Source organism: Cupriavidus mimosae, from assembly GCF_023952485.1.
Lineage (GTDB): Bacteria > Pseudomonadota > Gammaproteobacteria > Burkholderiales > Burkholderiaceae > Cupriavidus > Cupriavidus taiwanensis_C.
The window spans coordinates 112911-222735 of record NZ_JALHRY010000002.1 but is presented as its reverse complement, the minus strand read 5'-3'; the positions used below and the strand labels follow the sequence as shown (position 1 = coordinate 222735).

At 68.6% G+C, this 109825-nt stretch carries 106 protein-coding genes, 1 tRNA gene and 1 riboswitch (2 of these 108 only partly in view); of the genes, 43 read left to right on the top strand and 64 right to left on the bottom strand.

Going from position 1 to position 109825, the window contains the following annotated elements; genetic code table 11:
• Together MKD50_RS05040 and ubiD are read right to left on the bottom strand one after the other, a co-directional pair.
• Positions 1-235, bottom strand: partial view of an acetoacetate--CoA ligase gene (locus tag MKD50_RS05040; RefSeq protein ID WP_252666559.1) — the start only. 1790 nt of this gene lie to the left of the window's left edge; only the first 235 of its 2025 coding nucleotides appear in the window; the start codon lies at positions 233-235; its stop codon lies beyond the left edge, outside the window.
• A 129-nt stretch (positions 236-364) separates the two neighbouring features.
• Positions 365-1891: a 4-hydroxy-3-polyprenylbenzoate decarboxylase gene (ubiD, locus tag MKD50_RS05035; protein WP_252666558.1), complete on the bottom strand. Its 1527-nt coding sequence runs from the start codon at positions 1889-1891 to the stop codon at positions 365-367.
• Between the two features lie 650 nt (positions 1892-2541).
• On the opposite strand from ubiD, the gene MKD50_RS05030 reads away from it, so the two are divergent.
• Positions 2542-3651 carry a lytic transglycosylase domain-containing protein gene (locus MKD50_RS05030; RefSeq protein WP_240072470.1) on the top strand — a complete coding sequence of 370 codons (1110 nt, stop codon included), beginning with the start codon at positions 2542-2544 and terminating at the stop codon, positions 3649-3651.
• A gap of 85 nt (positions 3652-3736) precedes the next feature.
• Here the strand turns inward: MKD50_RS05030 and MKD50_RS05025 are convergent, their stop codons facing one another.
• The 6 genes from MKD50_RS05025 to MKD50_RS05000 all read right to left on the bottom strand — a co-directional run bounded on the left by MKD50_RS05025 (position 3737) and on the right by MKD50_RS05000 (position 8183).
• Entirely contained in the window at positions 3737-4918 is a 1182-nt protein-coding gene (locus tag MKD50_RS05025) for a pyridoxal phosphate-dependent aminotransferase (RefSeq protein ID WP_252666557.1), read from the bottom strand.
• 127 nt (positions 4919-5045) lie between these two features.
• Positions 5046-5564, bottom strand: a complete 519-nt coding sequence (gene nusB / locus MKD50_RS05020; RefSeq protein WP_115704290.1) for a transcription antitermination factor NusB — start codon at positions 5562-5564, stop codon at positions 5046-5048.
• On the bottom strand, positions 5557-6057 hold the full coding sequence (gene ribH, locus MKD50_RS05015) for a 6,7-dimethyl-8-ribityllumazine synthase (RefSeq protein WP_012353576.1): 501 nt from the start codon (positions 6055-6057) through the stop codon (positions 5557-5559). Before ribH ends, nusB begins: the two co-directional genes overlap by 8 nt.
• 86 nt (positions 6058-6143) lie before the next feature.
• The gene (gene ribBA, locus MKD50_RS05010) at positions 6144-7253 is read right to left on the bottom strand and encodes a bifunctional 3,4-dihydroxy-2-butanone-4-phosphate synthase/GTP cyclohydrolase II (protein ID WP_252666556.1); all 1110 of its coding nucleotides are present in this window, start codon (positions 7251-7253) and stop codon (positions 6144-6146) included.
• Between the two features lie 315 nt (positions 7254-7568).
• Complete coding sequence (locus tag MKD50_RS05005) at positions 7569-7820, bottom strand: hypothetical protein (protein WP_252666555.1); 252 nt, start codon at positions 7818-7820, stop codon at positions 7569-7571.
• A 75-nt stretch (positions 7821-7895) separates the two neighbouring features.
• On the bottom strand, positions 7896-8183 hold the full coding sequence (locus MKD50_RS05000; protein WP_115704285.1) for a hypothetical protein: 288 nt from the start codon (positions 8181-8183) through the stop codon (positions 7896-7898).
• A 383-nt stretch (positions 8184-8566) separates the two neighbouring features.
• On the opposite strand from MKD50_RS05000, the gene MKD50_RS04995 reads away from it, so the two are divergent.
• Positions 8567-8809 (top strand): hypothetical protein, encoded by a 243-nt coding sequence (locus MKD50_RS04995; RefSeq protein WP_252666554.1) that lies wholly within the window; start codon positions 8567-8569, stop codon positions 8807-8809.
• An 8-nt stretch (positions 8810-8817) separates the two neighbouring features.
• Here MKD50_RS04995 and MKD50_RS04990 read toward each other — a convergent pair whose 3' ends face one another.
• The 8 genes from MKD50_RS04990 to MKD50_RS04955 are packed head-to-tail and all read right to left on the bottom strand — an operon-like array spanning position 8818 to position 15364.
• Positions 8818-9441, bottom strand: coding sequence for a riboflavin synthase (locus tag MKD50_RS04990; RefSeq protein ID WP_252666553.1), 624 nt, complete (start codon positions 9439-9441; stop codon positions 8818-8820).
• A gap of 58 nt (positions 9442-9499) precedes the next feature.
• Positions 9500-10615: a bifunctional diaminohydroxyphosphoribosylaminopyrimidine deaminase/5-amino-6-(5-phosphoribosylamino)uracil reductase RibD gene (gene ribD / locus MKD50_RS04985; protein WP_115704282.1), complete on the bottom strand. Its 1116-nt coding sequence runs from the start codon at positions 10613-10615 to the stop codon at positions 9500-9502.
• Positions 10616-10666: 51 nt separating this feature from the next.
• The gene (locus tag MKD50_RS04980) at positions 10667-11227 is read right to left on the bottom strand and encodes a GspH/FimT family pseudopilin (RefSeq protein ID WP_252666552.1); all 561 of its coding nucleotides are present in this window, start codon (positions 11225-11227) and stop codon (positions 10667-10669) included.
• Positions 11228-11234: 7 nt separating this feature from the next.
• Complete coding sequence (locus MKD50_RS04975) at positions 11235-11690, bottom strand: type IV pilin protein (protein WP_115704696.1); 456 nt, start codon at positions 11688-11690, stop codon at positions 11235-11237.
• Positions 11690-13525 carry a pilus assembly protein gene (locus MKD50_RS04970; RefSeq protein ID WP_252666550.1) on the bottom strand — a complete coding sequence of 612 codons (1836 nt, stop codon included), beginning with the start codon at positions 13523-13525 and terminating at the stop codon, positions 11690-11692. The genes MKD50_RS04975 and MKD50_RS04970 overlap by 1 nt, the downstream gene beginning before the upstream one ends.
• Complete coding sequence (locus MKD50_RS04965; protein ID WP_252666549.1) at positions 13522-14115, bottom strand: pilus assembly protein; 594 nt, start codon at positions 14113-14115, stop codon at positions 13522-13524. Before MKD50_RS04965 ends, MKD50_RS04970 begins: the two co-directional genes overlap by 4 nt.
• On the bottom strand, positions 14109-15047 hold the full coding sequence (locus tag MKD50_RS04960; RefSeq protein ID WP_252666548.1) for a PilW family protein: 939 nt from the start codon (positions 15045-15047) through the stop codon (positions 14109-14111). Before MKD50_RS04960 ends, MKD50_RS04965 begins: the two co-directional genes overlap by 7 nt.
• The gene (locus MKD50_RS04955) at positions 15044-15364 is read right to left on the bottom strand and encodes a hypothetical protein (RefSeq protein WP_252666547.1); all 321 of its coding nucleotides are present in this window, start codon (positions 15362-15364) and stop codon (positions 15044-15046) included. Before MKD50_RS04955 ends, MKD50_RS04960 begins: the two co-directional genes overlap by 4 nt.
• Positions 15365-15889: 525 nt before the next feature.
• Here MKD50_RS04955 and MKD50_RS04950 point away from each other — a divergent pair.
• Genes MKD50_RS04950 through MKD50_RS04925 form a run of 6 tightly spaced genes read left to right on the top strand, consistent with a single transcriptional unit; the run spans position 15890 to position 22229 of the window.
• Positions 15890-16501, top strand: coding sequence for a GspH/FimT family pseudopilin (locus tag MKD50_RS04950; RefSeq protein WP_252666546.1), 612 nt, complete (start codon positions 15890-15892; stop codon positions 16499-16501).
• Complete coding sequence (gene pilV / locus MKD50_RS04945) at positions 16492-17055, top strand: type IV pilus modification protein PilV (protein ID WP_252666545.1); 564 nt, start codon at positions 16492-16494, stop codon at positions 17053-17055. Before MKD50_RS04950 ends, pilV begins: the two co-directional genes overlap by 10 nt.
• Positions 17052-17807: a PilW family protein gene (locus MKD50_RS04940; RefSeq protein WP_252666544.1), complete on the top strand. Its 756-nt coding sequence runs from the start codon at positions 17052-17054 to the stop codon at positions 17805-17807. Before pilV ends, MKD50_RS04940 begins: the two co-directional genes overlap by 4 nt.
• Entirely contained in the window at positions 17804-18391 is a 588-nt protein-coding gene (locus MKD50_RS04935; RefSeq protein WP_115704268.1) for a pilus assembly PilX family protein, read from the top strand. Before MKD50_RS04940 ends, MKD50_RS04935 begins: the two co-directional genes overlap by 4 nt.
• A complete protein-coding gene (locus MKD50_RS04930) occupies positions 18391-21765 on the top strand; it encodes a pilus assembly protein (RefSeq protein ID WP_252666543.1) in 3375 nt (1124 codons plus the stop codon). The genes MKD50_RS04935 and MKD50_RS04930 overlap by 1 nt, the downstream gene beginning before the upstream one ends.
• Before the next feature lie 5 nt (positions 21766-21770).
• Entirely contained in the window at positions 21771-22229 is a 459-nt protein-coding gene (locus tag MKD50_RS04925) for a type IV pilin protein (protein ID WP_115704264.1), read from the top strand.
• Between the two features lie 15 nt (positions 22230-22244).
• Here the strand turns inward: MKD50_RS04925 and nrdR are convergent, their stop codons facing one another.
• Entirely contained in the window at positions 22245-22709 is a 465-nt protein-coding gene (gene nrdR / locus MKD50_RS04920) for a transcriptional regulator NrdR (RefSeq protein WP_012353559.1), read from the bottom strand.
• Between the two features lie 154 nt (positions 22710-22863).
• Positions 22864-24111, bottom strand: a complete 1248-nt coding sequence (gene glyA, locus MKD50_RS04915; RefSeq protein WP_092306910.1) for a serine hydroxymethyltransferase — start codon at positions 24109-24111, stop codon at positions 22864-22866.
• A 124-nt stretch (positions 24112-24235) separates the two neighbouring features.
• Positions 24236-24361: riboswitch (ZMP/ZTP riboswitch) on the bottom strand.
• Positions 24362-24526: 165 nt separating this feature from the next.
• Here glyA and ybgC point away from each other — a divergent pair.
• The 11 genes from ybgC (at position 24527) to MKD50_RS04860 (ending at position 35270) form a co-directional block, all read left to right on the top strand.
• Positions 24527-24931 (top strand): tol-pal system-associated acyl-CoA thioesterase, encoded by a 405-nt coding sequence (ybgC, locus tag MKD50_RS04910; RefSeq protein ID WP_111519457.1) that lies wholly within the window; start codon positions 24527-24529, stop codon positions 24929-24931.
• Complete coding sequence (gene tolQ / locus MKD50_RS04905) at positions 24928-25611, top strand: protein TolQ (RefSeq protein ID WP_012353556.1); 684 nt, start codon at positions 24928-24930, stop codon at positions 25609-25611. Before ybgC ends, tolQ begins: the two co-directional genes overlap by 4 nt.
• A gap of 60 nt (positions 25612-25671) precedes the next feature.
• Positions 25672-26115, top strand: a complete 444-nt coding sequence (gene tolR / locus MKD50_RS04900) for a protein TolR (protein WP_115704262.1) — start codon at positions 25672-25674, stop codon at positions 26113-26115.
• A gap of 36 nt (positions 26116-26151) precedes the next feature.
• On the top strand, positions 26152-27246 hold the full coding sequence (tolA, locus tag MKD50_RS04895) for a cell envelope integrity protein TolA (RefSeq protein WP_115704260.1): 1095 nt from the start codon (positions 26152-26154) through the stop codon (positions 27244-27246).
• A gap of 216 nt (positions 27247-27462) precedes the next feature.
• A complete protein-coding gene (gene tolB, locus MKD50_RS04890) occupies positions 27463-28830 on the top strand; it encodes a Tol-Pal system beta propeller repeat protein TolB (RefSeq protein ID WP_240072457.1) in 1368 nt (455 codons plus the stop codon).
• 15 nt (positions 28831-28845) lie between these two features.
• Positions 28846-29355 carry a peptidoglycan-associated lipoprotein Pal gene (gene pal, locus MKD50_RS04885; protein ID WP_115704257.1) on the top strand — a complete coding sequence of 170 codons (510 nt, stop codon included), beginning with the start codon at positions 28846-28848 and terminating at the stop codon, positions 29353-29355.
• A gap of 15 nt (positions 29356-29370) precedes the next feature.
• A complete protein-coding gene (gene ybgF / locus MKD50_RS04880; protein ID WP_115704255.1) occupies positions 29371-30129 on the top strand; it encodes a tol-pal system protein YbgF in 759 nt (252 codons plus the stop codon).
• Positions 30130-30249: 120 nt separating this feature from the next.
• Positions 30250-30933 carry a 7-cyano-7-deazaguanine synthase QueC gene (gene queC, locus MKD50_RS04875; RefSeq protein WP_115704253.1) on the top strand — a complete coding sequence of 228 codons (684 nt, stop codon included), beginning with the start codon at positions 30250-30252 and terminating at the stop codon, positions 30931-30933.
• A gap of 48 nt (positions 30934-30981) precedes the next feature.
• Positions 30982-32097 (top strand): YeeE/YedE family protein, encoded by a 1116-nt coding sequence (locus MKD50_RS04870; RefSeq protein WP_252666542.1) that lies wholly within the window; start codon positions 30982-30984, stop codon positions 32095-32097.
• Between the two features lie 68 nt (positions 32098-32165).
• A tRNA-Lys gene (locus MKD50_RS04865) sits at positions 32166-32241 on the top strand.
• 200 nt (positions 32242-32441) lie between these two features.
• On the top strand, positions 32442-35270 hold the full coding sequence (locus MKD50_RS04860; RefSeq protein WP_252666541.1) for an EAL domain-containing protein: 2829 nt from the start codon (positions 32442-32444) through the stop codon (positions 35268-35270).
• A 13-nt stretch (positions 35271-35283) separates the two neighbouring features.
• Here MKD50_RS04860 and MKD50_RS04855 read toward each other — a convergent pair whose 3' ends face one another.
• From MKD50_RS04855 to MKD50_RS04840, 4 genes are all read right to left on the bottom strand, one after another.
• Positions 35284-35790 (bottom strand): DUF3318 domain-containing protein, encoded by a 507-nt coding sequence (locus MKD50_RS04855; RefSeq protein ID WP_240072454.1) that lies wholly within the window; start codon positions 35788-35790, stop codon positions 35284-35286.
• Entirely contained in the window at positions 35787-36167 is a 381-nt protein-coding gene (locus MKD50_RS04850; RefSeq protein ID WP_111519466.1) for a phage holin family protein, read from the bottom strand. Before MKD50_RS04850 ends, MKD50_RS04855 begins: the two co-directional genes overlap by 4 nt.
• 223 nt (positions 36168-36390) lie before the next feature.
• A complete protein-coding gene (locus tag MKD50_RS04845) occupies positions 36391-36717 on the bottom strand; it encodes an ElaB/YgaM/YqjD family protein (protein WP_010813729.1) in 327 nt (108 codons plus the stop codon).
• 439 nt (positions 36718-37156) lie between these two features.
• Positions 37157-38350 carry an acyl-CoA dehydrogenase gene (locus MKD50_RS04840; protein ID WP_115704244.1) on the bottom strand — a complete coding sequence of 398 codons (1194 nt, stop codon included), beginning with the start codon at positions 38348-38350 and terminating at the stop codon, positions 37157-37159.
• A 281-nt stretch (positions 38351-38631) separates the two neighbouring features.
• Between MKD50_RS04840 and MKD50_RS04835 the strand changes: the two genes are divergently transcribed.
• The gene (locus tag MKD50_RS04835; RefSeq protein ID WP_256503384.1) at positions 38632-39462 is read left to right on the top strand and encodes an IclR family transcriptional regulator; all 831 of its coding nucleotides are present in this window, start codon (positions 38632-38634) and stop codon (positions 39460-39462) included.
• A gap of 45 nt (positions 39463-39507) precedes the next feature.
• Here MKD50_RS04835 and kynA read toward each other — a convergent pair whose 3' ends face one another.
• Genes kynA through kynB form a run of 3 tightly spaced genes read right to left on the bottom strand, consistent with a single transcriptional unit; the run spans position 39508 to position 42344 of the window.
• The gene (gene kynA / locus MKD50_RS04830; RefSeq protein WP_252666540.1) at positions 39508-40386 is read right to left on the bottom strand and encodes a tryptophan 2,3-dioxygenase; all 879 of its coding nucleotides are present in this window, start codon (positions 40384-40386) and stop codon (positions 39508-39510) included.
• A 13-nt stretch (positions 40387-40399) separates the two neighbouring features.
• Complete coding sequence (gene kynU, locus MKD50_RS04825; protein WP_252666539.1) at positions 40400-41656, bottom strand: kynureninase; 1257 nt, start codon at positions 41654-41656, stop codon at positions 40400-40402.
• 37 nt (positions 41657-41693) lie between these two features.
• Positions 41694-42344, bottom strand: coding sequence for an arylformamidase (kynB, locus tag MKD50_RS04820; RefSeq protein WP_252666538.1), 651 nt, complete (start codon positions 42342-42344; stop codon positions 41694-41696).
• Positions 42345-42502: 158 nt separating this feature from the next.
• On the opposite strand from kynB, the gene MKD50_RS04815 reads away from it, so the two are divergent.
• Complete coding sequence (locus tag MKD50_RS04815; protein ID WP_240072450.1) at positions 42503-42985, top strand: Lrp/AsnC family transcriptional regulator; 483 nt, start codon at positions 42503-42505, stop codon at positions 42983-42985.
• Here the strand turns inward: MKD50_RS04815 and MKD50_RS04810 are convergent.
• Positions 42982-43440 (bottom strand): MarR family winged helix-turn-helix transcriptional regulator, encoded by a 459-nt coding sequence (locus MKD50_RS04810; RefSeq protein ID WP_115704235.1) that lies wholly within the window; start codon positions 43438-43440, stop codon positions 42982-42984. The genes MKD50_RS04815 and MKD50_RS04810 overlap by 4 nt on opposite strands.
• A 17-nt stretch (positions 43441-43457) precedes the next feature.
• Positions 43458-44018, bottom strand: a complete 561-nt coding sequence (locus MKD50_RS04805; protein ID WP_018008175.1) for a flavin reductase family protein — start codon at positions 44016-44018, stop codon at positions 43458-43460.
• Between the two features lie 158 nt (positions 44019-44176).
• Here MKD50_RS04805 and MKD50_RS04800 point away from each other — a divergent pair, with 158 nt between their 5' ends.
• From MKD50_RS04800 to msrA, 5 genes are all read left to right on the top strand, one after another.
• Positions 44177-45247, top strand: coding sequence for a 2,5-dihydroxypyridine 5,6-dioxygenase NicX family protein (locus MKD50_RS04800; RefSeq protein WP_252666537.1), 1071 nt, complete (start codon positions 44177-44179; stop codon positions 45245-45247).
• A complete protein-coding gene (locus MKD50_RS04795) occupies positions 45244-46065 on the top strand; it encodes an alpha/beta fold hydrolase (RefSeq protein ID WP_240072448.1) in 822 nt (273 codons plus the stop codon). The genes MKD50_RS04800 and MKD50_RS04795 overlap by 4 nt, the downstream gene beginning before the upstream one ends.
• Positions 46066-46159: 94 nt before the next feature.
• Positions 46160-47413 (top strand): acyl-CoA dehydrogenase family protein, encoded by a 1254-nt coding sequence (locus tag MKD50_RS04790; RefSeq protein ID WP_252666536.1) that lies wholly within the window; start codon positions 46160-46162, stop codon positions 47411-47413.
• Positions 47410-48975 carry a class I adenylate-forming enzyme family protein gene (locus tag MKD50_RS04785; protein WP_240072446.1) on the top strand — a complete coding sequence of 522 codons (1566 nt, stop codon included), beginning with the start codon at positions 47410-47412 and terminating at the stop codon, positions 48973-48975. Before MKD50_RS04790 ends, MKD50_RS04785 begins: the two co-directional genes overlap by 4 nt.
• A gap of 77 nt (positions 48976-49052) precedes the next feature.
• On the top strand, positions 49053-49595 hold the full coding sequence (gene msrA, locus MKD50_RS04780; RefSeq protein WP_115704226.1) for a peptide-methionine (S)-S-oxide reductase MsrA: 543 nt from the start codon (positions 49053-49055) through the stop codon (positions 49593-49595).
• 40 nt (positions 49596-49635) lie between these two features.
• Here msrA and MKD50_RS04775 read toward each other — a convergent pair whose 3' ends face one another.
• From MKD50_RS04775 to MKD50_RS04755, 5 genes are all read right to left on the bottom strand, one after another.
• Positions 49636-50712, bottom strand: a complete 1077-nt coding sequence (locus MKD50_RS04775) for a DUF72 domain-containing protein (RefSeq protein WP_252666535.1) — start codon at positions 50710-50712, stop codon at positions 49636-49638.
• Positions 50713-50727: 15 nt separating this feature from the next.
• Positions 50728-51969: a class I SAM-dependent methyltransferase gene (locus tag MKD50_RS04770; protein ID WP_115704224.1), complete on the bottom strand. Its 1242-nt coding sequence runs from the start codon at positions 51967-51969 to the stop codon at positions 50728-50730.
• A gap of 239 nt (positions 51970-52208) precedes the next feature.
• The gene (gene pdxH, locus MKD50_RS04765) at positions 52209-52847 is read right to left on the bottom strand and encodes a pyridoxamine 5'-phosphate oxidase (RefSeq protein WP_115704222.1); all 639 of its coding nucleotides are present in this window, start codon (positions 52845-52847) and stop codon (positions 52209-52211) included.
• Between the two features lie 140 nt (positions 52848-52987).
• Complete coding sequence (locus tag MKD50_RS04760) at positions 52988-54199, bottom strand: MFS transporter (RefSeq protein WP_115704220.1); 1212 nt, start codon at positions 54197-54199, stop codon at positions 52988-52990.
• Between the two features lie 310 nt (positions 54200-54509).
• A complete protein-coding gene (locus MKD50_RS04755; protein ID WP_252666534.1) occupies positions 54510-56900 on the bottom strand; it encodes an AsmA family protein in 2391 nt (796 codons plus the stop codon).
• Positions 56901-57108: 208 nt separating this feature from the next.
• Here MKD50_RS04755 and tcdA point away from each other — a divergent pair, with 208 nt between their 5' ends.
• On the top strand, positions 57109-57978 hold the full coding sequence (gene tcdA / locus MKD50_RS04750) for a tRNA cyclic N6-threonylcarbamoyladenosine(37) synthase TcdA (RefSeq protein ID WP_252666533.1): 870 nt from the start codon (positions 57109-57111) through the stop codon (positions 57976-57978).
• Between the two features lie 29 nt (positions 57979-58007).
• On the opposite strand, the gene MKD50_RS04745 is transcribed toward tcdA, so the two are convergent.
• Positions 58008-58586 (bottom strand): P-loop nucleotide/nucleoside kinase family protein, encoded by a 579-nt coding sequence (locus MKD50_RS04745; protein WP_115704214.1) that lies wholly within the window; start codon positions 58584-58586, stop codon positions 58008-58010.
• 130 nt (positions 58587-58716) lie between these two features.
• Here MKD50_RS04745 and MKD50_RS04740 point away from each other — a divergent pair, with 130 nt between their 5' ends.
• Positions 58717-59157 (top strand): bacteriohemerythrin, encoded by a 441-nt coding sequence (locus tag MKD50_RS04740; RefSeq protein ID WP_115704212.1) that lies wholly within the window; start codon positions 58717-58719, stop codon positions 59155-59157.
• Positions 59158-59175: 18 nt separating this feature from the next.
• Here the strand turns inward: MKD50_RS04740 and MKD50_RS04735 are convergent, their stop codons facing one another.
• Together MKD50_RS04735 and trxA are read right to left on the bottom strand one after the other, a co-directional pair.
• Complete coding sequence (locus MKD50_RS04735) at positions 59176-59553, bottom strand: cupin domain-containing protein (protein WP_252666532.1); 378 nt, start codon at positions 59551-59553, stop codon at positions 59176-59178.
• Positions 59554-59624: 71 nt separating this feature from the next.
• The gene (gene trxA, locus MKD50_RS04730) at positions 59625-60470 is read right to left on the bottom strand and encodes a thioredoxin (protein WP_252666531.1); all 846 of its coding nucleotides are present in this window, start codon (positions 60468-60470) and stop codon (positions 59625-59627) included.
• Between the two features lie 196 nt (positions 60471-60666).
• Here trxA and MKD50_RS04725 point away from each other — a divergent pair, with 196 nt between their 5' ends.
• Positions 60667-62361 (top strand): long-chain fatty acid--CoA ligase, encoded by a 1695-nt coding sequence (locus MKD50_RS04725; RefSeq protein ID WP_115704208.1) that lies wholly within the window; start codon positions 60667-60669, stop codon positions 62359-62361.
• Between the two features lie 84 nt (positions 62362-62445).
• On the opposite strand, the gene MKD50_RS04720 is transcribed toward MKD50_RS04725, so the two are convergent.
• Positions 62446-63246 carry an ankyrin repeat domain-containing protein gene (locus tag MKD50_RS04720; RefSeq protein ID WP_252666530.1) on the bottom strand — a complete coding sequence of 267 codons (801 nt, stop codon included), beginning with the start codon at positions 63244-63246 and terminating at the stop codon, positions 62446-62448.
• Positions 63247-63263: 17 nt separating this feature from the next.
• Positions 63264-64019 carry a gamma-glutamylcyclotransferase gene (locus tag MKD50_RS04715; RefSeq protein ID WP_240072438.1) on the bottom strand — a complete coding sequence of 252 codons (756 nt, stop codon included), beginning with the start codon at positions 64017-64019 and terminating at the stop codon, positions 63264-63266.
• 256 nt (positions 64020-64275) lie between these two features.
• On the opposite strand from MKD50_RS04715, the gene MKD50_RS04710 reads away from it, so the two are divergent.
• Positions 64276-64596 carry a hypothetical protein gene (locus MKD50_RS04710; RefSeq protein ID WP_062801360.1) on the top strand — a complete coding sequence of 107 codons (321 nt, stop codon included), beginning with the start codon at positions 64276-64278 and terminating at the stop codon, positions 64594-64596.
• A 94-nt stretch (positions 64597-64690) separates the two neighbouring features.
• Here MKD50_RS04710 and MKD50_RS04705 read toward each other — a convergent pair whose 3' ends face one another.
• From MKD50_RS04705 to MKD50_RS04675, 7 genes are all read right to left on the bottom strand, one after another.
• Positions 64691-65038 carry an FKBP-type peptidyl-prolyl cis-trans isomerase gene (locus MKD50_RS04705; protein WP_018008195.1) on the bottom strand — a complete coding sequence of 116 codons (348 nt, stop codon included), beginning with the start codon at positions 65036-65038 and terminating at the stop codon, positions 64691-64693.
• A gap of 62 nt (positions 65039-65100) precedes the next feature.
• The gene (locus MKD50_RS04700) at positions 65101-65649 is read right to left on the bottom strand and encodes a YaeQ family protein (protein WP_012353517.1); all 549 of its coding nucleotides are present in this window, start codon (positions 65647-65649) and stop codon (positions 65101-65103) included.
• A gap of 97 nt (positions 65650-65746) precedes the next feature.
• Positions 65747-66055, bottom strand: coding sequence for a hypothetical protein (locus MKD50_RS04695; RefSeq protein WP_115704205.1), 309 nt, complete (start codon positions 66053-66055; stop codon positions 65747-65749).
• Between the two features lie 114 nt (positions 66056-66169).
• Positions 66170-66757, bottom strand: coding sequence for a YceI family protein (locus MKD50_RS04690; RefSeq protein ID WP_252666529.1), 588 nt, complete (start codon positions 66755-66757; stop codon positions 66170-66172).
• Positions 66758-66762: 5 nt separating this feature from the next.
• A complete protein-coding gene (locus MKD50_RS04685; RefSeq protein ID WP_115704203.1) occupies positions 66763-67146 on the bottom strand; it encodes an MAPEG family protein in 384 nt (127 codons plus the stop codon).
• 66 nt (positions 67147-67212) lie between these two features.
• Positions 67213-67455, bottom strand: a complete 243-nt coding sequence (locus MKD50_RS04680; RefSeq protein WP_115680787.1) for an RNA-binding S4 domain-containing protein — start codon at positions 67453-67455, stop codon at positions 67213-67215.
• Entirely contained in the window at positions 67455-69212 is a 1758-nt protein-coding gene (locus MKD50_RS04675; RefSeq protein WP_252666528.1) for a glutamine--tRNA ligase/YqeY domain fusion protein, read from the bottom strand. Before MKD50_RS04675 ends, MKD50_RS04680 begins: the two co-directional genes overlap by 1 nt.
• Before the next feature lie 248 nt (positions 69213-69460).
• On the opposite strand from MKD50_RS04675, the gene MKD50_RS04670 reads away from it, so the two are divergent.
• On the top strand, positions 69461-70897 hold the full coding sequence (locus tag MKD50_RS04670; protein ID WP_252666527.1) for a CoA transferase: 1437 nt from the start codon (positions 69461-69463) through the stop codon (positions 70895-70897).
• Here the strand turns inward: MKD50_RS04670 and MKD50_RS04665 are convergent.
• From MKD50_RS04665 to MKD50_RS04655, 3 genes are all read right to left on the bottom strand, one after another.
• Entirely contained in the window at positions 70894-71511 is a 618-nt protein-coding gene (locus MKD50_RS04665; RefSeq protein WP_115704197.1) for a pyridoxamine 5'-phosphate oxidase family protein, read from the bottom strand. The two genes, MKD50_RS04670 and MKD50_RS04665, sit on opposite strands and share 4 nt — an antisense overlap.
• A gap of 424 nt (positions 71512-71935) precedes the next feature.
• A complete protein-coding gene (gene ggt / locus MKD50_RS04660) occupies positions 71936-73561 on the bottom strand; it encodes a gamma-glutamyltransferase (RefSeq protein WP_115704195.1) in 1626 nt (541 codons plus the stop codon).
• A gap of 48 nt (positions 73562-73609) precedes the next feature.
• Complete coding sequence (locus MKD50_RS04655) at positions 73610-74587, bottom strand: Bug family tripartite tricarboxylate transporter substrate binding protein (RefSeq protein ID WP_115704193.1); 978 nt, start codon at positions 74585-74587, stop codon at positions 73610-73612.
• Between the two features lie 159 nt (positions 74588-74746).
• On the opposite strand from MKD50_RS04655, the gene MKD50_RS04650 reads away from it, so the two are divergent.
• Positions 74747-75631 (top strand): LysR substrate-binding domain-containing protein, encoded by an 885-nt coding sequence (locus MKD50_RS04650; RefSeq protein ID WP_062801351.1) that lies wholly within the window; start codon positions 74747-74749, stop codon positions 75629-75631.
• A gap of 96 nt (positions 75632-75727) precedes the next feature.
• On the opposite strand, the gene MKD50_RS04645 is transcribed toward MKD50_RS04650, so the two are convergent.
• Both MKD50_RS04645 and MKD50_RS04640 read right to left on the bottom strand, forming a co-directional pair.
• A complete protein-coding gene (locus MKD50_RS04645; protein WP_115704189.1) occupies positions 75728-77230 on the bottom strand; it encodes a tripartite tricarboxylate transporter permease in 1503 nt (500 codons plus the stop codon).
• A 13-nt stretch (positions 77231-77243) separates the two neighbouring features.
• Positions 77244-77705, bottom strand: a complete 462-nt coding sequence (locus MKD50_RS04640) for a tripartite tricarboxylate transporter TctB family protein (protein WP_115704187.1) — start codon at positions 77703-77705, stop codon at positions 77244-77246.
• A 382-nt stretch (positions 77706-78087) separates the two neighbouring features.
• Between MKD50_RS04640 and MKD50_RS04635 the strand changes: the two genes are divergently transcribed.
• Positions 78088-79869, top strand: coding sequence for a potassium/proton antiporter (locus MKD50_RS04635; protein ID WP_252666526.1), 1782 nt, complete (start codon positions 78088-78090; stop codon positions 79867-79869).
• Positions 79870-80102: 233 nt separating this feature from the next.
• Here the strand turns inward: MKD50_RS04635 and MKD50_RS04630 are convergent, their stop codons facing one another.
• The 3 genes from MKD50_RS04630 to MKD50_RS04620 all read right to left on the bottom strand — a co-directional run bounded on the left by MKD50_RS04630 (position 80103) and on the right by MKD50_RS04620 (position 82928).
• Entirely contained in the window at positions 80103-81098 is a 996-nt protein-coding gene (locus tag MKD50_RS04630; RefSeq protein ID WP_240072435.1) for a tripartite tricarboxylate transporter substrate binding protein, read from the bottom strand.
• 29 nt (positions 81099-81127) lie between these two features.
• Positions 81128-81583 (bottom strand): DUF2214 family protein, encoded by a 456-nt coding sequence (locus MKD50_RS04625; protein ID WP_018003889.1) that lies wholly within the window; start codon positions 81581-81583, stop codon positions 81128-81130.
• A gap of 124 nt (positions 81584-81707) precedes the next feature.
• Entirely contained in the window at positions 81708-82928 is a 1221-nt protein-coding gene (locus tag MKD50_RS04620) for a CaiB/BaiF CoA transferase family protein (protein WP_115704181.1), read from the bottom strand.
• 295 nt (positions 82929-83223) lie between these two features.
• On the opposite strand from MKD50_RS04620, the gene alaS reads away from it, so the two are divergent.
• On the top strand, positions 83224-85848 hold the full coding sequence (alaS, locus tag MKD50_RS04615; RefSeq protein ID WP_252666525.1) for an alanine--tRNA ligase: 2625 nt from the start codon (positions 83224-83226) through the stop codon (positions 85846-85848).
• A 110-nt stretch (positions 85849-85958) separates the two neighbouring features.
• Here the strand turns inward: alaS and MKD50_RS04610 are convergent, their stop codons facing one another.
• From MKD50_RS04610 to MKD50_RS04600, 3 genes are all read right to left on the bottom strand, one after another.
• The gene (locus MKD50_RS04610) at positions 85959-86723 is read right to left on the bottom strand and encodes a slipin family protein (RefSeq protein ID WP_115704177.1); all 765 of its coding nucleotides are present in this window, start codon (positions 86721-86723) and stop codon (positions 85959-85961) included.
• Between the two features lie 2 nt (positions 86724-86725).
• The gene (locus MKD50_RS04605; protein WP_115704175.1) at positions 86726-88183 is read right to left on the bottom strand and encodes an NfeD family protein; all 1458 of its coding nucleotides are present in this window, start codon (positions 88181-88183) and stop codon (positions 86726-86728) included.
• Between the two features lie 93 nt (positions 88184-88276).
• Positions 88277-89176 carry a LysR family transcriptional regulator gene (locus tag MKD50_RS04600; protein ID WP_240072432.1) on the bottom strand — a complete coding sequence of 300 codons (900 nt, stop codon included), beginning with the start codon at positions 89174-89176 and terminating at the stop codon, positions 88277-88279.
• A 126-nt stretch (positions 89177-89302) separates the two neighbouring features.
• Between MKD50_RS04600 and MKD50_RS04595 the strand changes: the two genes are divergently transcribed.
• The 6 genes from MKD50_RS04595 to MKD50_RS04570 all read left to right on the top strand — a co-directional run bounded on the left by MKD50_RS04595 (position 89303) and on the right by MKD50_RS04570 (position 93736).
• Positions 89303-90574 (top strand): YbfB/YjiJ family MFS transporter, encoded by a 1272-nt coding sequence (locus tag MKD50_RS04595; RefSeq protein WP_115704694.1) that lies wholly within the window; start codon positions 89303-89305, stop codon positions 90572-90574.
• Between the two features lie 165 nt (positions 90575-90739).
• Positions 90740-91513: a class II aldolase/adducin family protein gene (locus MKD50_RS04590; RefSeq protein WP_115704171.1), complete on the top strand. Its 774-nt coding sequence runs from the start codon at positions 90740-90742 to the stop codon at positions 91511-91513.
• A gap of 56 nt (positions 91514-91569) precedes the next feature.
• Positions 91570-91758: a 4-oxalocrotonate tautomerase gene (locus MKD50_RS04585; protein WP_012353493.1), complete on the top strand. Its 189-nt coding sequence runs from the start codon at positions 91570-91572 to the stop codon at positions 91756-91758.
• Positions 91759-91786: 28 nt separating this feature from the next.
• The gene (locus tag MKD50_RS04580) at positions 91787-92818 is read left to right on the top strand and encodes a threonine aldolase family protein (protein ID WP_115704169.1); all 1032 of its coding nucleotides are present in this window, start codon (positions 91787-91789) and stop codon (positions 92816-92818) included.
• A gap of 55 nt (positions 92819-92873) precedes the next feature.
• On the top strand, positions 92874-93458 hold the full coding sequence (locus tag MKD50_RS04575) for an NUDIX domain-containing protein (RefSeq protein ID WP_115704167.1): 585 nt from the start codon (positions 92874-92876) through the stop codon (positions 93456-93458).
• Positions 93459-93508: 50 nt separating this feature from the next.
• Positions 93509-93736, top strand: a complete 228-nt coding sequence (locus MKD50_RS04570) for a sulfurtransferase TusA family protein (RefSeq protein WP_010813669.1) — start codon at positions 93509-93511, stop codon at positions 93734-93736.
• Positions 93737-93847: 111 nt separating this feature from the next.
• Here MKD50_RS04570 and galU read toward each other — a convergent pair whose 3' ends face one another.
• On the bottom strand, positions 93848-94738 hold the full coding sequence (galU, locus tag MKD50_RS04565; RefSeq protein WP_115680767.1) for a UTP--glucose-1-phosphate uridylyltransferase GalU: 891 nt from the start codon (positions 94736-94738) through the stop codon (positions 93848-93850).
• Between the two features lie 138 nt (positions 94739-94876).
• Positions 94877-97744: a valine--tRNA ligase gene (locus tag MKD50_RS04560; protein ID WP_240072431.1), complete on the bottom strand. Its 2868-nt coding sequence runs from the start codon at positions 97742-97744 to the stop codon at positions 94877-94879.
• Between the two features lie 253 nt (positions 97745-97997).
• On the opposite strand from MKD50_RS04560, the gene MKD50_RS04555 reads away from it, so the two are divergent.
• The gene (locus tag MKD50_RS04555) at positions 97998-100346 is read left to right on the top strand and encodes a UvrD-helicase domain-containing protein (protein ID WP_252666524.1); all 2349 of its coding nucleotides are present in this window, start codon (positions 97998-98000) and stop codon (positions 100344-100346) included.
• A gap of 42 nt (positions 100347-100388) precedes the next feature.
• Here MKD50_RS04555 and MKD50_RS04550 read toward each other — a convergent pair whose 3' ends face one another.
• The 3 genes from MKD50_RS04550 to sauS all read right to left on the bottom strand — a co-directional run bounded on the left by MKD50_RS04550 (position 100389) and on the right by sauS (position 104869).
• The gene (locus MKD50_RS04550) at positions 100389-101681 is read right to left on the bottom strand and encodes an MFS transporter (protein WP_252666523.1); all 1293 of its coding nucleotides are present in this window, start codon (positions 101679-101681) and stop codon (positions 100389-100391) included.
• A gap of 216 nt (positions 101682-101897) precedes the next feature.
• Positions 101898-103427, bottom strand: a complete 1530-nt coding sequence (locus MKD50_RS04545; RefSeq protein ID WP_252666522.1) for an acyl--CoA ligase — start codon at positions 103425-103427, stop codon at positions 101898-101900.
• Entirely contained in the window at positions 103424-104869 is a 1446-nt protein-coding gene (sauS, locus tag MKD50_RS04540; protein WP_115704158.1) for an acylating sulfoacetaldehyde dehydrogenase, read from the bottom strand. Before sauS ends, MKD50_RS04545 begins: the two co-directional genes overlap by 4 nt.
• A gap of 180 nt (positions 104870-105049) precedes the next feature.
• Here sauS and MKD50_RS04535 point away from each other — a divergent pair, with 180 nt between their 5' ends.
• Complete coding sequence (locus MKD50_RS04535) at positions 105050-105808, top strand: IclR family transcriptional regulator (RefSeq protein WP_252666521.1); 759 nt, start codon at positions 105050-105052, stop codon at positions 105806-105808.
• 123 nt (positions 105809-105931) lie between these two features.
• Here the strand turns inward: MKD50_RS04535 and MKD50_RS04530 are convergent, their stop codons facing one another.
• The 4 genes from MKD50_RS04530 to MKD50_RS04515 form a co-directional block, all read right to left on the bottom strand.
• Entirely contained in the window at positions 105932-106738 is an 807-nt protein-coding gene (locus tag MKD50_RS04530) for a BPSS1780 family membrane protein (RefSeq protein ID WP_092307039.1), read from the bottom strand.
• A 5-nt stretch (positions 106739-106743) separates the two neighbouring features.
• Positions 106744-107748, bottom strand: coding sequence for a homoserine kinase (locus MKD50_RS04525; protein WP_252666520.1), 1005 nt, complete (start codon positions 107746-107748; stop codon positions 106744-106746).
• A 129-nt stretch (positions 107749-107877) separates the two neighbouring features.
• On the bottom strand, positions 107878-108312 hold the full coding sequence (locus tag MKD50_RS04520) for a hypothetical protein (protein ID WP_252666519.1): 435 nt from the start codon (positions 108310-108312) through the stop codon (positions 107878-107880).
• Positions 108313-108542: 230 nt separating this feature from the next.
• Complete coding sequence (locus MKD50_RS04515) at positions 108543-109490, bottom strand: LOG family protein (protein ID WP_231942137.1); 948 nt, start codon at positions 109488-109490, stop codon at positions 108543-108545.
• Between the two features lie 4 nt (positions 109491-109494).
• On the opposite strand from MKD50_RS04515, the gene polA reads away from it, so the two are divergent.
• Positions 109495-109825 carry the start of a DNA polymerase I gene (polA, locus tag MKD50_RS04510; RefSeq protein WP_252666518.1) on the top strand. Its footprint extends 2489 nt past the window's final position, so 331 of the gene's 2820 nt are visible here — the first part of the coding sequence; the start codon lies at positions 109495-109497; its stop codon lies off the right edge, out of view.

Below are 109825 nucleotides of genomic sequence, written 5' to 3'. Positions count from 1 at the left end.
CCAGCACTTGCCTGGCGGGGGTATCGAAGCGCACGTCGAAGTAGGCGTGCACGGCGTCCCAGAACGCTTCCAGCTCGGTGACGGACCACTGCCACAGGCTGTCGTAGTCGTCGAAGGCCAGGCCGCGTTCGGTGCGCAGCCAGCGCATGAACTGCGCGATCTGGCTGCGCTCGCGGAACGCCTCGGATGGCGTCCACATCAGGTTGCCTTCGGCGAGCGGGGCGGCGGTGGTCATGTCTCCTCCTCGGGCCCGTCTGCCGCGGGCGTCGGATGGTGCGATGGTTGGCCGCGGGCGCCCTCGCGGGCGCCCGGCATCAGCGTGACATGATAACGGCGGATCGCTGCCGGCGCGTGCCGGCTGACATCACCGACCGGGGGCACGTTCGAACAGCGTTTCCCACAGGGTGTCGACCTTCGCCTTGACCGCGGCATCCATGGCGATCGGGGTGCCCCATTCGCGCGTCGTTTCACCGGGCCACTTGTCGGTGGCATCGATGCCCATCTTGGAGCCCAGGCCCGACACCGGCGAGGCGAAATCGAGGTAGTCGATCGGGGTGTTGTCGACCAGCACCGTGTCGCGGCTGGGATCGACGCGGGTGGTGATGGCCCAGATCACTTCCTTCCAGTCGCGCACGTCGACATCGTCGTCGACCACCACGATGAACTTCGTATACATGAACTGCCGCAGGAAGCTCCACACGCCGAACATCACTCGCTTGGCATGGCCGGCGTACTGCTTCTTCATCCGCACCAGCGCCATGCGGTAGCTGCAGCCTTCGGGCGGCAGGTAGAAGTCGGTGATCTCGGGGAACTGCTTTTGCAGCAGCGGCACGAACACCTCGTTCAGCGCCACGCCCAGCACGGCCGGCTCGTCGGGCGGCTTACCGGTGTAGGTCGAGTGGTAGATCGGGTCGCGCCGCATGGTGATGCGGTCAATGGTGAAGACCGGGAACCAGTCCTGCTCGTTGTAATAGCCGGTGTGGTCGCCGAACGGGCCTTCCAGCGCGTGCTGGTAGCCGGACGGGTGGTCGGGATCGGGCTGGATATGGCCTTCCAGCACGATCTCGGCCGAGGCCGGCACGCTCAGTTCGGACAGCGTCGGCGTCAGGCAGCCCGCCAGCGCGGTGCGGCTGCCGCGCAGCAGGCCGGCGAACTGGTATTCCGACAGCGTATCGGGCACCGGCGTCACCGCGCCCAGGATGGTAGCCGGGTCGGCGCCCAGCGCCACCGCGATCGGGAAGGGCTTGCCGGGGTTGGCCAGCGCATGCTCGCGGAAGTCGAGCGCGCCGCCGCGGTGCGCCAGCCAGCGCATGATGACCTGGTTGCGGCCGATCACCTGCTGGCGGTAGATGCCCAGGTTCTGGCGCTTCTTGTGCGGGCCCTTGGTCACCACCAGGCCCCAGGTGATCAGCGGGGCGGCGTCGCCGGGCCAGCAGGTCTGGATCGGCAGACGCCCCAGGTCGACGTCGTTGCCTTCCCAGACCACCTCCTGGCACGCCGGGCTGCTGACGCGCTTGGGCGCCATGTCCCATACCGACTTGGCCAGCGTGAACAGCTTGCCGGCCTCGCGCAGTCCGCGCGGCGGCTCCGGCTCCTTCAGCGCCGACAGGACCCGGCCGATGTCGCGCAGGTCCTCCATCGATTCGGCGCCCATGCCAAATGCGACTCTGCGTGTCGTGCCGAACAGATTGGCCAGCACCGGCACGCTATAGATGTCGCCATGGGGAGCGCCCGCAGGTTGCTCGAAGACGACCGCGGGACCGCCGGCGCGCAGCAGGCGGTCGCAGATTTCGGTCATTTCCAGGTTGGGTGACACCGGGCGGGCGATGCGCCGCAGCTCGCCGAGCCCTTCGAGCTGGCCGATGAAATCGCGCAAGTCTTTGTATTGCATGGTGAATTCTGTTGTGGTGCGGCATCCCGCACCGGATCCAGGGAGGCGGCGGTCAGGTCGGTGACGATACACATTCCTCGGGACAGGGGCAAAAAAATCGTCAGGCCGGCGCCGCGGAAATTGTAAGTTTTTTGTCTGCCACGGAGTCGGCGCTCTGGCGGCGAGCCAAGGCCACGCCTGCGTTTGCGGGCGCCCGAGTGATGTCTGGTCGACCAAAGTGGGTTTGTTACAAATAACTGGAAGTAGTCATTCAACAATTCTTTATTCTTGACGGGATATAACACCGTTCCTACAATCCGGTCTGCTCCATGGAGTGTTGCGTCGCAACATGGATTTTCCCCCTGTGTCAAGGGGTGCACATTAAAAGAATGTGCCAGAAAGTCCCTCCAGCAAGGACCGATGGTCATAGACCCGCGCGCATGGCGGGTGACCGGTCGCCTCCGGCGACTTGCCGGAGTGTAGAGAGTTAAGTCGTGGCAGGTAGCGCCCCCCCAGGGCGCGGCCTGTTTCCAGTTGGGCGCATGGGGAGCGCCCTGCCAACAGGTGCTTGGTCGTCTCTGCTAGACGGCGCGGCATCCTTACTTGAGTACGTTGAGATCGGGCGCATGCCGCAGTCGGGCACGCGAAGCGGGCAACGGATGGAGGTAAGCATGAGCGGTTGGAAAACCCTTCATCTTCCCGGCATCGGGCGGGCCCTGCAGGTCCGCCTCCGACAGCCGGTACCCGGAGTGAGTCGGGCATTGCAGGTCCGTCTTGCGCATCCGGTCGCGGGCCGCGCCTTGCGCGGTGGCCGCACGACGCTGAAGTACGCCCTGAACAGCCTGGGCGTGATGGCGGTGGTTTCGGCGGTGTCGCTGTCGGTGAGCCAGGAGTGGCGCACCACGCTGGCCGCCTTGCTGGCCGGTGACGAAGCGCCCGCGGTGCTGGTGAGCGCCGCCGTGGCAGCGCCCGCGCATGCCGCCAATGCTGCCAATGCTGCCAACAGCCCGGCCGTATCCAGCGCCGTCCCGCCGAGCACGGCGGACGTCGCGGCGGCCAAGTTCGGCTATGGCACTGGCCGCGGCGGCAAGCTCGGCCTGCCGACCGTGTCGGGCGTCGACGAATGGAGCCTGGCGGCCAATACCAAGGTGCCGTCGGTTGCGCACCTGGCCGCGCGGATCCCGGTGACGCGCGTGGCGATGGACGCCCGCAGCACCGGCGCCACGCTGGGCAGCGCGCGCGAGCAGGCCGCCGTGGCGGACTATATCGCCCGCAAGTACCGCGTGGCCGCCCAGGCCACCGCGCAACTGGTCAAGGCTGCCTACCTGACCGGGCGCGAGGTCGGCATCGACCCGCTGCTGATCCTGGGCGTGATTGCGATCGAGTCCAGCTTCAACCCGTACGCCGAAAGCGGCGTGGGCGCGCAGGGCCTGATGCAGGTCATGACCAAGGTCCACCAGGACAAGTACGAAGCCGTCGGCGGCGTGTCCGCGGCCCTGAACCCGTACGCCAATATCAAGATCGGCGCGCTGGTGCTCAAGGACTGCATCGCCCGCGCCGGCTCGCTCGAGGGCGGCCTGAAGTACTACGTCGGCGCCACCACGGCCACCGACGGCGGCTACGGCGCCAAGGTGCTGGCCGAGCGTGCCCGCCTGCGCCAGCTGATCGGCGTGCGCAGCGCTCCCGCCAACGCCGACAAGCCGGCCGCCGAGGACAAGGCGCCGGTCGAGCACGCGCCGACCGAGAAGCTGGAAGCCAACAACGGGCCGCACAACGCCTGAGACCGGTTCCCCGGCATCGCCCAGAAGAAAAGCACCCCGCGGGGTGCTTTTTTGTTTGCCTGCCGCCACAGCGGCAGGGCTGCGGTCAGCGGAACAGCTTGCCCAGCCGCGCCATCGCCTCTTCGATATTCTCGCGTGAGGTCGCATACGAGATCCGGATGAAGTCCCGGGCCGTATGCGGGCCGAAGTCCTGCCCCGGCACCATCACCACGCCCGCGTCGTGCAGCATGGCCTGCGTCAGGCGGTCGGCGTCGCCGGCGGCCGGGTGGTTGACGCCGCGGCAGTCCGCATAGACATAGAAGGCGCCGTCGGGGCGCACCGGCACGCGCAGCCCGAGCGACTCCAGCGCCGGCACGATCAGATCGCGGCGGCGGCGGAATTCGGCCTTGCGCTCGTCGTAGATGGCCAGCGCCTCGGGCGTGAAGCACGCCAGCGCGGCGTACTGCGCCACCGCCGACGCGCAGATGAACAGGTTCTGCGCGACCTTCTCGAAGGCTTCGACCAGTGCCTCCGGCACCACCAGCCAGCCCAGGCGCCAGCCGGTCATATTGAAGTACTTCGAGAAGCTGTTCACCGTGACCACGTTCGGGTCCAGGCCCAGCGCCGACACCGGCGCGGCATCGTAGGACAGGCCCTGGTAGATCTCGTCGAGGATGGCGAAGCCGTTACGCGCGCGCACCGCCTGCAGGATCCGCGCGAGTTCGTCGGGCAGGATCGAGGTGCCGGTCGGGTTGGACGGCGAGGCCAGCAGCACGCCGCGGGTCTGCTCGCCCCAGTGGGTCTCGACCTGCGCGGCGGTTAGCTGGAAGCGCTCGGCCGGGCCGCTCGGGATCATGCGCGCGACGCCGTCGAAGGCGGCGACGAAGTGGCGGTTGCACGGGTAGCTAGGGTCCGGCATCAGCACCTCGGCGCCGATCTCGACCAGCACCGCGCACGCCAGCAGCAGCGCCCCGGAGGCGCCGGCGGTGACGATCACGCGCCGCGCCGGGATGTCCAGGCCGTAGGCGGTCTGGTAATAGCCAGCGATGGCCTCGCGCAGCGGATGGATGCCGAGCGCGCCGGTGTACTGCGTGACGCCGCGGCGCATCGCGGCCTCGGCGGCGCGCACCACTGGCTCGGCGGCGGTGAAGTCCGGCTCGCCGATGCCCATGTGCACGATATGGCGGCCGGCGCGCTCCAGCGCGGCGGCCTGCTTGGCCAGCTCCATCACGTGGAAAGCATTGATGTTGGCGACGCGGGCGGCGGTGGCAAGACGTTGCATGTCCATGGCGATGGGGAGAGGCGGGCGAGGCCCGTCAAGCAAAAAGGTTAGGTAAGAACGAAAACACCCGCCGCGGCGGGTGTTTCGTCAGGTCCTGCGCCGGCTGTGGTGCCGGCCGGCGCGGGGGCCTGGCTCAGCGGCGCGCCGCGACTTCGGCGGCGCGCACCTGGGCGGCAAGCTTGTCCAGCACGCCGTTGACGTACTTGTAGCCCTCGACGCCGCCGAAGGTCTTGGTCAGCTCGACCGCTTCGTTGATCACCACCTTGTACGGGATGTCGAGGCAGTGCACCAGCTCATAGCTGCCGACCAGCAGGGCGGCGCGCTCGACCGGCGACAGCTCGTCGACGGAACGGTCCAGGAACGGCTCGAACGCGGCGGTCAGGCGGGCCTCTTCGCGCACCGCCCCGTTGAGCAGCGCGTCGAAGTGCTCGCGGTCGGCCTTGTTGAAGCCCTGGGCGTCATGCAGATGGGCCTGGATCGCGCCGATGTCATTGCGGTTCAGCAACCACTGGTACAGGCCCTGCAGGGCCAGCTCGCGCGAACGGCGGCGCGCGCTCTTGGGCGGGGCCTTGGCTTCGGTGCGGGCCGCCGCGGGCTTGCCGCCGGCGGCCTTGCCGGCATCGTTGTCCGGGGTATTCGACGTATCACTCATCGTCGTCCTCGTCTTCGTCTTCCTGGCCGCGCAGCGAATCGAGCGCCGCCACCAGGTTGGCCATCTCCACCGCGGCGCGGGCGCAGTCGCGGCCCTTTTCGCGGGTGCGGGCATGGGCCTGCTCGTCGGTGTCGACGGTCAGGATGCCGTTGGCGATCGGCACGTTGAAATCCAGGCCGACGCGGGTGATGCCGGCGCCCGACTCGTTCGAGACCAGCTCGAAGTGATAGGTTTCGCCGCGCACCACGGCGCCCAGCGCAACCAGCGCGTCGAACTGGCCGCTCTCGCACATCTTCTGCAGCGCCAGCGGGACTTCCAGCGCGCCGGGGACGGTCACCACCAGGGTGTCTTCGCCCTCGACGCCGAGCTGTTCCAGCTCGGCCACGCAGGCCTCGAGCAGCTCGGCGCAGACCGGCTCGTTGAAGCGTGCCTGCACGATGCCGATACGCAGGCCTTCACCGTCGAGGTTGCTGGGGTAGAAGCCGTGATCCATTGTTCAGTTCTCCAGTTTTCGGGAGGGCCGCGGCGGCATGCGCCGCAGGCCCGGGTATTTGGGGGTGGCTCAGTACCGGGGCCGGCTCAGTCGGCCTGGCCGCTCATCGGCTGGTAGCCGGTCACTTCCAGGTCGAAGCCGGTCATGCTGGGCATGCGCTGCCTGGCGGCCAGCACGCGCATCTTGCCGACCCCGACATCCTTCAGGATCTGCGCGCCCATGCCATAGGTGCGCAGGTCGGGCTTGCGGCGCGGGCGCGACTGCGGCGCGTCGAGCGCGCTGAATTGCGTGAACACCTGCTCGACGGTGTCACCGCAGTTCAGCAGCACGATCACGCCCTTGTCGGCCTCGGCAATGGCCTGCATGGCCGCCGGGATGCTCCACGAGTGCGTCGTGCATTTCACTTCCAGCAGGTCCAGCACCGAGAACGGCTCGTGCACGCGCACCAGGGTTTCCTGTTCTGGCGTGGGCTTGCCCTTGACCAGCGCCAGGTGGGCCTGGCCGGTCGGCTTGTCGCGGTAGGCGATGCTGTGGAAGGTGCCGTACGGGGTTTGCATGGCGCGCTCGCCGACGCGCTCGATAATGCTCTCGGTGCGGCTGCGGTAATGGATCAGGTCGGCGATGGTGCCGATCTTCAGGTCATGCTCCTGCGCGAATTCGACCAGGTCGGGCAGGCGCGCCATGGTGCCGTCGTCCTTCATGATCTCGCAGATCACCGCCGCCGGCGTCAGGCCGGCCAGCGCGCCCAGGTCGCAGCCGGCCTCGGTGTGGCCGGCGCGGATCAGCACGCCGCCGGGCTGGGCCGTCAGCGGGAAGATATGGCCGGGCTGGACCAGGTCGGCCGGCTTGGCGTCGCGGGCGACGGCGGCCTGCACGGTGCGGGCGCGGTCGGCGGCGGAAATGCCGGTGGTCACGCCCTCGGCGGCCTCGATCGAGACGGTGAAGTTGGTGCCGTGCTGGGTGCCGTTGCGGCTTACCATCGGATGCAGGTCGAGTTGGCGGCAGCGCTCGGTGGTCAGCGTCAGGCAGATCAGGCCGCGGCCATGCTTGGCCATGAAGTTGATCGCCTCCGGCGTGACGAAATCGGCAGCCAGGACCAGGTCGCCCTCATTCTCGCGGTCTTCCTCGTCGACAAGGATGACCATGCGGCCGGCGCGAATGTCGGCAATGATGTCTTCGGTACGGGCGATTGTCATGGCGTGCTGAACGGCAGGTTGGGGCGGAAATCAGGCGAAAAACCGACGAATGGCTGTGGCAGGAACCATGGCCGCGGTGGAAAGCGGCCGGACTGAGGCGGGGCTTCGGGCCGGGCCGGCCGGGCCATATACGCCCGGCAGGTTGCCCAGTCAAGCCGGCTATTGTACGCCAAGGCAGCCCACGCGGGAGGCAGCGGCAGCGGAAAGTGCGCCGGCTGGCGTGGCGAGCGGGGAAGGGGGAATCCGGGGAAGGGCGCTGGAGCCAGGCGCGTGGCGGCTGCTGCGCCTGCCCGTATGCGCTGGCGGTATCTTGCCTTACGCGGCTTCGGCCAGCGGCGTCCAGTCCGCCGCGGCGGCAGGGGTGCGCAGGCGCGAAGTCCTGGCGATGCGGGTCCGGGCCGCGCGCGTGGCGTCAGCCAGCGCGAGCTCGCGGGTGGGGAAGCCGGCGTTGGGCCGGTGGAACGTGGCGTGCGCATCGAGCGCATACGACCATTCCCATTTGCCGAAGGTCACCTCGGCCAGCGTTACGACCACGTGGCAGTGCTGATAGAAGAAGCTTTCGTCCATGCTGGTTCCGGCGTGGTTGGCGCGTGTGCAACGCGCGATGGATGGCGGGACGGCGGTACGCTGCGTTTCAGCGTTTCAGTCGGTCCGGCCATGGCACCACGGAAAGCCGGCATACCGCCGCGCGGCGGGGCGCTTGAACGGCCTGAAGCGCCACAACGGCAATGACGGCGGCTGCAGGCGCGGCCAGCCGTCGCCGACGGCGCGATCCCAGTTGATCAGCAGCGTGACCGCACGCCGCAGCGGCGTCGAACTGAGCCGCAGCAGGCCCATGTGATGCGGCGCGCGGGCGGCATGGCGCGGCGGCTGCAGCCGCGGCATCGCCGGAATCCAGCGGTAAGTCATTCGGGAAGCAGGCGCGGGCATGCGAGATCCTCCTGGTCGCCGGGCGCAAGCGGCGCGGCGGTCACGGCGCGGTTGCGCGGCGTGGCGGATGTATGGAAACGCCAGTGAGCAGGACGCGATCGCCAGGACAGCGTCCGATAAGGCGTAGGCGAGGGAAAAGCGAAATGCGAAATGCGCGGGGGTGCGCCGTTGGCCAGACCAGCCATCGGCACAGCCCTTTCATTCTAGGCGTGCCGCGCCGCCCCTCCCAGGTCACTTACAACATAGGCCTAGCGGCGAGAAAACTTGCCACCAGCAAGGGGCGGTAGCGTAAGCTGCACCAGTGGCGGATCTGAAGTGTTCGCCGGACTGCGCGCCACACCGTGGGGCGCGTCCGCACGTTTGCATTATCCAGGGAGACAGCCATGCCGAGACAGATCAAGAACAAGGCCGAACTGCGTGCGATGGTCCGGGCAGAGCAGGCCAAGGTGCCCGCGTGCGAGGGCGCCTGCTTTGGCGATATTGTCTGGCACGCCCCGGATGCCAGCGGCTGCAACTGGAGCCTGTCGACCATGGAAGGCGGCGACAGCGCCGCGTGCGTGGAAGCGCTGCGGCCCTTCACCGACCAGTTGCGCCAGACTTACAACGTGCCCGACGAGGGCCGCTAGCGCGCGTCTTACGCGGGAGCCTGCGTGCTCGACAGCATCCGTTCCACGTAACGGGCGATCAGGTCGATCTCCAGGTTGACGCGCGCGCCGGGCTTGAGCTCCTGCAGCGTGGTCACTTCGACGGTGTGCGGGATCAGGTTGATCGAGAACTCGCAGCCGTCGGCTTCATCGGTGACGCGGTTGACGGTCAGCGACACGCCGTTGACCACCACCGAGCCCTTGTAGGCGAGGTAGCGCGCCAGCTCGCGCGGGGCGCGGATGCGCAGTTCGTGCGACTCGCCCACCGGCGCGAAATGCACCACTTCGCCCAGGCCGTCGACGTGCCCCGACACCAGGTGGCCGCCGAGCCGGTCGGCCAGGCGCAGGGCCTTCTCCAGGTTGACGCGGCCGGCGCGGTCGAGGCCCACGGTCTTGTCCAGCGATTCGCGCGAGACCTCGACCTCGAAGGCGTCGGGCGCCATGGCGATCACCGTCATGCAGGCGCCCTGGATGGCGATGCTGTCGCCAATGATGACATCCGACAGGTCCAGCCCGCCCGCCGCAATGCGCAGGCGCACGCCGGCGTCGGCGGCGGCGCCGAGCGGGGTCACGGATTCAATGCGGCCGACCGCCGCGACAATGCCAGTAAACATGGTGGAGTCTTGTGCTTGAGGTTTTGGGAATCTCGGATGGGCTGCGCGCGCTCTGGCGCTAGGCGTCGTTGCGCCGGGCGATCAGCCGCAGGTCGTCGCCGATCTGCCGGACTTCATGCCAGTGGAACTGCTCGGCATCCTGCAGCCGCGCCAGCGGCGGCAGGTTGAACATGCCCTGGGCATCGCCGAGCAGCTTGGGCGCCAGGTAGATCAGCAGTTCGTCGGCGCAGTGCTCGCGCACCAGCGAACCGTTGAGCTTGAAGCCCGCCTCGACGTGCAACTCGTTGATGCCGCGCCGGCCGAGTTCTTCCAGCATGCGGCGCAACTCGACCTTGCCGTGCGGGTTGGGCAGCACCACGACTTCGGCGCCGCGGCCTTCCAGCGCGCGCTGGCGCTGGCGGTCTTCCACCGCGCAGAACACCAGCACGGGCCGGGCGAACTCGCCGGTGTCCGGGGTCAGGATCTGCGCGTCGAGCGGCACTTCGAGGCGGGAATCGACCAGCACCCGCTGCGGCTGGCGCGGCGTGGCGATGGCGCGCACCGTCAGCGCGGGATTGTCGTCGCGCACGGTGCCGATGCCGGTCAGGATGGCGCAGGCGCGGGCGCGCCAGGCGTGCCCGTCGTCGCGCGCGGCCTGGCCGGTGATCCACTGGCTGGTGCCGTCATGCAGCGCCGTGCCGCCATCCATCGACGCCGCCACCTTGACGCGCACCCACGGCAGCCCGCGCGTCATGCGCGAGACAAAGCCGATATTCAGGTCGCGCGCCTCCTTTTCCAGCAGGCCGCAGCGCACGTCGATGCCGGCATCGCGCAGGCGCTGCAGGCCGCGCCCGGAGACCGACGGGTTGGGGTCTTCCATCGCCGCCACCACGCGCGCCACGCCGGCGCGTACCAGCGCATCGGCGCAGGGCGGGGTGCGGCCGAAATGGCTGCACGGCTCCAGCGTGACATAGGCGGTAGCGCCGGCCGGATCGAGCCCGCGCGACAGCGCGTCTTTCATCGCCTGGATCTCGGCATGGTCCTGCCCGGCCGGCTGGGTGAAGCCCTGTCCGATGACCTGGCCATCCTTGATCAGCACGCAGCCGACGCGCGGGTTGGGCGTGGTGTTGAACAGGCCCCGCGCGGCGAGCGCGAGCGCCTGCTGCATGGCGGCGTGGTCGGTATCGGAAAACATTCGGCGATCGGATGGGCCTTGGCGCTGCGATTAGGTGGCAGGGCTGCCAGGTCATGGCGGTTCGGAGGATTCCGCCGCCTCGCAGTCGGTGTCGCGGCCGGGTGTGCAGAGTCGGATACGTCCCTGCGCTCCCAGCCTGACTTGCCGCTGCTCGCCACGGCAGCCAAGTGTGAAGGTGGCGGCCTGGAAACCGCCCTGCTCAGAACGAGAGTATCCCACAGGCAGGAATTTCAGCACATTGGCGCCGCGCACGGTCTGCCGAAGAGTCACGGACAGGCACGGCGTGCCGGGCTCGACCACGGACAGCACCACCGGCTGGTCAGGGCTGGCGCCTGCCGTCACCAGTTGCCAGCCGGGACTCAGCGTGGACTCGCCCGGCAGCGGCTGCAGCGTCACCTCGACGCGGCGCGACAGCGCGGTGGCGCGTGCCAGTGCCAGCGACATGGCCAGACGGTCGGCCGCCAGCATCACCTGCTGGCGCGCGAGCATGCCGCTGAACACCGGATAGGCCGCGGCCGTGAACACGCCGAGAATAGCCAGGCCGGCGACCAGTTCGACCAGCGTCAGTCCAGCCGTGTGTCGATGCCTGCCGGCATCCCATGGGATGTCCATGCGCGCCTCAGCAATGGGGCGGCAAAGGCTGCGGCACCGCCGCGCCATCGGGCAGCGCCAGCCACTGGCCGGTGCTGCGCAGGATCAGCGTCCCGCAATCGGGATCCGCGGCTTGTGGCACGGCATGGAGTTCGACACAGGTATCGAGCGCGGCTTGCGGGCAATCGCCGGCGCTTACCAGGTGGCGCACCGGGCCATTGGCGGGCACGCGCAGCGGCCACTCGCCGGCAACCATGTCGGACCCTGGCGCGGCGGCAAAGGTCATGGCTTCGAGCGCATGCCGCTCCAGCCGCAGCATCGCGCCTGTCTGCGCGGCGCGGGCCTGCGCGCGCCAGCCTCGCGCCAGATGGCGGTGCCACGCGGGCACGGCGATGGCCGCGAGGATGGCCAGCACGGCCAGCGCCGCCACCAGTTCGATCAGGCTGAAGCCGCGCTTGCGCCGGCAGGCCGATGCCAGGTTTATCATGGCGCATCCTCCCTGGCCGGGCCGACGATCTCGCGCCAGCGCAGGCGCCCGGTGCGGCGCGTGGCCAGCGTTTGTGCGATCTGCGTGACGGCGTTGCCCGTCGCCGCCCACACTGAGAGCGCAAACGCCTGGCGTCCGGTGCCGCCCGGTTGCGCGGGCGTGCCTGGCAATTCGGTGCGAGTCGCGAACACACTGGCCCCGGGCGGCAGCAACTGCCCGGTGGCGACCAGCAGGCGTTCGCCGGTGCTGCGCTGCGCGACGGATTCCCCGGTCGCCGCCAGCACCAGGTAGCTGCGTTGCGCGCCATCGGGCGTGCGGGTCACGAACAGCAGGTAGCCGGGGAAGACCGGTTCGATTTCGACCAGCTGTTCGCCGGCATGGGGCAGGGTCAGGCGCCAGCCGGGATCCTGCGCGCCGCCGGACGTCGCGCGCAGGATATGGCCGTTGTCCGCAACCTCGGCCGTGACCTGCCGGGGCGTGCGGGCCGTGGCGCTGCGCGTGGCAGGGCCATCGGGCACCGCGGCCAGCTCGTTGCCGGCGCCGTAGATCACCAGGGGCGCGGTCGGGGATCCGAGCAGTACGGGGGCTTCTTCCCTGGCCGGTTGTGCGGACACCCGCATCCGGTACAGACAGGCCGTGGCAGGGTTTGCCCCGGCCTGCCGCGCGTCGGCGAGCGGGAAGCGCCAGAGCTGGCCGGCATCGTCGGTGGCATAGGCCGCGAGGGCGGCACCGGTGAGATCGGATAGCACGCTGACCGCCACCAGCTGGCCGGCCGCAGGGCCGCCGAGGCAGTCGCGCTCCGGCAAGGGCAAGGTGCGGATGGCGTACTGGCCGGCCCATGCGGCGCCGGCGGGCTTGTCCAGTGGTAGCAGCGCCAGTCCGGCGCGGGCAACGTTCACCACGTCGTTGGGGCTTGCATCGACGATCCCCACCGCGAACCAGCGCAACCCATCCGGGCCACGGATGCCCGCCGCGCGTACCGGCCCGCGTGCAGCCAGCGGCAGGGCGTTGGTCGCGGCGATCTCCCAGATTGGCACGAACGGCATCTGTCCGTCGGGATCGGTAACGTCGAGCACGAAGGCTGCGGCGGGGTTGCCGGCGGCGGCGTTGGCCGGGACGCCGCATAGCAGCACCGTGCGCCATTCGCCGCGGAGGGTGACGTCCTGCGCTTCCGGGCGCGGGCAGGGCGGTGGCACCGTTGGTGTGCCCGGGGCCGGCATGGCGATGGCATAGGGCAGCAGCGCGCCTGGCAAGTAAGCGGCTCGCTCCTCGCCGGTCGCGGCATCGAACGCATGCAGCAGGCCATCGACGGTGCCATGCCAGGCCAAGTGCCGGCGCAGGCTGTAGCGCAGCCGAAAGCCGGCGTGGCCGGCTTTGCCGGGCGACCATGCCGGCGGTGCCACCACCCGAACGCGTGCGCCTGCCGCATTGGCCAGGCGGGTATCGCGCGGGCGCAGGCCGGGGCGGGTCTGGTCGCCGCGCAGCCAGTCCACCGAGGCGTTGTCCCCAATGTGCAAGGCCTCGGTTACTGCATCCCATTGCAGCGGAATGGCGCGTGCCGACCCGCCGTCCGGTGCCGCATACGTGAATATCCGCCTCGATGGCACGGTCCGGCGATCGAGGCGATCGCCGGCCTCCCACAGGTCCGGCGAGGGCGCTTGCGTCAGGTCCTGCCAGCCGATGGCGAACAGCCGCCCGGTCCACGGATACGCGCCGTTCGCGGTTCGGTAGGCCAGTGGCAGCCGGCCCGCTTCGGACCCGGCGGCATGGCAGGCCGCGGCTACGGCCAAGACAAGACAGACGAAGGCGCAGCGGGCAGCGAGGCAGGTCATGGCTGGATTACGCTTTGCAACAGGGCGCGCACGGCGCGGTTGCGGCCGAAGCCGACCGCGGTCACGCGCAACCGCGGCGCCGAGGCGAGCGCGGCGGCGGGGTCCGGCGCGCTGTAACCGGCCGGCGCTTCGTCCAGGATTTCCGCGACATAGCGCGGCCGCTCCTGCGTGGCTGCGTCGGCCGGCAGCGTTGCGCCGGTAAAGCGCCCCAGCGGAACGCCGATGGCATCGACCTCGGCATCGGCCCGCAGCCATGGCTGCCACACCGGCGACCCGGCCAGTGCGGGCCGGCAGAGGCCCGCCTGCTGGCCGCTGCCGCAGCGACCCGGCGCCGGCCAAAGAGCCAGGCGTTCTTGCGTGTTCGGCGATGCCGCGGCCGCCAGCAGCTCGGCCTCGCCATCGCGCAGGGCGGCCTCGGCGGCGCGGAACGCGAATTCGCGCTCGCGCTGCATGACGGCAAGCTGTCGCCCGGACAGCAGCATCTGCAGCGTGGCGGCCGCGATCAGCACCACCATCAGCAGCAGGGTGGCGCACAGCAGCAGCGTGACGGCGCCGGCCTGGCGCGGTCCTGGCAGGCAGCGCGCTAGCACAGCGTCTCCTGGCAGCGTAGCGCATTGCGCAGCCGCACCGTGGCGGCGAACACGCGGCGCGCGGTGCCGGCCTGCGCCGGCGCAGCGGGCGGCAGGTCAGCCGCCGCGGTGCCGGGCAGCGACAGCGTGTCCGTAGCGCTGCTCCGGACTGGCGTGGCCGAGCCCGGCCGGTCGCCGCGCACGGCGATGGCGATCTGGACCGCCACCACGCGTTGCCAGGCGGCATCGGCCGGCGCGGGGATCGCCGATGCCGTTTCGAAGCGCTCGGGGCGACCGTCCTGGTCCAGGTCCAGGCCATAGCGCAATTGCAGCGACTCCACGCCGCGCACCAGCGCGCCCGAGGTCCAGCCGCTGCCGTCGATCAGGCCATTGCGGCGGGCCGGGTAACGGCACAGCAGTTGCGGCACGCCATCGGCGCCAGCCGCCACATAGAGCAGGTTCTCCGCGACGTAGCCGGCGATTGTTCCGGTGCCCGCTGCACTTGCCGCGACCGGATAGCCGCTGCAATCGGTCATGGTGTCGTCCGGCTGCGCCGGCGCGGTGGGCAGGCCGCTGCCGCTGAAGCGGACCAGCAGCGCGTCGCTTTGGCCGACGGCGGCCCTGGCGCAGGCAGGCACGGCGGCCACGGCGGGCTGTCCGCAATTGTCCGCCCCGCTGACCACGGGCAGCGCGGTGCCGGCCATGCCGGACTCGGGCTCGCCTGGCCATCCGGACTGGCGCAGCAGCGTGGACAGGATGGCCAGCGCGCGCTGGCCGCGTTCCTCGATCAGCACGCGGTCGGTGGCGGCAAGGTAGGCCGCATGCGCGTTCAGGAAGGCGGCGCCGGCCGCGGCAGAGGCGATCAGGCCCAGCGTCATGCCGACCATCAATTCGACCAGCGAGAAGCCGCGCGTGCGGGTCCGCGAGCTGCGGGCGTCAATGAGCCGGCTCATGGTCGCGCCCATGTTGATCCGGCCGGCAGGCAGCCGCCGGCATCCGGCATCGGCATGATGACGGCGACCGCGGTGGCCAGGGGCGCTGCACAGCGGCCCAGCTCGGCATCGTCGGCCGCGCTGCGCGTGGCCTGTGCCAGGCGCTCCAGCTGGCGCAGCCAGCCCAGCCCGGTGGTGCCGACCACTGCCATCGGCAGCAGTCCGGCAAGGACGATCGACAGGGCGCCAAGCGCCTCGATCAGCGCGTAGGCGCGCTGGAGCCTGGGTTGCGGGGTAGTTGGCGGCGGCGATCGACGCCGGGCTGCGGGTGAGGACATGGCATGGGTTGTGAAGGCGATGGGCCCAGATTAGCCAGCCCTCCGGACCGCGAACGTGCCGAAACGTAAAGCAGGGAAATCCGCACCATTGTGTTAAGCGCGGACCTGCTGTGTCCGATCGTCACGCTTGCCCGCGGTCAGTTGCGGCGGCCCAACGCCTTGCCGACTGGCCGCCGAACGCTGCGCGATGCAATTGACAGGAATTATCAAATTCCCCACTATCGCGGGTGTTGCAAAGTCGTAACGATTCAGCTATTCGAATCGCGATTCGCGGCATCCCGTTGCCAGCCGCTCAGTCGGCAGCGAGGAATAGAACAACAATTTTCGGGTGCGGGCTGGCCTTTTCGCCGTCAGAGCGGAGTGCCTTGCCCAGATAACAAAGCCATTTATCGGGGGTCAACATGCATCGGGTCATCCTGGCAGTTCCTTGTCCATCGGCGGCGGCGCCTCTGCCCGCGCGCTGACATGCCGGCGACGGTTCGCCTTCGCGATACCGCGCCTCCCCGCCTTCACCACGATGTAGCCATGCCCGGCCCGGGCCTGCCTGTGCGCGTGACTCGCAACGGCAGCTGTGCATGCGCAGGGCCGCGCGCGTTGCGCCGGTGCTGCCGCGGGCTGACGCTGGTCGAACTGATGGCGGTGGTGGTGATGGTGGCGATCCTGGCCGCGATCGGCACGCCTTCGTTCGTCTCGCTGCTGCGCACCAGCCGCGTCGACAGCGAGATCCAGTCGATGGTTGGCACCCTGCAGCTCGCGCGCAGCGAGGCCATCAAGCGCGGCTTGCCGGTCAGCGTGTGCCCGTCCGGCAATGGCACCACGTGCCTGGGAGCCGGCAACTGGGCGCGCGGCTGGATTGCGTTCGTCGACCGCAATGGCTCGGGAACGGTGGACGCGGCGCCGCCGGCCGACGAGGTGCTGCACTACCGCGCCGGCTGGTCCGCCACCGACACCTTCACCACGCCCGCCGGCGCTGCCTTCCTGAGCTACAACCGCGATGGCTTTGCCGTGCTGCCCGGCGGCGCGCTGACGATGACGCTGCGCACCAGCCCGGCGGCCGACGACGCCACCCGCTGCATCGCCATCAACATTGCCGGCCGGCAGACCATCCAGCGCGCCGGGGAGGGCGCATGCCAGTGACCGGACGGAGCGGCAGCCTGCGCCGGCGCCGCATGGCGCGCGGACTCTCGCTGATCGAGGTGCTGATCACGCTGGTGATCACCTCGGTGGGACTGCTCGGCCTGGCCAAGATGCAGGCGGCGGCGCTGGCCAATACGCAGATTGCGCGCGGGCGTTCGCTGGTGGCGCTGCAACTGGAAAGCCTGGCCGCGGCGATGCACGGCAACCGCGGCTTCTGGGCCGCCGGCACGGCGCCGCAGACATTCACGCTGTCCGGCGCGACGGTGACCGACAGCACCGGCGCGCTCAGCGCCGCCGCGCCGGACTGCGCCAGCGTGGCGTGCATGCCGATCCAGATGGCCGCCTACGATGTGCAGCACTGGGCCGCGGATATGGCGGCGCGCTTTCCCACCTACGCGGCCACGGTCAACTGCAGCAACGACATCAGCCGCCCCATCCGCTGCAGCCTGACCGCCACCTGGAGCGAGCACTACCTGGCCTACAACCAGACCACCGCTGCGCAGACCTCGGCCATGACGGCCACGCAAAGCCTGACGCTGCACGTCCAGCCATGAGAGCGATCCTTCAAAACCCGCTGCGCGGGTCTCGCCGCGGATATCGATGCGCGCAGGCCGGTGTCTCGCTGGTCGAGGTGCTGGTCGCCATGGTGATCGCGCTGTTCATGCTGGCGGCGCTGATGACGGTGTTCCTCAACCTGCGCGGCACCGTGCGCGACCAGGAGCGCCTGGCGGCGCTGCAGGACAGCGAGCGCCTGGTGATGACGATGCTGGCCAACACGGTGCAGTCGGCCGGGTACTTCCCCGATCCGCTGAACCAGGTCGCGGCGGACGCGCTGCCGGCGCTGGCCGGCAACGCCTTCGGCGATTTCGTCGCGGGGCAGGCCATCGTCGGCCAGTCCGGCGCTGATGGGGCCAGCGATACGCTGACGGCGCGCTTTGTCACCGCCAGCGGCGACGGCATCATGAACTGCCAGGGCGCGGCCAATACCTCGGGTGCCAGTGTCGCCTACCTCAACACCTTTGCGGTCAATGCCGGCAACGAGCTGACCTGCGCGGTCAACGGCGGCGCTCCGGTGCCGCTGGCCGGCGGCGTCACCGCGCTGCGGGTGCGCTACGGCACCGACACCAGCAACGGCGGCAACGTCGACACCTACCTGAGCGCCAGCGCGGTCAGCGCCGGGGCACTGTGGGGCCAGGTGCGCAGCGCGCGCGTGACGCTGACCTTTGCCAATCCCTTTGCCGGGCAGCCCGGCCAGCCGGCCTCGCTCGGCTGGACCCAGACCATCAGCCTGATGAACCGCCCATGACCCGCGCCCAGCCAGCCCGCTTCCGCGCCGGCGCCCCGCCCCGCGGCTATGTCCTGATCATCGGCCTGCTGTTCCTGCTGATCCTGTCGCTGCTGTCGGTGACGATGTTCCGCGGCTTCGGCCTGCAGGAGAAGATCGCCGGCAACACCCGCGAGAAGCAGCGCGCGTTCGAGGCCGCGCAGGGTGCGCTGCAGTACGGCGAGTGGTGGCTGGGGCAGGGCAACGGTTCCGCCGGCGCCGCCTGCAACAGCGTGATCGACGCCAACGACCCGGCCAACCTGCAGGTCTGCGCCAACGCGCTGGCAGACCCGGCCAGCCTGCCGTGGACGCCGGCGCGGGCGGATTACCTGCCGCCGTCGATGCGCCTTGCGACGGCCGGCCGCCCCGGGGGCCTGAACGGCACCGACATCAACTACGCGCGCGCGCCCAGCCTCTACATCCACTATCTGGGCCTGTCGCCGGATGGCCTGTCGATGCTGTTCCGCGTCACCGGCGCCGGCTACGGCGGCAGCGACGGCACCGCCGCGGTGGTGCAGAGCACCTACCAGCTTGGCGCGGGCACCAGGGACCTCGGGAAAGAGTGATGAGCCAACCTCCACGCCTCGCTGGCATTGCCGCCGCCGCAAGCGCCGTCGTCCACGCGCTGCTGGCGGGCCAGGCGCATGCGCTGGTGATCCAGGACAACCTCAACGGGGCTGCGTCCTCTTACGACTGGGTGGCGCTGAATGGCGCGTGCCTGACCGCGGGCAACGGCACCGGCTCGATTCCGGGCTGCGCCACGTCGAGCTTCACCTATTACCGGGACCGCAACTCGAAGCTGGTCGGGGGCGCCAGCGGGAGCGTGCCGGATGCCGCGGGCTACGGCGCGCTGCGGCTGACCAATGGCGACACGGCCGAGGGCGCGAACGGCGACAACCAGACCGGCGCGGTGGTGTCCCGCTTCACCTTCGGCATGCAGGAAGGGTTGCAAGTCACGTTCTCCACCGTCACCTACGGCGGCGACAACCTGCGGGGCACCGGGGCCGACGGCATCAGCTTCTATCTGGCCGACGGCAGCAGGAGCCCGACCGTGGGCGGGCTGGGCGGCAGCCTGGGCTACAGCTGCTCCAACGTCAATGGCGCGTACGACGGCGTGGCCGGGGGCTATATCGGCATCGGCATCGACGAGTTCGGCAACTTCTCGAACAAGGCCGACAACACCGACTCGGGCCCCGCCTTCCAGACCAACCGCATCAGCGTGCGCGGCTCTGGCGATACCAACTGGGCCGGCCTGCGCGCCGCCTATCCCGGCTATTACCCCGACAGCCTGAACGCCAGCAAGCGCGCGCAGGCCGTGCAGAACACCTGCGCGCGCGGCTATGTGCAGGACTGGAGCAGCGGCAAGGACGGCGGCGATGTCAGGGGACGGCGGCTGGCCTACAACTACCGCATGCTCGGCATCAGCGACCTGCCCGACAAGATCGCCAATCAGCAGGCGGTGTCGAGGCCGACGCGCGCCAAAGGCATCCCCATCGTCTATTCGCTCAAGCTGACCCAGAACGGGCTGCTGAGCATGTCCTACAGCTACAACGGCGGCGCGGCCACGCCGGTGATCACCGATCAGGACATCACGCAGGCCAACGGACCGGTGCCGGCGTCGCTTCGCTTCGGCTTTGCCGCGGGTACCGGCAGCGGCAGCAACGTGCACGAGATCACCTGCTTCAAGGCCGAGCCGGTGGGCCAGTCCAGCAGCTCGGCCGGCACCAACGTGCAGCAGTCGGCGCGGGTCGAGGCCGGCTCGCAGGTGTACCTGGCCTACTACCATCCGACCAACTGGTGGGGCGAGCTGAGCGCGCAGAACCTGCTCTACGATCCCGCCACCGATTCGGTGTCGATTGCCACCGTGGCCAACTGGAACGCGCATTGCACGCTGACCGGCGGCCACTGCGCGGCGACCGGCACCACGGTGGTGGCGCAGGCGCCGGACAGCCGCAGGATCCTGACCTGGAGCGGCAGCACCGGCATCCCGCTGCGCTGGGACGGCAACCTGCCCGACGCGCACAAGGCGAAGCTGAGCGCGGGCGATGCCGCGCCGGGCGGCGACCGCCTCGACTACCTGCGCGGGGACCGCAGCAAGGAACTGAACGCGGCCGGCGCCGGGCTGTTCCGCAAGCGCACCGGCGTGCTGGGCGACATCATCGATTCCAGCCCGGCCTGGGTCGGCGCACCGTCATCGCCGTACAGCGGACCGTGGACCGATGCGTTGCACAAGCGCGCCAGCCCGCCCGAGCCCGCCGGCAGCTACGACGCCTTCCGGCAAGCCAAGGCACAGCGGCTCAACGTGGTCTATGTCGGTGCCAACGACGGGCTGCTGCACGGCTTCCGTTCCGGCTACTACAACGCGGCGGGCGCCTTCGTCGGCAACGACGCCAGCAAGCCCAACGACGGGCGCGAGGTGCTGGCGTACATGCCCGGCGCGGTCCTCGACACCATCCAGTCGACCCATGCGGCGCTCGCCTACAGTTCGCCGCAATACGTGCACAACCTGTTTGTCGATGCCACGCCCGGCACCGGCGACCTTTACTACGGCGGGGCCTGGCATACCTGGCTGGTCGGCGGCCTGGGGCCGGGCGCGAACCGCGGCGGCCCGCTCGCCAGCAAGACCGCGACCGCGACCGGCGGCGCGCTCTACGCGCTCGACGTGACCGATCCGGAGCGCTTCGGCGATACCCCGGCGGCGGCCAGCGCCACGGTGATCGGCGAGTGGAACAACACGCTGCAGTGCACCGGCGATAGCGCGTGCGGCGACAACCTCGGCAACACCCATGGCACGCCCGTGATCCGCCGCCTGCACAACGGCCAGTGGGCGGTGCTGTTCGGCAACGGCCTGGGCAGCAAGAGCGGCTCCGCCGGGCTGTTCATCATGCTGGTCGACCCGGCCGACGGCTCGCGCAGCTTCCGCTATCTCGGCACCGGCTACGGCCCGCAGCAGGATCCGGCCGGCGCCAGCAGCCGCAACGGCATTGCCTATGTCACGCCGGCCGACCTCGACGGCGACCACATCACCGACTACGTCTACGCCGGCGACGTGTTCGGCAACCTGTGGCGCTTCGACCTGACCTCGGACAATCCGGACCACTGGCGCGCCGGCAGCCGCCCGCTGATGCAGACCGGCGGCAAGCCCATCTCCACCAGGGTCGCGGTGGGCTCGGTGCCCGGCACCGGAACCGGCGCCGCGGCGATGCCGCGCGTGGTGGTGGCGTTCGGCACCGGCCGCCGGCTGGAGCAGACCCAGGGCAGCGAAGCGGTGTTCGAGCCGGGCGGGCAGGGGCTGTACGGCGTGTGGGACTGGGACATGGCGGGGTGGAACGCGGTGGCCGGCGCGCAGGCCCGCTATGCCTCGCTGGCCAGCGCCGCCCGTCCGCTTTCCGGCGCCAACCTGACCCAGCAATCGATTACCGCCGAAGGGCGCGCGGTCGGCAGCACGGTCACGGTGCGCACGGTCAGCGCCGGCAAGGTGTGCTGGCAGGGCTCGAACGCCTGCGCCAGCGGCAACAACAAGTACGGCTGGCAGCTGCCGCTGCCGTCGGCTACGCGCGAGCAGGTGATCTACAACCCGGTGATCGCCTACGGCATGGTGATCGTCAATACCACCATCCCGCCCAGTTCGGCGCTGTCGCAGGCGCTGTCGTGCAATGCGGAGGTGCCGTCGGGCTTCACCATGGGCGTGTCGATGGGCTCGGGCGGAGCGGCCGCGCAGTCGTTCTTCAGCAGCACCAACAGCAGCACCTTCCCGTTGCTGAACAACGGCATCGTCAGCGGCATCGGCCTGAGTGGCACCGGCACGCCGTCGGTGGTGACGGCGAAGAAGCGGCCATACCTGGTGCAGCAGACCGTGGGCGGCAGCGGCGCCATCACCCAGATCAACCCCGGTGCCAATGGCGCCGGCGCCCGCCTCAACTGGATCCGCCTGCGCTGACCACCATGAACCTGCGTGCCTTCCTCCAAGCGCGGCGTGCCGCCGCCGGCTTCACGCTGATCGAGCTGATGATCACGGTGGCGATCGCCGCGATCCTGGCCGCGATCGCCTACCCGTCCTACACCGAACACGTGCGCAAGTCGCGCCGCACCGACGCCAAGACCGCCTTGCTGGATCTCGCGGCGCGCCAGGAGCGGCTGTTCAGCACGCAGAACGTCTATGGCGGCACGCCCGCGGCGCTGGGATATGCCGGCGCGGCGTTCCCGGTGGCGGTCCAGTCAGGCGGCCAGGCGTACTACCAGCTGAGCGTGGTGGCCGGCAATCCTGCGACCAGCTACAGCGCGACGGCAACGCCGGTCGGCGCGCAGGCGGGGGACGACTGCGGCAGCTATACCATCAACCACCTGGGTCTGCAGGGGAACACCGGAATGCGCGCCGGCGTGGCGTCGGCGCAGTGCTGGTAGCCGCAGACGCAGGCGTCAGCGCTTGCCGCTGCCGGCGGTGACTTCGGCCAGCACGTCCGAGAATTCGGACACGTCTTCAAAGCTGCGGTAGACCGAGGCAAAGCGGATATAGGCGATCTTGTCGAGCTTGCGCAGCTCGCGCATCACCAGTTCGCCGACCTGGCTGCTGGGGATTTCCTTCTCGCCCAGGGCCAGCAGCTTTTCCTCGATCCGGGTGATGGCTTCGTCGATGGCTTCGGCCGAGACCGGGCGCTTGCGCAACGCCAGGCGCATTGAATCCTTCAGCTTGGCGCGGGCGTAGTCCACGCGCGAGCCGTTTTTCTTGACGATGGCGGGGAAGAACAGCTCGATCCGCTCATAGGTGGTGAAGCGGCGGTCGCAGGCTTCGCAGCGGCGGCGCCGGCGCACGGCATCGCCGTCTTCCGACATGCGGGTGTCGAGAACCTGGGTATTGGAATGACCGCAAAAGGGGCATTTCATGCCGGACCACCTTCAGTTGAACCCCATCGCCTTGTCCGTGTTGTCGTTCTGCGGCGGCAGGGCGGGTTGGCGAGGCCCGCGGTCCGCGCCGGAGTGGCGCGGACCGCGGAGCTGCCGGCCGCCCGTGCGCGTGCGCGCGGGCGGCCTGGGCGCGTCAGCCGTAGACCGGGAAACGCTTGGTCAGGGCCGACACCTGCTCGCGCACCGCGGCGATATTGGCGGCGTCGTGCGGGTTGTCCAGCACGTCGGCGATCAGGTTGCCGACGATGCGGGCTTCTTCTTCCTTGAAGCCGCGCGTGGTCATGGCCGGCGAGCCGACGCGGATGCCGGAGGTGACGAACGGCTTTTCCGGGTCATTCGGAATCGCGTTCTTGTTCACGGTCAGGTGCGCCTCGCCCAGGATGCGCTCGGCTTCCTTGCCGGTGATGTTCTTGGCGCGCAGGTCGACCAGCATCACATGGCTCTCGGTGCGGCCCGAGACGATGCGCAGGCCGCGCGCGATCAGGGTCTCGGCCAGCACCGCGGCGTTCTTCACCACCTGCTGCTGGTATTCCTTGAACTCCGGCGTCAGCGCTTCCTTGAACGCCACCGCCTTGCCGGCGATCACGTGCATCAGCGGGCCGCCCTGGATGCCGGGGAAGATCGACGAGTTGATCGCCTTCTCGTGCTCGGCCTTCATCAGGATCACGCCGCCGCGCGGGCCACGCAGGCTCTTGTGGGTGGTGGTGGTGACGAAGTCGGCGTGCGGCACCGGGTTCGGGTAGACACCCGCGGCGATCAGGCCGGCGTAGTGGGCCATGTCGACCATGAAGTAGGCGCCGATCGACTTGGCGACGCGGCCGATGCGCTCGAAGTCGATGCGCAGCGCGAAGGCCGAGGCGCCGGCGATGATCAGCTTGGGCTTCTTCTCTTGCGCCAGCTTTTCGAGCGCGTCGTAGTCGATGTCTTCCTGGGCGTTGAGGCCGTAGCTGACCACGTTGAACCACTTGCCGCTCATGTTCAGCGCCATGCCGTGGGTCAGGTGGCCGCCTTCGGCCAGGCTCATGCCCATGATGGTGTCGCCCGGCTTGAGCACGGCGAAGTACACACCCTGGTTGGCCTGCGAGCCCGAGTTGGGCTGCACGTTGGCCGCTTCGGCGCCGAACAGCTGCTTGACGCGGTCAATGGCCAGCTGCTCGACGATGTCGACGTACTCGCAACCGCCGTAGTAGCGCTTGCCGGGATAGCCCTCGGCGTACTTGTTGGTCAGCTGCGAACCTTGCGCGGCCATCACCGCGGGCGAGGTGTAGTTCTCGGAGGCGATCAGCTCGATGTGGTCTTCCTGGCGCTGGTTTTCCTGCTGGATGGCGGCAAAGACCTCGGGGTCGATCTGGTCGATCGTAAAACGGCTGCGTTCGAACATGGCGAAACTCGTCTGAAAAAAGGGAATCCGATTCAGGCATCGGGGGTAGGGCGCGCGGGGAAGGCTAGCGGCGACCGGCACCGGCGGCGGCTTGGCCGTCGGCGCAGGGCGCACCCTGCTTCCCATTCGCTGCCCAGGCGAGCGGCAGGCATGACTCGCGTCAACGCCATGGCGTTTGGAAACTTCACGCCAGAGAACTTGCGCTTCCTCGTGGTAGTGCCCACTGACTTCGCCAGTCGCGCAAGATGGAATGGTTGCGCGCAGTGTAGCGCGAGGCGGCCGCCCGCCGCAAGCCGTGGAGCCGCCAGCCAAGCGCTGGCAAGGGCTGGCGCGGGCCTGGCCAGCAACTTGCTGTTGCAAAGTCGTCCTGCGGGTTTACACGAAACGGGTATCGCTCTCCGTTACAATCGCGGCCATGCCAAACTTTGTCTGGACCCTGCGGGTGTACTGGGAAGACACCGATGCAGGCGGCGTAGTGTTCTACGCCAACTACCTCAAGTTCTTCGAGCGCGCCCGCACCGAGTGGCTGCGCTCGCTCGGCATCGAACAGCAGGCGCTCGCCGACCAGGCCGGCGTGGTCTTCATCGTCCGCAGCACGGCGGTGGACTACAATGCGCCCGCCCGGCTGGACGACCAGCTTGAGATCCGCACGCGCATCGACCGGGTCGGCCCGGCTTCGGTGCAGTTCACCCAGGAAGCCTGGCGTGGCGAGCTGATGCTCGCGACCGGCGCGATCCGCGTTGGCTGCGTCGACAAAAGCACTTTCCGTCCCGCCCCGATCCCCGACCCCGTTCTAGCCACCATCAAGTCAGCACGATGAATCCCGTGACCGTCACGCAAGACATGTCGATCGTAACGCTGGTGCTCCACGCCAGCGTGCTGGCACAGGCCGTCATGGCGCTGTTGCTCGTCATGTCGCTGTTTTCATGGACCTATATCTTCCGCAAGCACCTGGCGGTGCGTTCGGCGCGCACCCAGACCGAAGGCTTCGAGCGCGACTTCTGGGCCGGCGGCGATCTGCAGGCGCTCTATAACAGCGCGGTCAACAACCGCCATAACACTGGTGCGCTGGAACGGATCTTCGAATCCGGCATGGGCGAGTTTCTGAAGGCGCGCGAACGCGGCAACGAAGCCGGCGCGCTGCTCGACGCCGCCCGCCGCGCCATGCGCGCGGCCTACCAGCGCGAGATGGACGTGCTGGAGTCGCATTTGCCGTTCCTGGCCTCGGTCGGTTCGGTGAGCCCCTATATCGGCCTGTTCGGCACGGTGTGGGGGATCATGAACGCGTTCCGCGGGCTGTCGAACGTGCAGCAGGCGACGCTCGCGTCGGTGGCGCCCGGCATTGCCGAGGCCCTGGTGGCGACCGCGATCGGCCTGTTCGCGGCGATCCCGGCGGTGATTGCCTACAACCGCTATGCCACCGAAATCGATCGCCTGGCAATCCGGTTCGAGAGCTTCATGGAAGAGTTCCTGAACATCCTGCAGCGGCAGACCCGCTAACCGTATTCCCTATCAACGGTCCGGGCGCTAGCCCGGGCCGGCGTTTTCAGGAGTCCTGCAATGGCAGCCATTCAGCGCCGCGGCGGCTCGCGCCGCCGGGCCAGCGCCGAGATCAACGTCGTGCCGTATATCGACGTCATGCTGGTGCTGCTGGTCATCTTCATGGTGGCCGCGCCGATCGTCAGCCCCGCCACCGTCGACCTGCCCACCGTGGCCAATGCCACGCCACAGCAGAAGGCGCCCCCGATCGTCGTCACCGTGCATGAAGACGGACGGCTCACCGCGCGCGGCAAGGACACCGCCGGCAATGCCTTCGAGCGCAAGCTCGACAAGCAGGGGCTGCTGGACTTCGTCCACCAGCGCCAGAACGAGAACCCGGACCAGCCGGTGGTGATCGCCGCCGACCGCGCGGTCAAGTACGAGGCGGTGCTGGACGTGATGTCGGTCCTGAAAGCCGACGGCGTCAAGCGCGTGGGCCTGATGGTCAAGTCCAAGACCTCCTGACGTATTGAAGCACCTATCCGATTGCCGTTGCGCTTGATGACGACCGCCGCCGCCTATCCCTACCAGCCGGTCAAGGAGCGGGGAACCCTGCGTTCCTTCCTGCTCGCGCTGCTCATGCACCTGCTGCTGGCCGTGGTGCTGTACTACGGCGTGAGCTGGCAGAGCAGCACCCCGGTCGGGGCCGAGGCCGAACTATGGGAGGAAATCCCCGCCGCCACCGCGCCCCCGCCGCCACGGCCGCAGCCGCAGCCAGAGCCCGAGCCGGTGGTGCAGCCGCGTCCGGCGCCGCCGCCGCCGCAGGTGAAGAGCAAGGTCGAGGACGACGCCGATATCGCGCTGGAGCAGAAGAAGCGCCGCGCCGAGGCGGCCGCGCGCGAAGAAGCCGAGCGCAAGGAAGCGGCACGCAAGGACGCCGAGCGCAAGGAAGAGGCGCGCAAGGAAGAGGCGCGCAAGGAAGCCCTGCGCAAGGAAGCCGACCGAAAGGAAGCCGACCGCAAGGAAGCCGACCGGCGCGAGGCCGAGCGCAAGGAAGCGCAACGCAAGGAAGACGCGAAGAAGAAGGCCGCGCAGCAGGAACAGGACCGCAAGGAGCAGGCCGAGCGCGAGCGCAAGGAAGCGGCCGAGGCCAAGGCCAGGGCGCAGGCCGATGCCAAGGCCAAGGCCCAGGCCGACGCCAAGGCAAAAGCGCAGGCCGACGCCAAGGCCAAGGCGGATGCCGACGCCAAGGCCAAGCGCGAAGCCGCTGCCAATGCCCAGCGCAAGAGCGAGCTGGCGCGCCTGCAGGCGCTGGCCGGCGGCTCCGGCGCCGGCGGTGGCGGGGTCGGCAATGCGGCCGGCGCCGGTGCCGGCGGTGGCGGCAAGGCTTCGCCCGGCTATGCCGACCGCGTGCGGCGCCGCGTCAAGCCGAACATCGTCTTTGCCGAGGACGTGCCGGGCAATCCGACCGCGGTGGTTTCGGTGCAGCTGGCGCCGGACGGTTCGCTGCTGTCGGCGCGGCTGTCCAAGTCCAGCGGCAACTCCGGCTGGGACAATGCCGTGCTGCGCGCGGTGGAGCGTTCCGATCCGCTGCCGCGCGACGAGAACGGCAAGGCGCCGGCCAGCTTCACCATTACCTTCCGGCCGAAGGACTGAGTGAGACTGAGTGAACGGCACGGCATGATTTGCAACATAATGCAACCTTCATCGTCGGGCTCCAGTCCCAGCGCTAGCATGACAGGTTGCCTGACGCAGCCGACGGTGCGGTATGCACACGGACGGGGCATGCGCCACGCGCTGCAATGCCGCATTTGCCCGTGTTGCCGATTGCCTGTCGTGCCCGACGAAACTTGAAATCGACTGAGGAGCAGCATGCGAAAGCTTTGGGCCCCCAACTGGCTGTCCGCGAGGCGGCACAACGCAAACCCCGCACCACAACGCCTCCGGCCGCTGCCCCTGGCGGGCCGCCGCGCGCTGATGGCATGGCTGGCCGCGGCCATGGCCATGGCAGCCGGCGCCGCGCACGCGCAGCTCAACGTTGAGATCTCCGGGGTCGGCGCCACCCAGATCCCGGTGGCCACCGCCAATTTCCAGGGCGAGGCCCAGGCGCCGCAGAACCTGACCGCGATCATCCGTGCCGACCTGGCGCGCAGCGGTCGCCTGCGCAATGTCGACCCGGGCGGCGCCACCGTGGCGGAATCCGCCAATGTCGACCTGGGCGGCTGGAAAGCGCGCGGCGCCGATGCCTTCGTCGCCGGCAGCGTGACCCCGGCCGCCGGCGGCAAGTATGAAGTGCGCTTCCGCCTGTACGACACCGTCAAGGGCCAGAGCCTGGGCGGGCTGGCCTTCACCGTGAACCAGTCGCAGCTGCGCGTGACCGCGCACAAGATCGCCGACTACATCTATGAAAAGCTGCTGGGCGAGCGCGGCGTCTTTGCCACGCGCCTGTCCTACGTGTCGAAGGTGGGCGGCCGCTACCAGCTGCTGATCTCGGATTCGGACGGGCAGAACGCACAGGTGGCGCTGACCAGCAACGAGCCCATCATTTCGCCGTCGTGGTCGCCGGACGGCGCGCGCGTGGCCTATGTCTCGTTCGAGGCCAAGAAGCCGGTGGTGTATGTGCACGACCTCGCCAGCGGCAAGCGCACGCTGGTGTCGAACCAGAAGGGTAACAACAGCGCGCCGTCGTGGTCGCCGGACGGCCGCCACCTGGCGCTGGCGCTGTCGCGCGACGGCAATACCCAGGTCTACCAGGTCAATGCCGACGGCTCGGGCATCCGCCGCCTGTCGCGCAGCAGCGCCATCGACACCGAGCCGCAGTACTCGCCCGACGGCAAGAGCATCTACTTCACCAGCGACCGCGGCGGTGCGCCGCAGGTCTACCGCATGCCCGCCTCCGGCGAGGAGGGCGGCGGGGCGCAACGCGTGACGTTCAAGGGCAGCTACAACGTGAGCCCGCGCATTTCGCCGGATGGCAAGTACCTGGCGTACATCTCGCGCGGGGGCGGTTTCAAGCTGCAGTTGCAGGACCTGAGCAACGGCGACGTGACGTCGCTGACCGATACGGCCAACGACGAAGCGCCGAGCTTCGCCGCCAACGGCAAGTACATCCTTTATGCCACCCGCGTGGGCGGTCGCGCGGTGCTGGCGGCGGTGTCCACTGACGGGCGTACCCGGCAGGTTCTGTCCCTCCAGTCCGGCGATGTTCGCGAGCCGTCCTGGGGTCCTTTCATGCAATAACAGGAGTCAACCACCATGGCCCAACTGATGACCAAAACCCTTGCCGTCGCCGCGCTGCTGGCCCTTGGCGCCTGCAGCTCCGGCGTCAAGCTGGACGACACCGCCAACGCCGGCGCCGGCACGGCCGGCACGGGCGCCGATCCGCGCGCCGTTACCCCGGTGACCGCCGCCGATCCGCTGAACGATCCGAATAGCCCGCTGGCCAAGCGCAGCGTCTACTTCGACTTCGACAGCTACACCGTCAAGTCCGACTACCAGGGCCTGCTGACCGCGCACGCCAAGTATCTGGGCGGCAACAAGGGCCGCAAGATCCTGATCCAGGGCAACACCGACGAACGCGGCACCAGCGAGTACAACCTCGCGCTGGGCCAGAAGCGTGCCGAAGCCGTGCGCCGCTCGCTGGCCTCGATGGGCGTGCCCGATGCGCAGATGGAAGCCGTCAGCCTGGGCAAGGAAAAGCCCAAGGCCACCGGCCACGATGAAGCCTCGTGGGCCGAGAACCGCCGCGCGGACATCAACTACTGATCTGGACCGCCTTCCATGAAAGCACGCGTTTCCACCCTGTTGTGGCTCGCCGCCGTGGCCGGCGGCGGCATGCTGCCGCTGTCGCAGGCGCATGCCGGAGTGTTCGACGATGACGAGGCCCGCAAGGCCGTCATCGGCCTGCGCGACCAGTTCAACGGTTTCCAGGCGACCGCGACGCAGCGCATCGAGCAGAACAGCCGCAATCTGCTCGACATGCAGAACCAGCTCGAAGGCCTGCGCCAGGAAGTGGCGCGGCTGCGCGGCCAGAACGAAGTCCTGCAGAACACGGTGGAAACGCTGCAGAAGCAGCAGAAGGACTACTACGCCGACCTCGATGCGCGCCTGAAGAAATTCGAGCCGCAGCAGGTCACGGTCGAAGGTCGCGAAGGTATCGCGCAGCCGGGCGAAAAGCCCGAATACGATGCCGCGCTCAAGCAGTTCCAGGCGGGCGATTTCAAGAGCGCCGGGAATTCGTTCTCGGCGTTCGTGAAGAAATACCCGCAAAGCCCGTACCTGCCGCTGGCACAGTACTGGCTCGGCAACTCGCTGTACGCGCAGCGCGACTACAAGGGTTCCACCTTCGTGCTGCAGAACATGGTCAACGCCAACCCGACACACCCCAAGGTGCCGGACGCGATGATCGCCATTGCCAACAACCAGCTCGAGTCCGGCCAGAAGGCGGCCGCGCGCAAGACGCTGGAGCAGGTGGTGGCGAAGTATCCCGGCACCGAGGGCGCGCAGGCGGCGAGCAACCGGCTCAAGACGCTGAAGTAAGCGCCGGCGCCACCGCCCGCCACCGCAAGGCCCGCTTTCGCGGGCCTTTCTCGTTTGTCGCGCTAGAATATGCGATTCGCCTGAATGTTCTTGCGCGCCGCCCCCGGCGCGACCCGCACCATGACCCAACGCGCCATCGTCCTGCTGTCCGGCGGACTCGACTCCGCCACCGTACTTGCCATGGCCCGCGCCCAGGGCTTCGAGACCTATGCGCTGTCGATGCGCTACGGCCAGCGCCATTCCTCGGAGCTGGAAGCCGCCAGGCGCGTGGCCGCCGCGCTGGGCGCCGTGCGCCACGAGATCGTCGATCTCGACCTGCGCCGCTTCGGCGGCTCGGCGCTGACTGACGACGCGCTGGAAGTGCCGACCGATGGCGCCACCGGCGGCATTCCGGTCACCTATGTGCCGGCGCGCAACACCATCATGCTGTCGCTGGCGCTCGGCTGGGCCGAGGCGGTGGGCGGGCGCGACCTGTTCTTCGGCGCCAACGCGGTCGACTATTCCGGCTACCCGGACTGCCGCCCCGAATACGTCGCGGCCTACGAGACTCTGGCCAACCTGGCCACCAAGGCCGGCGTCGAGGGCGACCGCTTCCGCGTGCATGCGCCCATCATCGACATGACCAAGGGCGAGATCATCCGCGCCGGCATCGCGCTGGGCGTCGACTACAGCCTGACGGTGTCGTGCTACCAGGCCGACGACGACGGCCGCGCCTGCGGCGTGTGCGATTCCTGCCGCATCCGCCGCGCCGGCTTCGAGGCCGCCGGCGTGCCCGACCCGACCCGCTACCAGGCCGCCGCCTGATCCTGCACCTGAGTCCGCGCCTTAGCCTGAGCCCGCCGTTCCCGCCCCATGCCTGAAATCGATCTTGCCGCGCTGTCGCGCTCGGTGCTGCTGAGCACCTTTGTCCTGGCCTTCCTGTTTGGCGCGGTGCTGCAGCGCACGCACTTCTGCACCATGGGGGCGGTCTCGGACATCGTCAACATGGGCGACTGGAGCCGCATGCGCATGTGGGTGCTGGCGATCGGCGTGGCCATGATCGGCACCGGCGTGCTGGCCTGGATCGGCGCCATCGACCCGACCAAGACCATCTATGCCGCCAGCAAGCTGGCCTGGCTGTCGGCGCTGGCCGGCGGGCTGATGTTCGGCTTCGGCATGGTGCTGGCGTCGGGCTGCGGCAGCAAGACGCTGGTGCGCATCGGCGCGGGCAACCTGAAGTCGCTGGTGGTGTTCGTGTTCCTGGGGCTCTCGGCCTACATGACGCTGCGCGGCCTGTTCGGCGTGGTGCGCGTCAATACCGTCGACGCGGTGGCGCTGGCGTTGCCCACCACGCAGGACCTGCCCTCGGTTCTGGCGCAGGGCACCGGCGCGGCGCGCGGCGTGCTGCAACTGGGCCTGGGCCTGGCGCTGGGCGGCGTGCTGGCGGCGTGGGCGCTGGCCGGGCGCGGTTTCCGCACCTTCGACAACCTGCTGGGCGGCATCGGCGTGGGCCTGATCATCGTGGCGATGTGGTACGTGTCGGGCCACCTGGGCTACGTCGCCGAAGACCCCAATACGCTGGAAGAACTGTTCGTCTCGACCAACAGCGGCCGCATGGAAAGCCTGAGCTTCGTCGCGCCCTATGCCTACACGCTCGACTGGCTGATGATGTTCAGCGACAAGAGCAAGGTGCTGACCATCGGCATCGTCAGCGTGTTCGGCGTGATCGCCGGCGCGGCCGCCTATGCGCTCGCCACGCGCACCTTCCGCTGGGAAGGCTTCGGCAATGCCGAGGACGTCGCCAACCACATGGTCGGCGGCATCATGATGGGGGCCGGCGGGGTCACCGCGCTGGGCTGCACGGTGGGGCAGGGGCTGTCGGGCGTGTCGACGCTGGCGCTGGGCTCGTTCATTGCACTGGCCGGCATCCTGGCCGGCGCGGTCCTGGCGTTCCGCTACCAGATGTGGCGCCTGGAACGCATGGTGTAAGCGCGCTTGCGAGCCACGCCCTTGACACATCCAGAATCGCATCACTATAATCGCGGTTCTGTTTTTTCGGGTCGTTAGCTCAGTCGGTAGAGCAGCGGACTTTTAATCCGTTGGTCGCGTGTTCGAGTCACGCACGACCCACCAGCATTACGAAGGGCCTGTGGCGCACGTCACAGGCCCTTTTTGCATTGTTTCCGTCCGCCATGCCTCGATGGTAGGGGGTGCTTTAACTAGTTCGAGGTAGAGACGCGGGCCCGGCGCGCGCCCCACAATTAGCCAGCCGCGGCGTGTGGACCGCGGGCGCTCGGAACGGCCGCGAGACACGGCCACCTCGAACAAGACCTATGCGGCGAGCAGGCATTTCCTTGCCGGCCAGCGGGCATGTGCTGCGCATCATCTGGCCGTTCGTACCGGTGGTGGTCGCGCTGGCGTTGTTCAGCATCGCCAGCCTGGACCTGCTGTCGGCAGCGCGCGCCTTCGTTGCGGGCGAGAGCCAGTGGTCCAAGGGCCAGAAAAATGCCGTGCTGCACCTGCTGCGCTACGGCGAGGACCGCGATCCGGCGGATTTCGACGCCTATCTGGCGTCCATTGCCATCCCGTTCGGCGACCACCGCGCGCGCCTGGAGCTCGACCGCGCCGAGCCCGATCTGGAGCGCGTGCACGAGGGCCTGCTCGCCGGCGGCAACGACCCCGAAGACATCCCGCGGATGGTGCGCCTGTACCGGAATTTCCGCCAGATCCATGAAGTTGATGCCGCCATCCGCGTGTGGGCGCAGGGCGATCTCGAGATCTTTGCCCTGCATGAGCAGGCGCTGGCGCTGCGGCGCCTGTCCGCCCAGCCCGGTTGCGATGACGCCTGCGTTGCGCCGGTGCTGCGCAATATCGCGCAGATCGACGCCAGGCTGACGCCGCTGGAACGTGCCTTCTCGGGACATCTGGGCCAGGCCTCGCGCCGGGTCACGCGGCTGCTGACCACCGGCAGCGCGGTGATGGCGGCGGCGCTGCTGATGTCGGCGATCCTGCTGTCGATGGGGCCGCTGCGGCGCGAGCGCCGGCTGCGCGAGGCGCTGGCGCAGCGTGAAGAGCAACTGCAGCTGGCGGTCGAGGGCAGCAACGACGGCTTGTGGGACTGGCACCTGGGCCGCGGCGAACTGTATTTCTCGCCGCGCTGCGCGCAAATGCTGGGCTACCGCGCCGACGAGCTGCCGCATGCGCGCGAAACCGTGCTGGGCCTGCTGCATCCGTCCGAGCTGGCGGCGTTCGAGGCCAAGCTGGCGCATCACCTGCGCAGCGGCGAGCCCTACGATGCCGAATTCCGTCTGCGCAACCGCGCCGGCGACTACCTCTGGGTGCGCGCCCGGGGCCGGCTGGTGCGCGGCGCCGGCCGCCGGCGCGCGCGCATGGCGGGCTCGCTGACCGATATCTCCGACCACAAGCGCTACGAGACCCAGCTGTTCGCCGAAAAGGAGCGCGCTCAGGTCACGCTGCAGGCGATCGGCGACGCGGTGGTGACCGCCGACGTGTGGGGCCGCGTGCAGTCGCTCAACCCCGCTGCCGAAGCGCTGACTGGATGGCGCGAAGCCGAGGCGCGCGGGCTGCCGCTGAGCGAGGTCTGCGTGCTGCGCGACGAGGACAACCTGGCGCCGCTGCCCGATATCGTTACCCTGGCGCTGCGCCAGCGCTGGCACAGCCGCTCGGCCCAGCTGGTCCGGCGCGATGGTGCCGGGCAGCCTGGGCAGGCGCTGGCGGTCAAGCCATCGGTGGCGCTGATCCGCGACCGCGCCGCGCAGGCCATCGGCGTGGTGGTGGTGCTGCACGACATCAGCCAGGAACGCGCGCATGCCGCGCGCCTGGCGTACGAGGCCAGCCATGACGCGCTGACCGGCCTGGTCAACCGCGCCGAGTTCGAGCGCCGGCTGGCCGCGGCGATCGAGCGTGCACGCGCGCAAGGCACCCCGCACATCTTGATGTACCTGGACCTGGACCAGTTCAAGGTGGTCAACGATACCTGCGGCCACGCTGCCGGGGACGGGCTGATCCGGCAGATGGCCGAGATCATGCGCGGCCAGCTGCGCCGCAGCGACATGCTGGCGCGGCTGGGCGGCGACGAGTTCGGCGTGCTGCTCGAGCATTGCGGCAGCACCGACGGCGAGCGCGTGGCCGAGGGCTTGCGCCACGCCATTGCGAGCTTCCGCTTTGCGCACCGGCAGCGCACCTTCGCGGTCGGGGTCAGCATCGGCCTGGTCATGCTGGACCGGCACACCGGCAGCGTGGCCGAGGCGCTGAGCGCGGCCGACGCGGCCTGTTACGTGGCCAAAGAGGGCGGGCGCAACCGCGTGCAGGTCTACCATCCGCTGGACAGCGTGGTGCAGGCGCGCCATGGCGAGATGGAATGGGTCAGCCGCGTGCATGCGGCGCTGGCGGCCGGCCGCTTCTGCCTGTTCTCGCAGGAGATCGTGCCGGTGCAGCCGGGCGCGGTGTCGGCGGCGGGACGCCATGTGGAGTTGTTGCTGCGCATGGTCGACGAGCGCGGCCGGCTGGTGCCGCCGATGGCCTTCGTGCCGGCCTGCGAGCGCTACAACCTGATGCCGATGATCGATCGCTGGGTGGTCGAGACCGCGTTTGCCACGCTGGCGGAACGCCAGGCCGAGATCGCGATCTGCGCGATCAACCTGTCAGGCTCGTCGTTGGCGGACATCCAGTTCCCGGACTTCGTGCGCGAGCAGGCGCAGCGCTTCGGCATCGCGCTGGACGGCATCTGCTTCGAGGTCACCGAGACCGCGGCCATTGCCAACCTGGCGCAGGCCGGGGCGTTCATCATGCAGCTGCAGCAACTCGGCTGCCGCTTCGCGCTGGATGACTTTGGCGCCGGCATGTCGTCGTTCACCTACCTGAAGCACCTGCCTGCGGCCTACCTGAAGATCGACGGCAGCTTCGTGCGCGACATGCTGGCCGATCCGGTCAACCTGGTGATGGTCGAGGTGATCCAGCGCATCGGCCACGCCATGGGCAAGCAGACCATTGCGGAATTCGTCGAGAACGAGGCGATGCTCGCGCGCTTGCGCGAGCTTGGCGTGGACCTGGCGCAGGGCTATCACATTGCGCCGCCGGTGCCGTTCGCGCCGGCCGCCCCGGAAGCCGGGGTGCGGCCGGCGTTGGCGCTGGCGGGATGAGTCGGCAGGACCGTCAGGGGATCAGCGGATCGCGGAAGCCGGTGTCGGCGGCGGGCGGGGTGCCGGCCGGGGCCGGGGTCGGCACGTTGGCCGGCGGCACCGCCTGGACCTTGGCTTCGCGCCAGGTGTTGTAGGCCCAGTAGGCCGCGCCGGCGACCAGGCCCAGCTTGGACAGCTTCCAGGTCAGGCGCAGCACCGGCACGCGCTTGACCAGCGGCAGCGCCAGTGTCACCGCGGTGCTGAGCATCGGGTAGTCCTTGGTCAGCCCGACCACCTTCATCCACGAGCCCGGCCGCGCGATCCGCGGCAGCCAGGCACTGACAGTGCCGAGGCGGTGCACGCCGCCGCGTACGGCGTGCAGCGCCTGCCGGCAATCGTGGCGTTCGAGGGCGGCGCGGGTCAGCAGCAGTTCCTTGCGCACCGCCAGCGGCAGGCGCACCTCCTGCGTGAACCGGGGCGCGCGCGGGTATTCGTCGCGGTCACGTGCGGGCGTGGCGTCGTCAGGGTCTAGTGTGCTCATCGGCGCAGGATCTCCCGGTCTTTGTCGATTTCGGCGAGGGTGGCTTCCAGCATCGGCGGCGCATTGCGCAGCACGTTGCGGGCGTACGCCAGGCAGGCGGCGCACAGCACCAGGTAGAGCACCGTGAGGGCGCCCAACGCCTGCCAGCGGTAGGTGTCCCAGAACAGGATCGCGATGAGGGCGGTCAGCGTGACCAGGCCCAGTCCGAAGAACGCCAGCCCGAACAAGGCCAGCAGGGCGACCTTCAGCAAGCGCGTGCGTTCTTCGGCCAGCTCCACGCTGGCGAGCTCCAGGCGCGTCTGCACCATCGCCACGAGCGAGCCGGCGAGATTGCGCACGGCGTCGAGGAACTTGGGGGAAGGGGTGGCTTCGCTCATGCGGCTCCGGCGTGAAAGAGCGGTGCGCCGGCATGGCCGTACGCACCTATCCAGCTGGCGGGGCCGGATGACGGCGCCAGGTTGTGTCGGCAACGACCGGTTGGCCCTGATGGGCCAACCGCGACAGCGTTACCGGCACACCGGGCGCCCCGGCCATTGGCAACCCGCCGGGCGGGTTGCCGCGATGGCGCGGCCTTGGCGTGCCGCGCCGGATTTGCAGCGCTTACTTGCGATTGAGCAGCAGACCGATCAGCAGGCCCACGCCGGCCGCCACGCCCACGGCGCGCCACGGGTGGTCGTGCACGTAGTCGTCGGTGGCGCGCGCGGCGGCCTTGCTCTTGGTTACGACGGCGTCTTGCAGGTCCTGGGCCTTTTCCTTGGCTTGCTTGAGCAGGCCCATGCCACGCTCGCGCAGTTCGGCGGCCTTTTCCCCGGTGGTCGAGGCGGCTTGCTTCAGCAGTTCCTCGGCGTCGGACAGCACGGTCTTGACATCGCTCATCAGTTTCTCCTGTTTGCGGGCGGTTGGTTCGGTTTGTGCGGATTCTGACATTTTCTTCGCTCCGAGGCTAACGGCATTTGTCGGTCTGATACTTAGCATATGTGGCGACACGTCGCCCTTTCAAGGCAACGCGCCCGGAACAGGTTCGCTGCAGGGTTGCTGCGGGGTTGCTGCGGGGTCGGACGTCCAAGTATTGCCAGCATGCACGAAAGCGGGCGTGATGAATGTCAGAGAATGTCTATATGACTACGAGTGATTTTGTAGTGACTTTATATTCGTTTGGGTTGGATATCAATCCAGTTACGCTGGTTCCACCGTGAAAACATGGCGTTGCGCCCTGACGATATCGCAGCGCTGCAGCCAAATGCACACGGCCCCGCGAAGGGCGGGGCCGTGTGCAAGACAGGTGTTGTATCGACGGGGGCAGCCTCGTCGTCTCCTTGGTAGTGTGCTTGGCCCGGCTTCATCGCCGGGCTTTTTTATGCTGCGGTCAGAAGAAGGCCTGCAGGCCGGTCTGGGCGCGGCCCAGGATCAGCGCGTGGATGTCGTGCGTGCCCTCGTAGGTGTTGACCACCTCCAGGTTGACCACGTGGCGGATCACGCCGAACTCGTCCGAGATGCCGTTGCCGCCCAGCATGTCGCGCGCCACGCGGGCGATGTCGAGCGACTTGCCGCACGAGTTGCGCTTCATGATCGAGGTGATCTCCACCGCCGCGGTGCCTTCGTCCTTCATGCGGCCCAGGCGCAGGCAGCCCTGCAGGCCCAGCGTGATCTCGGTCTGCATGTCGGCCAGCTTCTTCTGCACCAGCTGCGTCTGGGCCAGCGGGCGGCCGAACTGCTTGCGGTCCAGCGTGTACTGGCGCGCGGTGTGCCAGCAGAATTCGGCGGCGCCCAGCGCGCCCCAGGCGATGCCGTAGCGGGCCGAGTTCAGGCAGGTGAACGGACCCTTCAGGCCCTTCACGCCCGGCATGATGTTCTCTTCCGGCACGAACACCTGGTCGAGCACGATCTCGCCGGTGATCGAGGTGCGCAGGCCGACCTTGCCGTGGATGGCCGGGGCGCTCAGGCCCTTCCAGCCCTTTTCCAGGATGAAGCCGCGGATGTCTTCCTTGCCGTCTTCGCCCTGCAGCTTGGCCCAGACCACGAACACGTCGGCGATCGGCGAGTTGGTGATCCACATCTTGGCGCCGGTCAGCTCGTAGCCGCCGTCGACCTTCTTGGCGCGGGTAACCATCGAGCCGGGGTCGGAGCCGTGGTTGGGCTCGGTCAGGCCGAAGCAGCCGATCCACTCGCCGGTGGCCAGCTTGGGCAGGTACTTCTGCTTCTGCGCCTCGGTGCCGAATTCGTAGATGGGAACCATCACTAGCGACGACTGCACGCTCATCATCGAGCGGTAGCCCGAATCGACGCGCTCGACTTCACGCGCGATCAGGCCGTAGCTGACGTAGTTCAGGCCCGGGCCGCCGTATTGCTCGGGGATAGTGGGGCCGAGCAGGCCGAGCTCTCCCATCTCGCGGAAGATCTCGACGTCGGTCTTCTCGTTGCGGAACGACTGCAGCACGCGCGGCATCAGCTTGTCCTGGCAGTACGCCGCGGCGGCGTCGCGCACCATGCGCTCGTCGGCGCTCAGTTGCTGGTCCAGCAGCAGGGGGTCGGCCCAGTGGAATTCGGCGTTGGCAGCCATGCAGGTCTCCTTCGGTAGCGCAGCGGAAGCGCCGGGCGGGCGGCTGGTGTGCCGCGGTCCGCGCCGGCGGATTCCGTCATTCGTAACGGGTTCGGTGATCGGTTGGTGATCGCTTTGACGATCGAGCGGAGGATTTTTTCAGGATCCTGGAAGTTCCGCATTGCGGAACTGTGTTCCGTTGAATTAGTATATCGCAATGGTCTTGCCACGCAACAGGCAAAACCCTGAACCTCCGTGCCTTTGTGCGATGAACGGACAAGCGCCGACTGGAGCCGCGAACCTTGCCCAACCTCAATCCCAACCCCCAGCCCGATCCGTCACTTTCCCAGGAACCTGCCGCGGCACCCGTGCGCGACAGCGATCCGAACTTCGTCACCGCGCTGGCGCGCGGCCTGGAACTGCTGCGCTGTTTCCGCACCGGCGAGGCGATGCTGGGCAACCAGGAGTTCGTGCGCCGCACCGGCTTCCCCAAGGCCACGGTGAGCCGGCTGGCCGGCACGCTGGTGCAGCTTGGCTACCTGCGCTATGACGAGAGCCTGGGCAAGTACGCGCTCGATGCCGGGGTGCTGGCGCTGGGCTATGCCTACCTGTCGGCCTCCGACGTGGTGTCGCTGGCGCGCCCGCACATGCTGGCGTTCGCGCAGTCTTACGGGGTCTCGGTGTCGCTCGGCAAGCGCGAGCGCATGGAGGTGATCTACCTGGAATCGATCCGCAACGACGCCGGCGTGATGCTCGGGCTGGGGGTCGGCTCGCGGCTGTCACTGGTGTCCAGTTCGATGGGGCGCGCCTACCTGGCCGCCTTGCCGGCGCCGCGCCGAGAGCGCGTGATGGCCGAGTTCAGCCAGGCCTTCCCGGAGCAATGGAAGCAGCAGGAGGTTGCCACCCGCGCCGCGCTGGCCGAGGCGCAGCAGCGCGGCTATGCCGCGTCGTTCCGCGACTGGCATCCGGCCATCCATGCGTGCGCGGTGGCGTTCCGGCCAGTGGGGGAGAAGGAGCTGCACATGCTGAGCTGCAGCGCTTCCTACGGGGCGGTGGACGAGGCGGTGTTCCACCAGACGCTGGCGCCGGCGCTGCAGACGCTGGCGGCAAGGTTGTCCGAGCCGGCGGGCTGAGGCTGCCCCCCGTAGCGCGATCCCCGCGCACAGGGACAGGGTGGATCAGAGGTCGGTCCGCAACTTCCACAGTTCCGGAAACAGCACCACGTCCAGCATCTTGCGCAGATAGCTGACGCCCTCGGTGCCGCCGGTGCCGCGCTTGAAGCCGATCACCCGCTCGACCGTGGTCACATGGCGGAAGCGCCATTGCCGGAACGCGTCTTCCAGGTCGACGAACTTCTCGCCCAGCTCATAGAGTTCCCAGTGCGCGCCGGGGTTGCGATAGACCTCGAGCCACGCCGCCTCGACCGAGGCGTTGTACGCGGTGGGCTGGGTCCAGTCGCGCTCGACGCAGTCAGCGTCGATGGCAAAGCCGCGCCGCGCCATCAGCCGGATCGCCTCGTCGTACAGCGACGGCGTCTTCAGCGCGGCCTCGACCAGCGCCAGATGTTCCGGCCGGTGCGCATGCGGCCTGAGCATGGCGGCGTTCTTGTTGCCCAGGATGAACTCGATCTCGCGGTACTGGTAGGACTGGAAGCCCGACGACATGCCCAGGTAGGGCCGCATCGCCGAGTATTCCGGCGGGGTCATGGTGGCCAGCACGTTCCACGCTTGCACCAACTGGTCCATGATGCGCGACACGCGCGTCAGCATCTTGAACGCCGGCGGCAGGCTGTCGCCCTTGACCGACTCGCGCGCGGCGCGCAGCTCGTGCAGCATCAGCTTCATCCACAGCTCTGTGGTCTGGTGCTGCACGATAAACAGCATCTCGTTGTGGTCCGGCGACAGCGGATGCTGCGCGCTCAGGATCTGGTCCAGCCCGAGGTAGTCGCCATAGCTCATGTCCTTGGCGAAATCCATCTGCGCGCCGTGCCAGCCGTCGCCTTGGGTGGTGGCTGCCGGCGCCGCGCCGGAGAAGGGGCATCCCTTGAATTCGCTCATGATGGGCTCCCTGTCAGGTCACCTGGCCGCGCGCCTGGAAGCGCGCGTCGCGATAGGCGCCGCGGTCCAGCACGTCGCGCAGGATTTCCACAGCATCCCACACCTCGGCGAAGCTGGTGTAGAGCGGCGTGAAGCCGAAGCGGGCGATGCGCGGCTCGCGGTAATCGCCGATCACGCCGCGTTCGATCAGTGCCTGCACCAGGGCATAGCCGTCCGGGTGCTCCAGGCTGACCTGGCTGCCGCGGCGCGCGTGCTCGCGCGGCGTCACCAGCGCCAATGGGTGGTGGCCGCAGCGGGCTTCCACCAGTTCGATGAACAGGTCGGTCAGCAGCAACGACTTGGCACGCAGCACCTGCATGCTGGTCTGCGCGAAGATGTCCAGCCCGCACTCGACCATTGCCAGCGACGTGACCGGCTGCGTGCCGCACAGGAAGCGTCGCACGCCCTCGACCGGGCGGTACTGCGGATCCATCGCGAACGGCGCGGCATGGCCCCACCAGCCCGACAGCGGCTGCCAGAAGGCGTCGCGCAGCGCGGGCGCGACCCAGACGAAGGCGGGCGAGCCCGGGCCGCCGTTCAGGTACTTGTAGGTGCAGCCGATGGCGTAGTCGGCCCCGGCCGCCTTCAGGTCGACCGGCACGGCGCCGGCCGAATGGCACAGGTCCCACACCGTCAGTGCGCCGCGCGCGTGGGCCAGCTCGGTGAGCCCGGCCATGTCGAGCATCTCGCCGGTCTTGTAGTTGACGTGGGTCAGCATCAGCACCGCGGTGTCGGCGCCGACCGCGGCGTCGATCTCGGCCGGCGAGTTCACCAGCCGCAGCGAATAGCCTTGCTGCAGCAGGTCGGCCAGCCCCTGGGCGATATACAGGTCGGTCGGGAAGTTGCTGGCCTCGGACACGATCACCTTGCGCGCCGGGTCGCGCGTCTGCTGCACGCGCAGCGCCGCGGCCAGCACCTTGAACAGGTTGATCGAGGTGGTATCGGTGACCACCACTTCATCGTGGCCCGCGCCCACCAGCGGCGCCAGCTTGTTGCCCAGGCGCTGCGGCAGGTCGAACCAGCCGGCGGTGTTCCAGCTGCGGATCAGGCCATCGCCCCATTCCTCGGCCACCACCTGCGCGGCGCGCGCGGCGGCGGCGCGCGGTCGGGCGCCGAGCGAGTTGCCGTCGAGGTAGATCACGCCCTGTGGCAGGGCGAACTGGTCGCACAGCGGGCGCAGCGGGTCTTGCTGGTCGAGCCGGATACAGTGCTCGCGGTCAATGGTCGTCATGTCGTGCAGAAAGGCCAGGCGGGGTTCGGGAAATGGTTCAGTCGAGGCTGCGCAGCACCGCGCGCACCGGGCTGGCATCCAGTGCGGCAAAGCGCAGCGGCAGCGCGATCAGTTCATAGTCGCCGGCATCGACCTGGTCCAGCACGATGCCTTCCAGGATTGCCAGGCCATGGCGGCGCACCGCGTTGTGCGCGTCCATGGTCTTGGAGTCCTGCGGATCGAGCGAGGGCGTGTCGATGCCGACCAGCTGCACGCCGTGCGCGGCCAGCAGCGCGATGGTGTCGGGCGATACCGCGCAGAAGGCCGGGTCCCACTGCGCCTGGGGCGCCTGGCGGTAAGTGCGCAGCAGCACCCGCGGCGGCAGCGCGTCGAGCGCGTGCGCGACATGGTGCGGCTGCACCAGTGGCGCCGCGCCGATGCAGTGGATCACGCGGCAGCGGCCCAGGTAGGGCGCCAGCGGCACGGCGCCGATCGGGGCGCCGTCGGCGGTGTAATGCAGCGGTGCGTCCGCATGCGCGCCGGTGTGCGGCGATAGCGTGATGCGGCCGACATTGACCGGGCAATGTGCGTCGATCTGCCAGGCCGGCTGCTGCTGGAACGGCGTGTCGCCGGGCCACACCGGCGTGGCGGGCGACAGCGGCGGGCTGATGTCCCACAGCCGGCGCGGGTCGTGATTGGGGGCGGTCATGGGTGTGCGCGGCGCCGTCCACGGGCGCCGTTTCTGTGTGCCTCGATGTCGGGAATCATAGTCAAAATCGGCGGCAAGAGGCTTGCTAAATGGCCCGTCATCAGGTCTGTTTTTCGCATAGAATGCGAAAAATCCACGATTTATCGAAGAAAATTCGAATGAACCTCGATCCCACCGATCTGCGCATCCTGACGTGCCTGCAGGAGAACGGCCGCATCAGCAACCAGGACCTGGCCGACCGCGTGGCGCTGTCGCCGTCGGCATGCCTGCGCCGGGTCAGGCTGCTGGAAGAGGCGGGGGTGATCGGCGGCTATCGCGCCTGGTTCGATGCCGAGCAACTGGGGCTGGAGCTGGAGGCGATCGTTCAGGTATCGATGCGCCATGACGTGGAGGGCTGGCACGACACCTTTATCGCCGCGGTCCAGTCGTGGCCGGAAGTGCTGTCGGCGTACATCATCACCGGCGACAGCAACTACATCCTGCGCGTGCAGGCGCGCAACCTGAAGCACTACTCGGACTTCATCGTGAACCGTCTGTACCGCACCCCGGGCGTGATGGATATCCGCTCGAATATCGTGCTGCAGCGGATCAAGGTGGACAGTTCGCCGCTGGCGATCCTGAAGGTCGCTGAAGAAGCCTAGCGCTGCGTGTGCAGCGCGATCAGCTGGCGCAGGGTTTCCTTCAGCTGCGCGCCCTGGCGGGCGCCGAAGTCGTCCAGCACGGCGCGCTCGTGCTGGGCGGCGCGCTCGAGCAGCGGCTGCACCAGCGCCAGGCCGCGCGGCGTGATCGAGACCAGCGCCTGGCGGCGGTCGGTCTTGCCGGCGCGGCGCCGGACCAGGCCGTCGTGCGCCATGCGGTCGACCAGCTTGGTCAGCGTGGGCTGCTTGGTCAGCGTGATTTCCGCCAGCGCGCCGACGGTGCAGTCGGGGCGGTCGGCCAGCGTCGCCAGCACGCGCCATTCCTGCACCGACAGGCCGCTGGCCTCGACCTCGCGATGGAATTCGCCCGAGATCAGATGGCTGGCGCGCGCCAGCAGGTAGGCCAGGTAGCCGTCGACGAAGGGTTGAGGCGAGGGCACTGCCGGCAGGTTCGCCATGATGGCTCAGTGGGTGTTCAGAGATCGAGCGGGGCGGTGGTGGTGAACTGGCCGCCCTGGAATATCAGCGGGCCGTCCTTGCCATCGAGCACGCCGCAGCGCTCCACCTCGCCGACAAAGATCACGTGGTCGCCCTCGTCGTAGCGGCTGCGGTTGTGGCATTCGAACCAGGCCAGCGCATTCGACAGGATCGGCAGGCCGGTGGCCGAGAGCCGGTAGTCGACGCCGGCGAAGCGGTCGCCCTTGAGCGTGGCGAAGCGCTGGCACAGGTCCAGCTGCGAGGCCGACAGCACGTTGATGATGTAGTGGGTGCCGTCGCGGAACATCGGCAGGCTGTTGGCGCGCGTAGCCATGCTCCACAGCACCAGCGGCGGCTCCAGCGATACCGAGTTGAACGAGCTGGCGGTAATGCCGATAAAGGGCGGCGCGCCGGCCGCAACCGACTCGTTGCTGGCGCGCGTGGTGATCACCGTGACCCCGGTCGCGAACTGCGACAGGGTGCGGCGGAAGTGCATCGCATCGAAGTCCGGGGCGGCGGCTACGCTGGCGATCCGTGGCTGGGCCTCAGGCATGCCCATGGGGGCTCCACTGGAGTTCATGAAATTTCATATATATTATTCGCGCCAGGGGCGGCGAGTTCAAGTCCGGCGCCGCCGGCGCTGGCCGCTGCGCGAAGCGTGGGCGGCCCGGGCCCCATAGAACAAGAAGCCAATAACAAGCAGCAGGAGACAAGCGCATGCTCATCGAGCAGATTGAACACCGCTGGCTGGCGGCGTTCCGCCGCACGCTGGAACTTTGTGCCCTGCGGCACGGGGATGTCGTGGGAATTGTAACGGAGTCCCAATCCCGCCCTGTCAACGTGGCCTTGGCCGAATTGGCCGTGCAGTCCTTTGGCGCCACGCCGGTTCGGATCCAGGTGCCGAGCCCGGCGCTTGCGGCGCCAGCGCCGGTGCGCTCGACCGGTGCCAGCGATGCCTTGCAGAATCTGGCCCCGGTGCTGGCGGCGCTGTCGCGCTGCCAGCTGGTGCTCGACTGCACCGTCGAAGGCATGCTGCACGCGCCCGAGCTGCCGCAGATACTGCGCGGCGCCGACGGCGTGGTGCCGCGCATGCTGATGATCAGCAACGAGCACCCGGAGATCCTGGAGCGCTGCCAGCCCGACCCGTCGCTGGAGACCATCGTGCGCGCGGCGATGAAGCGCCTGCGCGGCGCGCGCGAGATGCGCGTGCATTCGGCCGCCGGCACCGAGCTGCGCATCGGCCTGGCCGAGGCGCGCGTGGGCGGTGTCTGGGGTTTCTGCAACAAGCCCGGCCAGGTCTCGCACTGGCCCGGCGGGCTGTGCCTGGCGTTTCCGGCCAGGCGCCAGGTCAACGGCACGCTGGTGCTGGCGCCGGGCGACGTCAACCTGACCTTCAAGACCTACCTGCGCGACACCGTGGTATGCCATATCGAGGACGACTACATCGTCGCGGTCGAGGGCCAGGGCGTCGACGCCGACATGATGCGCGGCTACTACCAGGCCTGGGCCGACCGCGAAGGCACGCGCGACGCCTACGCGGTCTCGCACGTGGGCTGGGGCCTGAACCGGATGGCGCGCTGGGACGCGATGACGTTCTACGACAAGCGCGATTGCAACGGCACCGAGCTGCGCGCGTTCGCCGGCAACTTCCTGTTCTCGACCGGCGCCAACGAGGTCGCCGGGCGGCATACGCTGGGCCACTTCGACCTGCCGCTGCGAAATTGCACGGTTTCGCTCGACGGCCGCAACGAGGTCGAGGCCGGCACGCTGGTGGAGGTGGCAGCATGAGCGCCGCCGCGACCACGCAGCGCCACGCCAACGGCATCGCCACGCTGGCCTGGGGCGACGGGCCGGTGGCGGTGGTGATGCTGCATGGCATCGGCGGCGGCAAGGCCGCCTGGCCCGCGCAGGGCGAGGCCCTGGCGCAGGCCGGCTACCGCGCCTTGGCGTGGGACATGCCGGGCTATGGCGACAGCGCCCTGATCGACCCCTATGACTTCGACGGACTGGCGCAGGCGCTTACGCCCGTGCTGCTGTTCGAACGCGACGCCGGCCGGCGTGTGGTGCTGCTGGGCCACAGCATGGGCGGCATGGTCGCGCAGCAGGCTTGCGCGGCCACGCCCGCGCTGGTCGACGGCATGGTGCTGTCCGGCACCTCGCCCGCCTTCGGCAAGGGCGATGGCCCGTGGCAGCGCGAGTTCATCGCCGCGCGCACCGCGCCGCTGGATGCCGGCAAGACCATGGCGCAGATGGCGGCCGGGCTGGTGCGCACCATGGTCGCGCCCGATGCCGACGCGCACGCCGTGGCCTTCGCCACCACGGTGATGGCGGCGGTGCCGGCGCCGACCTACCGCGCCGCGCTGGGTGCGCTGGTGCGCTTCAACCAGCGCGACGCGCTGGCCCGCATCGCGGTGCCGGTGCTGGCGCTGGCCGGCCAGCACGACACAAACGCCGCGCCCGAGGTGATGCAGCGCATGGCGCAACGTATCGCCGGCGCCGAGTACCGCTGCCTGCCCGACGTGGGCCACCTGGCCTGCATGGAGCGCCCCGAGCTGTTCAACGACGCGGTGCTGGATTTTTTGCGCCGGCACTTTCCCGTGCACTGAAGCGCGCCGCTTTCCGGCCACGCCAACACAACAACCGCCGCCGCGCCGCCCCCGTTCCCCATCCGGCGCGAGCAGGACAAAAAGGAGACGCGACATGCCATCCGGCCAGCTCGACTTCATCCCCGCCGTCGGTACGGCCGACTTCTCGCCGGAACAGGTGCAATGGCTGACGCTGGCCAACCGCCTGGGCCGCGAGCGCTTCGCGCCGCGCGCCGCCACCTGGGACCGCGAGGCCAGCTTTCCCTTTGCCAACTACGACGACCTGCGCGAGGCCGGCCTGCTGGCCTTGTGCGTGCCGCGGGCATTTGGCGGCGCGGGCGCGGACTTTGCCACCTACTGCATGGTCGGCGCCGAAATCGGCCGCTTCTGCGGCGCCACCGCGCTCACCTACAACATGCATATCTGCTCGACCATGTGGACCGGCGTGCTGTCCGATGGCATCGACATGACCCCGGCACAGCGCGACGAACACCAGGCCCGGCGCGAGCTGCATTTCGCGCGGGTGGTGCGCGACGGCGCGGTCTACGCGCAGCCGTTTTCCGAAGGCTCGGCGGCGGCCGCCGGCAAGGCGCCGTTTGGCACCACCGCGCGCAAGGTCGACGGCGGCTGGGTCCTGAACGGGCGCAAGATCTTCGCCTCGCTGTCGGGCGCGGCCGACTACTACGGCATCCTGTGCACCGAGGACCGCGGCGACCAGCATCCGGACATGCGCGACACGCTCTACATCGCCGTTCCCGGACAGGCGGACGGCCTCACCGTGACCGGCGACTGGGACCCGATGGGCATGCGCGGCACGGTGTCGCGCACGCTGCTGCTCAAGGACGTGTTCGTGCCCGACCACGAGCAGTTGATTCCGCGCGGGGTCTACTACCAAGCCGCGCAGACCTGGCCGGCGATGTTCTTCACGCTGTCGCCGACCTACCTCGGCGTGGCGCAGGCGGCCTATGACTTCACCGTGCAGTACCTGCGCGGCGAGGTGCCGGGCCAGCCGCCGGTCAAGCGCCGCATGTATCCGACCAAGCAGATCGCGGTGGCGCAGATGCGCATCCAGCTGGAGACCATGCGCTCGATCTTCTGGCGCGCGATCCACGAAGCGAGGCCCAATCCTTCGAAGGATGAGCGCCTGCGCCTCTACGCCGCGCACTACACGGTGATGGAAGGCGCCAATGATATCGCCCGGCTGGCGATCCGCACCTGCGGCGGCCAGTCGATGCTCAGGGACCTGCCGCTGGAGCGGCTCTACCGCGATTCGCGCTGCGGCGCGCTGATGCTGCCCTGGACCGCCGAGCTGATCCTCGACCGCATGGGCCGCGAGACCCTGTACGAATCCGGCGAGCGCGACGAATGAGCGCCCCCTGCCGGGCCATCCGTGCCGGTGCCGCTGGCCTGGGCGCGCTGCCGGCCATGCTGCATGGCCATGCCGACGCCGCGCCGGGCCGGCCGGCGTTGCACTACCTGGGCCGCACCTTCACCTACGGCAAGCTGTGGCGGCGCGTGGAGCGCGCCAGCGCCCACCTGGCCGCGACCTGGGGCATCCGCGCGGGCGACCGCGTCGGCACGCTGTGCCTGAACCATGAGTTGCAGCTGGTACTGCTGTTCGCCTGCGCCCGCGTCGGCGCCATGTTCGCGCCGCTGAACTACCGGCTGGCGCCGGCCGAGTTGCGGGCGATCTGCGACCACGCGCAACTGGCCTGGCTGTTCCATGATGCGGCCCATGAAGCGCTGGCGCGCGAGGCTTGTGGCGATGTCCGCCTGACCCACCTCGACCGGCTGGTCGACTGTCCGGCGCCGTCCGGCGTGGTCCATGCCCCCGTGCCGGAGCATGCGCCGCTGCTGCTGGCCTATACCTCCGGCACCACCGGCAAGCCCAAGGGCGCGGTGCATACCCAGGCCGGCTTGCTGGCCAATGCGCGCGCCAGCTGGTGGGCGCATGGGATGAGCGCGGACGACCACGTGCTGTCGGTGCTGCCGCTGTTCCATGTCGGCGGGCTCTGCATCCAGACGCTGCCGGCGCTGCTGGCCGGCGCGCGCGTCACGCTGCATGACCGCTTTGCGCCGCAGGCGTGGCTGGATGCGGTGACCGGGGCGCGGCCGAGCCTGGCGCTGATGGTGCCGGCGACGCTGCGCGCAGTGCTGGAACACCCGGGCTGGCCCGATGCCGACCTGGCCGCGCTGCGTGGGGTAATGGCGGGTTCGTCGCCGATCCCGCGCTCGTATATCGACGCCTTCCACGCCCGCGGCGTGCCGCTCGGGCAGGTCTATGGCGCCACCGAGACCGGGCCGGTGTCGGTGGTGCTGAAGCTGGAGCAGGCCATGGCGCGCCCCGGCTACGCCGGCTGGCCGCAGCCCGAGGCCGAAGTGCGCCTGGCCGGCCTCGACGGCGCCGAGGTGCCGCCGGGCGCGGTCGGCGAGCTCTGGGTGCGCGGCGCCAACGTCATGGCGGGCTACTGGAACCAGCCCGAGAGTGGGCTAACCGACAGCGGGCTAACCGACAACGGGCTGCCGGACGGCTGGTTCCATTCCGGCGACCTGGCCCACCGCGATGCCGAAGGGTGCATCGAGGTGGTGGGCCGCAGCAAGGACATGATCATCTCCGGCGGCGAGAACATCTATCCCGCCGAGATCGAGAACGTGCTGGTCGGCGTGCCCGGCGTGCAGGAATGCGCGGTGGTGGGCGTGGCCGATGCGCGTTGGGGCGAAGTGCCGGTGGCGGTGATCGTGCCGGCGCCGGGCGCGCCGCGCGGCGCGCTGGCGGCCGAACCGCTGCGCGAGCTGCTGGCCGCGCGCATCGCGCGCTTCAAGCTGCCGCGCGAGGTGGTGCTGATGGAAGACCTGCCGCGCAGCGCGCTGGGCAAGGTGCTCAGGCCGCAATTGCGCGCACTGCTGGAGGCGCGCCGCGGGCCTGGCTGAATCCGCTGCAAGCGCGCCGATCTGCGCTTATGCTTGAGGCCTGGCAAGACAGACGATTACGCAAGGGAGCGGCGCAAATGGAACATGGATTGGAAACCGCCACGCTGGGCGGCGGATGCTTCTGGTGCCTGGAAGCGGTCTACCAGCAGGTCGAAGGCGTGGTCGCGGTCGAGTCCGGCTACACCGGCGGGCATGTCGACCACCCGACCTACCAGCAGGTCTGCGCAGGCGATACCGGCCACGTCGAAGTGGTGCGCGTCAGCTTCGATCCGTCGGTGATCAGCTACCGCGAGATCGTCGAGATCTTTTTCGCCATCCACGACCCGACCACGCCGGACCGGCAGGGCAACGACGTCGGGCCGCAATACCGCTCGGCCATCTTCACGCACTCGGAGGCGCAGCGCGCGACGGCCGAATACGTGATGCGCGAGCTGGTCGCGGCCAAGGCGTTCGACGCGCCGATCGTGACCCAGGTCGAGCCGGAACAGCCTTACTGGCGCGCCGAGGCCAGCCACCAGAACTACTACCAGGACCATCCCAGCCAGGGCTACTGCGCGTTCGTGATCTCGCCCAAGCTGGCCAAGTTCCGCAAGCAGTTCGGCGCGAAGTTGCGCAAGTAAGCGTGCGCGAGTAAGGGCGTGCGCCGGCGCGGCGGCGGCCTCAGCGCTCTAGCCGCGACACGATGGCCTCCGCCAGCCGCGCGCAGCTTAGCGGGGCGCAGCCTTCGGCGTTGTTGCTGACGATGACGATGGCGGGCTGCCCGGCGCGCAGCGTGCGCGCCACCACGTCGGCAATCGCGTGGCGGGTGTCGGGATCGTCGTCGACGATGCGGTCGAATGGCGCATAGCGCTTCTCCGCGTAGGCGTAGGGGCGGCCCGCATGCAGCATCCAGCGCAGTACCAGCGGGCCCGCCGCGGCCTCGTCCAGCAGCGCCTGCGCCGCCGCCTGGCGCGGCACCGGCGGCAGCCGGTCGCGCGCCGACAGGCAGAAGCGCACGCCATGGCGGCGCAGCAGCCGGATATAGCGCGGCGTCAGCAGGGCCGGATCGCGCAGCTCGACGGCATAGGCGGCGTGCGGCGTCAGCGCGGGATCGAGCGCCGGCAATGCGCCGAGGAAGGCGTCGAGCCGCTCCAGGAATACCGCGCTGTCGGCCAGCGGCCCCATCGGCGACAGCTGGAACAGCAACGGCCCGCACTTGTGCCCCAGGCCGCTGGTAGCCGGCACGATGAAGTCGCGCGCCGCGATCTGCGCATCCAGGAAGGCGGCGTTGGCCAGCCGGCCGGCGCCGTCCGGGCCGCGCAGCCACGCGTCGCAGACGCTGGCCGGGGCCTTGACCAGGAAGCGGAAACCCTCTGGCACCTGGGCGGCATACGACAGGTAATCGGCCAGCGGGATCGGCCCGTAGAAGCCGCGGTCGATGCCGGCGGCGCGCAGCAGCGGGTGACGCGCATAGGCGGCCAGGCCCTTGCGCGACAGCAAGGTGTCGCTGTACTCGCCGTCGTAGACCAGCCCGTTCCAGCCGGGATAGGCCCAGGACGAGGTGCCGAAATACAGCTGCGCTGGCAGCCGCGCGGCCAGCGCCTGCAGTGCCGGTGCAGCCGTGCACGGCTGCACGCTCTTGCCGCGCGCCGGTTTGCCTGGGGAGTCGGGTTGGGCAGCCGCGCCGGCTGGCGCCGCGGGCTGCCCGGGGGCTGCGGGGGCGGGCAGCGGCAGCCCGCCGAAGAGGTCTTCAGTCAATCGTTTCGGTTGCCTTCAGTCGTTGGGGCCGATGGGCTGGTCGTAGATATAGCGGCGCGACCACGGCAGCGAGTCGGCCTGCAGCCCGGACTTGTGGCACACCACCTGGTAGATCGACATCTTCTCGGTCTCGAAGGCGTGCGCGCAGCCGGCCAGGTACACGCGCCAGATGCGGTACTTCTTCTCGCCGACCATGCTACGGATGGTATCGCCGCGCGCCTCGAAGTTGTCGGCCCAGTGGTGCAGCGTGCGCGCGTAGTGCCGGCGCAGCAGCTCGACGTCGAAGGCTTCCAGGCCGCCCTGTTGCAGCGTGCGCAGCACCAGCCCGATATGCGGCAGTTCGCCCTGCGGGAATACGTAGCGGTCCATGAACTCGGCGCCGTCCATCGGCGTGGCACCGTTGTCCGGGTCGGGCGAGGTGATGCCGTGGTTCATGGCGAAGCCGTCGTCCGCCAGCAGTTCGCGGATGCGGCTGAAGTACCCGGGCAGGTTGTCCTTGCCCACATGCTCGAACATGCCGACGCTGGTGATGCGGTCGAAGGTGCCGGCGGTGTCGCGGTAGTCCTGCAGCCGGATCTCGATGCGGTCGGACAGGCCCGCGGCCCTGACGCGCTCGGTGGCCAGGTCGAACTGGTTCTGCGACAGCGTGATGCCCACGCAGCGCGCGCCGAACTTCTGCGCCGCGCGCAGCACCAGCGCGCCCCAGCCGCAGCCGATGTCGAGCAGGGTCTGGCCCGGCTGCAGCCGGATCTTGGTCAGGATGTGGTCGATCTTCTTGATCTGCGCGGTGGCCAGGTCTTCGTCGCCGTGTTCGAAGTAGGCGCAGGAATAGACCATGTTGGGGTCGAGCCAGAGCTGGTAGAAGTCGTTGGAGACGTCGTAGTGGTACTGGATCGACTCCCTGTCTTCCTGCTTGGTATGCGAGAAGTGCTGTGCCACCTTGTACAGCGCGCCGCCGGCGCGACGCGTGGCCGCGGCCGAGAAGCCGTAGCCCACCTTGATGATGTCCGCGAGCCGGCCGTCGAAATCGATCTTGCCCTGGACATACGCCTCGCCCAGGTTGTCCAGGCTGGGGATCAGCAACAGCGGCAGGGCCGCAGCTTCGCGCACGGTAAGCGTCACCACCGGCTTGTCGAATTGCCCGAGCGGGTATTCGGCGCCATTCCACAGCCGCAGGCTGACCGGGAGATTGGCGTTCTCGCGCAGGTCGGCGATCCAGTTGTCGAGTTGCTTTTCCAGGGTTTGCTTGAAAAACATGCGCTTTACCTCCCGATGGTTGCGGCACACGCTTCGGCGGACGCATCCGGCAAGGAGAAACTGCGCGCAAACCTTGCCCGATCCGTCGCGAGCGCTGCAAGAAAAGAGTAGCCAAGCGACGCCTGTCTCACTTTAGTTCAATTCCGCAGCCCGTGCAGCGCACCGCCGGAAGACCCTGCCATCGTCCCGGGAGAGGCGTAGAGGCATCAGCGCGGACGCGCGCGGCGTCCGCGGCCGGCTCAGGGCGACAGCCGCACGATCTGCCAGCCGATGCCCGGCTGGACCCGGTAGGCGATGCGGTCATGCAGACGCGAAGGCCGCCCCTGCCAGAATTCCAGCGCGGTCGGCACCAGGCGGTAGCCGCCCCAGTAGGGCGGGCGCGGCGGGTTTTCGCCGTACTTGCTGCGGTATTCCTGCTCGCGCTGCTCGAGCACGTCGCGGCCGGTGACCTCCCGGCTTTGCGCCGACGCCCAGGCGCCTACGCGCGAGCCCAGCGGACGGGTGGCGAAATAGGCGTCGCTTTCGTCCTCGGAGACTTTCTCGACGCGACCTTCGACGCGCACCTGGCGTTCCAGCTGGACCCAGTGGAACAGCAGCGCGGCGCGCGGGTTTGCCGCCAGGTCCAGGCCCTTGCGGCTTTCATAGTTGGTGAAGAAGGTGAAGCCGCGGTCGTCGATGCCCTTGAGCAGCACGATGCGCGCCGAGGGCTGGCCGTCGGCGTCGACCGTGGCCAGGGTCATGGCATTGGGTTCAGGCAGCTTGGCCGTGACCGCTTCGTCGAACCAGCGCCTGAACTGGCTCATGGGGTCGGGGGCCACGTCGGATTCGGACAGCGCGCCCAGCACATAGGTGCGGCGCAGGTCGGCAAGTTGGGTCATGTCGCAATCATCAGGGAATCGGTCCGGAAGCGCGGTGCGCCCGGGGGCGGGGGCCGCGGGTCCGGCTGATTCGAGTATAGCGAATGCATCGGGGGCCGCATTTGCGTGGCGACAAGCGGCGACCAGCGGTTCTCGCTGCGTCACCCGCCGGCAGTGGGCTGCGCCGGCGGTGCCAGCGCCTTGCGCCCCTGGCGCCGCGAGTAGTAGCCGGCCGCGCCCATTGCCCCCGCCATCGACAGGAAGATCGGCAGCATGCCCAGGGCCGTGCCGACCACGCCGAAGGTAAGCGGCCATACCACCTGGCTGGTGTTCAGCACCGCCGAGCGCAGGCCCAGCGCTTCGCCCGCGCGGCCGTGCGGCGATGCAGTGTGCAGGATGTTCATGACATTGGGCTGCGCACTGCCCAGCGCCAGGCCCAGCACGAAGGCCAGTGCGCACATCAGCCAGAAGTGCGCGACGAAGGGATAGGCCAGGTAGGCCAGCGCACCCACCAGCAGGGCGGCGCGGATGATCTTCCATTCCGACAGCCGGCGCGACACCGCCGGCATCGCCACCCGGATCGCAAAGGTGGCGATGGCGAAAGCGCCCAGCACCCAGCCGATCGACGACGGCGACAGCCCGATGCGCGAGCCCTGGATCGGGATCAGGAACGCGTGCAGGTCCCACGCGGCCGACAGCACCGCGCTGGCGACGAAGACCGCGCGCAGTTCGGGATGCTGCAGCAGGTCGAGGGTGGAATGGCGGGTGCCGTCCGCGATGGCGATGCGCCCGGCGTTGCCGCCGCGCGCGGGCAGCCGCGGCCGCACCCATTGCAGGCCGGCCTGGCCGGCCAGCGCCACCGCCACCAGCACCGCGAACGCCGGGCGGAAGCCCGCATGCTCGATCACGTAGCCCATCGCCACCGGCCCGAGCGTGCCAGACACCGACAGCCCGAGCGCATGCCAGGTGTAGTTGCGCAGCCGGGTGGCATCGGTCGAGACCTGTCCGATCAGCAGCTGCATCGCCACCTGGACCAGCATGAAGCCGACCCCGATCAGCGCGCACGACAGGTACAGCGCATCCAGCTCGTGCCACAGCGCTGGCAGCAGCGTGCCCGCCACCACCATCAGCGAGCCCGCCATCATCGGCTTGCGCGGGCCGATCTGGTCGATGCGCTTGCCGGCGCGGATCGCCAGCAGCATCGGCAGCAGCGCGTACAGCGACATCAGCACGCCCAGCGTGACGGTGGAAGCCTTGAGGGAAATCGCGAACAGCGACACCACCACGCGGCTGGCATTGAAGGCCACGTGGTTGCACACCGTCAGTGCGATCAGCCAGGTGATCGGCGGGACGGCGGCATGCGTCAGCGTCATGGGGCGGGGCGAAGCGTCGGTGAAGCGCGTCAGGTGCCGGCTGGGTGCCGGACCAGAGCGGTGAATCGGAAAATGGCCGCAAAACAGGCAGCAAAAACAAAGGGCGGCCGCAGCCGCACCTTCAAGGATGCCACACGGGCGAGCCCGCGTCGCAGCCAATGCTTGCCATGCTTGAGCTTCTTGTAAATGGCCGTTTAATTATGCGCCTGAGCGCGGCGCGGCACAACGACAACGTGCGTCAACTTGCCGCAGCGGCGCCAAGTGTTGCGATTTTGTTTAAACGGCGAGGGGCCCGGTGGGGCGAGTGAATCTATCCGCCCTGGTAGAACGACCGGTCGTTGCCGGGTCGTTGCGGCGCGCGCTCGTTGGCCGGGCGCTGCGGCGGGCGCTGGGCGGCGGGCCGGGACGGTTCTTGCCGGCTGGCAGCGGGCGGCTTGCCGGCACGGGCTTCGGCCGCGGGCTGGCCAGGGCGCCTGGCCGTGGCCTCCGCGCCGGACCGGCTTGTGTCCGTCGCGCCGGTGGCGTCGGTGGGCGCCGCCGCGGCCTTCGGGTCCTTGTAGGTCTTGCCCGGCGGCGGGGCGGTGGGGCGCTTGCGCAGTTCGGCCAGCAGTTTGGCGCACTGCGTGTCGTCGCCGCCCGGCGAGAGGTCGAGCAGCGGCAGCACCGCGGTGGCGACCGGCGCCAGCAGCGCCAGCGACAGCGCGCCGCCGGCGCGCAGCGCCAGCACGCCGATATCGGGGCTGACGCGCGGGTTCTTCATGGTGCCGCCGACATACAGCGGCGAGCGCAGCGAGAAGATGCGCAGGCCCTTGGAGTCCGGGTGGATGGTCAGCGCCAGCCGCTCGCTGCGCAGGTCGATGCCGCCGGTGGTCTCGATCACCGCGTCCTGGGTGTCGAGCACGAAGGTGCGCGCGCGCGCCACGCCGTCGGTCATGGCGAAGTCGCTGACACCGCAGTTGATCTGCACCGGCTTGTCGCCGAACAGCTTCGACACCACCAGGCTGCCGACATTCAGGCCGATTGCCTCGAGCAGGAACTTGCTGACCGTGCCGTTCTCGACCAGCAGACGCGCCTCGCCGTTGGACGAGCCCAGCAGCGCCGCCACCGAATTGCCGGTGGCCGACAGCTTGGCGCTGCCGTTAAGTTCGCCGATGCTGGCGCGCATCAGGTCGATGGTCGGGAACAGTTGCTTGAGCTTCATGCGCCGCGCCTTCAGGTCGACCATCGCGCCCATGGGCTCGCGCTTGCCGTCGAGCCGCACCGTCGACACCAGGTTGCCGCCCGCCACGCCAAAGTTGAGCGGGTCCAGCAGCAGCACGCCGTCCTGCAGCTTCAGGTGCGTGACCAGGTCGGTGATGGGCAGCTCGGCATCACGGATGATGCGCTTGCCGGTGAAGTGCACGTCGGCATCGATCTCGTCCCAGCGCTCGGTGCGAAACGGCGCCACCGGCAGCGCCTTGTCCGCCGGCTGGGCCACCGGGCTGTCCTTGGCCGGGCGGCCGGGCTTGGCGTCGGCGCCGATCAGCGGGGCCAGGTCGACGAAGCGCAGCTGGTTCGACACCAGGTTGCCGGCCAGCAGCGGGCGCGGGTCGCGCTTGGTGAAGGTGAGCGTGCCGGACAGGTCGCTGCCGCCGACGCGGCCGGTGAACTTCTGGTACTCGTAGATCGAGCCTTCCTTGCGCAGCGTCGCCATCAGCCGGCCGCGGGTCTGGTACGGCGGCGTCGACGGCAGCACCACGCCGGTCAGCGCGTAGAGCTTGGCCATGCTGTCGCCGGCCAGGGTCAGGTGCATGTCCAGCGCCGCCAGGTGCGCCGGGTTGGTGACGGTGCCTTCGATCTGGGCGCGGGTAGTGCCCACGCGCACATCGGCCTGGATCGGGAACGGCACGTCGGTATTGCGCAGGCTCAGCACCGTGCCGGCCTTGCCGCTGGCATTGATGGTGGCCTCGTTGTAGCGTCCGGTCGCTTTCCAGCGCACGCCATAGCGGCCGTCGCCGCCATTGGCAGGCGCCGCCGAGGCTGGACCGCCGGCGCGCGGCGCTGAAGCCGCCTGCGCGGCGCTGCCCGGCGGTCCGGGTGGCACGGCCGAGGCCTGCGGCTCGACCAGCGCGCCGTCGCGCGCCTTGTCATAGAGCGGTGCGTTGCCGATGGTGTTGAGTTCCGCCTGCAGCGAGATCTTCTTGAGTTGGTCGGTCAGCGCCAGGTTGCCGCGCGCCAGCACCACCTCGCCGACATCCAGCTGCCATTTCGAGGTGCCTTTTTTGGGGCCGGTCTCGAAGGTCCAGTTGTTGCGGCTGTCGGCCAGGCGCTCCAGCCATACCGCCGGGCTGTCGATGACGATGGTCGGCACCGCGATCTCGTTGGCCAGCAGCGGCAGCGGGCGCAGCACGAAGATCAGCTCGCGCACGGTCGCCATATGGGGTTGCGCCGCCCAGTCCGGATTGCCGACGGTGATGTCGCGCGCCGACAGCCGCGGCCATGGCACCAGCGTGCGCCAGCCTTGCTCGCCCTCGCCGCGGCGCCAGGTCACGGTCAGGTCGCCATTGATGGCAAAGGGGCGGCCGATGGCTTCGGAGACGCGGTCGTTGAGCCAGGGCTTGATCCGGTTCCAGTCGAAGGTCAGGATCACGACCACCAGCAGCGCGATCAGCGCGACCGGTGTCAGGACACTCCACAGAACGACCTTGCGGCGCACGGGCATGAGGCGGGCTCCTGGCTGGCGGGGGCGAGGGCCCGCGGAACCCGCGCGGGGCGGCGCGGCGAACGGACCACTGCAGGTCTATTGTATAGTTGCGCGCTTCCCGTCCTTGTCGGGGACTGGCTGACATCGCCGCCGGAAAATGCCGGATTTTTTGCCCCGGTATTGCCATGCCCGGCGCAGCATTCGTCCCGAAATCCGCTCCTCTTGTATGAACGATGCCGCACACGAGCTGGCTGGCCTGCCCGAGCCGCTGACCCATGAAAGCCCGGCAGACGACGACTACCATCGACGCTTCGGCGGCGTGGCGCGGCTGTACGGCGCCGCCGGGCTGGCCCGGCTGGAGACGGCGAACGTGTGCGTGGTCGGCATCGGCGGGGTCGGCAGCTGGGCGGCCGAGGCGCTGGCACGCAACGCGGTCGGCCGCATCACGCTGATCGACCTGGACCATATCGCGCTGTCCAACACCAACCGCCAGATCCATGCGCTGGGCGACGCCTACGGGCGTGCCAAGGTCGAGGCCATGGCCGAGCGCATCGTCGCCATCAACCCGCGTTGCCGGGTGACGCAGGTCGACGACTTCGTCACCGCCGACAACGTGCCGGACCTGCTCGGCGCCGGCTATGACTATGTGATCGACGCCATCGACGCGGTGCGCGTGAAGACCGCCATGCTGGGCTGGGCCAGGCGCCAGGGCGTGCCGGTGATCACCTGCGGCGGCGCCGGCGGACAGCTCGACCCCACGCGCGTGCGCATCGACGACCTCGCGCGCACGATCCAGGATCCGCTGCTATCCAAGGTGCGCGCCGGCCTGCGCAAGCAGTGGGGCTTTACCCGCGACCCGAAGAAGAAGTTCGGTATCGCGGCGGTCTATTCGGATGAGCCGCTGCAATATCCCGAGCCCGAGCAGCAAGCCTGCGAGCTCGACGAGGCCCCGCCGCCGGAGGCGCCGTCCGGCCAGCCCGCCGCGCGCGGGCCGCATGGGCTGGCGTGCGCCGGCTTCGGCTCGTCAGTGGCGGTGACGGCGGTGTTCGGCTTTGTCGCGGCGTCGGCGGCGATCAGCGCGATCGCGCGCGGCTGAAGACCTGCGCCGCCGCGGCATTCAGGCGTTCAGGCGCTCAGCGCGCTCAGGAGCGCGTCGATGTCGGCCTGCGCCGGTGCCTGGTTGTCGAAAAAGGTCAGTTCCGGATAGTCGTCGGGCGCGGGCATGAAGCGCCGGGTCCGGTACGCGTCCCAGTGCGCCAGCTTGTAGGCGTCGTTGGGGTTGCCGCGCCGGATGATGCGCGCGTGGGCCTCGTCCTCGGGCAGGTGGACCCAGACCGTGCGCACCGTGGTGCCGGCGGGGACATGCAGCCAGTCCGGGTCATTCAGCAGGTGGGCCCGGACCTCGCGCGACAGCGGGCCGATCACGATCGCGCTGATGCCCAGCGCCAGATTCTCGCGGGCGGTGTCGAGCAGGCCCTGGTATTCGGGGTCGCGCAGGTGATCGAGGTAGGCCGGGCTGTCGCGGTCGTTGGGGTCGCCGGTGATGGCGGCCATGGCCGCGGCGCTGTAGCGGCCGTACAGCGTGTCCTTGTCGAGCAGGCAGAACGGCTCGCCGGTGGCCTGCATCAACGGGCCGATCAGTCGGTGGGCGAGGGTGGTCTTGCCGGTGCCGGCATGGCCGCAGAAGAAAATCAGTCGGGGCATGAGAAAGACGGTAGGGCTGACGGACCGGCCGCATTGCCCACAGCATACCCGCTCGCTTGCGCCAGATCAGGCCCGGGTCGCGCCGATTCGGTATCCTTGCCGTTTTTCTCCACGCTTGCCGCCCCTCCCCATGGACGCCAAAGACCAGCTTTCTTCCGCCGGCCTGCCGGACCACCTGCACCTGGGCGAACCGGTCACCGACGCCACCCACGCCGAGTTCGTGCAACTGCTGGCGGCGGTCGCCAGCGCCGACGACGACGCTTTCCTGGCGGCGATGGACGCATGGATCGACCACACCCGCCATCATTTCGCGCAGGAAGAGCAGTGGATGGAAGCCATGGGCTTCGGCCCGCGCCATTGCCACGCGGGCGAACACCAGCAGGTGCTGGCGGTGGCCGTCGCGGTGCGCGACAAGGTGCACAGCGATGCCGAGTTCCAGCTTGGCCGCCGGCTGGTGGCCGAGCTGTCAGGCTGGTTCGACCATCACGTCAAGTCTATGGACGCGATGATGGTCGAGCATATGCGCGCGAACGGCTTTACGCTGGTCGAAGGTCCCGCCACGGCGGCCTGATTGCCGCGGAAGTGGCGCTCAGGCCTGGTGCGCCGCATCGCGGTCGATCACTACGAAGTATTTGCGCACCGGGTCAAGCACCTGGAACACACCGCTAAAGCCGCCCGGGATCACGCAGGCATCGCCGGGGCCGAATTCGCTGGCATGGCCGCTGTCGTCGCTGATGCGGATGCGGCCGCTGATGACGTGGAAGAACTCTTCCTTGCCGGCCGGGAAGGCGATGCGCCAGGCACCCGGCTCGCACGCCCAGATACCGCAATCGAAATCGCCATGCTGCGCACTGTAGTGCGTCCAGGTGGTGCGGTCCGGATTGCCCGCCACCAGCCGGTCGGGGCGCGGCCGGTCGTGGCTGGGGGCGGGTTCGGTCTTGAAGTCGATCAGGCGGGGCGCGGTCATGGCAGCGGGCGATTCGCGGAGGCGGCAGGGCTGGGAATCCGCCAGTTTACCGCGCCGGGCCTGAGTCCCTGTCAGTTCAGCGACGTGCTCAGCTGCCGGCGCCAGCGCGACACCACCTCAGGCCGGTCGGCCAGCATCTCGAATACCGACAGCATGGTGCGGCGGCCGATATCGTCCTCGAAGCCGCGGTCGGCGCGCACTATCGCCAGCAGCTGTTCCAGCGCGGGCTCGTATTGCTGCTGCGCGATCATCAGCCGCGCCAGGTCCAGGCGCGCGGCGAGATCGCGCGGATCGGCGTCGATGCGGCCGGCCAGGGTGGCGGCATCGGGCAGGCCGGCGGCGTTCTCCATTGCTTCAATGCGCGTGCGCAGCGCGCCGTAGCCATCCTCCTGCTCAGCGCGCGGCGACAGCGCCGCGAACTCGGCCCTGGCCCGGTCGATGGCATTGCCGTCCAGCAGGAAGCCGATATAGGCCAGGCGCGGGGCATCGGATTCCGGATCGGCCGCGATCGCATCGGCGAACAGGGTCTCGGCGCCGTCGCGGTTGCCCGAGGCGGCCAGCGCCAGCGCATCGGCCAGCGGCGACCTGGCCTGGCCTGGTGCCAGCCGGCCCAGGAACTCGCGCAGGCCCGATTCCGGCAGCACGCCGGTGAACTGGTCCACCGCCTGTCCGTCGGCAATTGCCACCACATGGGGAATGCTGCGCACGCCGAAGTGCGCAGCCAGCTCCTGGTTCTCGTCGACATTGACCTTGGCCAGCTTCCACTGACCGTCGCCCTCGGCTTCCAGGCGTTCGAGCATCGGGCCCAGCGTGCGGCAGGGGCCGCACCACGGGGCCCAGAAATCGACCAGCACCGGCATCTGGCGCGAGGCGTCGATCACTTCGGTTTCGAAATTCTGCAGGGTGACGTCGCTCATGGGGAATCCTGGTCGGGAGGGAAAGGGGGAATCGATACCCCTTATTGTGAGGGCGAAGGCGCCGATTGCAACGCCCGCGGCCGCCCTCGGACCTGCGCGGTGCGGGAAGTCACCGGTTGAAAATAGAACGATCGTTCGGTTATAGTCCTTGACCATACGACAGACCCGGTCCGCGAGACCGCACAGGAGACTCTTCATGCCGACCCCCGCCCGCCCGCATTTCCAGTTCTGGCCAAAGCGCCTGCCGGCCGCCATCGTGCTGCCGGAAACGTCGCTGTGGGCCAACCTGGAGGTCTCGGCGCTGCGCTATGCCGACAAGGCCGCGATCCGCTATTTCGGCAATGCCATCAGCTTCCGTGAACTGCAGGACCAGGCCACCGCGCTGGCCGGCTGGCTGCAGCAGAAGGCGGGTGTGAAGAAGGGCGACCGGGTGCTGCTGTACATGCAGAACTGTCCGCAGTTCATCGTCAGCTACTACGCCATCCTGCGCGCCGACGCGGTGGTGGTGCCGGTCAACCCGATGAACCGCGCCGAGGAATTCAAGCATTACGTCACCGACGCTCAGGCGCGCGTGGCCATCTTCACCGCCGACCTCGCCGCCGGCGTCGAGCAGGCGCAGGCCGAGCTGGAACCGGCGCAGCGCCTGCAGCACCTGCTGGTGACTCAATACGCCGACGCGCTGCCGCCGGCCCACGAACATCCTGAAGACGCGCCGCCGGCCTGGCTGACCACGCCGCATCCGCTGCCCGCCGGCGCGACCACGTGGGCCGACGCGCTCGGCGCGGGGCTGCAGCCGGGGCCGCATACGGCCGGCCCGGACGACATGGCGGTGATGCCGTACACCTCGGGCACCACCGGCTTCCCCAAGGGCTGCATCCATACCCACCGCTCGGTGATGCACAACATCGTCGGCGGCGCGACCTGGTCGGGCTCGGGCGCGGAGTCGGTGGTGCTGTCGGTGCTGCCGCTGTTCCACGTCACCGGCATGCAGTACGGCATGAACGGGCCGATCTACAGCGGCGCCACCGTGGTGATGCTGCCGCGCTGGGACCGCGAAGTGGCGGGGCGCCTGATCTCGCGCTACCAGGTCACGCACTGGACCAATATCCCGACCATGGTGATCGACTTCCTGGCCAGCCCCAACCTGGCCGGGTTCGACCTGTCGAGCCTGCGCTATATTGGCGGCGGCGGTGCGGCCATGCCGCAGGCGGTGGCCGAGCGCCTGCGCGAGCAGTTCGGACTGAATTACCTGGAGGGCTATGGCCTGTCCGAGACCATGGCGCCGACCCACAGCAACCCGTCGGACCGGCCCAAGCTGCAGTGCCTGGGTGTGCCGACCTTCAACACCGACGCGCGCGTGATCGACCCGGTCACGCTCAAGGAGCTGCCGCCCGACGAGATCGGCGAGATCATCGTCAGCGGTCCGCAGGTGTTCAAGGGCTACTGGGGCAAGGAGGATGCCACGCGCGAGGCCTTTATCGAGTTCGAGGGCAAGACCTTCTTCCGCACCGGCGACCTGGGCCGCATGGACGAAGAGGGTTATTATTTCATCACCGACCGGCTCAAGCGCATGATCAATGCGTCGGGCTTCAAGGTGTGGCCGGCCGAGGTCGAGAACCTGCTGTACAAGCACCCGGACGTGCAGGAGGCCTGCATCATCGGCACCCGTGACCCGTACCGCGGCGAGACCGTCAAGGCGGTGGTGGTGCTGCGCGCCCATGCCAGGGGCAAGACCACGCCGGAGCAGATCATCGACTGGGCCAAGGACAACATGGCCGCCTACAAGTACCCGCGCGTGGTGGAGTTCGTCGAGGCACTGCCGAAGTCGGGCACCGGCAAGGTGATGTGGCGGCAGCTGCAGGAAAGCGAGAACGCACGGGCCGGCGCCTAGGCCAAGAGGCAGAAGGGGGTTCTCCCACTCCCCTCATGGGGAGAGGGAGTACACAATCGCGTGCGTGGTGGCGGGTGCGCAGCCTCAATGGCCGCGCACCCGCATCAGCATCTTCACCATGGTCTTGTAGCCGCGCTGGCGCGCATGGCGCGTGGGCGTGACGCCTTCGCGGTCGGCCAGGTTGGCGTCGGCGCCCGCGTCCAGCAGCAGCTGCACCGTATCCTCGTAGCGCGCGCTGCCGTCCCCCAGGATCACCGCCTCCAGCAGCGCGGTCCAGCCCAGGTCGTTGACGTGGTCGACGGCGATGCCGGCCTTGAGCAGCAGCTTCACAACTTCCACGTGGCCCTGCTGGCTGGCCACGATCAGCGCGGTGCCATGGTAGCGGTCGGTGCTGGAGAGGTCGGCGCCGTGCGTCAGCGCCAGCCGCACCATATCGGCCTGGCCAGTGGCGGCGGCCAGCAGGAACGGGCTGTTGGCATCGGCATCCTTCAGGTTGACGTCGGCGCCGGCCAGCATCAGCGTGCGCGCGACCTCGGTGCGGCGGTTCTGCACGGCCGCCAGCAGCGCGCTGCGGCCGTGCTCGTCGGCGGCGCGGGCCGAGGCACCCGCGGCCAGCAGGCGTGACACCAGCGCCTGGTCGCCGGCGCTGGCGGCGGTGATCAGGTTGCGGTCGAGCGTGCCGATGGCGTCGCGGCGTGCCGGCGCCTGCGTGGCGGGGTCGCGCGGCGGGCGCGCCGCGGGCGGGTTGGCCGCGCCGGCCACGGGCCGCGCCGCCAGGGTCTGGCTGCCCTGCGCCGCCAGCAGGCCGCCGCCCATCAGCAAGCCCACCAGCCCCAGCAACTCATTGAGTGCCTGTCTGCGGGTGCGGGCGGCGGGGCGCGTCATGGCGGCAGCTCCTGGGCTCAGACGGTTTCGTGAGGGCTGGCCGGCAGCGTGGCGTGGTCCGGCACCTGGCCGGCGGCAGGTTCGGCGGCATCGGCGGCATCGCCCGCTTGCAACTGGCGCCAGAGCCGCCCGAGGTAGGGATCGTCGACGCCGTTGGTGGCCAGTCCCAGCAGGGTCTGTTGCAGGTACTCGCGTGCCGGCCCGTAGAGGCCGGTGGCGTGGCGCAGCCGTTCCACCACGCTGGTGTCCGGAAGCCGGCCGGCGTAGGCCTCGTGGGAGCGGTTCATGACGAAGGCCAGCGCGCGCTGCTCCGGCGCGCCGGCGGCGCCAACGCGGATGCGCAGCCAGCGTGGATGGTAGGCGCCGGTCAGCATCTCGCGGCGCCACAGCACGCGAAACTCCTGCTCGACCACATGGCTGGGCACGCGGAACACCATGCCGTGGCAGCAGCCGCCACGATCCAGCCCGAGCACCAGTCCGGGATTGTCCCAGGTGCCGCGGTTGATGCGGGAATAGAGGTAGAAGCCGCGGTGGTAGCCGTGCACCGTGGCGCGCTGGCGCTCGGTGTGCACCACCATCGGGTTCCAGATCAGCGAGCCGTAGCCGAATACCCAGACATCGCCGCCCAGCGCGGGATTGTCGGGGCGGCGCGCCAGCGTATCGGCCAGCGATTGCTCCAGCGCGGCCTCGGGCAACAGCGAGGACGCAACCGGGGTGCTGCACAGCGAGGTGCGCAGCCGGTCGGATTCGAGGTCCTGTCGCGTGATGCCCATGCTGCAAGCATAAATCAAAGCGGCGTCCGGGGCGGGCAGGGGAAATGCCACAAGTGGCACTTTGGCTCGGAATTGTCCGAGTCAGCGGTCCGGGTGTGGGGGCCAGACAACGGTCCGGGCCGCGTGGTGCCGCTGCCACTTGCGATGGCCGTGCGCCGCCGCTCCTTGTCGGTGGTCAGGGCGGTGCGAATTGCGCGCCGCTGGCGCCGCCGAGTCCTTACAATGGGGCCTCAATCCAACCCAGGGGGAACCTGCGATGGCACGTACGCTTACGGTGGTGTTCGGCAGCGGCAAGGAATATGACTTCACGATCGGCACGGACGAGCTGGCCGCGGTCACCGAGGATGCCGCCTGGCGCTGGTTCGACCGGGAATACACCGAGCTGGACTGCCAGGCATCGAGCCCGGTGGGCAAGGTGCTGGTGATCGACAAGATCCTGAATGTCGCCAAGTTCTCGGGAGAAGCGCGCTTCTCCGGCGATGCTGCCTGGGCGCAGGACTATGCGCGCCACGCGGCGCGGCTGCTGGACCGGGACAAGGTCCGCGTCGATGTCGGCAACGCCGCCATCGGTTTCTGAGAGCGGCCTGGGCAGGGCGCCCGGGCTGAAGGCTTCGGCCGGGACGCCGCTCCTGCTGGCGCGGGAGCGGCGGCGCCGGCCTGAATCACTAGCTTTAAACCGCCAGCAGTTCCACTTCAAACAGCAGCGTCGCGTTCGGCGGAATCACGCCGCCGGCGCCGCGCGCGCCATAGCCCAGGTCGGCCGGGATCACCAGGCGGCGCACGCCGCCAACCTTCATGCCTTGCACGCCCTCGTCCCAGCCGCGGATTACATGGCCGGCACCCAGCGGGAACACGAACGGGTCGTTGCGGTCCTTGCTCGAATCGAACTTGCGGCCGGCCTGGCCGTTCTCGTACAGCCAGCCGGTGTAGTGCACGGTGACGTGCTTGCCGGCGGTGGCTTCGGCGCCGGAGCCGACGGTGGTGTCTTCGTATTGCAGGCCAGAGGGCGTGGTTTGCATGGCGTGGTTTCCTTGCGATGGAAAAGACGTGGACAGGAAAGATGAGCGCAGCGCCGCTGCGCTCAGGCTTGGGCGCGCTGGAGCACTTCCAGCGTCAGTTGTACGTTGCGGTCGTCGTCGGCTACCCAGATATCGCCGTCCTGGATCGTCACCGACAGGCGCATGGCCCGCTGGGCCAGCGCGGCCAGCGCGTCGACGGCCTCCGCCGGGACATTGTAGACGGTGACATTGCGCAGCTTGCCGGCCTTGCCTGCCATGCCCTTCCACCATTCGCGCGCGCTCGCGGCATTGTAGGTGTAGACGGTCACGCGTTCGGCGCGCGCGGCGGCGCGTTTCAGGCGGGCTTCGTCGGGCTGGCCCAGTTCGACCCAATGGGCGATGTCGCCGGTCAGGCGCTTGTCCCACAGGTCGGGCTCGTCGGGTTCATCGAGGCCGCGGGTAAAGGCCAGGGTTTCGCTGGCTTCGCAGGCAAAGGCCAGCAGGCGCACCATCATGCGCGCGTCGTTCTCGGACGGGTGCTGGGCGATGGTCAGGCTGTGGCTGCCGTAGTAGGGCCGGTCCATGTCCGACACGGACAGTTCGGCCTTGAAGATAGTGGATTTGAGCGCCATGAGGTGAGGTAAGCGGCAGGCGCCCCGGGCTGGGGTGCGTACGACGCAAAAGGCCGCATCATACGCGATTCAACCCCGTCGATTCAAAGCCGGCGCCTCAGCGCTTGCGGTATTCCTTCAGATAGAAGCGCAGCAGCGCCGACACCAGCAGGGTGCCGAGGAAGGCCGCCGCCACCAGCAGTGCCTGGCCCGGCGGGGTGTCGAGCTGGCCGGCCACGCCGAGGCGAAACAGCCAGGTGCCGACCATCATCGCCAGGAACGGCATCAGCAGCGCGCCGCGCCCGTAGGTGCGCACCGCCCACAGCGGGAAGCGGCGCAGGAAGTCGCCCGGAATGCTGCAGGCCAGGCAGGCCCCGGCAGCCGCCAGCGCGGCGGCCACGATGTCGCCGGAATGAATCTCGAACATGGTCTCTGTCTCGCGTCGCCGCACACGCGCACGAAGCGTGGCAGGGATTTTTGCAAAGCGCTGATTCTACAAGAGAAATTTGTGGCGCAGGTGACGAGTAGGGTAAGCGCGGGGTCAGCGCGGAAGGCCTGCGGCGGGCGATGCCTCGACCGCCACTTGCAGCGTCACGGTGTCGCCGACTTCGGGCAGGAAGCGGGTCATGCCAAAGGCACTGCGCGGCACTTCCGCGCGGAAGTCGCCGCCGCAGACTGGCCGGCGCACGCCGAACAGCGTGACCTCGCCGCAGCGGAAACGCTCGGCCGTCAGGCGCACCGGCCGGGTCACGCCGTGCAGTGTCAGCTCGCCCTCCACGGCGACAAGTCGGCCGGCTTCCGTCAGGAACCGGTCCGCACGCAGCCGCGCCACCGGGTGCTCGGCAATATCGAAGAACTGTGCCGAGCGCAGCACGCCGTCCAGCGTGCGGTTGCCGGTATCGACCGAGCCCAGGTCCACGGTCACGTCGATTGCGCCGGCGCCGCTGTCCGCGTCATAGAGCAGTCGCCCGTCGATCTTGCCGAAGCGCCCGCGCACCGAACTGCGCTCGAAATGGCTGGCGGAGAAATAGACGGTGGTATGGGCCGGATCCAGGGTGTACTCGACCGGCGCCGCCTGGGCGGCGGTGATGCCGATGGCGGCCATGAGCCCCAGCGCGCGCAGGCCCATGAGCTTCAGTGGACAAAGACCGGCAGCAGGAAGATCCCCACCACGGTCAGGTAGCCGATGGTCCAGCACAGCGTGCGCAGGGTGGGGCGATCGGTGATGTAGCACAGGGTGTAGAGCACGCGCACCGCGATGAAGGCCATCGCCAGTTCGTCGATGCGGGCCGGCGGCGCCTGCAGGTAGGTGGCGCCCAGCACCGCCGCGGCAAAGAAGGGGAAGGCCTCGAAATGGTTGCGGTGCGCCAGGTCGGCACGGCGCGCGCGACCGGATTGCCGCTCCAGCCAGCCGCGCGGGTCATGGTTGTCGTAGCCCGGCGCGCTGGCCTTGGCAATGGCCACCGTCGCCAGCGGCAGCACGCCGGCCAGCAGCACGCACCAGAAAGCGATCGGCATAGTCGTCCTTTCGGTTGCTGTGCCGGCGCTGGCCGCCTGGGGCGGCGCGCCGGCTGGTCCGCGCGTTCAGGCGGCGACCACGCGGATCTCGATGCCCGCCAGGCCCACCACCTGCCCCGCGCGGATCTTGGCAGTCTTGCGCGATTCGGGCGCGCCGTCCACCGAGACTTCGCCGGCCGCGACCAGCGCCTTGCCGGCGCCGCCGCTGTCGCATACGCCCGCCAGCTTGAGCAGGTCATTGAGGGCGATGAACTCGCCCTCGAGCGGGAAGGTGATGGTCTGCACCGCTGCCTTGCCAGGTCTGCCCATTACTTGCCCCAGCTGTCTTTGAGGCCGACGATGCGGTTGAACACCGGTTTGCCCGGCGCCGAATCGCTGCGGTCGGCGACAAAGTAGCCATGGCGCTCGAACTGGAAGCGGTCTTCCGGCTGCGCCTCGCGCAGGCCCGGCTCCAGGTAGGCGGTGATCACCTGCTTGGAATCCGGGTTGAGCGCATCGAGGAAGTTCTTGCCGCCGGCATCCGGATTGGGATCGCTGAACAGGCGGTCGTACAGGCGCACCTCGGCTTCATACGCATGCGCCGCGCTGACCCAGTGGATCACGCCCTTGACCTTGACGCTGTCGGCGCCCGGCGTGCCGCTCTTGGTGTCGGGCAGGTAGTTGGCGTGCACGGCCACGACGTTGCCGTCAGCGTCCTTGTCCACGCCGGTGCACTCGATCACGTAGCCATACTTCAGGCGCACCTTGTTGCCGGGGAACAGGCGGAAGTAGCCCTTGGGCGGGGTCTCGTTGAAGTCCTCGCGCTCGATCCACAGCTCGCGCGACAGCGGGAACACCCGCTTGCCCAGTTCCGGCTTCTTGGGGTGGACCGGCGCCGAGCATTCCTCGCTCTGGCCTTCGGGGTAGTTGTCGATCACCAGGCGCAGCGGATCGAGCACGGCAACGCCGCGCGCGGCGCGGCCGTCGAGGTCGTCGCGCACCGAGCCTTCGAGCGTGCTCATGTCGATCCAGCTGTCGGCCTTGGCCACGCCGACGCGGTCGCAGAACAGCTGGATCGAGTCCGGGGTGTAGCCGCGGCGGCGCACGCCCACCAGCGTGGGCATGCGCGGATCGTCCCAGCCGTCGACGCGCTTCTCGTCGACCAGTTGCTTGAGCTTGCGCTTGCTGGTGATGGCGTAGGTCAGGTTCAGCCGCGCGAACTCATACTGGTGCGGCAGCGGGTCGCGGAACACGCCGCTGTCGCGCAGGTGCTCCAGCACCCAGTCGTACAGCGGGCGGTTGTTCTCGAACTCCAGCGTGCACAGCGAGTGGGTGATGTTCTCCAGCGCGTCCGAGATGCAGTGCGTGAAGTCGTACATCGGGTAGATGCACCACTTGTCGCCGGTGCGGTGGTGATGCGCGTGGCGGATGCGGTAGAGCACCGGGTCGCGCATGACGATATTGGGCGCGGCCATGTCGATCTTGGCGCGCAGCACGTGCTCGCCGTCGCCGTACTTGCCGGCGCGCATGTCGCGGAACAGCTGCAGGTTTTCCTCGACGCTGCGGTCGCGGAAGGGCGAGGCCTTGCCCGGCTCGGAGAAATTGCCGCGGCTGGCGGCGATCTGCTCGGCCGACTGGCTGTCGACGTAGGCGGCGCCGCGCTCGATCAGCGTTTCGGCAAAGGCGTAGAGCTGGTCGAAGTAGTCGCTGGCGTAGTACAGGTGCGGCTGCGCGGCGCCGTCCTTGCCGGTGCTGTCCCAGGAGAAGCCGAGCCAGTGCACGGCGTCGATGATGGAGTCGACGTATTCGGTGTCTTCCTTGACCGGGTTGGTGTCGTCGAAGCGCAGGTGGCAGCGGCCGCCGTAGTCGCGCGCCAGCCCGAAGTTCAGGCAGATGCTCTTGGCGTGGCCGATATGCAGGTAGCCGTTTGGCTCCGGCGGGAAGCGGGTGATGATGGCCGGCAGCGGCTCGCCCTGCTTGTCCTGGCGCCCGGCGTAGGTGCCGGCGGCGAGATCCTGGTCGATGATGCTGCGCAGGAAGTTGGAGGCGGCTGGGGTGCTGTCGGTAGGCTTGTTGTCGTGGCTCATGATGGCGCCGGTTGGCCGGCCGCAAGCGCCTGCAGGGCGTGGGGGCCGGGTCGTCGGATTGCGTGGCGGAATGCCAATAGCGGGATTTTACCGTGCCGGCGGCGCCGCACGCCGTGAGCATAGGCTCATTTGTGGTCTTGTCCGTTGCCGGCACAAGTTGCGCGCACTGAAAGTGATGTGTCGGAGTAGCATGGAGACCCGTGCCGGCCGGCCACGGCCGACAGTCATCCATCGCAGCAGGAATGCCCATGAACGCTCCCACCGCTCCGGCACAAGTGCCGCCCATGCCCCACGATGTCGTTGCCGCGCTGTGGCGCGATGCCGGCCTGCCCGCCGGGGCGCTGGCCCACCTGCGCCTGGATGGCGCCGAGCCGGTGCTGCCTTCGAGCTTTGCCGTGGGTACCGCGGCGCAGGCCAGCCTGGCCGCGTCGGCGCTGGCCGCCGCCACGCTGTGGCAAGGCCGCAGCGGCCGCTGGCAGCAGGTCGGCGTCGACATGCGCCACGCCGTGACCGAGTTCCGCAGCGAGCGCTACCTGCGCGTCGACGGCGGCCCGGCACCGGAGCTGTGGGACCGGATCGCCGGCATCTACCGTTGCGGCGACGGCCAGTGGGTCCGCCTGCACACCAATTTCCCGCATCACCGCGACGGCGTGCTGCGCCTGCTCGGATGCGCCTATGACAAGGACGCGGTACAGGCGGCGCTGGAAAAATGGGAAGCCGAGGCGTTTGAAACGGCCGCGTCCGACGCCGGCCTGGTCGTGGCTGCGCTGCGCAGCTTCGACGAATGGGACCGCCATCCGCAAGCCGCGGCCCTGCGCGGCCTGCCGCCGGTAACACTGGAGCGGATCGGCGACGCCCCGCCGCAGCCGCTGCCGGCGCCGGTGTCCGCGGACGCGCAGCCGCTGTCGGGCGTGCGCGTGCTCGACTTCACCCGCATCATCGCCGGCCCGGTGGCGGGCCGCACGCTGGCCGCGCATGGCGCCGACGTGCTGCTGGTGACCGCGCCGCACCTGCCGTCGATCGCACCGCTGGTGATCGACACCGGCCGCGGCAAGCGCAGCTGCCAACTGGACCTGCGCGATGCCGGCGACAAGCGCACGCTGCACAAGCTGCTGCACGGCGCCGACGTGCTGGTGCAGGGCTACCGGCCCGGCGGCCTGGCTGAACTGGGCGTGGGCCCGGAGGCTGCGGCGCGCGCCCGTCCCGGCATCGTCTATGTGTCGCTGAGCGCGTATGGCCATGTCGGGCCGTGGGCGCACAAGCGCGGCTTCGATTCGCTGGTGCAGACCGCCACCGGCTTCAACCACGCCGAGGCGGAGGCCGCCGGCAGCGACGTGCCGCGGCCGTTGCCGGCGCAGGTGCTGGACCACGCCGCGGGCTACCTGCTGGCCTTCGGCGCGATGGCCGCGCTGCACCGGCGCGCGGTGGAGGGAGGCAGCTGGCAGGTGCGCGTGTCGCTGGCGCAGGTGGGGCAGTGGCTGCGCGGGCTGGGGCGCGTGCCGGACGGGCTCAAAGCGCCAGAGCAGAAGATCGACGACGTCGCCGACCTGCTCGAAGCGGTGCCATCCGGCTTCGGCATGCTGACGGTGGTGCGCCACGCCGCGCAGCTGTCGCAGACCCCGGCGCGTTGGACGCTGCCGTCCGAGCCGCTCGGCACGCACGCGCCGGAGTGGCTGCCGCGCTAGTAGAGCGTGGTGCGCTGCCGCTCGGGCAGCTCGCGGTCATAGGCGGCGCCGTCGATGGCGTTGCCGCTCAGCGTGGCCAGGATCTCGCCGTTGCTGGGCAGCGACTGGCGCGCGACCTGCGACTGCGCGGCCCACAGGCGCGAGCGGATCAGCGCGCGCGCGCACTGGAAGAACACGGCCTGCACCGAGATCACCAGCACCGTGGTCGGGGCCTTGCCGTCGACCACGCAGCGCGCGATCAGCGCGGGATCGACGCTGATCTGCGCGGTGCCGTTGACGCGGATGGTCTCGTTGATGCCGGGGATTACGAACAGCAGGCCCACGCGCGGATCGGCAACGATATTGCGCAGGCTGTCGATGCGGTTGTTGCCGCGCCGGTCCGGCAGCAGCAGCGTGCGCGGGTCCAGCACCTGGACGAAGCCGGGGGCGTCGCCGCGCGGCGAGCATTCGGCCCAGTCCTGGCCCACCGTCGACAGCAGGCAGAACGGCGCCGCTTCGATAAAGGCCTGGTAGTGCGGGTGCAGGTAATCGACTTGCTTGGATAGCGACGGCGCTGCCGGTTGCGCGTAGAGCGCTTCCAGTTCGGCCAGCGTGGTGATGGCATGCGGGGTCATGGCAGGCTGGGCGTTGGGGGGCTGGGCGTGAAAGCGTCAATGTAACGCACAAGCGCGGCGGCGACGAAGGCGTAGGTGGTCATGGCGGGGCTCCGGATATGTTCCGTCACAGTGTACGGAGAGCGGGCCGGCGGGCCATGGACCATTGGCGGGGTGGCGAGCGGGCCAGTTGGTTCGGCCTTGTTCTCGCGCTGCGGGTCGCAGCAAGCTCCCCTCGCCCGCTTGCGGGAGAGGGGCGGGGGAGAGGGCGGGAGCGTCAAAGGCTGACGCCCGTGGGTGAAAACCGAAGGCTTCGCTCCGTTTGGTACCTTGCTAGCCCACCCCTCACCCCGGTCTCTCTCCCCATGAGGGGAGAGGGAGAACACCTTGCTCAGGCGAGTTCGGGCGGCTTGGGAGCACCGAAAACCGCGCTCCTTTTTTTGCTTTAGAACCCCACCGCCTGCCCGTCGCGCCGGCTGTCGCTGGCGGCGACGTAGCCGTGCTCGGCGTCGTCCGACATTCGCCAGATAAACTGGCCCGAGCCGAAGTCCATGTACGGATCGTCCACCGACTTGAGCTGGTGGCCGCGCGCCTTCAGGCCCTCGACCGTGGCCGGGTCCATGGTGCCTTCCACGTCCAGCGTGAAGTCGCGGTTGACCTTCCAGCGCGGCGCGCAGCAGGCTGCCTGCGGCTGCTGGTTGTAGTCCAGCATGCGCACCACGGTCTGCACGTGGCCCTGCGGCTGCATGTCGCCGCCCATCACGCCGAAGCTCATCACCGGCTGGCCGTTCTTGGTCAGGAACGCCGGGATGATGGTGTGGAACGGACGCTTGCCGCCCGCGACCACGTTGGCGGACCTGGGATCCATCGAGAAGCCGACGCCGCGGTTCTGCAGGCTGATGCCGGTGCCCGGCACCACCACGCCCGAGCCGAAGCCCATGTAGTTCGACTGGATGAACGAGATCATCATGCCGTTCTCGTCCGCCGCGGTCAGGTAGATGGTGCCGCCGACCTTGGGCATGCCGAAGTTGAAATGCGTGGCGCGCTGCATGTCGATCAGTTTGGCGCGCGACTTCAGGTAGGCGTCGTCCAGCATTTGTTCGGGCGTGACTTCCATGCTGCGCGGATCGGCCACGTACTGGTACAGGTCGGCGAAGGCCAGCTTCATGGCTTCGATCTGCAGGTGCTGCGAATCGACCGAATCCACCGGGATCGAGGCCAGGTCGAACTGGTCGAGGATGCCCAGCGCGATCAGCGCGGCGATGCCCTGGCCATTGGGCGGAATCTCGTGCAGTTCGTAGCCGCGGTAGGACTTGCTGATGGGCTTGACCCAGTCGGGCTGGTAGTTGCGCAGGTCGTCGAGCGTCATCGCGCCGCCGCACTGCTTGCTGAAGGCGGCGATCTTCTCGGCGATCGCGCCTTCGTAGTAGGCGCGGCCGCGGGTCGCGCCGATCTGGCGCAGGGTCTCGGCGGCGTCCTTCATGGTGAACTTCTCGCCCACCGCGGGGGCGCGGCCGTTGGGCATGAAGGTCTCGGCGTAGCCGGGCTGGTCCTTCAGTTCAGGCACCGCGGCGGCCCACTTGTGCGCCACCACCGGCGGCACGGCGTAGCCGCGCTCGGCGATCTCGATCGCGGGTTCCATCAAATCCGCGAACGGCAGCTTGCCGAAACGCTCGTGCAGCGCGGCCCAGCCGGCGACCACGCCGGGCACGGTGACCGAGTCCCAGCCGCGGATCGGGCGGTTGGCGAGGCCGTTGGCGTCGGTGCCGTATTTGGCCTTGAAGTATTCCGGGCTCCATGCCGCCGGCGCCACGCCCGACGAGTTCAGGCCATGCAGCGACTTGCCATCCCACAGGATGGCAAAGGCGTCGCTGCCCAGGCCGCACGACACCGGCTCGACGATGGTGATGGCGGCGGCCGCGGCGATGGCCGCATCGACGGCATTGCCGCCCTTGAGCAGCATGCGCAGGCCGGCCTGCGCGGCCAGCGGGTGCGAGGTCGAGACCACGTTGCGCGCAAACAGCGGAATGCGCACGGACGGGTAGGGGTTGGTCCAGTTGAAATTCTGCATGGGTAAGTCCTTTGTGCTCGGTGCGCGCGGGGGCGCTCGGTGGCGTGTTTATTCTGCCGTGATCTTGCGATCCCTGATCAGCTTGCCCCAGCGCGCGCTGTCCTGCTTCACCATGGCGGCGAACTGGGCGGGCGTGCCGCCGACCGGTTCGGCGCCCAGCTTGGCCAGCCGTTCCTTCACCTCGGGCGACTGGATGGCCTTGTTGAACTCGGCATTGAGGCGGTTGACGATATCCGCCGGCATGCCCTTGGGGCCATAGATGCCGAACCAGGTATCGGAGACGAAGCCCGGCAGGCCCGATTCGCTGACGGTGGGGATTTCCGGCGCCAGCGGCGAGCGTTTGGCGCTGGTCACCGCCAGCGCCTTGAGCTTGCCGTCCTTCACATGCGGCAGGCCCGAGACGATGCTGTCGAACAGCACCTGCACCTTGCCCGAGATCAGGTCAGGCACGGCCAGCGCGGTGCCGCGGTAAGGGATGTGGGTGATGAATACGCCCGCCTGCGTCTTGAACGCCTCGGTGGTCAGGTGCACCACGGTGCCATTGCCGCTCGAGGCGTAGTTCAGCTCGCCGGGATGCTTCTTGGCATAGTCGACCAGTTCGCGCACGTTCTTCACCGGCAGACTGTTGGGCACCACCAGCACGTTGGTGGCGATCGCGACCTGGCCCACCGGCGTGAAGTCGGTCTCGGTCTGGTACGGCAAGCGGGGATTGATATGCGGCCCGATCGAATGCGTGCTGGTGGTGGCGATCAGCAGCGTATAGCCATCGGGCGCGGCCTTGGCGGCCATGTCGGAGCCGATCGCGCCGCCGGCGCCGGGACGGTTGTCGACCACGATCTGCTGGCCCATGTTGCTGCCCACCTTCTGCGCGATGGCGCGGGCCAGCAGGTCGGTCGCGCCGCTGGCGGGGAAGGGCACGAGCAGGCGGATCGGCTTATTAGGGTAGGTGTCGGCCAATGCGGGGGTGGCGGCCAGGCACAGGCCGATGCCGAGGCCGGTGCCGAGGCGGCGCAGCCAGGATGTCATGGTGTCTCCGAGATCAGGCGCAGGGGCCGATTGATGATCGGCCTTCATTATTCCGCGCCGCCGGTCACAAAGAAAGCTAATATTTCTTTTCAATGTCGCAAGAAATTTTTAAGTACCGAACGCCATGGCGACAGGGCGTTAATTTGCCTGGTGTGCACCATGAGCACTGTCCGATTCCTTCGCACCTTCGTCGCCGTGGCCGAGCATGGCTCCTTCGCCGCCGCCGCGGCACAGGTGGCGCTGACCCAGGCCGCGGTCAGCCTGCAGATGCGGGCGCTGGAGACCGAGCTGCGCCGTGAGCTGTTCGACCGCAACGGCCGCGTGGCTGTGCTCAATGCGGATGGGCGTGCGCTGCTGCCGCAGGCGCGCAAGCTGCTGGCGCTGTATGACGAGATGCGGCTGCCGCTGGCGTCGGCCGAAGCCATGGCGGGCGCGGTCGCGGTGGGCGCGGTGGTGTCCGTGATGGGCGGCCTGTCGCACGCGGTGGCGCGCATGAAACGCACCTATCCGGCGCTGGACGTGCGCCTGGTCGGCGCCAAGTCGATCGAGCTGGCGGCGCAGGTGGAAGCCGGGGAACTCGACGCCGCCATCCTGGTGGAAGGCGCGGCGCGCGTGCCGGGCACGCTGCGCTGGACGCCGCTGTACCAGGAGCCGCTGGTGGCCATCGCCGCGCGCGGCAGCCCGGGCCGCGACGCGCGCGAGGCGCTGGCGGCCAACCCCTACCTGCGCTTCGACCGCAGCCAGCGCACCGGCGTGCTGGTGGAGCGCGCGCTGCGCCGCGCTCACCTGAAGGTCAATGAATTCCTGGAGCTGAACGCGATCGAGGCGCTGGTCGAACTGGTGCGCCAGGAAGTGGGGGTGACCGTGGTGCCGCTGCTGCGGCGCGCGCGCTGGCGCGACGACGATGCCTTGCGCGTGCTGCCGCTGCTGGTCAACGGCGAGCCGGTGATGCGCCAGATCGGCATGCTGGAGCGGCGCGACCACGGTCGCGGGCAGGTCACGGCGGCGGTGCGGGCGGCCTGCAGCGAACTGTTCGGGGCCTAGCGGCGCCGGGTGGGCGGACGGCGGACGAAAAAAAGGGCACCTTGCGGTGCCCTTTAGACTTGTTGCCGCCGGCGTCAGGCCGGCGATGTTCCCTGCTTATTCTTCCTGGAATGCTTCTTCGCGCTTGGCCTTGATCGACGGCAGCGCCACGATCACGACCAGCACCGCGGCGGCGATCAGCAGGCCCATCGACAGCGGGCGCGTCACGAACACGCTGAAGTCACCGCGCGACAGCAGCAGCGAACGGCGGAAGTTTTCTTCCATCATCGGCCCCAGCACGAAGCCGAGCAGCAGCGGTGCCGGTTCGCAGCGCAGCTTGATGAACAGGTAGCCCACCACGCCGAAGGCGGCGGTCTGGAACACGTCGAAGGTGGTGTTCTGGACCGAGTACACGCCGATGCAGCAGAACGTCAGGATGGCCGGGTACAGGTAGCGGTAGGGCACCTTCAGCAGCTTCACCCAGATACCGATCAGCGGCAGGTTCAGCACGATCAGCATCAGGTTGCCGATCCACATCGAGGCGATCAGGCCCCAGAACAGCGCCGGGTTGCTGGTCATCACCTGCGGGCCGGGCTGGATGTTGTGGATGGTCATCGCCCCCACCATCAGCGCCATCACCGCGTTGGGCGGAATGCCAAGCGTCAGCAGCGGGATGAACGAGGTCTGCGAAGCCGCGTTGTTGGCCGATTCCGGACCCGCCACGCCTTCGATCGCGCCCTTGCCGAATTCCTGCGGATACTTGGAGGTCTTCTTCTCCAGCGAGTAGGCCGCGAACGAGGCCAGCGAGGCGCCGCCGCCCGGCAGGATGCCCAGCGCCGAGCCCAGTGCGGTGCCGCGCAGCACGGCCGGGATCATGCGCTTGAAGTCTTCCTTGGTCGGGAACAGGTTGGTGATGTGGTCGGTGAAAGTCTCGCGGTGCTCCTTCTGCTCCAGGTTGGCGATGATTTCAGCAAAGCCGAAGATACCCATTGCCACCGAGACAAAGTTCAGGCCGTCGGTCAGTTCCGGCACGTCGAACGAGAAGCGCGCGGCGCCCGAGTTGACGTCGGTGCCGACCAGGCCCAGCAGCAGCCCCAGCACGATCATGGCGATGGCCTTGACCAGCGAACCCGAGGCCAGCACCACGGCGCCGATCAGGCCCAGCACCATCAGCGAGAAATACTCGGCGGGGCCGAACTTGAACGCCAGTTCCGACAGCGGCGCGGCAAACGCGGCCAGGATCATGGTGGCGACGCAGCCGGCGAAGAACGAGCCCAGGCCCGCGGTCGCCAGCGCCACCCCCGCTCGCCCTCGCCTGGCCATCTGGTAGCCATCGATGGTGGTCACCACCGAGGACGATTCACCGGGCAGGTTCACCAGGATGGCGGTGGTCGAGCCGCCGTACTGGGCGCCGTAGTAGATGCCGGCCAGCATGATCAGCGCGGCCACCGGCGGCAGCGTGTAGGTCACCGGCAGCAGCATGGCGATGGTGGCCAGCGGCCCCAGCCCCGGCAGCACGCCGATCAGCGTGCCCAGCACGCAGCCCAGGAAGGCGTACGCGAGGTTCTGGAAGGTCAGGGCGGTGGAGAAGCCCAGACCCAGGTTGGTGAGTAGTTCCATGTTGGCGGCCTCCTTAGCTTGCCAGGAAAGCCGGCCACACCGGCATCTGCAGGTTGATGCCGTACACGAACGCGCCCAGGCTGATCAACACCAGGATGATGGCGTTCAGGATGGCGCCCTTCCAGCTGAACTCGTGGCTGGCCATCGACGACACCAGCACCAGCACCAGCACCGACAGCACCATGCCCAGCGGCTTGAGCAGCAGGCCGAACAGCACCACCGAACCGAGGATCCACAACAGCGTCTTGATGTCCCAGCGGGCCAGGCTGTCTTCTTCCGCCTTGGACGACAGCGAGCCGAACAGCACCAGCGCGCCCAGCAGGGCGAGCACGATGCCGAGCCAGAACGGGAAGTATCCTGGTCCCATTTTTGCGGCGGTTCCCATGGAATAACCGCGCGCGACCCAGGAAAAGCCGAATCCGACCAGGATGAACATCAGGCCGGAGGCAAAGTCCTTTTGGCTACGTATGCGCAAAGTGAATCTCCTCGATAAGACTGCTTGAAATCTGCGGCGGGCCTCTTTCCTGCCTTTGTTGCGGTGCATTAAAACGGCGTGTTGCAGAGGCCTTCCGACGGGCAGGGTGGAAGGTAAGGGTGCGACCTTTCAGCTACCTTTCAGATGTCTGCAATTGGGGTCATGGTTCGGGTATCCCCTAGTGAGAGCGCGCTTAAAAGTGCCGCAGGGCCAGGCTGCAGGCCAGTTCCCGGGTCGAGGCCCGGGATCGCTGCGCTATCATCCGGAACGGTCTTGCGCGCCGCGGGGCCACTGCGGCGGTAGGGTTCTGAAAGGTTGTGAAAGGTTCCGAAAGGTCCTGAAAGCTCCCGCAGCCAAATCCCCAGGCAACACAAGGAGCATTTTGGAAAGCATCGACCATGTCATCCTGCTCGGCGCCGTCGTGATGTCGCTGGGCATCGTGCTGGGCGCGTTCTCGGCGCGCTTCGGCGTGCCGGTCCTGCTGGTGTTCCTGGCCGTCGGCATGCTGGCCGGCGTCGACGGCCCCGGCGGCATCCGCTTCTCCGACACCTGGCTCAGCTTCCTGGTGGGCAACCTCGCGCTGGCCATCATCCTGCTCGACGGCGGGCTGCGCACCCGCTTCGCCACCTTTCGCGTGGCGCTCAAGCCGTCTCTGTCTCTGGCCACGGTCGGGGTGCTGGTAACCGCCGCGCTGGTCGGGATATTCGCCGCCTGGCTGCTGGGCATCGACTGGCGGCTGGGGCTGCTGCTGGGGGCCATCGTCGGCTCGACCGATGCCGCCGCGGTGTTCTCGACGCTCCACAGTAGCGGCATCCGGCTCAAGGACCGGGTCGCGAGCGTGCTCGAGATCGAATCCGGCATCAATGACCCGATGGCGATCTTCCTGACGCTGACGCTGATCGAATGGCTGACCGCGCCCGGCGGCCTGACGCCGCTGGACCTGGTGCTGCGCCTGCTGGTGCAGTTCGGCGTGGGCGGCGTGCTGGGGCTCGGGCTTGGCTATTGCCTGGCCAATGTGCTGGAGCGCACGCGCGTGGCCGAAGGGTTGCAGTCGATCCTGCTGTGCTCGGGCGGCGCGATGGTCTTTGCCATCGTGCAGAGTGCCGGCGGCAGCGGCTTCCTGGCGGTGTACCTGACCGGCATGCTGATCGGCAACCGCGAGCGCGCCGTCACCGCCGACACCATGCGCGCCATGGACGGCATGGCGTGGCTGGCGCAGTCGGCCATGTTCCTGCTGCTGGGCTTGCTGGTGTCGCCGCACCGGATCTGGGAAGTCGCCGGCCCGGCGGTGGCGGTGGCGGCCTTCCTGATGCTGGTGGCGCGGCCGGTGGCGGTATGGCTGGCGCTGCTGCCGTTCCGCTTCAATGCCCGCGAGACCGGCTTTATCGCCTGGATGGGACTGCGCGGCGCGGTGCCGATCGTGCTGGCGCTGTTCCCGCTGCTGCGCGAGGTGCCGCAGTCGGGCCTGCTGTTCCGCATAGCCTTTGCGGTGGTGCTGGCCAGCCTGCTGTTTCAGGGCACCACGGTGTCGGTGGCCGCGCGGCTGGCGCGGGTGCTGCGCCCTGGCTACCCCGAGCCGCTGGCGCGTTCGCGCCTGCGCGGCACGCGCGCGCCGATCCTGGAAGTGATGCAGTTCGAGGTCGGCCCCAACGCCCCGGTAGAGAACGTCCGCGCCGACCAGCTGGAGCTGCCGCCGCGCTGCCGGCTGATGACGGTGGCCCGCGATGACGCGCTGGCAGAGCCCGGACAGACGGTATTGCGCGCCGGCGACGCGGTCTGCGTGCTTGGGCCGACGGTTTCGTTGCCGCTGCTGTCGGCGCTGTTCCAGACGCCGGGCCGGGCGCCTACCTGGGAACAGGTCTCGCACGATTTCCTGCTGTCGGGCGACGCGCCGCTGCGCGACGTGGCTGCGCTCTATGGCACGCGCGAACTGACCGCTGACGAGGAGCCGTTGACACTGGAAAGCGCGATGCAGCGCGCGTTCACGTCGCCGCCGGTGGAAGGCGACAGCGTCGAGATCGCCGGGCTGCCGCTGACGGTGACGCGCATGGAAGGCGCGCAGATCGTGCAGGTGGGGCTGCTGCTGCCGCGGCTGGAGGGGGATTCGGGCGGGAAGCTGTGGGGGCGGCGGCGCAAGGGGGGCGAGAGCCGCGAAGCTGTGTAATCCCTGCCGGTTTGCTTCCCTCTCCCGCTTGCGGGAGAGGGGCGGGGGTGAGGGCGGGCGCTAGCCGAAGCCTAAGGTGTAGAAAACCGAAGGCTTCGCTCGGTGTGGTACCTCGCCAAACCGCCCCTCACCCCGACCCTCTCCCCGTGAGGGGAGAGGGAGAACACCTTGCTAAGGCTAGCTCGGGCGGCTTGGGAGCACCCAAAACCGCTCTTCCTCTCGCTGTTTGGGGGTCAGTCGACCTTCGCCCCAGACACCTTTACGATCTGCGCATACTTCTTCAGTTCCTTCTGGATCAGCGCCGCGAACTGCTCCGGCGTGGTCGGCGCCGGCTGGGCGCCGATGCGGGCCAGGCGGGCCTTCATGTCGTCGGTCTTCAGGATCGCCACGATCTCGTGGTTCAGCTTTTCCACGATCTCGCGCGGCGTGTTGGCCGGCGCGAACACGCCGAACCACGTCGAGATGTCGAAGCCTTCCAGCCCCAGTCCCTTGCCGGCCTCGGCAATAGTCGGCAAATCCGGGAAGGACGCGGCGCGGCCGGCGGTGGTGACGGCGAACGCCTTGAGCTTGCCCGCCTTGATATTGGCCGAGGCCGAGGCCAGGTTGTCGAAGATCAGGTCGGTCTGGCCCGACAGCACCGACAGCTGCGCCGGCGACGCGCCGTTGTACGGAATATGGACCATGCTGACTTTCGCCATGCTCTTGAACAGCTCGCCCGACAGGTGCCCGGCGCTGCCATTGCCGCCCGAGGCGTAGTCCAGCTTGCCGGGGTTCTTGCGCGCGTAGGCGACCAGGTCGCGCACGTTGTTGATCTGCAGTTCGGCGGCCTTGCCCGGGTGCATCACCAGTACGTTGGGCACGTCGGCGACCAGCGTTATCGGCGCGAAGTCTTTCACGGGGTCGTACGGCATCTTGCTGAACAGCGTCGGGTTGATCGCGTGCGTGGCCACCGCGCCCATGACGATGGTGTAGCCGTCGGCGGGCTGCTTGGCGACGTAGTCCGCGCCCAGGTTGCCGCCGGCGCCCGGCTTGTTTTCCACCACCACGGGCTGGCCCAGGCTGTCGCGCAGCTTGTCGCCGATGGCGCGCGCCACGGTGTCGAGCGGGCCGCCGGCGGGATAGGGCACCACGAAGCGCACGGGCTTGGTGGGGTAGGCATTGGTGGCCGCCACGGCGGCGGCGGGTATCAGCGCCGCGGTCAGCGCGGCGGCAAGCAGTTTCTTCAGCATGTTGCGGAGGACAGGAGGGATAGGGATTCTCAGCGGGCCCCGATGCCGCGCGCCATCATCACGGCGCACAGCGGCAGCAGGATCACCAGGTGCGATTCGATCATGACCCAGCGCCGCGCCGCCTTGATCTCGGACGGCGGCGGCACGTAATCGGGCAGCCGGCGGGCCTGCTTGCGCCAGCGCGCGATGGCGAGGGTCGGCGGCAGCGAGCACAGCGCGATCAGCACGAACACGCCCATCTTGGCGTGGAACCACGGGTTGTGCAGGTAGAAGTCGACGCCCTTGGCGCCGTAGAACAGGCGCAGCAGGCCGGTGGCCAGCGCCAGCATCGCCGACAGGAAATAGAACAGGTCGTACAGCGACAGGCGCCGCACCGTGGCCGGGGTCAGGTCCGGGCGCAGTGCCACGGCCTCGGCGGCCATCAGCGTGATCAGGACGAAGATCGCAAGGAAATGCAGGAAGGCCAGGATGGCGTCGGTCAGCATGGGTTCTCCTTTGCTTTTGCGCAGGCGCGCGCGCTGGCGCGGGCCGGGCGAAAGTACTTCAGCGGGAACTGAACTTCCGGAAAGCACCACGGCGGGCCAGCCTGCCGCGGACAGGAGGAGAATCTTACAGCACACCCCTTGCGCGAAGTGCGGCGATCTGCCCGGCGCTGTAACCCAGGGTCTGCGCCAGCACCGTGTCGGTGTGCTCGCCCAGCAGCGGCGGGTGGCGCAGCGCCTGCGGCGGCGTCGCGCTCATCTTGATCGGGCTGCCGACCAGCTTGACCTCGCCCGCGCTCGGGTGGGGCAGGTCTACGCGCAGGCCGCGCGCCTTGACCTGGTCGTCCTCGAACACGTCGTCGAGCGTGTTGATCGGGCCGCACGGCACGCCCGCGGCTTCCAGGTCGCGGATCCACTGGGCGCGCGTGCGCGGGCGCACCATCTCGGCCAGGATCGGCACCAGCACGTCGCGATTGGCCACGCGCTGCGGGTTCCTGGCAAAGCGCGGGTCGTCCGCCAGCTCGGGACGGCCGCCGTCGGTGACGAACTTGCGGAACTGCCCGTCGTTGCCCACCGCGACGATGATCCAGCCGTCGGCTGCCTGGAAGGTCTGGTAGGGGACGATGTTGGGGTGCGCGTTGCCCCAGCGGCGCGGCGCCTCGCCGCTGGCGAGGTAATTCGTGTTCATGTTGGCGAGCATCGCCACCTGCACGTCCAGCAGCGCCATGTCGATGTACTGGCCCTCGCCGGTGCGGTCGCGGTGGGCGAGTGCCGCCAGCACGGCGATGGTGGCGTACTGGCCCGTCATCAGGTCGGAAATCGCCACGCCGGCCTTCTGCGGGCCGCCGCCGGGCAGATCGTCGCGCTCGCCGGTCAGGCTCATGAAGCCGCCCATGCCCTGGATGATGAAGTCGTAGCCCGGGCGCGCGGCGTACGGGCCGGTCTGGCCGAAGCCGGTGACCGAGCAGTAGACCAGGTCCGGCTTGACCTGCTTCAGCGAGTCGTAGTCCAGGCCATATTTCTTCAGCTGGCCGACCTTGTAGTTCTCCAGCACCACGTCGCTCTGCGCAGCCAGGTCGCGCACGATCTGCTGGCCCTCGGGCGTGCTGATGTCGCAGGTGACCGAGCGCTTGTTGCGGTTGGCGGCCAGGTAGTAGGCGGCCTCGGCGGTGTCGCGGCCGTCTTCGTCCTTGAGCCAGGGCGGGCCCCAGGTGCGGGTGTCGTCGCCGGCGCCGGGGCGCTCGATCTTGATCACGTCGGCGCCGAAGTCGGCAAGGTTCTGGGCGCACCACGGCCCGGCGAGGACGCGGGTCAGGTCGAGGACGCGGAGATGGCTTAAGGCTCCCATGGCGGTATTCGAGGCAGAGGTAAGGCGGGGATCGGATCCGGAATTCGGCTAGTCGGCACGCCCCGGAAACGGGGCGACGCGGGTTGGCTGCACTGTACCACCGGCCCATCGCCGCTGCCGCTATAAGTGATTTATGCTTATCTCGCGACAGTGGGATTCAGGGCGATAGCCGGCCGCTTCCCGGGCGCCGTGGCCGACCTGCCCGACGGCCTGCCTTGCCCGTATAATCAACGGTTTGCAAATCCCATACTGATTCGTCGCGCCCGGCCACGCCGGGGCAAGCGTCCGCCATCCCATGAAAGTCTCAGACATTCGCAGCAAGTTCCTGCAGTTCTTCGAATCGAAGGGCCATACCGTGGTCCGCTCGTCCAGCCTGGTGCCGGCGAACGACCCGACGCTGCTGTTCACCAATTCCGGCATGGTGCAGTTCAAGGACGTGTTCCTCGGCACCGACAAGCGCCCCTACAGCCGCGCCACCTCGGCACAGCGCTCGGTGCGCGCCGGCGGCAAGCACAACGACCTCGAGAACGTGGGCTACACGGCTCGCCACCATACGTTCTTCGAGATGCTGGGCAACTTCTCGTTTGGCGACTACTTCAAGCGCGAAGCGATCCAGTACGCATGGGAACTGCTGACCAAGACCTACCAGCTGCCGGCCGAAAAGCTGTGGGTCACGGTCTATGCGGAAGACGACGAGGCCTACGACATCTGGGCCAAAGAAGTCGGCGTGCCGGCCGGGCGCATCGTGCGCATCGGCGACAACAAGGGCGCTCGCTACGCCTCGGACAACTTCTGGCAGATGGCCGACACCGGCCCGTGCGGCCCGTGCTCTGAAATCTTCTACGACCACGGCCCGGACGTATGGGGCGGCCCGCCGGGATCGCCGGAGGAAGACGGCGACCGCTACATCGAGGTCTGGAACCTGGTGTTCATGCAGTTCAACCGCGACGAGCAGGGCAACATGACGCCGCTGCCCAAGCCGTGCGTCGACACCGGCATGGGCCTGGAGCGCATTGCCGCGGTGCTGCAGCACGTGCACAGCAACTACGAGATCGACCTGTTCCAGGCGCTGATCAAGGCCGCCGCGCGCGAGACCCATATCGACAACCTGAACCAGAACTCGCTGAAGGTCATCGCCGACCATATCCGCGCGTGCGCGTTCCTGATCGTCGACGGCGTGATCCCCGGCAACGAAGGCCGCGGCTACGTGCTGCGCCGGATCATCCGCCGCGCCATCCGCCATGGCTACAAGCTGGGCCAGAAGACCCCGTTCTTCCACAAGCTGGTGCCGGACCTGGTCGAGCAGATGGGCCAGGCCTATCCGGAGCTGGCCGAGGCGCAGTCGCGCGTGACCGAAGTGCTGAAGGCCGAGGAAGAGCGCTTCTTCGAGACCATCGAGAACGGCATGGCCATCCTCGACGCCGCGCTGGCCGAGCTCAAGCTCAAGGGCGGCAAGACGCTGGACGGTGAGCTCGCCTTCAAGCTGCACGATACCTTCGGCTTCCCGCTGGACCTGACTCAGGACGTGTGCCGCGAGCAGGAAATCGGCGTGGACGAGGCTGCCTTCGACGCCGCCATGAACCGCCAGCGCGAGCAGGCGCGTGCCGCCGGCAAGTTCAAGATGGCCGCCGGCCTGGAGTACGCCGGCGACAAGACCGTATTCCACGGCTACGAGAAGCTGGAGCTGCCGCAGGCCAGGGTCACCGCGCTATATGTGGATGGCGCCGCGGTCGAGACCATGCAGGCCGGCCAGACCGGCGTCGTGGTGCTCGACAACACGCCGTTCTACGCCGAGTCCGGTGGCCAGGCCGGCGACCAGGGCGTGCTGCAGGCCGGCAATGCCACCTTCGCCGTGGCCGACACCACCAAGATCCAGGCCGACGTGTTCGGCCACCAGGGCATGCTGGCGGGCGGCGCACTCAAGGTGGGCGATGCCGTGTCGGCGCAGGTCGACGCGCTGCGCCGTGCGCGCACCGTGCGCAACCACTCGGCCACCCACCTGATGCACAAGGCGCTGCGCGAAGTGCTGGGCAGCCACGTGCAGCAGAAGGGCTCGCTGGTCGATGCGGACAAGACCCGCTTCGACTTCTCGCACAACGCCGCGCTGACCGACGCGCAGATCCGCCAGGTCGAAGAGATCGTCAACGCCGAGATCCTGCGCAACGAAGACACGCACGCCGAGGTCATGCCGTTCGACGACGCGGTCAAGAGCGGCGCCATGGCGCTGTTCGGCGAGAAGTACGCCGACGACGTGCGCGTGCTGTCGATCGGCACCTCGAAGGAACTGTGCGGCGGCACCCACGTGCACCGCACCGGCGATATCGGCCTGTTCAAGATCGTGATGGAAGGCGGTGTGGCCGCCGGCATCCGCCGCGTCGAAGCCATCACCGGCGACAACGCGCTGCACTACCTGCAGGGCCTGGACGCCAGGCTGAACGAAGCCGCCGCCGTGCTGAAGGCGCAACCGTCGGAGCTGGTGCCGCGCATCGGCCAGGTGCAGGAGCAGGTGCGCGCGCTGGAAAAGGAACTGGAGCGCCTGAAGAGCAAGCTGGCCGCCTCGCAGGGCGATGAGCTGGCGGCGCAGGCGGTCGACGTCAAGGGCCTGAAGGTGCTGGCCGCGCAGCTGGACGGCGCCGACGTGAAGACCCTGCGCGAGACCATGGACAAGCTCAAGGACAAGCTGCAGAGCGCCGCCATCGTGCTGGGCGCGGTCGCCGACGGCAAGGTCAGCCTGATCGCGGGCGTTACCGCCGATGCCACCGGCAAGGTCAAGGCCGGCGAGCTGGTCAACTTTGTCGCCCAGCAGGTGGGCGGCAAGGGCGGCGGCCGCCCGGACATGGCGCAGGCCGGCGGCACCGAACCGGCCAAGCTGCCGCAGGCGCTGGCGGGTGTCAGCGAGTGGGTCGCTGGCAAGGTCTGAACGGCTAAGGGTTTGCTCCCCTCTCCCGCTTGCGGGAGAGGGAGTACACAATTGGTCGAGGCCACGTTGTCATAAAAGCAGGAAGGGCGCCCCGGCGCCCTTCCTGCTTTTTACTTTTCCGGCGTTCCCTTGCCGCCGCCCAGCGTCGTCAATAAATCGATCGGCAGCGGAAACACGATGGTCGAGCTCTTGTCCCCCGCGATCTGCGTCAGCGTCTGCATGTAGCGCAGCTGCATCGCCTGCGGCTGCCGCGCCAGCATCTGCGCCGCTTCCAGCAGCTTCTCCGAGGCCTGCAGTTCGCCTTCGGCATGGATCACCTTGGCGCGCCGCTCGCGTTCGGCCTCGGCCTGCCGCGCGATCGCGCGGATCATGTTCTCGTTCAGGTCGACATGCTTGATCTCGACGTTGGAGACCTTGATGCCCCAGCCGTCGGTCTGCGCGTCCAGCGCCTGCTGGATGTCGAGGTTGAGCTTCTCGCGCTCGGCCAGCATCTCGTCCAGCTCATGCTTGCCCAGCACCGAGCGCAGCGTGGTCTGCGCCAGCTGGCTGGTGGCTTCAAGGAAGTTCGCCACCTGGATGATGGCGCGTTCGGGATCGACCACGCGGAAATACACCACTGCATTGACCTTGACCGAGACGTTGTCGCGCGAAATCACGTCCTGCGGCGGCACGTCCATCACCACCGTGCGCAGGTCTACCCTGACCATCTGCTGCACCGCCGGAATCAGCAGCACCAGGCCGGGCCCCTTGACCTTCCAGAACCGCCCGAGCATGAACACCACGCCGCGTTCGTACTCGCGCAGCACGCGGAACGCCATGATGATCAGCAGTGCCAGCAGGAAAATCACACCGCCGAAGCTGAATCCGTAGGCCATGGTCAGGCTCCCTTGTCTGGCGTCGGTTGGGATGAGGGCGAGGGGGCCAGCGCGGCGCCGCCGGCGGCAACCACTTCGAGCAGCAGGCCGTTGCGCGCGGTGACCAGCACGGGCGTGCCGCGTGCCAGCGGGGTGGCGCTGCGCACGCGCCAGGTCTCGCCGCGCACCGTGGCCCAGCCTTCCTCGCGCAGGTCGTCGAGCAGCTCGCCGCGGCTGCCGACCAGCGTGTCGGCACCGCTGACCACCGGCCGCTTGCGCGAGCGCACCAGCATCGCCGACATGCCGAACACGAACACCGCCGATAGTGCCGACAGCGCCGCCACCATCGGCAGCGGCACGCCAAAGCCCGGCACGTCGGTATCGATCAGCATCACCGCGCCGAAGGCGAAGGCGATGATGCCGCCGACGCCCAGCGCGCCGAAGGTGGGCAGGAACAGCTCCGCCACCATGCAGCCGATGCCGAGCGCCACCAGCGCCAGCCCGGCGTAGTTGACCGGCAGCATGTGCAGCGCGAACAGCGCCAGCAGCAGGCAGATCGCGCCGACGATGCCGGGCACCACCATGCCAGGCGTGGAGAACTCGAAGATCAGCGCGTAGATGCCGATCATCATCAGCAACAGCGCCACGCTTGGCTCGGTGATCACGGCCAGGAAGCGGTTGCGCCAGTCCGGCTCCAGCGTCACCGACGGGGCGTTGCGCGTCTGCAGCGTGCTGGCCTTGCCGCCTGCGGTGGTCAGCTTGCGCCCGTCGAGCTGGCGCAGCAGCGCGGGCAGGTCGGCCGCGACCACATCGATAACGCGCTGCGCCAGCGCCTCGTCGGCCGACAGGCTGACTGATTCGCGCACCGCGCGCTCGGCCCATTCGGCGTTGCGCCCGCGCAGCTGCGCCAGGCCGCGGATATAGGCCGAGGCGTCATGCATCTGCTTGCGCGCCATGGTGTCGCCCGCCGCGGGCGCGCTGGCCGGGGCCGAGGCGGGGCTGGCGCCGGGCAGGGCGTCGGGCTTCTGCGGGCCGCCGATGCCGACCTGCACCGGCGTCGCCGCGCCCAGGTTGGTGCCCGGCGCCATGGCTGCGATATGGCTGGCATAAAGGATGTACGTGCCGGCGCTGGCCGCGCGCGCGCCGCCGGGAGAGACATAGCTGGCCACCGGCACCGGCGAGGCCAGGATCGCCTGAATGATGTCGCGCATCGACGCATCCAGCCCGCCGGGGGTGTCCATTTCCAGCACCACCAGTTGGGCGCCGGCTTCGCGCGCGCGCGCCATGCCGCGCAGGATAAAGCTGGCGCTGGCCGGGCTGACCGCGCCTTTCAGGGGGATCACGTACACCGGCGCGGTGGCCGTGGCCGTGCCCGCCGGCGGGGCCGCGGCGCCGCTGCCGCCGAAGGCAAGCGCGCAGCATGCCAGCGCCAGGCTGGACAGCAGCCGGAAGGCCCGCAGCAACGCGGAGGCAGGGTTCATGGCAGGAGCAGGGCACGCAGGTGCCGTGGTGGCGCCACTTCAAGTGTAGGCCACCGGGCACATCTTGCACGCGGCCCCGCTGGCCCCGCGCGCTCAGGCCGCCGCGAGTTCGGGCCCGGCCGAGCCGGGTGGCGCGGGCGTGAGTTCGGGCAGGGCCTCGACCAGCGCATGCAGCGCGGCGCTGGCCATCGACGGCTGCCACGCGAGCAGCGTGCGCACCCGGCCCGCCGCGCCCAGGCTGTGCTGCCGGATGGCGGGCAGGTCGCGGTACAGGCCCAGCACGGAGCGCGGCACGATCGCCGCGCCAATGCCGGCCGCGACGCAGGCGACGATGGCATGGTAGGAGCTGAGCTGCAGCACGCGCGGGGTCGGCGCCGGGCCGCTGCCGTACCAGGTTTCGAGCCGCGCGCGGTAGTTACATCCCGGCTCGAACGCCAGCAGCGTCGGCACCTCCAGGTCGGCCGCGCCGCGCACCGGGCGATGGTGCTCGCGCGTGATCACCACCAGCTCTTCCTCGAACACCGGCACCGCGTGCAGCGCCGGATCGGCCAGCGGCTCGGCGACGAAGGCGCAGTCGACCTCGAAGCGAGCCAGCGCGTCGAACGCCTGCCGCGTTGCCAGAGTCACCAGTTCCAGCTGCACCTCGGGCCAGGCCTGGTGATACGCGGCCAGCACCTGGGGCAGGCGGCTCGCTGCGGTGCTTTCCATCGAGGCTATGCGCAGCCGGCCGTGCGGCCGCGCCGGCAACACCGCGTGGCGCGCTTCTTCAGTCAGGGTCAGGATGCGGCAGGCGTAGTCGAACAGGGTCTGGCCCGACGGCGTCAGCACCATGCGCCGCCCGTCGCGCACGAACAGGTCGACGCCCAGCGACTGCTCCAGCTGGCGGATGCGGGTGGTGACATTGGATTGCACCCGGTGCAGCCGCTCGGCCGCGCGGGTGATGCCGCCGGCTTCGACGACGGCACGGAAAATTTCGAGCGCGGCAAGGTCCATGGCGAGGCTCCGGCGTTATGTATCTGAATCCAAGATGCATGACATCTTGATAATTCATTTTTCGGGATGATGATGGCAGCGTAGCATACAGGGATCGCAATGCAACCGCTGCCCCCAGCCACCATCATGCCGACCCCGCACAGCCTGGAGTCCAAGCCCCCTGCCGCGTGCGTAGCGGCCGCGTCCCTGCCGGGCCATGCCGCCGGCCCGTTCGCGGTGGCGCTGGCGGGCCTGGTGTCGCTGGCGGTGGTGATGGGCATCGGCCGCTTCGCCTTCACGCCGCTGCTGCCGATGATGTTGCATGACGGCACCGTCACGCTGGAACAGGGCGGGTGGCTGGCCACGGTAAACTACATCGGCTATTTCGCCGGCGCCGCGGTCTGCATGTTTATACAGCCCGATGCGGTGCGCATGGTGCGCTGGGGCCTGGTGGCCACGGCAGTGCTGACGCTGGGCATGGCCCTGCCGGGCGGCATGCCGGCGTGGTCGCTGTGGCGCGCCGGCGCGGGCGTGGCCAGCGCCGTGGCGATGGTCTATACCGCCGCCTGGTGCCTGCAGCGACTGGCCGAACTGGGCAGGCCGGAGCTGGCCGGGCTGATCTTCTGCGGCCCGGGCCTGGGCATCGTGGTCACCGGGCTGGGCGTATCCGGCATGGTCGGTGCGGGCTGGCATGCGGACCATGGCTGGCTCGCCTTCGCCGCGCTGGCGGTGGTGCTGGTGGCGGCGGTCTGGCGGATTTTTGTCGCGCCGGCCGCGGTCGCGCCAGCGGTGCCGTCTGCGAGGGCCGCCGAGACCGATACCGACATCAATACCGACCCCGATAGCGGCACGGCGCGGCTCGATGCCGAGGCCTGGATGCTGACCCTGGCCTACGGCCTGGCCGGCTTCGGCTACATCATCACCGCGACCTTCCTGCCGGTGATCGCGCGCGCAGCGCTGCCCGGCACGGTGTGGGCCGACCTGTTCTGGCCGATCTTTGGCGCGGGCGTGGCGGTGGGCGCGTTCCTGGCGACGCGGGTCGGCATGGCGCACGACAACCGCAAGCTGCTGGCGCTGCTGTACGGCATGCAGGCGCTGGGCGTGGCGATCGCGGTGGTGTTGCCGAGCGTGGCCGGTTTTGCCCTCAGCAGCCTGCTGGCGGGCCTGCCGTTCACGGCGCTGGTGGCGTTCGCGATGCGCGAGGCGCGGCGGCTGTGGGGGCCGCGGGCACCGCGGCTGATGGGCCTGATGACCGCATCCTACGGACTCGGCCAGATCGCCGGCCCGCCGCTGGCGACCGCGCTGGTGGCGCGCAGCGGCGGCTTCGCCGGTTCGCTGGCGTGCGCCGCCGCGGCACTGGCGCTGGGCGCGCTGGTGTTCGCCTGGATGCGGCGCGCGTGGCCGCTGTCGGCGGCTTGACCAGCCCGGGCCCGGGCGCCAAGGTGCGCTAAAGTATCGCCTTTGCCGTCCGGCGCGCCGCGCGAGAGGTTGCGGCCGGCTCTGCCGGCATCGCGGTCCCGCGGCGCGGCACAGAAGGCCGGGCCGTACCCGGCACGCCAGGCCGGACGGCGCAGGAGCGACCCCATGTCATTTGCCTTGCAGCCCGCGCGTGCCGCGGGCGCTTCCCATCCTGTCTCAGCCGAAGAGCAGCGCGTGCGCGTCGACCTGGCCGCGGCCTATCGCCTGGCCGCGCGCGAGCGCTGGGATGACCTGATCTACACGCACATCTCGGCCACGGTGCCGGGCGAGCCGGATCACTTCCTGATCAACCCGTTCGGCTTTGCCTTCGACGAGATCCGCGCCAGCGACCTGGTCAAGATCAACTGCCGCGGCGAGGTCGTCGGCGAGACGGTGCATCCGGTCAACGTGACTGGCTTCGCGCTGCACGCCGCGGTGCATGCCGCGCGCGCCGACGCGATGTGCGTGATGCACCTGCATAACACCGCCGGCATCGCGGTGTCGGCGCAGGCGGCGGGACTGCTGCCGCTGTCGCAGCATGCCATGCGTTTCCACGGCCGCATCGCCTGCCACGACTACGAGGGCCTGGCCTTCACCCCGGCCGAGGGTGCGCGCCTGACCGCATCGCTGGGCACGCATCCGGCCATGCTGTTGCGCAACCACGGCACGCTGACGGTGGGCCGCACCGTGGCCGAAGCCTATGTGCTGATGGCGACGCTGATCAAGGCCTGCGAAATCCAGATCGCGGCGCAGGCGGGCGGCGCGCTGGTGCAGCCCGACGCCGCCGTGGCGGACAAGACCTCGGCGCAGCTCTATGACGATGGCGCGGTCGAAGGCGTGCTGGAATGGCCCGCGCTGCTGCGCAAACTGGATAGAATCGATCCTTCCTACCGGGACTGAAGGCAAGCGCCGTCCCCGCCCGGACCACAACAATCAATCAAGCACAGGAGCAATGTATGCCGACTTTCCACGTCGAAATGTTTGAAGGCCGCACCATCGAGCAGAAGCGCAAGTTTGTCGAGGAAGTGACCCGCGTCAGCTGCGAAACGCTGGGCTGCTCGCCGTCGGCGGTCGACATCATCATTACCGACATCAAGCGTGAGAACTGGGCCACCGGCGGCGAGCTGTGGGCCGACAAGAAGTAAGGCGCCAGGCCGCTCCACACTGAACACCATGCAGCACTTCGCCTCCGACAACTACGCCGGCTTCTGCCCGGAATCGCTCAAGTATTTCCTGGAAGCCAACGGCAGCGGCCACGAGCAGGCCTATGGCGACGACAGCTGGACGCAGAAGGTCTGCGACCGGATCCGCGACCTGTTCCAGACCGATTGCGAAGTGTTCTTCGTGTTCAACGGCACGGCGGCCAACTCGCTGGCGCTGTCGGCGCTGTGCCAGTCGTACCACTCGGTGATCTGCCACGAACTGGCGCACATCGAGACCGACGAATGCGGCGGGCCGGAGTTCTTCTCCAACGGCTCCAAGCTGCTGACCGCACCGGGCGAGCACGGCAAGCTCACCCCCGACGCGGTCGAGGCGCTGGTCACGCGCCGCGCCGACATCCATTACCCCAAGCCCAAGGTGGTGTCGCTGACGCAGTCGACCGAAGTCGGCACCGTCTACAGCGTCGAAGAGGTGCGCGCCATCGCCGCGATCGCCAAGCGCCGCCAGCTGCGCGTGCACATGGACGGCGCGCGCTTTGCCAACGCGGTGGCGTCGCTGGGCGTGCATCCTTCCGAGATCACCTGGCGCGCCGGCGTCGACGTGCTGTGCTTCGGTGGCACCAAGAACGGCCTGCCGGTGGGCGAGGCGGTGGTGTTCTTCGACCGCCGCCTGGCCGAGGACTTTGCCTACCGCGTCAAGCAGGCCGGGCAACTGGCGTCGAAGATGCGCTTTATCTCGGCGCCGTGGCTGGGCCTGCTCGAGAACGACGTGTGGCTTGCCAACGCGCGCCATGCCAATGCGATGGCGCAATTGCTGCAGCAGCGCATCCGCGAGATCCCGGGCGTGCGCATCATGTTCCCGACGCAATCCAATGCGGTCTTCGCCGAGCTGCCGCTACCGGCGATCGAGGCGCTGCGCGCAAAAGGCTGGCGCTTCTACACCTTTATCGGCGCGGGCGGCTGCCGTTTCATGTGCGCCTGGGACTTGCAGCCGCAGACCGTGGAGGCGCTGGCCGCCGACATGCGCGCTGCTTGCGGCGCATAGCGGGGCCAGATCCCGCCATATTCATACTGATAACGACGAGACTTCAGGAGCCCCCATGTCATACCGATTCTGCCCGCAGTGCGGCGCGCCGCTCGAGGTGCTGCCGCTGTCCGGGCGCGAACGCCACGCCTGCGTGCAGCAGGACTGCGGCTTCGTGCACTGGAACAACCCGCTGCCGGTGCTGGCGGCGGTGGTGGAGTACCAGGACAAGCTGCTGCTGGCGCGCAACGCCGCGTGGCCGGAAAAGATGTTTGCGCTGGTGACGGGCTTCCTGGAGCGCGACGAGCCGCCCGAGCTGGGCGTGGCGCGCGAACTGAAGGAGGAGACCAACCTCGATACCGAGTCGGTCGCGCTGATCGGTGTCTACGAATTCATGCGCAAGAATGAGCTGATCATTGCCTATCACGTCAAGGCGACGGGTACGGTCGAATTGTCCGAGGAACTGGCCGAGTACAAGCTGGTGGCGCCCGAGGACGTGCGCGTGTGGTCGGCCGGAACCGGCTTCGCGGTGGCCGACTGGCTTGCCGCCAGGGGCTACCCGGTGCGCTTCTTCGACCGCCAGAGCGGCGCCGACATTCCGGACCCGCGCCGCCCCCACGACTTCAGCCAGGTCGGGGCTTCGCTACAATACCGCTGGTAGGGCTGGCTTTCAGCCAGCCTCCAGCCCCCAAGCATCAGAGGAAGAGACGAATGGAGTTCCAGAAAGAAGTGGATGCGCGCGGCCTGAACTGCCCGCTGCCGATCCTGCGCACCAAGAAGGCCCTGGCCGACATGGCCAGCGGTGACGTGCTCAAGGTGCTGGCAACCGATCCCGGCGCCACGCGTGATTTCCAGGCCTTTGCCAAGCAGACCGGCAACGAGCTGCTGTCGCATTCGGAAGTCGACAAGGTGTTCGTGTTCTACATGCGCCGGCGCTGAGTTTGCGTAGCGATCCGATGACTCTTCTTGTCGTTCCCGCGTGCGCGGGAACGACGGTAAAGAAAAAGCCGCTCGAAAGCGGCTTTTTCTTCGTAACCCGTCCGGGCGAGCTCAGCGGCCCAGGCCGTTCAGGTGTTCGCGCGATTCCAGGTAGGCGCTGAAATCGGTGCCCACTTCGGGGTGCTTCAGCGCGAACTCGACGGTCGCCTTGAGGTAGCCCAGCTTGCTGCCGCAGTCATAGCGGCGGCCCTGGTAGCGGTACGCCAGCACTTGCTCCTGGCCCAGCAGCGACTGGATCGCGTCGGTCAGCTGCAGTTCGCCGCCGGCGCCGGGCTTGAGCTCGCGCAGATGGTCGAAGATGCGCGGCGTCAGGATGTAGCGGCCGACCACGCCAAGGTTGGACGGCGCATCTTCCGGCGCCGGCTTCTCGACGATGCCCGAGACCTTGATCACGTCCTCGTCCCATTCGCGGCCATCGATCACGCCATAGGAGCGGCTCTGCTCGGGCGTGATTTCCTCGACGCCCAGCACCGAGCAGTTGTAGTGGTTGAAGGCATCCACCATCTGCTTCATCACCGGCGGGTTGCCGTCGATCAGGTCATCGGCCAGCATCACCGCGAACGGGGTGTCGCCCACCAGCTTGGCCGCGCACAGCACCGCGTGGCCCAGGCCCAGCGCCTCGGGCTGGCGCACATAGTAGCACTCGACGTTGGCCGGCTTGATCGAGCGCACCACGTCCAGCAGCGCCTGCTTGTTCTTGGCCTCGAGCTCCACTTCCAGTTCGAAGGCCTTGTCGAAATGGTCCTCGATCGCGCGCTTGGAGCGGCCCGTGACGAAGATCATCTCGGTAATGCCGGCGGCCATGGCTTCTTCCACGGCGTACTGGATCAGCGGCTTGTCCACCACCGGAAGCATTTCCTTGGGGCTGGCCTTGGTGGCTGGCAGGAAGCGGGTGCCCAGGCCCGCAACCGGGAACACAGCCTTGGTGACGCGATTTTCCATATCAGGTGTACCTCTCAGATTCCAGTCCATAACCCTGCCAGCCAGCGTGGGCGCCGTCTGTCCGGTTCTGTCCGACGATGCGGTACAGAACCCCCGGCTGGCAGGGGCGTGATGCAGGCCGCCTGACTGACCCTCGGGTCAGGCCGGCAGCCGCTGCAGCTGGCCCTGCAGCTTGGCCAGCGTCTGCTCGAAATCGGACAGGCGCTGCGTCTCTTGCGCCACCACCGCGGGCGGTGCCTTGGCGACAAAGCTCTCGTTCGACAGCTTGGCGCGGCACTTGCCGATTTCGCCACCGATGCGTTCGACTTCCTTCGACAGGCGCGCGCGCTCGGCGGCGACATCGATCTCGATCTTCAGCAGCAGGTGGTTGCCCCCGGCAATGGCGACCGGCGCACCAGCGCCTTCGGCCTGCAGGGCAGCTTCATCTTCGAAGACGCGCACCTCCGAAAGTTTCGCCAGTGCCTGGATATGTGCGCTCGCCGCCTTCAGGAAGGCGCTGTCGCCCTCCGCATAGAGCGGGATGCGCTGGGCCGGCGAGATATTCATCTCGCCGCGCAGGTTCCGGCAGGCATCGATCACTTCCTTCAGGCGCGCGACCCACTGCTCGGCATTCTCGTCGATCTTGGCGACGGCGGGGAGCGGATAGGGCTGCAATGCGATGGTTTCCGCACCATCGCCGCTGGCGCGCCCGGCCAGCGGGGCGACCTTCTGCCACAGTTCCTCGGTGATGAACGGGATCACCGGATGCGCCAGCCGCAGCACGGTCTCGAGCACGCGCAGCAGCGTGCGGCGGGTGGCGCGCTGCTGGGCCTCGGTGCCGTGCTGGATCTGCACCTTGGCCAGTTCCAGGTACCAGTCGCAGTACTCGTCCCAGACGAACTTGTAGATGGCGTTGGCGATATTGTCGAAGCGGTACTCGGCAAAGCCCTTTTCGACCTCGGCCTCCACGCGCTGCAGCAGCGACACGATCCAGCGGTCCGCCTGCGAGAAATCGAGATAGCCGTCCGGGCCGCAGTCCTGGTTGCACGGGCCCATGCCGCAGTCATGGCCCTCGGTGTTCATCAGCACGAAGCGGGTGGCGTTCCACAGCTTGTTGCAGAAGTTGCGGTAGCCCTCGCAGCGGCCGGTATCGAAGTTGATGTTGCGCCCGAGCGTCGCCAGCGACGCAAAGGTGAAGCGCAGCGCGTCGGCGCCGAAGGCCGGAATGCCCTCGGGGAATTCCTTCTTCGTCTTCTTCTCGATCTTGGGCGCGTCCTTGGGCCGGCGCAGCCCGGTGGTGCGCTTCTTCAGCAGCGTGTCGAGGTCGATGCCGTCGATCAGGTCGACCGGGTCGAGCGTGTTGCCCTCGGACTTGCTCATCTTCTTGCCTTCCGAATCGCGCACCAGGCCGTGCACGTAGACGGTGTGGAAGGGCACCTTGCCGGTGAAGTGCTTGGTCATCATGACCATGCGCGCCACCCAGAAGAAGATGATGTCGTAGCCGGTGACCAGCACCGACGACGGCAGGAAGTGCTTCAGTTCAGGCGTTTCCTCGGGCCAGCCCAGCGAGGAGAAGGGCACCAGGGCCGACGAGAACCAGGTGTCGAGCACGTCTTCCTCGCGGCGCAGCGCGCCGGTGCTGCCGGCGGCCTTCGCCTTGGCGGCAGCTTCTTCTTCGGTGCGGCCGACAAAGCAGTTACCGGCATCGTCGTACCATGCCGGGATCTGGTGGCCCCACCACAGCTGGCGCGAGATGCACCAGTCCTGGATATTGCCCAGCCACTGGTTGTAGGTGCTGATCCAGTTTTCCGGCACCAGCTTGATCTCGCCGCTCTGCACGGCTTCGAGCGCGACCTCGGCGATCGAGCGGCCGGGGTAGAAGGTGCCTTCCGGCGCCGGCTTGCTCATGGCGACGAACCACTGGTCGGTCAGCATCGGCTCGATCGCGCTGCCGGTGCGCTCGCTGCGCGGGGTCATCAGCTTGTGCTTCTTGACGTCTTCCAGCAGGCCCTGCTTGTCGAGGTCGTCGACGATGGCCTTGCGCGCGTCGAAGCGGTCCAGGCCGGCATAGGCGGCGGGCGCGTCGGCGACGATCTTCGCGTCCAGCGTCAGGATCGACAGCTGCGGCAGGTTGTGGCGCAGGCCCACGGCATAGTCGTTGAAGTCGTGGCCCGGCGTGACCTTGACCACGCCGGTGCCGAACTCGCGGTCGACGTATTCGTCGGCGATCACCGGGATCTGGCGCCCGGTCAGCGGCAGGTGCACCGACTTGCCGATCAGGTGCGCGTAGCGCTCGTCTTCCGGATGCACCATCACGGCGACGTCGCCCAGCATGGTTTCCGGACGCGTGGTGGCCACGGTCAGGTGGGTCAGGCCGCCCTTGGCGTCGGCCTCGACCAGCGGATAGCGGATATGCCACAGCGAGCCTTCTTCCTCGACGCTGTCGACTTCCAGGTCGGACACGGCGGTGCCCAGCACCGGATCCCAGTTGACCAGGCGCTTGCCGCGGTAGATCAGGCCCTGCTCGTACAGCCGCACGAACACCTCGGTGACCGCCTTCGACATCTCCGGCGACATGGTGAAGTACTCGCGGCTCCAGTCGATCGACGCGCCCATGCGCCGCACCTGGCGGGTGATGGTCGAGCCCGACTCTTCCTTCCAGGCCCACACCTTCTCGGTGAACTTCTCGCGGCCGAGGTCGTGGCGCGACACGCCCTGGCCCTCCAGCTGGCGCTCCACCACGATCTGGGTGGCGATGCCGGCGTGGTCGGTGCCCGGCACCCACAGCGTATTGGCGCCCAGCATGCGCGCGTGGCGCGCCAGGCCGTCCATGATGGTCTGGTTGAAGGCATGGCCCATGTGCAGCGTGCCGGTCACATTGGGCGGCGGCAGCTGGATCGCGAAGTCCGGGCGGGCAGGGTCGAAGGTCGGCTTGGCGATGCCGCGCTTCTCCCACTCGGGGCCCCATTTCGCCTCGATGGCGGCGGGTTCGAAGCTCTTGGCAAGCGATTGGTCTTGGGCGGTCATGCTGGGATGTCGAGGTTGGCGTCTGGGTGCGTGGCAGGTGCGGTGGCCTGCGCCTGGCGGTCGCTGGCGGCCTGCGATGGCCGGCCTGGCGCCAGTGAAACCACAAATTATACGGGGGCGGGCGGCCGGTGCCTATTTCGTGGCCAGAGCCGGCCGGCCCGCGCCCGGTGCGCGGGTCGTGGGGCGCGCCGGATGTGATTTGTGAAACAGGGGCCCCCGGTATAATTGCGGGCGATTCCACTAGGCCTTTCCGATGTCCGACCTGCTCGCCAACCTGAACGCCGAACAACTAGCCGCCGTCACCCTGCCCGACGAACCGGCGCTGATCCTGGCGGGCGCGGGCAGCGGCAAGACCCGCGTGCTGACCACGCGCATCGCCTGGCTGCTGCAGAACGGCCGGGTCTCGCCGGCGGGCATCCTGGCGGTAACCTTCACCAACAAGGCCTCGAAGGAAATGCAGACGCGGCTGCAGTCAATGCTGCCGATCAACACCCGCGGCATGTGGATCGGCACCTTCCACGGCCTGTGCAACCGCATGCTGCGCGCGCATTTCCGCGACGCCGGGCTGCCCCAGACCTTTGCCATCCTCGACAGCCAGGACCAGCTGTCGGCGCTCAAGCGGCTGCTCAAGTCGCTCAACGTCGACGACGAGAAGTACCCGGCCAAGAACCTGCAGTACTTTATCAACAACGCCAAGGAGCAGGGCCTGCGACCGGCCGACGTCGAGGCCAACGACGACTTCAACAAGCGCTTCGTTGACCTCTACGCCGCCTATGACCAGCAGTGCCAGCGCGAGGGCGTGGTCGACTTCGCCGAGCTGCTGCTGCGCTGCTATGAGCTGCTGCGCTACAACGACGCCATCCGCCAGCACTACCAGCACCGCTTCCGCCACGTGCTGGTCGACGAGTTCCAGGACACCAACGTGCTGCAGTACCAGTGGCTCAAGCTGCTGGCCGGCCACGGCACGCACAACCCGGCCGCGGTCTTTGCGGTGGGCGACGACGATCAGAGCATCTACGCCTTCCGCGGTGCCAACGTCGGCAACATGCGCGACTTCGAGCATGAGTTCCGCGTGCGCCGGCTGATCAAGCTGGAGCAGAACTACCGCTCGCACGGGCATATCCTGGATTCGGCCAACCACCTGATCTCGCACAACGCGCGTCGCCTGGGCAAGAACCTGCGCACCGACGCCGGCCACGGCGAGCCGGTGCGGGTGTTCCAGGGCGGCTCCGACGGGCAGGAAGCAGCCTGGATCATCGAGGAGATCCGTGACCAGATCGCGCAGGGCGCCAGCCGCGCCGAGATCGCCATCCTGTACCGCAGCAACGCGCAGTCGCGCGTGATCGAGCACGCGCTGTTCTCGGCCGGCATCCCGTACCGCGTGTATGGCGGCCTGCGCTTCTTCGAGCGTGCCGAAATCAAGCACGCGCTGGCCTACATGCAGCTGCTGGAGAATCCGCGCAACGACGCCGCCTTCGGCCGGGTGGTCAACTTCCCCGCGCGCGGCATTGGCGCGCGCTCGCTGGAAGTGCTGCAGGACATGGCGCGACAGTATGACTGCGCGCTGGCCGAGGCGGTGGCCTACGTGCCCGGCGCGGCCGGCAGCAAGCTGGCCGCGTTCACGCGGCTGATCGAGCAGATGCGCGCGGACACGCGCCGCATGACGCTGGCCGAGACCGTCGAATACGTGATCAACCACAGCGGCCTGATCGCGCATTACCAGGGCGAGAAAGAGGGCCAGGACCGTATCGAGAACTTGCAGGAACTGGTGACCGCCGCGCAGGCCTTCGTGGTCGAGGAAGGCTACGGCCTGGAAGCGCTGGCCGCGGTGATCCCGGCCGACCGCGGCCACGCCACGCCGGTGCTGGCCGACGGCGACCAGTCACAGCAACTGCTCGACCCGGAGGCGTTGCCAGTGGTGATGACGCCGCTGGTCGCGTTCCTGACCCACGCCTCGCTCGAGGCCGGCGACAACCAGGCCCAGGCAGGCCAGGACGCGGTGCAGATGATGACCGTGCACGCGGCCAAGGGGCTGGAGTTCGACGTGGTCTTCATCAGCGGGCTGGAGGAAGGGCTGTTCCCGCACGAGAACAGCATGATGGACCCCGACGGCCTCGAGGAAGAGCGACGGCTGATGTACGTGGCGATCACGCGCGCGCGCAAGCGCCTCTACATGTCGTTCGCGCAAAGCCGCATGCTGCACGGCCAGACCCGCTACCACGTACGCTCGCGCTTCTTCGAGGAACTGCCCGAGACCTCGCTCAAATGGCTGACCCCGCCGGCGCAGAGCTACGGCGGCGTGCGCCGCCAGGAACGCGACAATGCCTGGGGCCGCGACTGGTTCCGCAAGCCCGAGGACGTGCCCTATACCGGCACCAGGCCCACCGGCGGCATGGACAACGGCAACGGCTATGCCGACGCCAGGCGCGAAGCCGGCACCGGCTTCCGCGTCGGCCAGTCGGTGTTCCACAACAAGTTCGGCGAAGGCGTGATCACCGCGCTGGAAGGCGAGGGCGCCGATGCGCGCGCCAATATCAAGTTCAAGCGGCATGGCGCCAAGTGGCTGGCGCTGGCGGTGGCGAAGCTGGACGCGATCGATTGAAACCGGTGCGGCTTCGCCGGCCGCCGTGCCGCCAGGCAGGGCTCAGGGCAAGGCGTGGCGGACCTCGCTAGCTTTCTGGTCCGGACTTTCCACGGTCAGCAGCGGATTGATGAACAGCGAGGCCAGTGCGCCAACGCCGAGCAACGCGCCCGAGATCATGAACGGCAGGTCATAGCTGCCAGTCCGCTCGATCAGGTAGCCGAACACCACCGGCGACACCATGCCGGCCACGCCGAAGCCGGTATTCATCATGCCGCCGGCGGTGCCGGCGTACTTGCCGGCGATGTCCAGCGGCAGGCTCCACAGCACCGCGTTGGTCAGTTCCAGGAAGAAGAACGATAGCGACAACAGGATCACCGCGTTGACGGCGTCGGCCGTGAAGGTCATCGGCGCGATGAACATCAGCGAGCCGGCAAGCCCGACGAACAGGATCGCGCCGCGCGCCAGGCGCAGGTTGCCGGTGCGCCGGTAGATGCGGTCCGACAGCACCCCGCCGAGCGTATCGCCGACCACGCCGGCCATCAGCGGCAGCGCGGTGAACAGCGCCAGTTGCTTCAGGTCGAAGCCACGTGCTTCCTTCAGGTAAGACGGCAACCAGGTCAGGTAGACCCACAGCGACCAGCCGTAGCAGAAGTCGACGAAGGTCACCAGCCACATGCGCCGGAACAGGCGCCGCCACGGCGTGGCCGACCTGGCGGCCTGCTGGCGCTCGCCGCGCCGGTAGCCGATCTCCTGCAGCTCCTGCTCGGTCACGCGGCTGTGCTGCTCAGGCGAATCCTTGAAATAGAAGGCGTACAGCAAGGTCCAGCCGAGGCTGACCGCGCCTAGCACGATGAAGGCCTCGCGCCAGCCGGAGGCCGCCACGATGACCAGCACGATTGGCGGCGTGATCGCCCCGCCGAGCCGCGCAAAGCTGTGCGTGATGCCCTGCGCAAAGCCGCGCTCCGCCACCGGCATCCAGTAAGTGAAGGCGCGCGTCGCGGTCGGGAATGCGCCGCCTTCGCCGATCCCCAGCACGAAGCGCAGCATCACCAGCATCAGCACGCTGCCGGCGAAACCGGTGAGCACCGTGGCCACGCCCCAGATCAGCGACAGCACGATCAGCACCTTCTTGGGCCCGAACTTGTCGGCCATCCAGCCGCCGAGGATCTGCATGGCGGCATAGGGATAGGCAAAGGCCGAGAACACCAGCCCCAGCTGGGACGACGTCAGCCCCATTTCCTCGCGGATCAGGGGAGCGGCGACCGAGATGTTGACGCGGTCGATATAGGCGATGAAATACATCAGGCACATGACGCCCAGGATCATGTGCCGGGTCTTGATGCGTTGCTTCATACCACCTCCTATGCGCGACGAGTGCGCGTGGCGTTGACCGGGCGGCGGCCGGCGCACGGTCCGTAGCCATGCGCATGCGGCGCGCCGGGGCGCGGCGCCGGCCGCGCTGCCCCGTCCTTGAGCAATCTGTCTGTGGTGTTGCGTGTGTCTCCTGGTCTTGCGGATGGGGGCGGGCAGGCTCCTTGGCGAGGGTTGGGGATGGCGGGGAAGGGGAGTTCAGGCGTGGTCGAGCAGCTTGAGCCGCTGCACCTTGCCGGACGGGCCGCGCGGCAGCTCGGCGATGAAGCGGAACTCTTTTGGGGTCTTGTAGCGGCCTAGTTCGCGCAGGCAATGGGCGCGCAGTGCAGCGTCATCGCAGCGTGCCGCCTCGCGCATGACCACGTAGGCAACGATGTCCTGCCCGTAAGCCGGGTCGGGCACGCCGACCGCGGCGGCTTCCAGCACGGCGGGATGACGCAGCAACGCCTCGTCGATCTCGCGCGGTGCAATGTTCTCGCCGCCCTTGATGATCAATTCCTTGGCGCGCCCGGTAATGTAGAAATAGCCGTCGGCGTCGCGGTAGCCGAGATCACCGGTGCGCAGCCAGCCGTCGTGGGTAAAGGCTTCCCGTGTGATGTCGGGCGCCTTGTAGTATCCCGCCATCACGTTCTCGCCCTGCAGCACGATCTCGCCGATCTCGCCGTCGGACATCACCCTGCCGTCGCGCCCGAGCACGCGGGCGCGCGTGCCCGAAGGCAGGCCGATGCTGCCGATGCGCCGCTGGCCCGGGTCGAGCGGATTGCTGAACGCCGGTGCGGCGGTCTCGGTCATGCCCATGGTCTCGATCACTCCGATGCCGAACCTTGCTTCGAAGGCGCGGTGATGTTCGGGCGGCAGCGCAGCCGAGGCCGAGCGGCAGAAGCGCACACCTGCCGGCGCCTGGCCGTGTGGGTCGTTCAGCAGGTAGGCGATGATGGTCGGTACCACATTCAGCCAGGTGCAGCCGTGGCGCGCGCTGTCCTGCCAGAATGAACTTGCCGAAAATCGCATAGGCATCACCACTGAGCCGCCGTGCACCAGCGGCGCGATGGCGGTCACGACCAGGCCATTGATGTGGTACAGCGGCAGCGTTGCCAGCACCCGGTCCGCTGGTCCGAGCCCGTGCTCGCGGCTGACGTTGGCGCCGTTGGCCAGCAGGTTGCGCTGCGTCAACAGCACGCCTTTGGGGGTACCGGTGGTGCCGGACGTGTACATGAGCAGCGCGGGCGCAGCCGTCTGCGGAGGGGGCAGCGACGGGGCAGCGCTGCGCGCCGCGGGCAGCGCCGGCAGGCTCCCGGCGTCGGGCGCGGTGACGATCACCGGCAGGTCCAGGCCGGCATCGCGCAATGCCGCGCGGATGGCGGCCTCGCCGCCAGGCCAGGTGAAGACCAGCCGCGTGTCCGAATGCGCGAGGATGTAGCGCAGCTGCGCAGGATGGCACAGCAGGTTGATCGGGTTGACGACCAGCCCGCACGCCATGGTGCCCAGCAACAGCCGCGCGGTCTGTTCGCCATTGGGCAGGTACACCGACACGGTTTGCCCGGTCTCCAGTCCGGCTGTCGCATAGCGGCAGGCCAGCGTCGCGACGTCGGCCGCCAGCGCGCCGAAGGTCAGCGCATTACCGCTGTCCGGCGACACCAGATAGGGTTTGTCGGGCCACTGCGCGGCGCGCACGGCCACCAGCGCGGCGAGGGTGTCGAACACTTCGGCTTCAGTGCGCGCGTTCATTTTCCGACCCTCGCGAAGTAATCGCCCAGCAGTTCCGCTTCATCGGGCATGTGCTCGGCGATGGGCAGGGCAATGCGGGTGAGGTTCAGGTATTGCCGCCAGCCGAGGTTGTCCGAGAAGTTGTTGCCGCCCCAGGTGCCGCAACCCATGGAAAGCGAAAACGGCAGGCCGTTGTCGAAATTGCCGCCGGTTGCGAAGCAGTGAGCCTGGTTCACGATCACGCGCGCCACCGGCAGTTCCAGCCCGAGTTGCAGCGCATGGCGCGGGTCGGACGAATGCAGGCCAACCGAATGCCCGGCGCCCATGTAGTCGTACAGGCGCGCCACGCGCCCGACCGCCGCGCCGAAGTCGGCTTCGCGGTAGAGCGTCAGCACGGGCGAAAGCTTTTCCCCCGAGAACGGATAGTCGCTGCCAACGCCGGTTTCCTCCACCAGCAGCATGGCGGGCCGCAGCGCGCGCACGCGTTCCAGCCCGGCGAGTTCGGCGATGCGCGTCGCGCTCTGTCCCGTGAACGTGCCGGCGAGCTTGCCGCCGCGCCACATCAGTGCCTGCAGCCGTGCCTTCTCCGCAGCTGTAAGCAGCACGCCTCCAACCTGGGCCAGGGCTTCGAGCATGGCTGCGTAGACTCCCTCCAGCACGACCAGGCTGTTCTCAGACGAGCAACTGGTGGCATTGTCGAAGGTCTTGGAGCGCGCCACCTTTGCCGCCGCGTCGTCCAGCGCGGCGCTGTTGTCGATGACCGAGGCGACGTTGCCGGCGCCCACGCCGAAGGCCGGCGTCCCACAGGTATAGGCCATGCGCACGTTGGCTTGCGAGCCAGTCGCGACCACCAGGTCGGCCTGCTGCATAAGTGCCGCGGTTGCAGCCTTCGAGACCGGTGCGGGCAGCATCTGCACCAGGTCTGCCGACAGTCCGGAGCGGGCGAACTCGGCGTGGATGAACGACAGCAACAGCGCGCACGTGTCGTGGCCTTTCGGCGATGGCGCCACGATCACGCTGTTGCCGCACTTGAGTGCGTTGATGATCTTGTTGGCCGGGGTCGCCGCGGGATTGGTCGATGGCGTGATGGCTGCCACCACACCCACCGGCCGGGCGATCTCGGTAATGCCTGAGGCCGCATCCTGCGCGATCACACCGACGGTCTTGCGCCCGTGCAGGTCGCGCAGCAGGCCCAAGGTCTTGCGGTGGTTCTTGCGGATCTTGTCGTCGACATTGCCCAGGCCGGTATCGGCGACGGCACGCTCGGCCAACTGGCGGTTGCGCGCAGGCTCCATGATGGCCCACGCAACCGCTGCCGCTGCCGTGTCGACAGTCGACTGGCCGGCGTGCGCAAACGCGCTCTGCGCCTGCCGCGCGCGCGCCACGATCGTAGCGACCTGGTCTTCCGGCACGGGTACATCGGTGGAATGGGACTGCTGGCGCTGCAGTATCTGCACACTCATGGATCGGCTCCGGGGTTTGGGTCAGGCGGGTCCGTTGCGGCGGCCCCGGATCGAAATCTAGTGAACCCGGGCGGGCATGCCGTCCCAATTTGTGCGCTTTTGCGAGCACGGTTGCCGGCTACAACCGGTAATGCAGTTTTCGGGACGCAAAGGCGTCCCGGAATCCGCTAAATTGCATCCATGAGCAATCACTCCAATGCCGCCGCGGTGCGCGCCTTCCGCATCCTGGAGATCCTGTCCACAGCCGACGGGCCCATGCCTTTGTCGGCCATCGTGCAGGAGATTGGGCTACCCAAGCAGACCGTGCACCGCATCCTCAAGCAGCTGGAGAGCACCTGGCTGGTGTCGCGCACAGTGGACAGCCCCGGCTATGAGTGTTCGTCACGCGTGCGCCAGCTTGCGGTCAATGTGCTGATGCAGGCGGGGCCGGCCGCGGCGCGCCACGCGATCCTGCAGCAACTGGTCGACAAGGTCGGCGAAACCTGCAACCTGACCATGTTGTCGGGGGATGACGTGGTCTATCTTGATCGGGTGGAAACCCAATGGCCGCTGCGAATGCACCTGCAACCGGGCTCGCGCGTGCCACTGCATTGCACCGCCAGCGGCAAGCTCCTGCTGGCGTTCCTGCCATGCGCGCAGCGCGAGCGACTGGTCGCCAACTTGCCGCTGCGCGCGCATTCGGCGAACACCATTACCGACGCCATGGCACTGCGTGCGGAGCTGGCCCACACGCGGCGGCTCCGCCTGGGCATCAATAACCAGGAAAACCTTGAGGGGATGATTGCGGTGGCGGTTCCGGTGATGCGCAATCGCAGCCGTGCGTGCGCTGCGATCGCGGTACAGGCACCGCTGGCGCGGATGACGATGGACCGACTGATGGGATTCGTGCCCGACCTGCGCCTGGCGGCGGACGCGATGGTGAAGACGTTCGGGCAATAGTTGGGGGGAGTGGACGCGTGGGCCATATCGACGCGCCTCGCTTCGTGGAAACTCCCGCCCTCTCCCCAACCCTCTCCCGCAAGCGGGAGAGGGAGCACACCACCGGGTAGCGAGCGCTTGTGGTCAGGCGCCCGGCGTCGCCGGCGCAGCCGGCTCTACCCCTGGCGGGGTCACGTTGAAGCAGCCGCGGTACGTCGCATAGAACGAGCAATACAAGATCGCCAGCATCAGCAGCGAATACGGCGTGACCAGGAACGACAGCACCGTCTCGGCGCCGAAGGCGCTGAACACTGCCTCCAGGAAGAACGGGATCGCCACCAGCAGCATCGCGAACAGCACCGCGTAGGTGAAGAACGCGCCGCGGTTGCGCCAGCACGCGGTCCAGCTGAAGAACAGCGCCTTGACCGGCGGCACGCCGTGCCAGGCGGCCAGCAGCGGTGCGAACCAGAACATCATCGCGATCGGCGTGTACAGCAGCGCGCCGATCAGCATGGCGTAGTAGAGCTGGCGCACCGCCTCGGCGGTCGGCGCCTCTTCCTTCAGCACGATCGGCACCAGCGCGCTCATGTCGACCACCGCACCGGCGATCAGGCCGAGAATGAACACCAGCCCGGCGTAGATGCCGCCCAGCACCAGCAGGTTGCGCGTGGCTTCCTTGCCGTTGGCGCGGAAGCCCGCCAGCAGCACGGTGGGCAGCACGCGCTTGTTCTGGATTACGTCGCGGCACGCGGTCATCACGCCGACCGACAGGCCGGGCGTGACCACCAGCAGCGCGATGATGCCGATCAGCGGCACCACGATGGCCAGCTGCGCGGCGATCAGGTAGACGAACAGCAGCATCAGGAAGGTCAGCGGGTTCTTGCGGAACAGCCAGATGCCCTGGCGGAACCAGGTGTAGCCTTCCTTGGCAGGGACTTCCAGTAGTTGCATACGGGTCAGATCCAGGGGAGCGGGGCGCTCTCGGGGTTCGCGGGTTGTGCGTCCAGGCGCCGGCGCAGGATGCGTTCGAAATGGGTCGGATCGTGCGGCTGCAGCATGTCGGCCTCGCGCGGCAGGTAGAAGTCCCACAGGCGTGACACCCAGAAGCGCAGGGCGCCCGCGCGCAGCATGTCCTGCCAGTGAGCGGCCTCGGTCCCGGTCAGCGGCCTGACCGCATGATAAGCCCGCAGCAGGGCCTGCGCGCGCGTGGGGTCGAGTTCGCCGCTGGCGAGGTCGATGCACCAGTCGTTGACGGTGACCGCCAGGTCGAACAGCCACTTGTCGTTGCCGGCGAAGTAGAAATCGAAGAAGCCGCCCAGCCGGTGGCGGCCGCTGGGGTCTTCCTCGAACAGCGCGTTGTCGCGGAACAGGTCGCAGTGGCACGGGCCTTCGCCCAGGCTGGCGTACGCCGCGCTGGCGAAGAACGCCGCCTGGTGGGCGATTTCCCGCTGCAGCAGCGTGCGCTGGCCGGCATCGAGGAAGGGCAGGATCTCGCGCTCGGTCTGCTGCCACCACGGCAGGCTGCGCAGGTTGGGCTGGCGGCGCGGGTAGTCGGCGCCGGCCAGGTGCATGCGCGCCAGCATGTCGCCGACCTCGGCGCAGTGCTGCGCGTCGGGGGCGAGTTGCGACGCGCCGGGCAGGCGCGTGACGATGGTGGCGGGCTTGCCCTTGAGCGGGCGCAGGATCTCGCCGTCGCGCGCCGGGATCGGCGCGGGCACGCGGATGCCGCGCTCGGCCAGATGCGCCATCAGGTGCAGGTAATAGGGCAACTGCGCGAACGACAGCCGCTCGAAGATGGTCAGCACGTACTGGCGCGTCTGGCCCTCGTGCTCCATGGTGAGGAAGAAATTGCTGTTCTCGATGCCCGAGGCGATGCCGCGCAGGTCGCGCACTTCGCCAAGGTCGAAATCCAGCAGCCAGCGTGCGATCTCGTCCTGCGAGACCGTGGTGAATACGGCCATACTCGTTGTGTGATGCGAATCGGAAAGCGGCGGGCGCCGGTTCCGGACAAAGTCCGGGCCGCCGCCGCGGCATGACTGCCGGAGGGCCGGCGCGGCCTGGCGTTCAGGCCAGGCCGTGGGCAAGCGGGTTCAGAACTTCAGGTTGACCGACGGCACGCGGTTGACGTCATGCTCGCGGATCTTGGGCGAGCTGTCTTCCGGCTTGCTCATCTCGTACCTGGTGCCGAAGCCCGACCTGACCTGGATGTCGGTGGCGCGCCCCTTGTCACGGTACTCGCGCACCTGGGTGCCATCGCGTTCGTTCAGCTGGAAGCTCGGCTCGCGCGGCTGGTTCAGCTGTGACCTGGCGGCCGGGGCGATCGGCTGGTTGTTGATCTGGTTCAGTTCCTGCTGGGTCAGCGCATTGCTTTCCTGCGCGACGGCCCAGCCGGACGCCAGCGCCAGTGCGGCGACCACTGCCGCGGCCAGGCCGGACACGGGCCGCCTGGCAGGCGATTCAGGCTCGCCGGCCACGGCGGCTGCGCGCGTGGACCGGACCGGGCGGACGGGACAAGGGGAGGTCATCAGGTGCTCCTGTGCGGGCTGCGGCGCAAGCGGCACGCAGCGCCGCGGCATGCGGCGGTTGGACTGCAACCCGGCGGCGCCGGGCTTGGCAGACGGACAGGTTCCATTCTAGCAATTCCTGTCCCGCACAGGCCGCCGCCGTGCCCCGGGGGGCACCTGCGCCACGGCGCCGGGTGGCGCATGCGTGGCCGCGGCGCTGCGGCGACCCCTTGTCCGCGGAGAACCCGGCCTTACAGGTAGAACATTTCTTCCTTCGGCGGGATCGGCTTGTCGCCGCCGCGCTGCTCGTAATAGTCGTAGACCGCTTCCAGCACTTCGTGCGGCTCGTCGACGATCTTCATCAGGTCCAGGTCGTGCTCGGCGATCAGGCCCATTGGCAGCAGCGTGAAGCGGAACCAGTCCAGCAGGCCCTTCCAGAAGCGGCTGCCGAACATGATCACCGGCACCGAGCGCGACTTGCCGGTCTGCACCAGCGTCAGCACCTCGGCCAGCTCGTCGAGCGTGCCGAAGCCGCCCGGCATCACGATGAACGCGTCGGAATTCTTGACGAAGGTGACCTTGCGGGTGAAGAAGTGGCGGAAGCGCATGGCAATGTCCTGGTACGGATTGCCCTGCTGCTCGTGCGGCAGTTCGATGTTCAGGCCGACACTGGCGGACTTGCCGGCATGCGCGCCCTTGTTGGCCGCCTCCATGATGCCGGGGCCGCCGCCGGAGATCACGGCAAAGCCCGCGTCGGAGAACAGCCGCGCGATCTCGATGGTGCGCTGGTAGTAGGGAGAGTCCTCGCGCAGGCGCGCGCTGCCGTAGATCGACACCGCCGGGCGGATCTCGGACAGGTACTCGGTGGCCTCGATGAACTCTGCCATAATCGTGAACATTTGCCACGAGGCGCGCGCCTTCTTTGCGGTCGCGCGGTCTTCGTCGGCCAGCGCACGCAGGCTGGGGATCATCTTGCGCGGATTGGCGCGCGCCGCCGCCGCAGCAGCCTTTTCAGCAGCAACTTCAGGCGGATGACCAGCGGCAGCAGCATCGGCGGCCGCGGCGATGGCCGCGGCGTGCTCGGAGGCAGCTTCCGGCGGGGGTTGTACGGTATCGCCGGAGATATCAGCAACATCCGGGTCAGCAAGGGGGGCGGTCGAGGCACCGCCTGCAGCGGCACCAGTCAATTTTGAGTCCATGGGAATGTCGGATAGTCCAAAAACACTCTTGCTCGTCGATGGATCGAGCTATCTGTATCGCGCTTATCACGCTTTGCCGGACCTGAGGAATGGGGAGGGTCTGCCCACAGGGGCAATCTACGGCATGATCAACATGCTGCGCAAGTTGCGCAACGACTACCCGGCAGAGTATACCGCTTGCGTGTTCGACGCGAAGGGCAAGACCTTCCGCGACGACCTGTACCCGGCCTACAAGGAGCACCGCCCGTCGATGCCCGAGGACCTGGCGCGCCAGATCGAGCCGATCCACGAGGCCGTGCGCGCGCTGGGCTGGCCGATCGTGGTGGTCGACGGCG

What these genes read in the sequence shown, in the direction of transcription:
- ubiD (WP_252666558.1), bottom strand. Translation starts at nt 1,891, where the DNA reads ATGCAATACAAAGACTTGCGCGATTTCATCGGCCAGCTCGAAGGGCTC.
- MKD50_RS05000 (WP_115704285.1), bottom strand. Translation starts at nt 8,183, where the DNA reads ATGCCCGCGCCTGCTTCCCGAATGACTTACCGCTGGATTCCGGCGATG.
- MKD50_RS04555 (WP_252666524.1), top strand. Translation starts at nt 97,998, where the DNA reads ATGTCCGACCTGCTCGCCAACCTGAACGCCGAACAACTAGCCGCCGTC.
- MKD50_RS04870 (WP_252666542.1), top strand. Translation starts at nt 30,982, where the DNA reads ATGCCTGAAATCGATCTTGCCGCGCTGTCGCGCTCGGTGCTGCTGAGC.
- ribH (WP_012353576.1), bottom strand. Translation starts at nt 6,057, where the DNA reads ATGGATCACGGCTTCTACCCCAGCAACCTCGACGGTGAAGGCCTGCGT.
- MKD50_RS04715 (WP_240072438.1), bottom strand. Translation starts at nt 64,019, where the DNA reads ATGGGCATCACGCGACAGGACCTCGAATCCGACCGGCTGCGCACCTCG.
- MKD50_RS04550 (WP_252666523.1), bottom strand. Translation starts at nt 101,681, where the DNA reads ATGAAGCAACGCATCAAGACCCGGCACATGATCCTGGGCGTCATGTGC.
- MKD50_RS04990 (WP_252666553.1), bottom strand. Translation starts at nt 9,441, where the DNA reads ATGTTTACTGGCATTGTCGCGGCGGTCGGCCGCATTGAATCCGTGACC.
- MKD50_RS04795 (WP_240072448.1), top strand. Translation starts at nt 45,244, where the DNA reads ATGAGCGCCGCCGCGACCACGCAGCGCCACGCCAACGGCATCGCCACG.
- MKD50_RS04670 (WP_252666527.1), top strand. Translation starts at nt 69,461, where the DNA reads ATGAACGCTCCCACCGCTCCGGCACAAGTGCCGCCCATGCCCCACGAT.
- MKD50_RS04595 (WP_115704694.1), top strand. Translation starts at nt 89,303, where the DNA reads ATGCCGACCCCGCACAGCCTGGAGTCCAAGCCCCCTGCCGCGTGCGTA.
- glyA (WP_092306910.1), bottom strand. Translation starts at nt 24,111, where the DNA reads ATGTTCGAACGCAGCCGTTTTACGATCGACCAGATCGACCCCGAGGTC.
- tcdA (WP_252666533.1), top strand. Translation starts at nt 57,109, where the DNA reads ATGAACGATGCCGCACACGAGCTGGCTGGCCTGCCCGAGCCGCTGACC.
- ggt (WP_115704195.1), bottom strand. Translation starts at nt 73,561, where the DNA reads ATGCAGAATTTCAACTGGACCAACCCCTACCCGTCCGTGCGCATTCCG.
- MKD50_RS04665 (WP_115704197.1), bottom strand. Translation starts at nt 71,511, where the DNA reads ATGACCCCGCATGCCATCACCACGCTGGCCGAACTGGAAGCGCTCTAC.
- MKD50_RS04845 (WP_010813729.1), bottom strand. Translation starts at nt 36,717, where the DNA reads ATGTCAGAATCCGCACAAACCGAACCAACCGCCCGCAAACAGGAGAAA.
- MKD50_RS04850 (WP_111519466.1), bottom strand. Translation starts at nt 36,167, where the DNA reads ATGAGCGAAGCCACCCCTTCCCCCAAGTTCCTCGACGCCGTGCGCAAT.
- MKD50_RS04605 (WP_115704175.1), bottom strand. Translation starts at nt 88,183, where the DNA reads ATGAACCCTGCCTCCGCGTTGCTGCGGGCCTTCCGGCTGCTGTCCAGC.
- trxA (WP_252666531.1), bottom strand. Translation starts at nt 60,470, where the DNA reads ATGAGCGACGTCACCCTGCAGAATTTCGAAACCGAAGTGATCGACGCC.
- alaS (WP_252666525.1), top strand. Translation starts at nt 83,224, where the DNA reads ATGAAAGTCTCAGACATTCGCAGCAAGTTCCTGCAGTTCTTCGAATCG.
- MKD50_RS04815 (WP_240072450.1), top strand. Translation starts at nt 42,503, where the DNA reads ATGAACCTCGATCCCACCGATCTGCGCATCCTGACGTGCCTGCAGGAG.
- MKD50_RS04840 (WP_115704244.1), bottom strand. Translation starts at nt 38,350, where the DNA reads ATGGCTGCCAACGCCGAATTCCACTGGGCCGACCCCCTGCTGCTGGAC.
- MKD50_RS05005 (WP_252666555.1), bottom strand. Translation starts at nt 7,820, where the DNA reads ATGGACGAAAGCTTCTTCTATCAGCACTGCCACGTGGTCGTAACGCTG.
- msrA (WP_115704226.1), top strand. Translation starts at nt 49,053, where the DNA reads ATGGAACATGGATTGGAAACCGCCACGCTGGGCGGCGGATGCTTCTGG.
- MKD50_RS04935 (WP_115704268.1), top strand. Translation starts at nt 17,804, where the DNA reads ATGACCCGCGCCCAGCCAGCCCGCTTCCGCGCCGGCGCCCCGCCCCGC.
- MKD50_RS04520 (WP_252666519.1), bottom strand. Translation starts at nt 108,312, where the DNA reads ATGACCTCCCCTTGTCCCGTCCGCCCGGTCCGGTCCACGCGCGCAGCC.
- queC (WP_115704253.1), top strand. Translation starts at nt 30,250, where the DNA reads ATGACCCAACGCGCCATCGTCCTGCTGTCCGGCGGACTCGACTCCGCC.
- pdxH (WP_115704222.1), bottom strand. Translation starts at nt 52,847, where the DNA reads ATGACCCAACTTGCCGACCTGCGCCGCACCTATGTGCTGGGCGCGCTG.
- tolB (WP_240072457.1), top strand. Translation starts at nt 27,463, where the DNA reads ATGCGAAAGCTTTGGGCCCCCAACTGGCTGTCCGCGAGGCGGCACAAC.
- MKD50_RS04545 (WP_252666522.1), bottom strand. Translation starts at nt 103,427, where the DNA reads ATGAACGCGCGCACTGAAGCCGAAGTGTTCGACACCCTCGCCGCGCTG.
- MKD50_RS04970 (WP_252666550.1), bottom strand. Translation starts at nt 13,525, where the DNA reads ATGACCTGCCTCGCTGCCCGCTGCGCCTTCGTCTGTCTTGTCTTGGCC.
- MKD50_RS04580 (WP_115704169.1), top strand. Translation starts at nt 91,787, where the DNA reads ATGCAGCACTTCGCCTCCGACAACTACGCCGGCTTCTGCCCGGAATCG.
- MKD50_RS04675 (WP_252666528.1), bottom strand. Translation starts at nt 69,212, where the DNA reads ATGAGCCACGACAACAAGCCTACCGACAGCACCCCAGCCGCCTCCAAC.
- MKD50_RS05025 (WP_252666557.1), bottom strand. Translation starts at nt 4,918, where the DNA reads ATGGACATGCAACGTCTTGCCACCGCCGCCCGCGTCGCCAACATCAAT.
- MKD50_RS04745 (WP_115704214.1), bottom strand. Translation starts at nt 58,586, where the DNA reads ATGCCCCGACTGATTTTCTTCTGCGGCCATGCCGGCACCGGCAAGACC.
- MKD50_RS04800 (WP_252666537.1), top strand. Translation starts at nt 44,177, where the DNA reads ATGCTCATCGAGCAGATTGAACACCGCTGGCTGGCGGCGTTCCGCCGC.
- pilV (WP_252666545.1), top strand. Translation starts at nt 16,492, where the DNA reads ATGCCAGTGACCGGACGGAGCGGCAGCCTGCGCCGGCGCCGCATGGCG.
- MKD50_RS04525 (WP_252666520.1), bottom strand. Translation starts at nt 107,748, where the DNA reads ATGGCCGTATTCACCACGGTCTCGCAGGACGAGATCGCACGCTGGCTG.
- nrdR (WP_012353559.1), bottom strand. Translation starts at nt 22,709, where the DNA reads ATGAAATGCCCCTTTTGCGGTCATTCCAATACCCAGGTTCTCGACACC.
- MKD50_RS04570 (WP_010813669.1), top strand. Translation starts at nt 93,509, where the DNA reads ATGGAGTTCCAGAAAGAAGTGGATGCGCGCGGCCTGAACTGCCCGCTG.
- galU (WP_115680767.1), bottom strand. Translation starts at nt 94,738, where the DNA reads ATGGAAAATCGCGTCACCAAGGCTGTGTTCCCGGTTGCGGGCCTGGGC.
- MKD50_RS04685 (WP_115704203.1), bottom strand. Translation starts at nt 67,146, where the DNA reads ATGCCGATCGCTTTCTGGTGCGTGCTGCTGGCCGGCGTGCTGCCGCTG.
- MKD50_RS04535 (WP_252666521.1), top strand. Translation starts at nt 105,050, where the DNA reads ATGAGCAATCACTCCAATGCCGCCGCGGTGCGCGCCTTCCGCATCCTG.
- ybgC (WP_111519457.1), top strand. Translation starts at nt 24,527, where the DNA reads ATGCCAAACTTTGTCTGGACCCTGCGGGTGTACTGGGAAGACACCGAT.
- tolR (WP_115704262.1), top strand. Translation starts at nt 25,672, where the DNA reads ATGGCAGCCATTCAGCGCCGCGGCGGCTCGCGCCGCCGGGCCAGCGCC.
- MKD50_RS04955 (WP_252666547.1), bottom strand. Translation starts at nt 15,364, where the DNA reads ATGTCCTCACCCGCAGCCCGGCGTCGATCGCCGCCGCCAACTACCCCG.
- MKD50_RS04530 (WP_092307039.1), bottom strand. Translation starts at nt 106,738, where the DNA reads ATGCAACTACTGGAAGTCCCTGCCAAGGAAGGCTACACCTGGTTCCGC.
- MKD50_RS04760 (WP_115704220.1), bottom strand. Translation starts at nt 54,199, where the DNA reads ATGACGCTGACGCATGCCGCCGTCCCGCCGATCACCTGGCTGATCGCA.
- kynA (WP_252666540.1), bottom strand. Translation starts at nt 40,386, where the DNA reads ATGAGCGAATTCAAGGGATGCCCCTTCTCCGGCGCGGCGCCGGCAGCC.
- MKD50_RS04805 (WP_018008175.1), bottom strand. Translation starts at nt 44,018, where the DNA reads ATGGGCATGCCTGAGGCCCAGCCACGGATCGCCAGCGTAGCCGCCGCC.
- MKD50_RS04790 (WP_252666536.1), top strand. Translation starts at nt 46,160, where the DNA reads ATGCCATCCGGCCAGCTCGACTTCATCCCCGCCGTCGGTACGGCCGAC.
- ybgF (WP_115704255.1), top strand. Translation starts at nt 29,371, where the DNA reads ATGAAAGCACGCGTTTCCACCCTGTTGTGGCTCGCCGCCGTGGCCGGC.
- MKD50_RS04950 (WP_252666546.1), top strand. Translation starts at nt 15,890, where the DNA reads ATGCCCGGCCCGGGCCTGCCTGTGCGCGTGACTCGCAACGGCAGCTGT.
- MKD50_RS04590 (WP_115704171.1), top strand. Translation starts at nt 90,740, where the DNA reads ATGTCATTTGCCTTGCAGCCCGCGCGTGCCGCGGGCGCTTCCCATCCT.
- MKD50_RS04620 (WP_115704181.1), bottom strand. Translation starts at nt 82,928, where the DNA reads ATGGGAGCCTTAAGCCATCTCCGCGTCCTCGACCTGACCCGCGTCCTC.
- MKD50_RS04560 (WP_240072431.1), bottom strand. Translation starts at nt 97,744, where the DNA reads ATGACCGCCCAAGACCAATCGCTTGCCAAGAGCTTCGAACCCGCCGCC.
- MKD50_RS04655 (WP_115704193.1), bottom strand. Translation starts at nt 74,587, where the DNA reads ATGACATCCTGGCTGCGCCGCCTCGGCACCGGCCTCGGCATCGGCCTG.
- MKD50_RS04735 (WP_252666532.1), bottom strand. Translation starts at nt 59,553, where the DNA reads ATGACCGCGCCCCGCCTGATCGACTTCAAGACCGAACCCGCCCCCAGC.
- MKD50_RS04680 (WP_115680787.1), bottom strand. Translation starts at nt 67,455, where the DNA reads ATGGGCAGACCTGGCAAGGCAGCGGTGCAGACCATCACCTTCCCGCTC.
- MKD50_RS04515 (WP_231942137.1), bottom strand. Translation starts at nt 109,490, where the DNA reads ATGGACTCAAAATTGACTGGTGCCGCTGCAGGCGGTGCCTCGACCGCC.
- MKD50_RS04700 (WP_012353517.1), bottom strand. Translation starts at nt 65,649, where the DNA reads ATGGCGCTCAAATCCACTATCTTCAAGGCCGAACTGTCCGTGTCGGAC.
- MKD50_RS04770 (WP_115704224.1), bottom strand. Translation starts at nt 51,969, where the DNA reads ATGTTTTTCAAGCAAACCCTGGAAAAGCAACTCGACAACTGGATCGCC.
- MKD50_RS04855 (WP_240072454.1), bottom strand. Translation starts at nt 35,790, where the DNA reads ATGAGCACACTAGACCCTGACGACGCCACGCCCGCACGTGACCGCGAC.
- MKD50_RS05030 (WP_240072470.1), top strand. Translation starts at nt 2,542, where the DNA reads ATGAGCGGTTGGAAAACCCTTCATCTTCCCGGCATCGGGCGGGCCCTG.
- MKD50_RS04600 (WP_240072432.1), bottom strand. Translation starts at nt 89,176, where the DNA reads ATGGACCTTGCCGCGCTCGAAATTTTCCGTGCCGTCGTCGAAGCCGGC.
- MKD50_RS04575 (WP_115704167.1), top strand. Translation starts at nt 92,874, where the DNA reads ATGTCATACCGATTCTGCCCGCAGTGCGGCGCGCCGCTCGAGGTGCTG.
- MKD50_RS04755 (WP_252666534.1), bottom strand. Translation starts at nt 56,900, where the DNA reads ATGCCCGTGCGCCGCAAGGTCGTTCTGTGGAGTGTCCTGACACCGGTC.
- MKD50_RS04930 (WP_252666543.1), top strand. Translation starts at nt 18,391, where the DNA reads ATGAGCCAACCTCCACGCCTCGCTGGCATTGCCGCCGCCGCAAGCGCC.
- kynU (WP_252666539.1), bottom strand. Translation starts at nt 41,656, where the DNA reads ATGACGACCATTGACCGCGAGCACTGTATCCGGCTCGACCAGCAAGAC.
- MKD50_RS04810 (WP_115704235.1), bottom strand. Translation starts at nt 43,440, where the DNA reads ATGGCGAACCTGCCGGCAGTGCCCTCGCCTCAACCCTTCGTCGACGGC.
- MKD50_RS04980 (WP_252666552.1), bottom strand. Translation starts at nt 11,227, where the DNA reads ATGGACATCCCATGGGATGCCGGCAGGCATCGACACACGGCTGGACTG.
- pal (WP_115704257.1), top strand. Translation starts at nt 28,846, where the DNA reads ATGGCCCAACTGATGACCAAAACCCTTGCCGTCGCCGCGCTGCTGGCC.
- sauS (WP_115704158.1), bottom strand. Translation starts at nt 104,869, where the DNA reads ATGAGTGTGCAGATACTGCAGCGCCAGCAGTCCCATTCCACCGATGTA.
- MKD50_RS04995 (WP_252666554.1), top strand. Translation starts at nt 8,567, where the DNA reads ATGCCGAGACAGATCAAGAACAAGGCCGAACTGCGTGCGATGGTCCGG.
- MKD50_RS04725 (WP_115704208.1), top strand. Translation starts at nt 60,667, where the DNA reads ATGCCGACCCCCGCCCGCCCGCATTTCCAGTTCTGGCCAAAGCGCCTG.
- MKD50_RS04645 (WP_115704189.1), bottom strand. Translation starts at nt 77,230, where the DNA reads ATGGAACTACTCACCAACCTGGGTCTGGGCTTCTCCACCGCCCTGACC.
- ribD (WP_115704282.1), bottom strand. Translation starts at nt 10,615, where the DNA reads ATGTTTTCCGATACCGACCACGCCGCCATGCAGCAGGCGCTCGCGCTC.
- tolQ (WP_012353556.1), top strand. Translation starts at nt 24,928, where the DNA reads ATGAATCCCGTGACCGTCACGCAAGACATGTCGATCGTAACGCTGGTG.
- MKD50_RS04720 (WP_252666530.1), bottom strand. Translation starts at nt 63,246, where the DNA reads ATGACGCGCCCCGCCGCCCGCACCCGCAGACAGGCACTCAATGAGTTG.
- MKD50_RS04710 (WP_062801360.1), top strand. Translation starts at nt 64,276, where the DNA reads ATGGCACGTACGCTTACGGTGGTGTTCGGCAGCGGCAAGGAATATGAC.
- MKD50_RS04585 (WP_012353493.1), top strand. Translation starts at nt 91,570, where the DNA reads ATGCCGACTTTCCACGTCGAAATGTTTGAAGGCCGCACCATCGAGCAG.
- MKD50_RS04630 (WP_240072435.1), bottom strand. Translation starts at nt 81,098, where the DNA reads ATGCTGAAGAAACTGCTTGCCGCCGCGCTGACCGCGGCGCTGATACCC.
- MKD50_RS04705 (WP_018008195.1), bottom strand. Translation starts at nt 65,038, where the DNA reads ATGCAAACCACGCCCTCTGGCCTGCAATACGAAGACACCACCGTCGGC.
- ribBA (WP_252666556.1), bottom strand. Translation starts at nt 7,253, where the DNA reads ATGACAATCGCCCGTACCGAAGACATCATTGCCGACATTCGCGCCGGC.
- MKD50_RS04960 (WP_252666548.1), bottom strand. Translation starts at nt 15,047, where the DNA reads ATGAGCCGGCTCATTGACGCCCGCAGCTCGCGGACCCGCACGCGCGGC.
- MKD50_RS04650 (WP_062801351.1), top strand. Translation starts at nt 74,747, where the DNA reads ATGAGCACTGTCCGATTCCTTCGCACCTTCGTCGCCGTGGCCGAGCAT.
- MKD50_RS04785 (WP_240072446.1), top strand. Translation starts at nt 47,410, where the DNA reads ATGAGCGCCCCCTGCCGGGCCATCCGTGCCGGTGCCGCTGGCCTGGGC.
- MKD50_RS04740 (WP_115704212.1), top strand. Translation starts at nt 58,717, where the DNA reads ATGGACGCCAAAGACCAGCTTTCTTCCGCCGGCCTGCCGGACCACCTG.
- tolA (WP_115704260.1), top strand. Translation starts at nt 26,152, where the DNA reads ATGACGACCGCCGCCGCCTATCCCTACCAGCCGGTCAAGGAGCGGGGA.
- MKD50_RS04695 (WP_115704205.1), bottom strand. Translation starts at nt 66,055, where the DNA reads ATGTTCGAGATTCATTCCGGCGACATCGTGGCCGCCGCGCTGGCGGCT.
- kynB (WP_252666538.1), bottom strand. Translation starts at nt 42,344, where the DNA reads ATGACCGCCCCCAATCACGACCCGCGCCGGCTGTGGGACATCAGCCCG.
- MKD50_RS04860 (WP_252666541.1), top strand. Translation starts at nt 32,442, where the DNA reads ATGCGGCGAGCAGGCATTTCCTTGCCGGCCAGCGGGCATGTGCTGCGC.
- MKD50_RS04610 (WP_115704177.1), bottom strand. Translation starts at nt 86,723, where the DNA reads ATGGCCTACGGATTCAGCTTCGGCGGTGTGATTTTCCTGCTGGCACTG.
- MKD50_RS04690 (WP_252666529.1), bottom strand. Translation starts at nt 66,757, where the DNA reads ATGGGCCTGCGCGCGCTGGGGCTCATGGCCGCCATCGGCATCACCGCC.
- nusB (WP_115704290.1), bottom strand. Translation starts at nt 5,564, where the DNA reads ATGAGTGATACGTCGAATACCCCGGACAACGATGCCGGCAAGGCCGCC.
- MKD50_RS04625 (WP_018003889.1), bottom strand. Translation starts at nt 81,583, where the DNA reads ATGCTGACCGACGCCATCCTGGCCTTCCTGCATTTCCTTGCGATCTTC.
- MKD50_RS04925 (WP_115704264.1), top strand. Translation starts at nt 21,771, where the DNA reads ATGAACCTGCGTGCCTTCCTCCAAGCGCGGCGTGCCGCCGCCGGCTTC.
- MKD50_RS04940 (WP_252666544.1), top strand. Translation starts at nt 17,052, where the DNA reads ATGAGAGCGATCCTTCAAAACCCGCTGCGCGGGTCTCGCCGCGGATAT.